The organism is Paenibacillus sp. CH40 (assembly GCF_024213605.1).
GTDB classification, from domain to species: domain Bacteria; phylum Bacillota; class Bacilli; order Paenibacillales; family Paenibacillaceae; genus Paenibacillus; species Paenibacillus polymyxa_B.
In genome coordinates, this window is sequence record NZ_JANAVQ010000001.1 from 1,211,103 (window position 1) to 1,326,445 (window position 115,343).

Sequence of the window (115,343 nt, forward strand, 5' to 3'; positions counted from 1 at the left end):
TAGCACTTGTGGGTCCTTCAGGAGCAGGTAAAACGACACTTTGCAGTTTGTTGCCTCGCTTCTACGATGTCGAGGAAGGTAGCATTACTATTGATGGAATGGATATCCGTGAAATGAAGCTGGAATCGCTGCGATCCATGATTGGTATCGTACAGCAGGATGTATTCCTCTTTGATGGAACGATTCGTGAAAATATTGCTTACGGTAAGCTTGATGCTTCGGAAGAAGAAATCTGGGATGCTGCTCGTCGAGCTCAGATTGAAGACCTAGTGCTCTCATATCCGGACGGTCTGGATACAATGATCGGTGAGCGAGGTGTGAAGCTGTCCGGTGGTCAAAAGCAACGTTTGTCTATTGCCCGGATGTTCCTTAAAAATCCGCCAATTCTTATTTTAGATGAAGCGACTTCAGCATTGGATACAGAGACAGAAGCCGCGATTCAGCAGGCGCTGACAGAGCTATCCCAAGGCCGTACGACACTCGTTATCGCGCATCGTCTGGCAACGATCAAAAATGCTGACCGCATTATCGTAGTTGCAGATCAAGGGATTGCCGAGCAAGGCAGACATGAAGAGTTATTGGCAGTAAAAGGGGCATATAGCCGCCTGCACCAAGCTCAATATGGAACGTAAATAGGCGGATATGACACCGTAAATAGAGAGAGGAATGAACAGGTTTGACAAAGAAAATGTGGATTGTAATGATGCTTCTGTCAGTCATTTTAGCTCTTACCGCCTGTGGTGGAAATGTAAAGCAACCGGATGAAAAGCAGAATCAAACATCTAGCGAACAAAAGTCAGAGGAAATGAAAACAGTCAAAACGATTCATGGAGATATTAAAATACCGGTTCACCCTCAGCGGATTGTAGTAGATATGTACCAGAATGATTTATTAGCACTAGGAATTAAACCTGTGGGAAGTGTTAAATATTATCTGGATAATCCGTTTTCGAAGGAGCTTGTACAGGGCATTGCAAGCATTGGAGACCGCAGCAGCGTATCCATTGAGAAAGTACTGGCTCTGGAGCCTGATTTGATTCTGATTGGTTCCAAAGATGCTTCTGATTATGAAAAATATAGTAAAGTTGCTCCGACCATCGTCATTCCATATGGAACGTACAAGAATGTGCATGAGGAACTGACAGCTTTTGGTGAACTGCTCGGAAAAGAACAGGAAGCCAAAACATGGCTTGCGCAATACGATCAGCGGATGCAGGCTGCACGTGACAAGCTAAAGGGAATTGTTCAGCCTGGAGATACTTTCACCGTAATGGAAGCTTCGGATAAAGAATACTATGTATATGGCGATAATTTTGGCAGAGGAGGACAGGCGGTATACAAAGGACTGAATTTGTCCCCTCCGCCGCTTGTCCAAAAAGAATTATTTGGTGAGACTCAATGGAAATCGGTGTCAAAAGAAGTCATTAATCAATATGCTGGCTCTTATATCTTTCTGACGGTTAACAAGGATTTGAGCGGTTACGAAGGAGACAGCATATGGAAATCACTGAATGCAGTCCGGCAAGGTAAGGTTTTTGAGCTCCAGGAGGATCGATATTGGTACTTCGATCCCATTGCCATTGTAGGGCAAGCTGAAGAAATCGCAGATTTGATCGTCCAGCGGAATAAAGAGAACGCCACACAGAAGTAGTCGCTTCGGTGTTGTTGGCAGCCCTTTGGTATTTATGCCGAAGGGCTTTATTTGTTCACAATAGGGCAGAGTATTAGGCATTCCTCGAAATTTGCTATTGATGCCGTTGCCACATTAATTTACAATAGTAAAGATTGCATGATAATAATTCTCATTATCAACATCATCTTCAACACAGTTCGTGATAGCTACATACTATTCAACAGTAAGGGTGAACAATAGTTATGAAATTATCAGAATCATCGGATAGCCCCGCTCAAAGTAATCATAACCAGTCGCCGACTCAATTCCACTCGCGACCATGGGCGGCTTCGCTTATCCTGACAGTTGGGCTTGGACTTTTAGCGTTCGGTATCGCGCTATCTCTATCTTTTGGTGCAGCCTCAATTAGGCTGGAAGAGGTATGGAACGCCGTTTTTCATTTTAAACCCGAGTTGCAAAACCATCAGATTATTTGGGAAATCCGTCTACCTCGGATTCTGGGTGGGGTTTTAATCGGAGTTTGCTTTGCTGTTGCAGGTGCAATTATGCAAGGAATGACCCGAAATCCGCTTGCTGACTCGGGCTTGCTTGGACTGAACTCGGGAGCCAGCTTGGCGATGGCGATTTGCTTTGCCCTTTTTCCTGGCTCTTCCTTTTTACAGTTAATGTTGTATTCCTTTGTTGGTGCAGCTCTGGCTGTTGTGATGGTATATGGTACAAGCTCCATATCCAAATCAGGTCTTACGCCAGTTCGTCTTGTATTGGCGGGTGCAGCTGTCACGGCATTGCTGTCTGCCTTAGGAGATGCGATCAGTTTGTACTTTGATGTTGGACAGGATTTGGCCTTTTGGTATGCCGGAGGGCTTAGTGGAATCAAGTGGGTTCAGCTCGGTATAGTTTTGCCTTGGGTTGTGGCAGCTTTTATCGGTGCTCTCATGTTGTCGCGCTCCATTACGCTGCTCAGTTTGGGAGACGAAATTGCGTTGAGCCTTGGTCAGCGAACTGGGGTAGTAAAGGTAGTCGGAATGATTCTTGTTCTGATTTTGGCGGGTGCAGCGGTGTCGTTGGTGGGTTCTATAGGTTTCGTGGGATTGATTATTCCCCATATAACCCGCAAGCTGGTTGGCGTCGATTATCGCTGGATTATTCCATGCTCGGCCATTATGGGAGCTTTACTCATTGTGTTTGCCGATCTGGCAGCCCGTATGATTAACGCACCTGAGGAAACACCGGTGGGCGTACTTATTGCCTTAATTGGGGTTCCGTTCTTCCTTTATCTGGCACGTAAAGAAAGGAGGGCACTGTAAGATGAATAACGTTACGAATGGGGCTATTGCCAAAGCTAGTCATCGTAAAAAAATACATGATTGGATGGTTGTAGTCATTCTGCTCGTATTGCTCATTGCTGCGTTCACCATAAGTGCGAATACGGGAACCATCCGGCTTTCGCCAATGGAGCTATTTAGAACCTTGTTTGGACAATGGACTCCACAGCAGGAATTAATCCTATTTGAATTCCGATTGCCACGAATGGTTATTTCCCTTCTTATCGGTGCAGGTCTCGCTGTTTCTGGCTGCATCATGCAGGGGGTTTCGCGTAACGGCCTAGCGGACCCTGGTATTCTAGGCATTAATGCAGGCGCCGGGTTGATGGTCATGCTGTTTGTATTGCTTTTTCCATCTATGCAAACTACGAATTCATTGTTTTTACTTCCCGCTCTAGCACTGATTGGATCAGGAGCAGCTGCTATTCTCATCTACGCGCTTTCTTACAAGAAAGGTGAAGGAATTTCTCCGACAAGGCTACTGCTGAGCGGAATTGGCGTAGCGGCGGGTATCAGTGCTGCGATGATCATTATGACTCTTAAGCTGACACCCGAAAGTTACACGTTTGTAGCTAATTGGTTAGCAGGAAGCATCTGGGGCTCAAACTGGAAATTCGTGATGGCTCTGTTGCCTTGGCTGATTGTATTGCTTCCTTTCGCATACTACAAAGCAAATGTGATGAATGTGCTTAATCTGGGAGATCAGACGGCATCGGGGTTGGGTACAGCTATCGAAAAGGAACGTATTCTCCTTCTCGCTGCTGCGGTTGGATTGGCCAGTTCTAGTGTTTCGGTTAGTGGCGGTATCGGCTTTGTCGGTTTGGTGGCTCCACATTTGGCGAGAAAGCTGGTGGGGCCGAAGCATAAAATGCTGCTGGTAACCTGTGCTTTAGTCGGAGCACTCCTGGTACTTGTAGCGGATACGATCACACGATCCTTACCTTTACAGAAAGAAATCCCGACAGGTTTAATTGTAGCCATCATTGGTGCGCCATACTTCTTATACCTGTTGAGTCGCTCCAAAGGGTAACGTCACGAAAGAGTACCCCTGTCAATTAAAGGCTACGCAAACAAATAACCTTCAACACCACTAAGGAAGTGGGGCTGAAGGTTATTTGTTATTTAATGTAGCAGCCTTTCATCTCAACGGGAAGTATTCAAGGCATGAGAGGTTTGATGCAGCTCTCTGATCATTTTATGCAACGTGTAATTTTCCTGACGTGTCACGCCGTGTTGATTTTCCTGAACCAGCAACTGATGGATGTTTCGTTTTAGAATTTCACTTCGACGTTCCAGCATTTCGGTACTCATAAATAAATGAACACTCCCTTTGTCATGAATAAACCTACATTTTTGAAATGAGCATAGGCTGAATTTAAGTTTGCCTTTCGACTTCTTTAAGTATATCGTGCTGGATGATCAAGGGAAAACGGAGCGAGACAGCAAATTGCTTTTTCTCATCATCCATGCCGTATCGACAGCGACTCATCCCATGAGTTCTTAGATATACTTCCTGATGCTAGCGATAACAGGGGATTAGGCGTAATTAACTTCATGTATATAATTGTTTTTTTGATATAAACGGATTAAGTGTATTAATCCATTTGAAATATTTGTAAGTAAGGAGCGTATTGGATATTGCTCAGGCTGTTCTGAACAAGCAGGGGCTTAATAGCGAGTTAATACAAAGGATCAATTGTGTATTTGCAGAAAATCAACTTGTGCGCTTAAAAGTTAGCTAGGTTTCTGAAGATCAGCATTTTACATACAGAATTTATAGATGAACCCGACCAGTTAAAGCGAATGTATATGGAATCACTTATCAGTTTGCTAAAAGCTCATTCCATATTAGCGAGCTCAGTTAACCAAATTTTGCAGTTCTAAATGTCGGAGTCATTACAACTACCTAATGAAAGAAAAGAAAAGAATAAGAGGCTATAACATTTTGGAAGTGAGGAGATACAATAATGATTATTTAAAAATCGGATGAAGAAATTGAGATCATGAGGGGAGCTAGCCGAATTACGACTATTCTGCCAGTCCGCACCGCTTGCCTTTGAGGCCGAACTTTTCAAGTCCTGTGTTGTACGGCCATAGACGTATACTGGAAGCCATGATCCGAATGAAGTACGGCTCCGGATACGTCTATTTTGTGTGCATTCATAATACCATTTTCATCATACCCCGGACCGAAAAGATCCGGAATGGTGGAGAAATAGCTGCTTTATCAACATTATTTGTATTGTGGATATACCGGCTGAACGACTACCTGCTCAGGATCATGACCGAAGAACAACAGATTCGGCTTAACCTCCTGCACAATCTGCTGAATGCGGGCGATTGACTGGCGTGCCTGTTCACGGTTAAAGCTGTCAAACGGCACGTCGTTTGCGTAATTCTCCTGCGTGTAGGCAACATCAATCGTCAGCATGACCGGACCTGATTCCTTTGTTGTGACCAGCGCGGACTGATGACCCGGCGAATGACCCGGAGTATAGAACAGTTGCAAACCTGGAACCAGCTCATGATCCCCTTGAAGCAGTCGATAATTCAAGTCCGCCTGCACGCATTCCGGTGGCGCATACTCCAGATTACCGATCGCAGCGTCTGCTTCGGTCTGCTGCACATAAATCGGTGTATTTGGAAAATGCGGATTGCCTCCGGCATGATCCATATGCATATGAGAGATTACGATGGCATGGATATCGTCCGGTTGATAGCCGATCCGATCCAGTACAGCCACGATACTATCATCGCCTGACATATGGGGAATGAAGCGCCCTTCAAACGGTGTACTTTTAAAATAATTTGGATTGTCGATAAACGAATCCGGCATACCGGTATCAATGAGAATCGGACCGTGATCTGTCTCCAGCAGATACGACCAGATTTGCAGGCGCACCAGTTCACCGGGCTGTGCATGATGGTTGAGTGAGGAACGATCAATATCAAGCTGACCGATCGGTAACCAGTACAATCTGTTAATCATACAATCATCCTCCAATCGTAGTTTACATAATAATTATTATGTAGTTATTAATCAGGGTTTCGGCTGACGGAAAGTGATGTTTGTATTTTCGTTTGTAAGATCCGGGTGCTGGAGCCTCGTGCTGTCGTTGTAATCTCACTCTTTCGAAGATTAATTTTTTAATAGTTTAAATGAAAAGGCATGTAGGCGTCCAGCAGATATTTGCCCAGAAGCTGGATCACACGGTCATCATCTCGAAATCGGTGAAATTCTTGGTGATCCACTGCTGCTAGTGGGTGAAAATTACAATCAGCTAGCAGGCTATCATATGGAGATGGTGCACGCACCGGAAGGTGATCCGGATAGCGAGTTGGAAGCTGCACATGATATTCATGTTTTGGCCACTATGGCTATTTTGACTGCTACCGATCGAGAGCAGCGCCCCCAGCTTGCTGATGAAGTAGAGAAGTGGTGCCGTATGCAAGACTATTGGCTATTTAGTTTTGTTTTGGATATGAATGAATTACATTAGGTGAACTTTTCTTGAGCGTGTTTTAATTTGTCTACATTGTGGGATCGCCCCCCCTGACCCTATGCCACCCCGTTAAGTGCTTTGAAATGTCTGCTTAAACACGATACCAGGCTGGACAAGAGGAAAAACGCTCTATTTGCCCTTGAAAAGCGCTAAAAAAACAGCGTATAATATAAATTATACGCTGTTTAGGTTTAAAACGACTTTTAGAATCCCTCCTGCATAAGATGTCGATTGGATTGTCGATAAAAATCAGACGAAAATGATCGTTTTACAGTATATTTCGGAATATGAACTGAATTGGAGGCGAGCGAGATGAAAAAAGAGATGCGACATGTGGAACTCGATACAACTGAAGAAATTGATGAAATTTATGCTGAGGAGCTGGAAGCTTTTTTGATCTGGATGAAGGATGCAGGATATACGATACATACGCAAAAAAATTATATGGGGGATGTGAAGCAGTTTTTACGGACGTTGCGTGAAAAACCACTCGATCAGGTGAAGAAGATTCATGTTATGTCGTATTTGTCTAAAGCGCGGGAGGGAGGCGCCGGAGATAGTACGCGGAACCGGAAGCATGCAGCGGTGAATAGTTTTTTTAAAGCGCTACAGGAATTTGAGTTATGCAGCACAAATCCGGCAGCGGGAATTAAAAAAGCAAAGACTGAAAAGAATCGTATGCCCGTCTATCTGGATGAGAAGGATATTCATCCGTTTTTGCTCGCGGTGGAGGGGAAATATGCAAATCGTAATATAGCTATTTTTCTACTGATGGTCTACATGGGATTGCGGGTGGGGGAGGTTCATTCATTGAATGTCTCGGATTATAGCCGAGAAAGACGTACCTTAGATGTGTTCGGTAAAGGACGTAAGTGGCGTACTCTCCCGGTACCGGAAGCCGTGTGTGATTTTGTAGAGCATGCGTTGGAGGAAAGATTGACGCCGTGGAGAGGTAAAGAGGATGCGATGTTCGTATCCCAAAAAGGCCGCCGTCTGGCAGTGCGCACCATTCAACAGATCGCTACAGAAACGTTCGAAAGATTCCAGCAAGATAAGAGTATGGAACGCCGGGAGGCTTATTCCAGCCATAAGCTGAGACATACATTTGCGACAATGCTATTACGCAAGGGAGCAGATCTGCGTACCGTGCAGGAGCTACTGGGGCATTCATCCATTCAGACAACCACAGTATATACACATGTCACTGATCGGGAAAAGGAAAAAGCAATGGATAAGCTGGATATTCAGATACCAATATCAGGATTTTGAATATAACATGAAAGTTGAGATTAAATAAAAATGAGTTTACATAATATTTATTATGTAAACTCATTGGGCAGAATTACATCCTGACTTGAAAATCACATCAACGGCTTTAGGTCATTACGATCATGAACGTAGTATTCTTTTTCATAGCGTTAGTCTTGTTTTTGAATGATTTGCTCCAAATGATGCCGCAAATGCTGAATATAATCGTCGACTAGCCACTGTAATGTTTCGGTGGAGTGGTCCTCTTTTTGAAATCTTTTCTTAGAATCGAATGATGTACATGAGTTTAATACATTTATGATTTGCTTATTCAATAGTTTCCATAGATGTATGACATCCACGTAAGAGAACACTTCCTGATACTGATTAGCTGCCACCCAATCATTTTGCGCATACGAATCAATTTTGATAGGGGATGTTGAATGCTTAATCATGATAAATCTTCGATGATTATTAGAAGCGGAGTCGCACAGATGTCCCAGTATTTCTTTTTTGGACCATTTCTCCGAGAACGGCTTGGCATTAAATTCATGTTCTGTGATCGAAAAAAATTCTTTTTCATAATCCTCGATGATCCTCGCCAGTTCTTCAACAGCATTCTTCAATTGATTAGCCTCCTTATTTTAGCGATCGTCTTATGATTAGCATTAGAATAATTCAGAATAAGCTGGAAAGCAATGGTGAAATAAAGGTTAGTACGATATTGCCTTGACTAAGGTAATATTTTGCTGCAAAATTAGTAAAAGTGCTTTATAAACATGGTTTATGAAGTGCTTTCATGATTTTATAGAAAGAAGGTGCTATGTATGGAAAAAGCTAATACAAATTTAATTAAAGAAATAAATCTGAACCTGGTTCGAAAAGTATTGAAACAGATCAATAAGACAACAAAACCCCAACTAGCCGCATTGACTGATTTAAGTGTGGTAACTATCAATACCCTTATGCAGGAATTGCTTAATAATGGAGAAATATTTGAAGATGAAATTGTCCCTTCAAACGGAGGCAGGCATGCGTTAACCTATCGTTTTAATTATGAGTATAGTCTAGCACTGATTATACATATTAATGAAAAACAAGGGACGGATGTTGTCAATACCACGGTAGTTAATTTAAATGAGGACGTTCTGATGAAAGAAGAGCATCCCTTTCAAATTTTTAATGCTACACAATTTTATTCCACGATTCAAGACATCATTTCTCACTATCCTTCCATCAAAGTTATTGGTATAGGAATCCCGGGACAATCTGTAAATGGAGAAATTACAGTCAGCAGTCATGAAAGGTTAAATGGAATTCGGTTGGCAGAGGATGTGCAAAGCAAATTTGGTTTGCCGGTTATTGTGGAGAATGACGTAAATGCCGCTGTATGTGGATACGTCTATAGAGAACAAATAGATGAAGATCAATGTGTGCTGGCTATTTATTTTCCTGAGAATTCTCCCCCAGGGATGGGAATTTATTTGCGAAATGGGGTTTTAAAAGGCAAACATGGATTGGCTGGTGAAATCAAATTCCTTCCGTCGATAGTTTGGGATGAAAGCAAAGGAACGGAAGTTTTCTTCAATAGTATATGTGAAATTATCCGAATATTACAATCTGTATTTGATCCTGACCGAATTGTGATCTATAGAGAGAATATAGAAGAAGTGTCTTTCTTTCATTTTTTAGAATCCTACAAATCTAAGCATAAGATGCCTTTGTATCCTGACGTTATACTCTCAGATTTATTTTATGAAGATTTTAAAACAGGGTTGAGAGGGTTAACTCTAAAAGAATTGGAACGTCCGATCATTGTCTTTAAATAATGTATATATGTGTAGTGAAGAGAGGAGAGAAATGGGTTTATTCTTATTGGGTTAGGACTTGCACCGATTTACCCTGGACTTCTTCATGAAACGCCAACTCGGTTTGGTAAAGAGAATTCTTCCAAACTCAGGGGATATCAAATGACAGTTGCTTATACAGGAACAACATTACTCCCTCCCGTTTTTGGGGTTATAACTTCTCAGGCAAGTATACATTTTCCCCGATTGCCGTCATTGTTTCCTTCTTTTTATGCTGTTCAGTTCCTAGCAAGTGAATCGTACATTGAAAAAGAGAATTATGAAGGGTTAATAGAAATTATCACTTGACCTGAAACGCGTTTCATCAGCTAAAGTAAACGTGTAACCTAAAAGAGAAAGCGAGGGCACTTTATGATCTCACTGATTTTACTTTGCTCAGTTATATGGGTTGGTACTTATTGGTGCTTAGTATTATCCGGGCAGCCTAGGGAAGTAAAACCTTACCGCTCCATCGATGATTTTTTTGAATAACGTTCTATGTCCACTTACTAAAGGGGCTTTTTTTACTCACTTTATTAACATGTTTAATTAAATGATTTAATAAGTGTGCAGAATGCAGAATATGCTAGCACCTATTAAATGGGATCAAGTTCTGATTTACGGAATAAGGAGGTGCGACTGTGTGGGCGATAGAAGGTATCTCATGTATCATAATTTTAATCATCATGTACTTCATGATCAGTAGTTTGGCTCATTCTCCTCATGTTCAAAAGCTTGCAGCACGAATGTTTGAAGATTTTAATAGAGATTTTGATGTTGATCCATGGAAAGAAAATGAAAAGCCGTAAATTAAACTTGGCTAATAAAGAGCTTATATATTAAGGGAGGATTTATATATGTTTAAACTGGTGGTAAGTGATCTGGATGGTACTTTTCTGAATAATAGCGGCACTTTCGATGTCGATTTATTTAATCAGGTGTATGGAGAAATGCAAGAAAATAATATTTCTTTTGCAGCCTGTACAGGTAAACAATGTGAACGAGTAGAAGAATTGTTTGGCGAGCACGGAAAAGGGATCTGGATCTTAGGGGACAGTGCTACGCGGATTAAAAAGGATGGAGTCGTCGTCAAAGAGTTTACGATTGAACACAATCTAGCATTACAAGCGATAAGAGATATCGAAAGTTTTTCCAATGATTTTATTATCATAGCATGTACAACGGAAGCAGCATTTGTTCATTCTCATATTCAAGACGAATACTATAAAATTGTGAAAGGCTCGTATAAAGAAGTGGTTAAGATTGATTCATTTGATCAAATCAACAGTAGCTTTCTTAAAATAACTGTATATGATCCAGCTGGAAGAAGTCCCTTATTAAGAAAACATGTTGAAAAGACTCTACTGGGTCAAATTTATATCGTTGATTCTGAAGCAAATTGGCTGGATATTACAGCACTTCATACCCATAAAGGGGAGACGGTAAGAAAACTCCAAGAGATATTAGGGATTACTGAGGATGAGACCATGTCTTTTGGAGATGGTGAAAATGATGTGGAACTTATGATTATAGCAAAATATAGTTTTGCTATGAAAAACGCATGTGAGAACACTAAAAATGCAGCCAGTTTTATCACTAAATCCAACGAAGAAAACGGTGTCTTATTAACGATAAAAAAAATGATGGATTTACAAAAGCAATAATGTTAATTATCGTTATTGAGAAGACCCCAAATTGCATCATGAAAGGACTATACGTAGCATGAAAAATAAAATACTGGTTTTTGATATTGGTGGCTCTTTTATTAAATTTAGTTTGTATTTTCAAGGTGAGTTTATGTGTAAGGGGAAAGTTAAAACTCCATTGGACTCACTTGAGAATCTACTTGTAGCTTTGAAGCAAATTCATAATCAGTTTATAGATGAATGTGAAGGTATAGCTGTCAGCATGCCAGGTATTGTGGATTCAGCAAGTGGCCATATGGTGCATGGTGGTTCATTACGATATATAAATGATATAAATATGATCGAAGTTTTTAAGAAAGCGTTTCATTTACCCGTAGCAATTGAAAATGATGGAAAATGCGCTGCTCTGGGAGAAGCATGGTGTGGTTCATTACAGGGAATCGCTGATGGTGTTGTTCTGGTCGTTGGAACCGGAATGGGCGGTGGAATCATCTCTCAAGGTAAATTGCTGAAAGGCCATCATTTATCGGCTGGGGAATTCTCCTTCATCAGAACTAACAATGAGTATGCAGACAATGTTGATTATTTGCTTGGTATGCAAGGGAGTAGTTCTGTATTATCTAAAACTGTTGCCAAAGCTAAAGGGCTTCCTGCAGATTCTATGACAGGTGAAAAAGTATTCAAGCTCATTGAAGAAGGTGATCACACGGTCCAAGCGATTTTTCAAGAATACTGTAGGAACATCGCAACACAAATTATTAATTTGCAAACGATTCTTGACCCTGAAAAGTTTGTAATTGGGGGAGGCATATCTGCAAATCCTTTACTGGTTATTACTATTAAAGAAGAACTAGAGAAACTTTATCTAGATTCGATCTTAAATTTTGTGCGTGCAGATATTGAGCAAAGTAAATTAGGCAATGAAGCGAATTTGCTAGGTGCTATATATAACTACAAACAAACCTATCATCTTGAATGATAACAAAAGTTATATTTCGATGTCTGATTTATCTTGTCCTGTCTAATAAGGAAGCATATAGTTTACATAATATATATTATGTTTTTAGTGTGGTGAAATCTGCAAGTGAATCACTCTTATCAAGTGTCCACTTGCAGATTCAAGTTTCACTGACAATATAAAATAGCTTATTTTTCAGTTGAGAATATACGCATGCGTCTATATTTCATTTTCCGGGGGAGATTCAATCATCAGTCCTTCGACATGCTTACGTCCCAGCAGTTTTCGTTTTTTGCGGTTTTCCTTGGTTTCTAAAACAATATCCAGATCATAGTCGTCAGGATACAATTCAGTAGCAGCGATGTGAAGGACGAGCCTCTTTTTGTTCATGGTTAGCTTCTGTCCTTGGATCAAAATCCCGACATTACCCCGTTCATCCTCGGTTTTGTATACAATTCCAGTTCGATCCAGATAGCCTACATAAACACTATCGCCAAGGGCAAAAGGCTTGGTTTTGAGAGGAATTTCTTGTTTACCCCGTTTTGTGACTGTCTGGTCTAAAGCCTCTTTTTTAGGGAAAGGCTTATTTGCATCATCAGACTTTTCATCATCTACAGAAGGGGGAATAACAAACGATTCCTGTGTATTCCGAGACGCTCTGCCTGCAGAAATGGCCTCAGAACGCTCGATAATACGTGTCCACATGCCCAGCTTCAAGGCAATTGCATATGCATAGCTTTCTCCGGCCTCTCCAATGCGAAGTCGGTACAAAGGTTGTAGCGTTTCGGTATCAAACTCCATACGAGCATTCTGAAATCCCGGTGTGTTTTCAGCAAAATGCTTGATTTCGCTAAAGTGCGTTGTAGCCACTACTGTCGCTCGGCGGCGATGGAATTCTTCTAGCAACGCGATAGAGAGGCCTACTCCTTCTCCTGGATCGGTGCCGGATGCCATTTCATCAATCAGAATCAGAGTAGAGTTGCCTGTTGTTTCTAAAATGCTAATCATGTTGCGGATGTGTGCAGAAAAGGTGCTCAAAGCATGTTCAATGCTTTGTCCATCCCCGATATCTACCACAATTTCCTCGAATACAGCCATTCGGCTACCATGCAAAACAGGTACCAGTAGCCCAGATTGCACCATTAGTGTTAATAGACCGACGCTTTTAAGTGCCATCGTTTTTCCGCCTGTGTTCGGTCCAGTGATGATGAGTGAGGAATATCCTTCACCAATTGAGAAATCAAGCGGCACCATGGTATTGGACATCAACGGGTGACGTGCACCTTGGATGTCTATAATCCCGTCAAGGTTAAGTTCGACAGGGACAGCATCCAGAGTCATGGCGTATTTGGCTTTTGCCAACAAAAAATCCAGTACACCTACAGTCTCTGTATTGATGCTTAGTTCCCGGTTGTATGACTCAGCCATTGCCGTCAGGTCTCCCAGCACTTTCATTTCTTCTTTAGATTCTTCTGCCATGTTTGCGCTCTGATCGAATTGCAGATTCGTGATTTCGGCAGGTTCAACGTAAACCGTCTGACCACTTCCCGATTCATCCAGTACATTGCCTTTCACTTGTTTACGGAATTCTTTTTTGATTGGAAGCACGTAACGGCCATTGCGCTGACTAATCATATTTTCCTGCATAATGGATCGGTGACGGCTTGTGAGAGAGTCAAGTTTTCTCTTGATGCGTTCTTCAGTAACCGCAATTTTTTTGCGAATTTTAGCTAGTTCTTTACTGGCGATATCCGTCACACGTCCCGAATGAATACATCTTTCGATTTCGGATAGAAGTGGCTCCATGCTATACATGGAAGATGCATAAGCGCTGACGGTTGGAGCAGCGTCCGCCTTGGAATGCATATATTTTATGAGTTGAATGCAGCTTCGAATGAATTGAGCCATATGAGAAAAATCACGCTCGCTGAACATATACCCGGTTCCGAGCAGTTGAAGAATGTGCTCCATTCCTTCCAACGAAGGAACAGGGACGCTTGCTCCGTGGCGAATGATCTGTAACGCTTCGTTGGTTTCGTCAAGACGAATCTTAATGGTACGGATATCAGTAATTGGGCACATAGAAGCAGCGTGATGCTTACCTAGGTAAGAAAAAGCACATTCGGAAACTTTTGTTTTAATTTGATCATATTCCAAACGCAGCATTGTAGTTTCGTTCATGAATAAATCTCTCCTTTAGTTGTGTAGTGTCAGGATTTTGGAAAATTTGCTATTAAAATAAAAAAGGGCGGAGAATGAACAAAACGTTCATTCTCCGCCCTTAAGGAAAGAGGGAATTTATCATCAAATAAGCCTGTTATACAGCTTTTGTAGTTCCGAGTTCCGTGTTTCCAATTCATTCACGCAACAGCTCTTTGCTAAGCTATTTGGATCGAATGGAAGACGTTTAAAGGGAAGTTACAGAATCTGAAAACAAAAAAAACGCGCTGAACACAGCACGGAATAAGGCTTGGATGAAGATAATCCCGAAGGCGATTTATGATATCCGCATGTTCTTAACTAATATCAGGATAACAACACAGCAACAAACAAACCTGTACCCGAAGGGTTCAAGCGCCTGGTGTTACTCCCTGAATATGCAATTGCTTAGTTAAGAACGTTCACCGACATCAAAATCTCTCCCTTAATTGAAGATATAATCATACTATACGATTGGACAGGCGTTAAAGTCAAGGCCGACTTCTTTAATTCGATGCAATGGGAATCATGAGATTAACATAATATATATTATGTATACTTAATATCAAAATTCTCCGTCTAATTTAATGATTACTATAACCAGATAGCCGATTCGAATCTTATAAATGATGAAAATGATCTCACTCAAGCGCCATTGAAACATGAGCATATTTATCATATACCCAAACAGTGAGGAAGCGGTGTGCATCGTACACATTTTTTACGTAAAGGCTTCAGCTTTCACACAGTAAAATGCTATTTCATGATCCAGTCCAGATTACAAGAAGGTTCGGTACTCCTTATTTAGAGCTAGCGCTGAACATCGACTATTCAGCTGCTTGGTCCGTGGATGGCTTTCATTCAGAGCGTGAACATGGAAGACATGTACAGTTCATTTACATGAATGATGTGAAGATCCACGCGGAGATGCCAGCAAGAAAGGCGATGAATCACATGGAGCTGCGCTTTAACCCTTTGCTATGGGGAGAATTGCTACAGGAATTGGATATACGTCTGGAGCAATCTTTTGCTTGTATGGAGGCGTTGATTACTCCTGACACGCGAGCTATTGCTCAGGAGTTGTCATCTCAACAGATGGTACATGTTAATGAACAAAAGCTTAAAAATGGCTTTAAAGAGCTATTCGGCACGACGGTATTTGGCTTTGTTCGCCAGCAGAGACCGGGAGGAATAACACTGTAAAATTATAGGAAGAATAGGAGCGATTCAATTTTATTTATAGTATAATGGTTACTTCAATATGGAATGGAAAACAGGGAAAGAGGAAACGGATGCCTACTATACTGGTTGCTGACGACGATGCGAACATTCGCGAACTCGTCTGTTTATTTCTACGCAACGACGGATTCGCAACAGCCGAAGCCGCAGACGGCAAGGAAGCACTGACCGTCTACGCTACAACGCATGTCGATCTTGTCGTGCTCGATATTATGATGCCGATAATGGATGGTTGGACGTTATGCAAGGAGCTCAGAAGAGCCAATCCTGATCTTCCCTTACTTATGCTGACTGCGAGAGGCGAAACATGGGAGAAAGTGAAAGGTTTCGAACTTGGAACTGATGATTATTTGACGAAACCGTTTGATCCACTAGAATTGACAGTTCGGGTCAGAGCACTGCTGAAACGCTATCGGATTGGCACCACGCAGACGATCCAGTTCGGCAACGTCATTCTTGATCGGCAGACCTATAAGGTGATGAGAGGGACGGAGTCGCTCACGTTGCCGCTCAAGGAGTTCGAATTGCTGTATAAGCTCGCTGGAACACCTGGACAAGTGTATACGCGCGAGCAGTTGATCGATCAAATTTGGGGGATCGATTATACTGGAGATGATCGAACGATAGACGTACATATTAAACGCCTGCGCGAACGGTTCGCGACTACACCCGATTTTCGTATCGAGACGGTGCGTGGGCTTGGCTACCGGCTTGAGGTTTACGAATGATCAGATCCTTATATACACGTGTTGTCCTGACATTTCTGGTCTCCGTCCTCGCGGGCACGATCATTGCTTTTTTTGTAACATTTTGGGTGTTTGAAGAGAAATTGAACGAAAATTTGCAAACCACCTTATTTAACTTTGGTCAGGACATTGTCCGGGTTTACGAAACCAATCCGTTACGTGAAGCGGACTTATTCGTAAGTGGAATGAAACAACTCGATTCCTATTATATTCGAATTTTTGATGAAACGGGGCAGTTCCAGTCTTACGGAACGCTTAACGGACAAAAACCTGTTACTGTGACGATGGATCAAGTAAAGAAAGTATTGGGTGGAGAAGTTGTTCAAGTTAATCCGAGTAGTGTTTCAATGAACCTCTTGGGACTGAGGTTGAAAACGGAAATGGGAATGAAAGCGATGTTTGTGGAGCCGCTTATGTATCCTTCCGCCTCTTTTGCCCAAAAATGGTTATTTACTTTTTTGACCTATTCGTTGGTAACAGGAAGTCTATTGATTTTGGTTGCCTCTATATTCCTAGTTAGACCGATCAAAAAGCTGACAAAAGCGACCAGACGTATAGCAGTTGGAGATTTTAACGTCAAGCTGAATATTAAGCAAAAGGGTGAGCTAGGTACTTTGGCTCGTAGCTTTGAAGAAATGATGCATGATCTACAGCAACTTGAGCAGATGCGTAGGGAGTTCGTCACGAATGTGTCGCATGAAGTTCAGTCGCCGCTCACCTCGATATCCGGTTATGCTATAGCACTCAAGCAAGTAGACATAGCAGATAACGAGCGAAGCCGTTATCTCGATATCATCATCGCGGAAGCAGATCGGATGTCCAAGATGAGCGATAGCCTGTTAAAGCTGAGTTTGCTTGAATCGCAGTCACAGCAGATGCGGCTGGTCACGTTCAGCCTTGATGAACAGATCAGACGAGTCATCGTCGCGATCCAGCCGCTATGGTCGGCTCGCAACATCCGTTTCGAGCTCAATTTGAAGGCCGTTCGCCTATTGGCGGATCAAGATCAATTAAACCAGGTATGGACGAACATACTCGGTAATAGCATCAAATTTTCCAAGGATGGCGGCGTTATTAACGTCAGCATCAAGCAAGATATCAAAAGCGTAACAGTCCGAATATCCGATACGGGCATTGGTATTTCCCTTGAGGACCAGAAGCGTATATTCGAGCGGTTTTTTAAAGCTGATCGTTCCCACAGTCGTAAATATGGCGGTAGCGGTATGGGACTCGCCATCGTTAAACAGATCGTATCGCTTCATCAAGGCGACATTCGAGTGGAAAGTGAACCCGGCCAAGGAACGACCGTCATTGTCACCTTGCCAATCACAACGCCACCAGATTAGTTAGATTCATAGGGTATCATTCGGATTATCTAAACCGCATTTTCCATGATACAGCATTATGTGCAGCTTCCTTGGACAACGTAGCATTTTTTTGCTTGTTCATACTCCGTTCATATTGTCGTCATAGGGAGTACATCTTCTTTCGTTAAGCTTTCATTAGCGGCTCGTTAAGGTAGCCCAACAAACAGAATGGGGACAGGAGAAGTTGAGCGTGAAACGAAGAGAGGTAATGAAAATGAGGAATGGAACGAGAACAAATAAAGTACGAAGCATTTTGCTTAAAATAATAGGAACAATAGTTATAGCAATCGTGCTTTTTCTAGCCGTTGTCTATACAGTTAATATTATCAGCAGCAAATCGGAGCAAGGAAAAATACAATCCTATGGTCAGTTCGTACCTGTAGATGGGAAAAAAATGAATGTTTTGATTCAAGGAAAAGGCAAAGAGACCGTCGTGTTACTACCAGGTTATGGAACAGCAGCACCAGCACTTGATTTTAAACTACTAGTAGAAGAGCTATCTCCATTTTACAAAGTCGTCGTTATTGAGCCTTTTGGTTATGGATTAAGTGATCTAACCGAAAAGGAACGAAATACAGAGAATATTGTAAGTGAAATTCATGAAGCTTTACAGAGTCTTAAAATTGACCGATATATTTTAATGGGTCATTCCATTGCAGGCATTTACGGACTGGATTATGTGAACAAATATGAAAACGAAGTGAGTGCTTTTGTCGGGATTGATAGCAGTGTTCCAACGCAAGGTGGTATGGATGCTGAATTACCAATAAAAACGTTTAAATTTCTCAAAAAATCAGGTTTAGCCAGATTGGTAATGAAACTAACTGGTGACCCATATGCTGGACTACCCTATGATGATGAAACAAAAGAACAAATGAGAATTCTTTCTCTCAAAAACATGTATAATTCCAGCACCTCAAACGAAATGGAAAATATTTATCCTAATTTTAAAGCAGCTAGAAATTTAACATTCCCAAAAAATCTGCCCCTTATTTTCTTTATACAAGCGAATAATACAGATGTGGAAAGATGGATACCACTACATGAAGAGCAAGTCAAAGATTCTGTTCATGGAAAAGTAATGACACTTGAAGGAGAACATTATTTACACCATACCAAATCAAAGGAAATCGCTGAAAACTTCAGGATCTTTATGAAAGAAATAAAATAAGTGCACTGAAAAAGGCACCTTCACTATTTTCTACAAATGTATAAGTGATATAAAAAAACGTCCTTTGGTCATATCCCTGTCAAGTAGACAGATGAAAAAGCTATGCAGCCAGCGAGTGCCGTACTGAATCGGTGCGCGCTGTTTGAGTTAAGACTGAAATCACTCGTAGTTATAAAAGTAGAGACAACAACAGGCAGAGGCATCGCCTAACGATAATTTTCGTCTTTTTCTTGTTCACAAACCCCCTATTTCTTTTAATTTTCAATTAAATCATACAAGCTGCTTTGTTGGTATTGCTTACTTCACGTATCCAGCGACGGCTGAACGTCAATCATATGCTGCCAAAATCAATGCTGCGAATCGCCTACAGGAGTATTTAAATGGTATTCGGGTAATTAAAGCCTACCAACTAATCGGAGAGCATTTTGTTGTAGGGCCTTCGGGTAGCGGAAAAAGTACGGCCTGTATGCACGATTGTGGAAAAGACAGCATGAAGGAAGAGAGTAATAATCTGTATGAAATCATGATACAAACATTAAGAAACCGCCCCCGGAGGATGCTATATCATATCTCCAGGGGCGGTTTCTTGTGCTGTTATTTAGAATCATCGGCTATGACAGCTTGTACGGGCTGCCTGTCACGAAGCAATGGTAACAATAGCATCGCTCCGACCAAAAACAAGCCGGCGCTCACGGTATATACGGTGTTCAGGGAGGATTCGTGTTTGAGTGTTCCGCCGATACTCATACCGACGACCATCATCCCGGAGAACAGGGGAGAGAGGGCACCACCGACGCGGCCGATAAAAGCAGCTTCGGCATTTTTCATCATCATCGTGTTGATACCGATATGAATGCAAGGATAAAATAAGCCGCTGAAAACTTGTAGTGCCATTGTCAGCACAATATTGTGCGACCATCCGACTCCACAGGTTGTCAGTGTGCTGACCAAAAGTCCGGCCACCAGCAGCAATTGCGGCTGTACTTTTTTGGCAACCCCCATAATCAGGCCACCTCCCACCAGCATAGCCGCTCCGTTCGCCATTAACGGCCATTGCAGGAATTCCTTGTTTTGTCCAAGGTTCTCGATGGCGACAAAAACCATTAATGGTTGAATAAGTCCAACCGCCAGCCCAATTACGGTAAATGTTCCCCCAAGCGTGCGAAGTGTGCGGTTATTCCATACATAACGGATTCCTTCTTTAAGCTCTTGAATGAAATGAGTGGGTTGATCATCTATCTCAAGTGCTTGTTCATCTTGTGGAATACGAGTCAGGACAAGCGCCGAGATGAGAAACAATATTCCGGTTATAGACATTGAAATGAAAATTCCAAAGTGTTGATAAATAAATGTACCGATAACAGGACCGATAACCATAAATAATGCCATGAGAGATTGAAAAAGGGCCATCACTCCCTGTAGCTGTTCTGGTGCTACATGCTGCTTAAATATCTTCATCGCAGACGGCTGAGAAAATTGAGATAGAATGGCCGAAAAGAAAGTGGACAGCAAAAGCACCTGCCATGACCCGTACCATAATGCCAACAAGACAATAAAAATAGAGGCCGCGGATAGCAAATCGCAACTAATCATGGTCCGTTTGGGCCGCCAACGGTCCGCGAATGTTCCTCCAATGATAGCGAACAGAAAAATAGGCATGAATTCAGCAACCGATATGAGCGACACGTATACGGGATCATTATGAGTCAAATCTGTTACATACAACAGTATGGCAAAGTTGCGCACCCAAATGCCCAAATTTAGCAGCGCATTGGAGGCGATAATGGTCCTTATATATGGATTTTTAAACAACAACAAACTCTCCTTTCCTGTTTTCAAGGCGCGAACCCCTTGGAATATCGTTTTATATAAACAAAATTTACTTTTGTCTATATAATAATAGATAATATAATAAATTAACTAATGTTTAGTCAAATGTTTTTTTGAAATCAAGAAGAAAGTAGAGCATGGAAATAAAGAGGCCAATGATCCTTAAGGACGTGAATTAGAATAGTGATAAAAGTACTCACTTTAAACTTGTGAGTTGGTAATAATATCTAATGAAAAAATAGTTAACATAATATATATTATGTTAACTAAGTTGCTTATCTAATAATAGGGCTCTGAATCCGATGTACCTTTTAAAATCATAGTGATATAATTACGCGTACATGCCTGAAAAGGAGCGAATGGAACATAAATGAACTTTCAAGTGGATTTTTTATCTTTTTTTGTAATTCAGGTAGATGGAAAAGAAGGACAGGGTGGTAAGTCCTATAAGCATTACGCTACAATGGACGACTACGATTATGACGAAAGCGATGTTAAAAAATTTCTGGACGGGGAATTTACTCGTATTAGCAAGCGGAAGGTTGAAAAAAATCCCAGCACAGAGCAGGCACCGACCAAAATCGGCCGCTTTATCGTCGAACCGGAGCATGAATTGAGCAGTAATCCGAATTTCAATATGTTCGCCCGACTGCGGGCAGCAGAGGATAAGGAAGATTTTAAAAATGCTTGTGACGATCTGGTGCGGATGTATCTGGATACGAGCGCAGTACGCGGCGGAGCGCTGATCATTGTACAGGCTACCTTGAATACACACTCGGATGATCCGTTTATTTTTGTGCTTAAATGTGATTTTGAACCTAAAATTGCCAGAATTACTGAAAGCAGTCTGGTGAGTGAGGTCGAAATGGCTATTTCTGCCCGTAATATGAAATCCATCATGTATCCTTACATGCTTGAGGAGGGGATGAACGATGAGTGGGAGCTTAAAATTCACCAGTCTTCGCATGCCCGGTATTTTGAAGATTTTTTAAAATTCGTGACCTATGAGCAATCCATGCCCGAAATTGTCAATGAGCATGTCATGGGCTTCGTTCAGAACTATGTAGAAACCAAATGGCCGGATGCATCTAATGAGGAAAGACAGCAGGAAGAGCGTGATCTGGAATTGTGGGCGGCTAGCGAAAAACGGGATTTGCAAGGGAAATGGGAACCCCTTCAGGTCGTAGAGGCTGCACAGCATATTGTCGAGCTGAAACCAGAAATTGAAGTTCGTTTTAAACTAGATGATACGGCCGTGCGTGGGCTACTGTCCGACTTTGGCGCCAAGCTGCACATCACGAAACTTCATGATAGATATGCACTTATTATTGAAGGCGATGCATTTACGTTTGAAAAGGGATTTTCACCGATTGAGTTGCTCCAACCTGAATCGTTTGAAACGGTGGCTGAGCGGCTAAAAGAGAAACGCCAGCATGAAAATGAGGATGTGGATGGCGATACGCCACCTTGGTAATTCGAATGCAAAGCAAGACGACAAATTGAACTTTTACATTATAATGACTAAAAAACTGGCCTCTCAACGGATATTACCGCTGTGGAGGCCAGTTTTGTTTAGCTTTTATGTTCCTGATCTACATATGAACTTTGCTAATTTGATCTTTCAGCTTGTCCGCAGATTGAAGCAACCTTGCACGTTCCTCGTCATTGAGCGGAAGATCCAAAATTTCACGTACCCCATTGTGATCTACGATACTTGGAACACCTAAATATACGTCAGATACTCCGTTATAATCTTCCAGCAAGGTGGACACATTAAGTACCGACCCCTCGTCCCCGAGAATGGCGGCTACGATTCGGTCGAGAGCCAGCCCGATAGCATAAGAAGTTGCGCCTTTAGCATCTATAATTTCATAGGCAGCATTCTTGGTATTTTCAAAAATTTCATTTTTCGTTTCTTCACCCAGTTCCAGCGGAGTTCCAGCTACGTTGGCTGTGCTCCATACAGGTAACTCAGAGTCACCATGTTCTCCAATAATATGGGCGTGGATGCTTCGTGGATCGATGCCCTTTTGCTTCCCGATCAGATAGCGGAAGCGTGCGCTGTCCAGCAACGTTCCTGATCCAATGACTCTGCTTGAAGGCCAACCACTGCGTTTCCAAGAGATGTAGGAGAGAATGTCCACTGGATTGGTTGCGATCAGCAAAATACCATGTGTATTGACCTTGACGATATTATCAATAATACTTTCAAAAATTTCGGCATTACGCTTCAGTAAATCAATGCGCGTTTCTCCCGGCTTTTGTGAAGCGCCCGCTGTAACAATAATGATATCTGCATCACGGCAGTCTTCATAATCACCTGCCCACACTTTGACACCACCGAGAAAGGGAAGCCCATGATTCATATCGAGCATTTCCCCCTTCGCCTTTTTGACGTTGACATCAATAAAGACAAGTTCTGACATGCGTTGGCGCAGAAGTAGGGTATAGCCGGTTGTTGTGCCAACCGCTCCCATGCCGACAATGGCCACTCTACTTCGTTTGTAAGGTTTTAAGCTCATAAAATCCTCATCTCCTTCTCGGGTTGTATACCTTTTTATTTTGGGATATTACTTAAAAATTTATCTTTCCAACTCAGTGTACCCTATATACTAACCCACCGCAAAGAAATATGACATTTTTCCTTGACTTCAAAGGCGAGCTCGCTAATAATTAATCGAATGATAAGAACACGCACTAAAGCGTTGCAGCACCGATATTGACGCATGAAATTAAGGAAAGAGGATTCGGCATATGGACTTATTTCGAAAAAAAACAGGACTGCTCCCGCATGAGGAAAGCGGATCTACAGGTCGCTTAAAGAGAACAATGGGTGCCTTTGATCTCACCATGCTAGGTGTAGGATGTATTATCGGTACCGGGATTTTTGTTATTACTGGCAAGGCAGCAGCAGAAAATGCAGGTCCTGGATTGATGCTCTCCTTTGTTATTGCAGGTATTGCCTGCGTACTAGCAGCCTTGTGCTATGCGGAGCTTTCATCTACAGTTCCCGCAGCTGGGAGCGCTTATGCGTATAGTTATATTGTATTTGGAGAAATTTTGGCCTGGGTATTGGGGTGGGACCTAATTCTGGAATATGGAGTGGCGGCCGCCTCTGTGAGTAGTGGATGGTCTGCTTACTTTCAAGGCTTGCTGGCTGGATTTGATGTACATTTACCGCTGGCTTTAACCGCAGCCTTCGATTCGACCAAGGGGACCATTATTGATCTACCAGCCGTGTGCATCATTATGCTCATCACATTGTTACTAAGTCTCGGAGCCAAGGAGACGGTCCGATTCAATTTAATAATGGTTTGTGTTAAAGTCGGAGTTGTATTGCTATTTATTGGGATCGGTATCTTTTATGTTAAGCCTGACAACTGGACACCATTTTTGCCTTATGGATTTTCTGGTGTTTTGAGTGCTGCGGCAATCGTATTTTTTGCTTATCTGGGTTTCGACGCCATCTCAACTGCAGCCGAAGAGGTTCGCAATCCGCAACGGAATATGCCCATCGGCATTATTTCTTCTCTAGCGATCTGCACAGTACTGTATATTGCGGTTTCAGTTGTACTAACGGGAATGGTACCTTATACGCAGTTGGGGGTAAGTGATCCTGTTGCGTTTGCTCTCCGCTTTATTCATCAGGATTTCGTAGCCGGATTGATTTCAGTCGGTGCGATTGCGGGGATGACGACCGTTTTATTGGTGCTCTTGTATGGCCAAACGCGGTTAATTTTCTCCATGTCACGTGATGGCCTTTTACCCGTTTTTTTATCTAAAATAAATGCCAAAACTCAAACGCCAATTCGAAGCACTTGGCTGGTGGGCAGCATTATCGCATTGGCTAGTGGATTGTTCCCGTTACATGCACTGACCAATCTGACGAGTATTGGAACCCTATTCGCTTTTGCTGTGGTATCGGTAGGAGTTATCGTTCTGCGCAAGAAACGCCCTGATTTGAAAAGAGGCTTTACCGTGCCGTGGGTTCCGTTGCTCCCACTTTTAAGTGCTTTGGTTTGCATCGGTCTGATGCTTCAGCTTCATATTAGCACCTGGATTGGATTCATTGTGTGGCTCCTGCTTGGATTGTTGATCTATTTCTTCTATGGATACCACAAAAGTTTGTTGAACCGTAAATCTTAATAAATTCTAGTATAAAAAGAGCCGGCATCCTACACTTTTGTGAAGGGTCCGGTTTTTTTTGCCATTACGCGAAAAGTGTCACATAGAGGCGTTTATGGTATAATTCTGTTTCAGATAAGCTTTTGGCACGTGATTACAGCATGCCATCGAGGGAGGATTTTATATGAAACTGCGCTGGCGTGCGCTCTTGGGGGGAGTACTGCTGCTGACGGGCATTCTACTGACTGCCTGTTCTGCTGAAGCCCCAGATACGTTAACTAAACCTCCGATTGAGGAACCTGATGACCAGGGTCAGACGATTACTATTAATCCACCAGTGACTCCAAAGGTGGGCGATCCCAACGCCAAATATGTAGTACAGACGCGAATAGCGGATTTTCATTTAATTGATAACAATAAAGGGTTAGTTTGGGGAGTTACCCATAATGAGCTTCGGCTTTATGATACTCATGATGGCGGAAAGACATGGAATAATATTTCCCCCTCCGAAAACGTCCAATTTCAAGACAAGCTTGAATATGGAAAGGACATCAGTTTCACTGATTCTCGTCACGGTTGGGTTGTCCGTCAAAATTTGGACAAAACAGCAACCGTCATTCTGAGAACAGCAGATGGAGGACAGAGCTGGGATGTTTCAGCGCTTCCAAGCGGGGACCATGTGAGCTCGATTCAATATGTAAATCCAACTACTGGCTGGATCATGGCATATGTAAATCTGAATGAGCAGGATCAACAAAAACTGTTGTATCACACCACTGACGGGGGAGCCACATGGAATAAAGTTGCGCAAAGTTCGAGTATGACATCCAACAAATCAGGCTCAGGTTTACCCGATCGGGGCAGCCTGGCGGGGATGAGCTTTTCTTCCAACAATCAGGGGTTTGTAGCGATCAATCTGGATAACAGTGTTAAGTTGTACAAGACTTTGAATCAAGGGAAAACCTGGACTCCGGTAGCTAACAGAATACAGGGCTGTCCTCAGGCCAAAGCAGAAGCCCAGCAGTCTCTGAAAGGGAGCAGTGCCTCGTACTGGATTCCGGTTCTTTGCTATGGGGATAAGGCCATAAAATATAACGGACTGTTTACAAACGATACAGGGACACAATGGAACGGTGTGCCTTTGGGTCTGAGTAGCAACATTAATTCTATTATCCCTGGCCGTACGTTTCTAAATGAAAAGGAAGGGTGGATCATAACCGAGACCGGAATGAGCCGTACAATGGATGGGGGGAAGACGTGGACAAGTCTCACAGGCAACAAAGTGCTACCTTTGAAGCTAAAAGACTACCCACGATCGGTTAAGCTCCGTTTCGCTTCTTCTTCGGTGGGTTGGCTTCTTTTGGAACGCCTTGATGACAAAAAGTCACTGCTGCTGAAAACGACGGACGGCGGTGCGAACTGGAGAATTTTATAATCGCTATAAAGGTGATTGCCCTGGGGTGTTTTTCCCAGGGCGTTTTATTTTTAAAAAATTTAAATTTTATATGACTATATGTGAAAAAAATCACAAACTAACAAATAAGCCGCTGTTATACTAAACCTGTAAACAACGATAGGAGTGATAAGCATGAGAGCGAATCAGGATCATATGTTAACCCAATACTACCTTCAATTTTGTTATACTTGCCAGGATGCCTATGGTTGCACGACTGAAGAGGACTGCAAGCAGTGTGCAGAGCGTTACGCTGAAGACGAAAATCATGAAGTTCTGGATGAAACACAACGTTATCTCCAGCTTGTACATGTGTAAATCGATGCATCATTCTGATATCGCCATATCTTGAGCCCTCCCGGATAATTCCGTGGGGGCTCTTGGCGTTCTTAAGGGTTGCTATCAAATTTGGGCAGGAACATACATATACTGTTATAGAAAGCTTAGGTTAGGCAGGATGCCCGGTAGTTTCCCTGTGAAATGCCTGGCGGAGAGGAGTGCGGTGCATGGGTTTTGAGTCATTATGGATGTTCGATTGGCTGGGCACGGTACTGCCCGTATTTTTCGTTGTAGTGTTGGGTATTGTCGTGTTGTCTGCAGGCAGGGAAGTCATGGAATGGAGTCGGAATAAAAGGCAGCCTGTATTGACGGTCGGTTCCCGAATTACAGCCAGAAGGACACATCTCCAACAGAGGCGGCAGGAGGAACAAGGGACTCGTACCTATACTTTCTATTACGTAACCTTCGAGGTGGAAAGTGGCGACCGGATGGAGTTTAAGGTATCTGGGGAAGAATATGGTCAATGCGCTGAAGGGGATGAGGGACGGCTTACTTTTCAGGGTACAAGGTATATCGGGTTTCAGCGTCTTAATCGCTATAGCTTGGAACAGGTTAAAATGTAGAATTCAGTCTAATTATTTTTTGGATTCATTTACAGCCTTCTGCGAGATGCCAGGGTAGAGGGCTGTAGATGTTTCTTGTACAGCACATTTTGGTACATATATACTAGAACAGTGTAGTTCAGAGGAGGAATGATTTGTGTCATTTGAGGGACAAGTTGTTATTGTAACAGGAGCGGCGCATGGCATCGGGAAAGAAGTCGCTTTTGCCTACGCTGCTCAGGGTGCCCATGTTGTATTTGCCGACCACAATGAGGAGGAGGGTGCAGCAGCCGCTGCAGCGGCCCGGAACGAGGGCTATCAGGCCATTTTTATTCCTTGTGATGTGCGGAAGGAAGAAGATATTGTAGCGCTAATCCGTGCCACGGAAGAAGAATACGGTACGATTCATACGCTAATTAACAACGCTGGCGTGTCCAAATGGAAATCTCCTTATGAGTTAACGATAGCAGAATGGGATGACATTCTGAATACAAACGTACGCAGCTGTTTTATTGCCACTAGGGAAGCAGCTAAGGTGATGAAACGAAACGCAGAAGGTGGCTCTGTGGTCAATATGACCTCTACACGAGCTTTCATGTCAGAGCCGGATACAGAAGCCTACGCAGCATCCAAAGGAGCGATTGCGGCCCTTACACACGCGATGGCCATATCGCTAGGAAAGGACGGGATTCAGGTCAATTGCATCAGTCCAGGGTGGATTGAAACCGGGGATTATGAGCAACTGCGTGCAGAAGACCATCAACAGCATCCGTCTGGGCGAGTAGGAACCCCTAAGGACATCGCACGGGCCTGTCTGTATTTGACACAACCCGGCAATGATTTTGTAACAGGCACGAATCTGGTAGTAGATGGTGGCATGACGCGTAAAATGATTTATGAGCCATAATAAAAGCCTGAATGAGTAGTCCCAGTCTTGGGGCTATTTTTTTATTTTTCTGGACTGTCACCCATTGGGCATTTGTACCATACGATAGGGTATGTGATGGAGAAGCGAGGAGGGGACGCGGTGGCTGTAATCAAGACCAACTCAGAAGATGTAAGGACCCTCGCCCGGCTGATGCGGGCTGAGGCTGAAGGTGAAGGCGAGATGGGGATGCTCATGGTTGGCAATGTCGGTGTGAACCGAATTTTATCCAATTGCCTAGATTTCCGGGGGATACGTCTCATGAATGACATGGTGTTTCAAAGCCCCGGAGGTTTTGAAGCCACTCAGAAGGGGTATTTTTATCAGAAAGCCCGTGATCGGGACATTCGACTTGCCCAGCGTGTAATCAATGGAGAAAAGCTACATCCGGCATCCAATGCATTATGGTTTTTCAGACCAGCAGGAAACTGTCCGGGCACTTGGTATGACCAGACCAATACCGGACGTTTTAAAGCCCACTGCTTTTTTAGCCCGTCTGTACAGGATTGTCCTAATGTATATTAGACACTTTACAGAATGGCTTGAAGAATTAAATTAAAACCATTTTAGGAGGAATTTACATGATTTCACAGCAAGCTTACCGTCCCGTATCTTATGCTTCCGGCAACGGATATCCCGAATGGCCAAGAGGGATGGCTCCAATGGGAACCATGCAGCCTATGACTGGCTTTCCACCTCAAGTAAGTAGTGGCAGCCCTATGACACCAACGGGTACCGTAGTGCAGGTTCAGACTCCGCAATACGAGCAATCATACATCGAAAATATTTTACGCTTGAACTTAGGAAAAACGGGAACCTTTTATATGACCTATGAAAATAACCGGGAATGGAATGCGAAAATATTCAAAGGCATTCTGGAAGCAGCAGGTCGGGATCACATTATTATTAGTGATCCGGCGACAGGCAAACGGACCATTCTGCTGATGCTAAACCTGGACTATGCAACGTTTGATGAGCCATTGTTGTACCAATATCCCGGCGTCATCGGGAATCCGGGTGCATCCCCGGTTCGCTGATGCCTTCATATATATGAGTCTACATCCTCTGCCAGACGGCAGGGGATGTATTTTGTTTATAATCTTTCTCAAATATAGTAGCTTTCTTGATGGTAAGCGGCGAAAACGAGAGCTTTATGACCTAAATGATAGGGGAGCTGTTTTTTCTGACATTGCTTGTGGTTTGACTGTATAGAGTATAGTTATATAATTAAATATAAGCTGATGAATGATCTAATCATTTATGCGGAATATGGCTTTGGAAGTTGGAGGGAGTGAATGTGTTGGGAAGTTGACGCTGCTTATGATGTGTTATCGTTCTGTCTATGATGAAACTATCCGAAGGAGGTGCGCCTGTCTGCCGTAATGACGGCTGATGGGGAGCATATTGAGTGACCCTTTACCGAGTATGTTTAACTTATTTATTGTTTTTGCATTAGTACTATTGAATGGTTTTTTTGTATCTGCGGAATTTGCCATGGTGAAGGTCAGAGGCAGCCGTATTGAAACATTGGTGGAAGCGGGCAATAAAAAGGCCGTGTACGCCGCCAATATGTTACACAACTTGGACGCTTATTTGTCTGCCTGCCAGTTGGGTATTACACTAGCATCGTTGGGACTAGGATGGATCGGAGAGCCGGCCATCGCACATTTGATCGAACCTGTATTTACAGCCGCTGGATTAGGAGCGGTATATGTGCACGGTACTGCCGTGGTTATTGCATTTATTGTTATTACGATTCTGCATATTGTGTTGGGTGAATTGGCGCCCAAAACGATAGCTATTCGTAAATCTGAGACCATTACGCTGTATTCAGCCATGCTGATGACTTGGTTTTACAAGTTGATGTATCCATTCATATGGGCGTTAAATGGAATGGCGAACAGCCTGCTGCGTTTATTCCGTCTGGAACCGGTATCTGAAAATGACGATTCCGCGCATACCGGAGATGAAATACGCATTCTGATGAAAGAAAGCAATAAGAGCGGACTAATTGATAATACGGAATTGGCGCTTGTTGATAATATATTTGATTTTACCGACACGACCGCCAGGGAAATCATGATTCCGCGAACTGAGATGATCTGCTTATACAGTAATGAGTCCACAGAAGAAAATCTCGCGATTGCGACGGAAAGCATGAGAACCCGTTATCCAATCTGCGCCGAAGATAAGGACCATATTATCGGCTTTATCCATATTAAGGACCTTCTACGGGCGAACACACTGGATACCCGTACGATGATTCGACCGATTCTTGCTGTCCCTGAATCTACGCAAATTAGTGATCTGCTCAAACGCATGCAGCGTAGCAAGACGCAAATCGCAATTTTGATTGATGAATATGGCGGTACATCGGGTATGGTAACACTGGAAGATATTATGGAAGAAATCGTTGGTGAAATTCAGGATGAGTTCGATCAGGAACGTCCGAGTTGTGAGCAGATTAATGACGAGGAATTTTCCATTGACGGCATGTTATTAATTGATGAAGTGAACGATCGCTTTGGACTGGATCTGGATCATGAGGATTATGATACGGTAGGGGGCTGGCTATACTCACATGTCGAGGTTATTCCTCCACAGCCTGGCCAGACTGTAGTGTTTGAGGGATGTATGTTCACGGTAGAAGAAGTTGAAAACAAGCGGATTTCACGTATTCGGCTGATAAAACAGCCTATTATCTTGGAAGAAGCAGGAGTCTCATAACGGAATACGGAATAAATCTTGAGAGCGACCTTGAACGATGTGGGGTCGCTTTTTAATTTGCCTCCTTTACAGAAAGGACATGAATTGATATGATGTTCGTGTTATTGTCAACCTAAACATAATCGCTTGGGTTGACAATAAAAAAAGGAACTTCCTCTGCGTTGAAAATCTTATCCATTTACATGATCATTAAATTTTGGGAGGCAAGAAGTATGAATTTACTAAACGAGGTTATAGATTGGGGCTTGTTGGCTGAAAAAGCGATCCAAGGCAGCCGTATATCGCTGGAAGAAGGTATGGAGGTACTGGAAGCCGACGATGAGGAATTATTACCGATTATGCAAGCTGCATTTCAGGTGCGACATCACTTTTATGAAAAAAAAGTAAAGCTCAACATGATCATCAATGCCAAAAGTGGCCTGTGCCCGGAGGATTGCGGTTATTGCTCACAATCTATCGTATCCACGGCGCCTGTGAGCAAGTACAGTATGCTGGACAAGGAATCACTGTTGGCTGGAGCTAGGGAAGCAGTAGCGCGGAGAGCAGGGACGTATTGCATCGTAGCTTCCGGCAAAGGTCCAACAGATCGAGAGCTGGATCAGGTGATTGAGGCAGTACAAGAAATTAATCGCACGATGCCGCTCAAAATTTGCGCCTGCTTAGGGATTCTCAAGGGAGATCAGGCACGGCGGTTGGCAGAGGCTGGGGTACATCGATACAATCATAATTTAAATACAAGTAAGGCCAACTATCCTTCGATTACAACCACACATACATACGATCAACGCGTCGAAACTGTGAAAATGGCTCAATCTCACGGAATGTCTCCATGCTCTGGCGTTATTATCGGGATGGGGGAAACGAATGAGGAAATCGTACAAATGGCTTATGCCTTACGGGAGTTAGATGCTGACTCTATTCCGGTTAACTTTTTGAATCCAGTCCCTGGAACCCCGTTGGAAGGAGCAAAGCGAATATCACCTATCCAAGCTTTGAAGGTGCTGGCACTGTTCCGCTTCATCTGTCCATCTAAAGAAATACGCGTTGCAGGTGGACGAGAGTTGAATTTACGCTCGTTACAACCGCTATGCCTGTATGCAGCGAATTCAATTTTTGTAGGAGATTATTTAACGACAGAAGGCCAGGAGGTCACATTTGATCATCAAATGATTGAAGATCTTGGTTTCGAAATTGAGATGTGTGCCCTTTCAACCGTATAATAGAAATTGTACAAACTTGGAAGGGAGAGTTAAACGATGAGCGAAAAAGTATTTATTAGTCCAGGTAAATATGTGCAAGGGAAAAATGTGATTGATAAAACAGGTGAGTATGTTAAGCCATTAGGTCATACTGCCTTGGTTATTGCGGACAAACTGGTTTGGGAGATTGCAGCCGACCGCGTAGTAAAAAGTCTGGAACAGGCTGATATTACGGCGGTTAAAATTGAGTTTCAAGGGGAAGCATCGAAAAATGAAGTCAACCGTATTGCGGATCAGGGACGAAGCGCCCAGGTCGATATTGTCATTGGTGTAGGTGGTGGTAAAACGCTGGATACGGCCAAAGCCGTTAATGAACTACTCGGTTCCTCAGTTGTGATTATTCCAACGACTGCTTCTACAGATGCCCCTACTAGTGCACTATCTGTTTTGTACACCGATGAGGGTGCATTTGATACGTATACCTTTTTCAGTAAAAATCCGAGCCTGATCCTGGTGGACACGAAAGTCATTTCTCAAGCGCCGCCCTTGTTCCTCTCTTCAGGCATCGCAGATGCCATGGCAACGTGGATTGAGGTCCGTGCGGTCATTGAAGCTCGCGCAACGACAATGGCTGGTGGTTTGCCAACCTTGGCGGCAGAAGCCATTGCGTCCAAGTGTGAAGAAGTTCTTTTCGATTATGGTCTGCAGGCCTATGAATCCGTAAAACGCAAAGTCGTCACACCTGCGCTTGAAGCGGTAGTCGAAGCCAATACGTTGCTAAGCGGTTTGGGCTTTGAAAGCGGCGGTTTGGCAGGCGCACATGCGATTCACAATGGTTTTACCGTTCTGGAAGGGGATATTCATCACCTGACACATGGTCAGAAGGTAGCTTTTGGCACCTTAGTCCAGCTTGCTTTGGAAAAAAGACCTTTGTCCGAGGTGGAGCGGTATATTGACTTTTATCTAAAACTCGATCTGCCTGTCACGCTGGAAGACATTAAGCTACAGGAAGCTTCCCGAGAGGATTTGTACCGGGTAGCTCAGGCTGCTACTAAAGAAGGCGAAACTGCTCACAATCTACCATTTGCTGTCACAGCGGATGATGTGCTTGATGCGATTTTAGCGGCTGACCAATATTCACTTGCCTACAAGGCTAAAATTGGACATAAAAGCTAATCTCATACGAAATAATAAAGTAGATTCAAAGGTCGCTGATCAGCGACCTTTTTTCCATTTTTTAACTTGCAACTTATGTTATAAGGTGTATATCTTGGGTCCAATCAACCTTATGTTCCTGTGAGTAAAGTTCCGGGCTGGAGTTGGGCTTTTGTCGTGATCAGCTTGGTTATAGGATTGCTATTTTCGGGGATTTTCGGTGTGTGTATAGGAATATTGGGCAGCATGTTTTACGTGAAATCATCTTTATCCATGCATCAAACCACCAATCGAAGAGTTGTAAATTGTCTTATTGTCTTTTTCATCATCAGCGTGATACAAATTGTTTTTGGAATTGCAGCAAATTCTTGGATTAACACGTTGTAAAATAGATCTAACATAGCATATAGGAAGAAGCAAAAAGGCTCTCACGCATAAAGCGGTGGGAGCCTTTTTTGCCGTGTTAGATCGCCCAATTTCCTTTACGGAAGATAGGTTCCTCAGTACCGTCCTCGGTAACGCCGTTAATGTCCATTTCAGCTGAACCGATCATAAAGTCGACGTGAGTCAGGCTGGAATTCAGGCCGTTGGCAGCCAACTGCTCTTGAGTCATATCCTTGCCGCCTTTAAGGTTAAATGCGTAAGCATTACCGATGGCCAAGTGGTTAGAGGCATTTTCATCAAACAACGTATTATAAAATAAAATATTTTTATCAGAGATAGGTGACTTGTGAGGTACGAGAGCAACCTCTCCCAGATAGTGTGAACCTTCATCCATTTCTACGAGATGCTGAAGAGTTTCCAAACCGGTTTCTGCCTGTACATCGACAATACGTCCATTTTCAAAAGTCAGTGAAAAGTTGTCGATGATATTTCCGCTGTAGCTAAGTGGCTTGGTGCTGCTGACCTTACCGTTCACTCCCGTTTTGAGCGGAGCTGTAAACACTTCCTCGGTAGGCATATTGGCTACAAAAGTATGTCCCTGTTGGTTGACGCTTTCGGCTGCTACCCACAGATGATCTTTTGCCAATTCGATGGTGAGGTCTGTGCCTGGAGCCAGATAATGCAGCTTTTTATAGCGTTTGGCATTTAAAATATCAGCTTTGCTGGAAAGGGTTTTCAAATGCTCTTTCCACGCCTCCACAGGGTTATCCAGATCCACACGCACGGTGCTGAAAATGGCATCCCACAGTTTATCCATTTGCTCAGAAGCTGGCAGATCAGGGAATACTTTGGCAGCCCACTCTGCTGAAGGATAAGCAATCAGAGACCAACTGAATTTGTCGGCCATTTGATACTCACGATATTGACGTAATTCATGTGACCGCACACGCTGGGCAGCAGTAATTCGGCTGGACGGAATTCCCTGAAGCAAATCCGGATTTTCTGCAATGACATGCAGTACAGCTGCGCCATTTTCGACCTCTTCAGTCATTTCGGCTGCGTACCATTTGGGAGCAATATTAAAAGTTTCATCAGGAGCTAGTTCATACTGTAATCGAGTAATAGTCTCATCACTCCATTTTACTGTAACCAGCTTGGCCCCAGCAGTATACGCTGATTTGACGATAAGTCTCACGAGTTCGGCGGACAAAATTGGCGCATGAACGATGAGTGTCTGCCCAGGATGGACATTGGCGCCGACCCGAACGGCTAACTCGGCATATTTTTGCAATTTTTGTTGAAAATCTGACATGTAACTTTCCTCCATTTCACGAAAAGCCTTAAATAAGGCTTGGGTAACTTGCACAGTTTTTTTGCAAATTCCACACATAGCTTATATATTGTACAATGTAACGAAAAGGTTCACAAATCAGTTTTGGTACTATTTAGTGAAAATGAAAGGGCGGATAGATGAATGACAGAGCAAAATTCACCTCAGGAAGTGAAAGAAGTACATATTCAACAGGCTCAAATGACAAAAGATGAGAATGGTGCTTATCTGGGCCAAGTGGTATTTAAAGTAGAGGGACAGAGTTCTGTATATGAAATCACATTCCACAGCAAAAGGGGAAAGGAATGGGATTACAGTCTCCATTTTGCGGGAGAGCCACGGGTGGAGGAAGAGATGCTGCAAATGGATAGCTGGATTGAAGAGAACGATGATTTGTTCGACTATTTGCTAGATACGGCATGGAGCAAATTACCCGAGTAATGTAAACATGGTCTATTTTCGTGACAAGCGGATTATATTTAGCAGTGTCCGCATAATCTGCTGACATGGGGGGAAGCCTAAAGGTCGATATTAACAGGAAATTCCATGTGAATAGGAGGGTGAAGCTTTGGCAAATCATCTGTTCACCGAAGGAATGACGGCAAATGAAGAGGCTGCTCCCGATCTCCTGAGCTTACGGACGCTGTTTGTAAATATGTGTTTTATTGGGGAGCCGGGAAGCCGTTCCTGGGTGCTGGTGGATACGGGGATGACAGGATTTACAGACTCGATCATACGCCTGGCAGAGGAACGGTTCACTGGCCCTCCGATCGCTATTGTGCTTACACATGGTCATTTTGATCATGTAGGTTCGGTTATTGAGTTGGTACAGCATTGGGGTACACCTGTTTATGCACATCCTTTGGAATTACCTTATTTGACGGGAATGAAGGATTATCAAAAACCTGACCCTAGTGTAGGGGGAGGTTTAATGTCGGGCATTTCCTTCTTATACCCTAATGATGCTATAGATCTCGATGATCGCATCACATCACTGCCCCCAGAAGGCAGTGTCCCCGGTGCCCCTGGTTGGAAGTGGCTGCATACGCCAGGACATACACCTGGTCATGTATCGCTTTTTCATGAGCGAAGAAGGTTAATGGTGGCCGGTGACGCTTTTATTACGGTGAAACAGGAATCGGCACTGGCCGTTATTTTACAGGAAAAAGAAATACATGGGCCTCCTGCGTATTTTACGACAGATTGGCAAGCTGCGCAGCGTTCGGTGGAAATGCTGGCCAAGTTAAAGCCTGAGATTGCAGTCACAGGACATGGTCATTACATGCATGGTGCTGAGCTGACAGATCAGCTGGAGCGACTGGCGGGAGATTTTGAGCACATGGCTGTACCCAAACAGGGCCGTTATGTGTAGTGATGTGTGAAGGACGATGCCTTGCGGGGCATCGTTTTTTGTGTGGACGTGGAATTTTTTTGCTTAGCATGGTATAGTCAAGCCAAAAGCTAAACGCTTTCATTAAACATCGTCATTTCATCAAGGAGGATTTTTTAATGACACAACAACATGCTGCAATTGGTGATCTTTATTATGGAATACCGGCGATTCGTCTTAAATTTGGACGATATGAAGCAGTTGCCCTGCCGGGAAACGGCGCAAATCTGATTTCTTTTCGTGACAATGAAACGGGATATTCTTTTCTACGTGAGCCAGATGCTGAGAGCATAGAGGCTTTTAAGCAAAGCCCGTCCGTTTACGGAATTCCTTTCCTGTTTCCTCCGAATCGGTATGAGGATGGAAAATTCCTGTGGAATGGTGTTACATATGAGCTGCCGATAAATGAAGAGGCGACCCACAACCATCTGCATGGCTTTTTACACACTGTTCGGTGGGAGGTTGAGGACTACGGTTCTGGGGAGCAAGGTAGCTATGTGGTAATGAATCAGCATGTAAGGGAAGGACATCCCATGTTCCGCTATTTACCCTTCACCTTTACCATGAAGTTAACGTACAGCCTGGACGAATTTGGCCTGCATCAGCGTTATGTGATCCATAACGAGGGCGATCAACCGATCCCCAACTTATTTGCCTTTCACACAGCGATTCGCGTTCCGTTCGTACCCGATAGCTCGCCTGAGGATTACAAGATTAAGGTCACAATCGGTGAGCGTCGTGAGCTGACGGAACGGTTGTTGGCCACAGGTCAGTTCCAGCCTTTATCTCCGGAAGAGGAACTGCTGAAGACGACGGGAGTTAGTCCTTATTTTGCCTCTATGGATAATCATTACACGGCAGCTCCGCAAAATGGACGCAACTACATGGAACTGACACACAGTAAGACAGGTGCTACCCTCGTATACGATGTAGGCACAGCTTATAAGCATTGGATGATCTGGAATAACAAAGCGAACAAGGAATTCATCTGTCCTGAGCCGCAAATGAACATGATCAATGCACCGAATCGTCCGGACCTGCCAGCAGAGGAGATCGGATTGATTGCACTGGCTCCAGGCCATATTTTTGAAGCAACCAGCCGTTTGTATTGTATTACACCTAATAAATCGAAATCCTAACATTTAAATTTATCCTTATAGGCCTGTATCGTGTCCAACGGTGCAGGCTTTATTTGGGTATGTAAGCACAGGTAAGGACCAATGGGGAAGGAGGACGAAAAAGGTTGCAGAATGACAAGCAGTCGTAGTATGATACGAAACAGGAGATGATCAGATGAATTTTCCTTTTCAAGCCGTCAAACGCAAGCAAATCGCCGATGAAGTGGCTGAACAGCTGCAACGAAAAATTGCTGCTGGTGAATGGAATGTGGGCACTAAGATTCCAACCGAGCCTGAGCTCATGAAGCTATTCGGAGTCGGGCGATCTACAGTACGTGAAGCGGTTAGCGTTCTGGTGCATGCCGGTCTATTAGAGAAAAAGCAAGGACACGGAACTTTTGTTTGCCAACCGACGACTTCTCAAGAGCCATTGGATTACCGTTTAAGCCGTGCTGAAATTATTGAGGTTTATGAAGTGCGGAGTGTGTTGGAACTAGAGATTGCCAGATTGGCTGCATTACGTCGTAATGACGAAGATTTACGCTTAATGCGTGCGGCGTTGGACCGTCGTGCTGCAACTTTGGCCGCTGGAGATTTGACTGGGTACCTAGATGCGGATATCACTTTTCACTTGGCTGTTGCCGGAGCTACACGTAATAAGGTGCTTACAGACGTATATGGCAGCTTTGTAGAGGCCATTCGCAAGGCATTGAACAATCTCATTACCGATCCAGCGATGCAAAATCATTTTACTCTGCAGCATGAAAAAATATATGAAGCAATCCGTGATCAGGATGGCAAGGCTGCCGAACTTTATAGCATTCAACATTTGGACGGCACCAAGCTGGAGCTGCAAAAGCATATGGGAAGTTCATAATTTTTTTATCATTAAACATCAGATGATCAGATGAATATAATGATCTTTGAGCCTTTTACTTGAGCATCTCCTAAAATCAAACCAAAGGTGGTATCTGTATGCGCAAAATATGGGTGTTGGACACAACGTTAAGAGATGGAGAGCAATCACCAGGAGTTAGCTTAACCAGCTCAGAAAAGGTGGAAATTGCTCTTCAGCTGCAAAAATTAGGCGTAGATCGGATTGAAACTGGCTTTCCAGCAACCTCGCCTGGTGAGATTATCAGCATGCAGGAGATTGCCAAACAGGTTACCCAAGCAACACTGGTTGGTTTTGCACGCTCGAAAGAACAGGATATTGATGCAGTCAGAGAGGCGCTACGAGGAGCTGAGGATGCCTGTCTTCATTTGTTCCTGGCTACCTCACCCATTCACCGCCAACATAAGCTGCGAATGGATAAAGCGAAAGTATTAGAGACCGCTGCTGCTGCCATTCGTTATGGACGCAAGTATTTCAGCAAGGTAGAATTTTCAGCAGAGGACGCCAGTCGTACCGAGCTGGACTTTATTTGTGAAGTCGTGGATATGGCGATTCGTGCTGGAGCGACAGTCGTCAATTTACCGGATACGGTGGGGTATGCCTCGCCGGATCAGTTCGGTGAAATGTTTAGAATTGTAAAGCAACAAGTGCCCGGTATCGAAAAAATACAACTCAGCACACATTGTCATGATGATCTTGGCATGGCAACAGCTAACACGCTGGCGGCCATCCGTAATGGTGTAGATCAATTTGAAGGTACCATCAATGGAATCGGTGAGCGAGCCGGAAATACACCTATCGAGGAAGTTGCACTGGCCCTTGATACCAGAACTGAGCTTTATGGTGCACAAACGAGTCTGGTTTTGGAGGAGCTGTATGCCACCAGTCGACTGGTGAGCAAACGTACGGGGATGTCGGTACCGGGAAACAAGGCCATTGTTGGAGCCAATGCGTTTGCGCACGAGTCTGGTATACACCAGGATGGAATGCTTAAAGAGCGTACAACGTATGAGATCGTGTCCCCTGAGCGTATTGGGCTGAAGACGAGTAAACTTGTGTTGGGCAAGCACTCGGGTCGACATGCATTTAAAGAAAAACTGGCGGACATGGGGTTTGATGCTTTGACGGAGGAACAGCTGCAAGAGGCGTTCCGCAAATTCAAGGCCTTGACGGATAAGAAAAAACAGGTGCTAGATGAAGATTTGCACGTCCTGATGGACGAAAGCCGCAATGCCTCACCTCAAATGTACACACTGGATTCCATTCAGGTGTCTTATGGCAATCAGTCGGTTCCAGTCGCATCCATTCGGTTGAGTAAACAAGATGGGACAGCAATTGATGAAGTAGCAATGGGTAACGGTTCTGTAGATGCGATTTTCCATGCTATAGACAAGGCCAGTGGTGAAGAGGTGGAGTTGGAGGATTATTCGATCCAATCTGTAACATATGGCAAAGATGCGTTGGGGGAAGTACACGCTATTTTGAGGCAAGGTGAGTACACAGCTCTGGGAAGAGGCACAAGTACTGATATTTTGGAAGCTAGCGCCAAAGCTTACATCGATGCGCTGAACAAGCTACTGGGCAGAAAAGAAGTCCATGGCAAAAGCAATATCACCATTAGTTGAACCTAGTAGCCATGCTTGTAAATGAAATTTCCTTTCGCCTCCTCTGGCCGCATCGTAAAAAAGCGCTTGCAAAATAAATGATAACATTTGAAATTTAATGTATAATAGGCAAGAGAGAGCACCATATTTTGTCTGAATTACATAGGCCAAGAGGAGGAAATGAGTTGAACTACCGCATCGAAAAGGATACGTTGGGCGAAATCAAGGTACCGGCAGACCGTCTGTGGGGAGCGCAAACACAGCGCAGCAAGGAAAATTTCCCGATTGGCTCGGAGAAAATGCCATTAGAGGTCATACAGGCGTTCGCGGTGCTTAAAAAAAGCGCGGCGATCAGTAACTATAAGCTGGGTAAGCTATCACAGGAGAAGCAGGACGCCATTATTTATGCAGCAGACGAAATTCTCGCAGGGCGGGTTGATGACCATTTCCCGTTGGTTGTATGGCAGACAGGAAGCGGTACGCAGTCCAATATGAATGTAAATGAAGTGATTGCTCATCTGGGAAGCCAATGGTTACAAGAGCAGGGAAAAGATACGAAGCTGCATCCCAATGACGATGTAAACATGTCGCAAAGCTCAAATGATACGTTTCCTACGGCGCTTCATGTAGCGGGTGTCATTGCAGTGGAGGACCGTTTGTTGCCTGCCATTGATAAGCTGAAAGAGACTTTTCAACAGAAGTCAGAGCAATTCAAGGATATTATAAAAATTGGACGAACCCATTTACAAGATGCGACACCGCTTACTCTGGGGCAGGAAATAAGCGGCTGGTATGCTATGCTGGACAAGAGCAAGCGAATTATCATCGACACGGTGCAATACATGAAGGAGCTGGCGATTGGCGGAACCGCCGTGGGGACAGGAATTAACGCTCATCCAGAGTTCGGCTCCCGAACCTCTGCAGAAATTTCTAGTTTCACTGGCAAAACGTTCACTTCCGCACCCAATAAATTTCATGCACTGACCAGCCACGATGAAGTGGTGGCCGTACATGGAGCAGTCAAAGCGCTCGCGGCTGATTTGATGAAAATCGCCAATGATGTTCGCTGGCTGGCAAGTGGTCCGCGTAGCGGCTTGGGCGAAATCACAATTCCTGCTAACGAGCCAGGTAGCTCCATCATGCCAGGTAAGGTGAATCCGACTCAAAGTGAAGCACTGACGATGGTCGTTACGCAAGTAATGGGTAATGATGCAGCTATCGGCTTTGCTGCGAGTCAGGGTAATTTTGAACTGAACGTGTTTAAGCCAGTAATCATCTACAATTTTTTGCAATCTGTTCATCTGCTGGCCGATTCCATGATTGCTTTTAACGACAACTGTGCGATTGGCATCGAGCCTGATCTCGCTAAAATTGAGCACAATTTGAATAATTCGCTGATGCTGGTGACGGCATTGAATCCACATATCGGATATGAAAATGCCGCTAAAATCGCCAAACTTGCACATGCAGAAGGGCTGTCCCTAAAAGAGGCGGCACTCCGCAGCGGACTGTTGACTGAAGAACAGTTCGATCAATATGTTGTACCTGCGCATATGATTCATCCTAAAGCCTAAAGCACGACGATAGTCTCTGCTTAAGCCCTATAAAAAATATACAAACCAGCTCATGGAGTGCGATTTAGCACAAACCATGAGCTGGATTTTTTGATTTTATTATATATTTTTTTATTTAGGATTAGTATTCTGTGTGATTTGAGGGTATATAGATAGAAGGCGAAAAATTGAACATCTATTTTCAAGATAGGAGAAGCCGTATGGAACAGACAACCGTTATTAATTTGATTGTACTTTTGCTGTCCGGCTTGCTGCTGGTCGGCGTGCTGACTACCAAATTTTCCAGCCGTTTCGGTATGCCTGCGCTCGTTTTGTTTATTGCCGTAGGTATGGTGCTCAGTCAGTTTATTTATTTTGATAATGCCTTTATCACACAGCTGGTGGGCATTCTCGCGCTCATTGTAATCTTGTTTGAAGGCGGGATGCAGACAAAGTTTGCAGATGTTAAGCCGGTTATTCGACCTGCATTGTCATTATCAACGTTAGGGGTCATCATTACGACCGTAGTCATTGGCGTATGCGCCAAGTTTATTTTAGGCGTAAGCTGGATGGAATCCATGCTGTTTGGCGCTATTGTCGGATCGACCGATGCGGCGGCCGTGTTTTCCGTTCTAGGAGGTAAAAACATCAAAAAACGAATTACCTCAACGCTCGAAGCGGAATCCGGCAGTAATGACCCGATGGCTGTATTTCTCACAGTAACATTGATTGAGCTGATACATCACCCTGAGCAATCCATTTGGATACATATCTTGTTATTTTTATGGGAAATGGGTTTCGGTTTAGTCGTTGGTTTTGTACTCGGACGTATCGGTGTATATGCGATTAATAAAATGAATTTTGATTCCTCCGGTTTGTATCCTGTGATGGCGCTGGCATTTGCGGTCTTGACGTATGCTGCGGCATCATTACTGGAGGCAAGCGGATTGCTGGCGGTTTATGTCATGGCCATCGTATTGGGGAATTCGGATTTGACCTACAAGCGATCCATTATCCATTTTAACAATGGTTTCGCCTGGATGGTGCAGATTATGATGTTTGTCCTGCTCGGGCTATTGGTCTTTCCCGATCAATTGCTGGGCATTGCGTGGCAAAGCTTGGCGCTCTCCTTCATCCTCATGCTCGTGGCTCGTCCAATAGGCGTATTCCTAAGCTTACTTTTTTCCAGGTACTCTGTGCGCGAGAAGACACTGTTATCCTGGGCAGGACTGCGGGGGGCGGTACCTATTGTACTAGCAACCTATCCTTTACTGGATGAGATGGATGTAGGACCCTTGTTTTTTAATGTTGTATTTTTCGTCGTGCTCACTTCTGCGATTATTCAAGGTACCACTATTTCGTGGCTAGCGGTGAAGCTTGGCTTGATGGACCCTAACGAGACGTCATCTCCTTCACTGCTGGAATTAGTTTCTCTGGGAAAAACCACTTCGGAAATCAACCACATTCAGGTACAAAAAGGGATGTCGATTGCGGGCAAAGCGATTCAGGATATACAGTTGCCTGAAGATATTTTATTCACAGCCATAATTCGGAACGAGCAAATTATTGCCCCGAGAGGCACGACGGTGATTGAACCGGGCGATACATTGTATGTGCTTAGTCCCAAACTCAAGCGACAGCAGATGAAAGAACTGTTCATGCTGCTCGAACCAGAGGCTGCTCCGTAAAAAGCGTGAGTAGCCTTAGTTACAGTCCTTCACATTCATGTGGAGGACTTTTTCCTGTGTTTTTTTTCAGAGTGGATGAATCTGTTAAAAAATTGACACTATCATTCTACAAAATTAGTTTATGATATTGTCGTTAGATGTCGCTGCCTATCGTTACGGATCATTTGATGGGCCATAGTGATGAATAAGATAGAAGTCACCAATAACAGGAGAGATGATGAATGAAACCGGAAGTCTTGCCAAAGCGTGCAGTAGCTCGCAGGCAGAAAAATAGAAAAAAGAAACGAAAAGGAAAATTCGGTCGTTTTATACTGCGACTGTTGATTGTATTCCTGGTAGCAGGAATAGGGGGTGGTGCGTGGTTGTTCTTAACGTCATCTGGCAAGGACATGCGCTATTTGGCTGCGGATACGCTGATCACGACCCAACATCGTCACTGGGCGAAGTACTTTATCGGTGAAGCAGAGGCGAAAAAACGTGTGGCTGAATATTCGGCCCGTTTTGAAGCGATGGGGGAGGAGAAGGACAGACATACAATCAATCTGCCTGATCTGATACCGACCAAAGTACAACAAACGCCGCTGGTTGAAGTGGAAGAGGTATCGGGCCGTAACTATCATGGCTATGTTATGACGGTTCATGACCCCACTAAAATTCGGCTCGGGGTTCCTTCCAAGGTCGGCCGGGGAGAAAGGGTATCTAGTATGGTCGAGCGTTTAGGGGCTGTTGCTGGCGTAAATGGCGGTGGCTTTGCCGATCCCAACTGGAATGGGAATGGTTTTAAACCGATTGGCGTTGTCATTTCCCAGGGCGAGATATACTACAATGATATGGGCAAAAATGCCTCTGTTCAAATCGTAGGTATTGATAAACAGGGAAAAATGATAGCCGGTCACTATTCGTTGTCAGAGTTGTCCAAAATGAATGTGCAAGAAGCGGTTACTTTTCAACCACGCCTAATCGTGAATGGGAAAGGCTTGATTCGCAATGCAAGCGAGGGGTGGGGAATTGCTCCCCGTACCGCAATGGGGCAAAGAGCAGACGGGGCCATTATATTCGTGACCATCGACGGTCGTCAGCCTGGGTACAGCATTGGTGCCAACTTGTATGATATGCAAAATATTTTGCTTAAACATGGAGCGGTTATCGGTGCTAATCTGGATGGAGGTTCTTCAACAGTGCTCGTCAAGGATAATGCCATTGTGAACAAGCCTTCTTCTGAATACGGAGAGCGGTATTTGCCGACTGCGTTTCTCGTATTTGAGCACCCAGAGACCGTTAGTATCCCGAACATATGGGAAGGTCTGAATCCTGGAGACATTGACGCAGCCAAAAAGAGATAGATCAGGAATGAACAAGAATATACGAGGGAGATCTGACCACAGCGCGCGTGATGCGTTAACTCGTTTAGGCAGACGTTCCGTCCATCCTTATATAAAAGCACATAATCCTAACACTGAGCTTCTGTCCAGTGTCTATATGTTCCCTCAAGGCGAAGCATTGCGCTATTTTACAGTAGGTGGGGATGTGCTGAGTCTGGTTGAAGTGAAGGACGGTTTTCCAGTTGTCACCTATCAAGGGTATGTGGGTGCTCCCTTTGATAAAACATTTACAATGGAATACGATCCGCTGGAGCGTTTTATGGTGAATAAAGCCAAAAATCAGTGGGGAACTTATCCGAAAATAAATAAGCCCCTGATCTACAAGTTTATTACAGGATGGAGAGACAGCAGTACCACTTTCTATGGGCGTATTACTACGGATAAAAAAGAAGAACTGCTGGGTACTACTGGTGATCCGATAACTGGACTCCCGGCCAATACCAAACAAATTATGAAAACCTTCAAGCTGCCGTGGGAATCGCGTACCGATGCCCAGCAGGCGATGAAATAAGTTAAGAGCAGCAATAGCAAATGAAAATATAAGAAGCGCGGATCGTTGAAGTAAAGATACTTCCGGTACGCGCTTTTTTCGATAGGATTTGTATTTTTGTTGCTTCGTGCTTGCGTAAATATCGATTAAGCGTCATTATCTGCTTCGAGAAACACGGAGATCAGAATTCGGGCGTTGTTATCTCCCACATTTTTGACATAGTGGGGGATGGCTGCTCTCCAGCTAAAGGAATCTCCTGCTTCCAGAGTAGCTGAATCTTCGCCCTGCTCCACGTATACCGTGCCCTCCAAGATAAAATGAATCTCATCTCCCCCATGAGCATGCTCCTCTTCTGTAGATGAGCCTGGCGGCATGTCCACCAGCATCATTTTAACGTTTCCTTGCCCTCCCAAATGATCAACCTGGAGGTTGTTTTTACCATATAAGGTTTTACGGCGCTCGTCCTTGCGAATTATTTGCATCCGTTCCTCATCTTTAAGAAGCAGAAAAGCGAGAGGGACCTTAAGCGCATTAGCGATACTGTCCAATGTAGCGATGGAAGGGGAGGTTTTATTATTTTCTACTTGACTCATAAACCCTTGCGATAGTCCGGTTCGTTCGCATAATTGCTGGATGGATAAATTTTTACGTTTACGAGCAGCGCGTATGTTGCATCCTATACTCATAGAACGTTCCTCCTTCAAGGAAATATAATGTATACTAATTTAATATTTATCATACCAAATAATTTGTTGACAGACTACAGTTTCTTATGATAAATTCACATTACAAAATAATTATTTCTATTACTAATAATTCGAGTTTGATTCACACTAATGTGTTGCGGCATAGATTCAGACAGGATTATTTTTTTAACCAAATTATTAGTAATATAAATTAATTATTCATATGCACTTGTATGAGTGTAATAAACAAACAGAATGGAGAGATAAACATGAGTTCAACAAGCAGAAACATTTCTACAATTATGCGGGTGGCACTGGGAATTTTGTTTTTGGCACACGGAATTGCTAAATTCCAAATGGGGTTGGGTAATGTAGCAGGCTGGTTTGCCAGCATTGGCGTTCCAGGATTTCTAGGTTATGTCGTTGCGGTGATTGAGTTGGTCGGCGGGATTGCATTGATTCTTGGATTGCTAACTCGTTATGTATCTGGGCTTTTGGTTATTGTTTTGATCGGCGCCATTTTTACAGCAAAACTGACCGGCGGGTTGATGGGGAATGGTCAAGGCGCTGGCTATGAGCTGGATATTGCTTTTATTCTGGTAGCTCTTCATCTGGTATTTGCACCAACGACTCGCTTGTCTCTGGACTCTTTGTTCGGGCGTCGTGAGTCAACAGAAAAGTAATTTTTGATTGTTTAGTCCTCCAATCCATGTAGAAAGAGGGAAATCTCATGACAGCACATATACATGACAACACCAAAATTGGGCAGGTTTCATTAAAAGTTAGTAACTTGGAGCGTTCTATTCAATTTTATACAGAGGTGGTTGGTTTTCAGCTACTGCGTCAAACGGCGAATACCGCCGAATTAACTGTCGATGGGAAGCATGCGCTACTGATCCTTAACTATATTGAAAATGCAGTTATTCTGCCGCGTCAATCTGCTGCCGGGTTATATCATTTTGCTATTCTTTTACCAAATCGTGTAGCTCTGGGCCTGTCCTTACGTAATCTGCTGGCTCATGAGATTGAAATCGGACAGGGAGATCATGATGTAAGTGAAGCCCTCTATATCCATGATCCCGATAATAACGGAATTGAAATCTATGCAGATCGTCCCCGTGATCAATGGGAAAAGGATGCTAATGGATTTTACATGATGGGAACAGATCCCGTGGATGCAGAAGACTTGGTTGCGATTTCCGAAAATCTACCTTGGCAGGGACTACCTCAGGGAACGGTAATCGGACACGTCCACTTCCATGTGTCTAATTTGCTCAAAGCACAGCAATTTTATTGCGATGTGCTTGGCTTTGACATTACGTGTCGGTATGGCTCTTCAGCCTTGTTCGTTTCCGCAGGTGGTTACCACCACCATATGGGCTTGAATATATGGGCAGGTGAAGGAGCCCCACCAGCTCCTGAGCACGCTGCCGGATTGGATTATTTTGAATTGATCGTACCAGATCAGAAGGAATTGGATGCCATTGTCGCTCGTTTAGAGGCAGCAGGCTATGGAGTGCAAGAACGCGAGGGCGCCAAGTATGTAGCTGATCCGTTCCGCATTCAAATTAAACTGATTAACGGTCAAATCTCGTAACAAAAGTAGGCACGTAACAAAAAAGGGTATTCCTATAAGCCGTAAAGGCTGGGAATACCCTTTTTTCGTATACTTAGAACAAGCTCCAGTCCAAATCCCGAGACATCTTCTCCAGCAAGTGTACACCAGCTGTACTGTTGCCCATACGGTTCAGAGAAGGTCCAACCAGTCCAATGCCATATCGTCCGGGTACCATCGTCATAATACTGCCTGATACGCCGCTTTTGGCAGGTAGTCCGACTTGAATGGCGAATTCCCCTGAGGCGTCATACATGCCACATGTCGTCATAAATGTTTTGGCGATCTGTACATAGCGGCGGGGAATCAGCGGTATACCTGTCACTGGATCTCGACCATTGTAAGCTAATACAAGTCCCATACGAGCTAAATCAGTACAGTTCAATTTGACAGCACAATGTCTGAAATAAACTTCAAGCACATCCTCCACATGACCTCTTAAAATTCCTTTTTCCATTAGAAAATAAGCAAGGGAACGGTTCAAATGGCCTGTAGCTGATTCTGAATCGTAGACATCCTGATCATATTCCAATGTGTCATTGTGGGTAAGCAGGCGGAAAAATTGGAGAACACGGGCAAATCTCTCTTCTGGACTGTTCCCGCGAATTAGAGAGGAGACTGCGATTGCTCCGGCGTTAATCAGTGGGTTAAACGGAATGCCCGGCTCAACTAGTTCTAGTTTTAGCATGGAATTAAAACGGTCTCCGGTAGGCTCCATACCCACCTTAGAGAAGACAACGTCCTCTCCATTATCCATCAGGGCCAGAATGAGCGTAAATACCTTTGAGATACTTTGCATCGTAAATTGGATTTCCGTATTCCCGGCTACCACGGTCTCACCCGCACCGTTCATTACAACAACACCCAGCGCGTCGGCCGGGGCTTTGGACAGTTCGGGAATATATGCTGCTACCTTGCCATGAATATACTCATGACGGCTTTGTTCTACCCATTCCGGCAGTTTGGTCTGTAATCTCTGCCACTCCGATGTCATTTCTTTTCCTCCAGTCGAGTAACCAATCTGTGGTATTTTATTGTAGAGTAAGAAGTGATAGCTATACGCCTATTCTAAAGATATTTCTGGTCGAAAGACAAGTTTGAATTGAATTTGATAAGAGGAGGTAGTTATTTGTTGTTATCTCATAATGAACCGAATTTTGATGAAGACTATGATGAGGTTTTTAAGGGTCGAAGACTTAGAGGTTTTGTACGTAGTGTACTGGAGCAGGCTGCAGCCTTATCAGACAAAAATCCTGAATGGGCTAACCCCATATTGAAACAGTGGGCAAATGATGTGGAAACGAGCCGAAATGAGCGTCTGGAGCATGAACGCACCCGGGAGAGGCATGTGCATCTATTGTTTTCTCAGTCTGCCGCAGGCTCGATGAAGGTAGGACTTTCGGGTGCAGGATTGCGGCTTGAGAGTATCGTTCTGTCTTTTAATGATCAGTTTTCCATAGGACCATTGTGGAGGCTGGAAACATCAGAAGGACAAGAAAACCGTCACAGCTGGTTGGCTGAACGGATGATGCATTATGAGTTTTTCCATTACGCCAATTGGGAGCAGCGTATTGAACAGATGATGGTTACCCTTAGTGAAATTCCGGATGATAAGTCGATCACGATCTGGTGTGGCTCTAATGCTGACGAGCAGGTTGGATTACGCTTTGCATTATATCTCTTGCGCAACAGAGCTACACCTATTCGGGTCATTAATGTCACGGATACCTTGGAGCGGGAGCCGGATGATTATTTATATAATGAGAGTCCATTCCCTTTATCCATGGGCGTGGTGCATTCGAAAGAAATCGAACGGTTCATTAAGCGAAGTGAAGATGAACTTTATGTGGTGGGTATGGAAGACCGACGTCGATACGAACGGGAGTGGTTGGAGCTTAGCGAGCAAGATAGTGTCCTGAGATTATGGGACAATGACCGTATTGTTCATGTGCCGGAGGATTATTTGGATCAGGCCTTGCTGGATATGATTAGCAGGATGCAGTTAACGGATAATCTGGAATTTGTGAACACCGGAAAAATGATAGGTCAAGCTTTAACGCAGTGGTCGCAGCCAAGAAGCGATACTTTTTTGGAATACCGGATTCAACAGTTGATCGCTTATGGCAAACTTGATTTTCAGGGGATGCCGGGAATGATGAATCGTTATGCTGTGAAAATAAAAGAGTAAAGCGAAAAGAGATCAAATAAAAACTGCCGACGAGATCGGCAGTTTAGTTTAAAGACCTTCTGATGATCAGGTTATTCATCGGAAGGTTATTTTGCTATGTAATTAGAATCAATAGTAGCTGCTTGAATTCAATGAACTTATGATGGCAGGCAACAGAGCAACAGCCATAATGATATAGATCACAATTACAATAGCGGCCCAAAGAAGGCCTGCTTTAGCATAGTTAGCTTTGCTCGGATTAGTCGAGCCGCTAAATGCCCACACAAACAGCATAATAAGTCCAACTACCGGTATAGCCATCAGAAGTAAACTGATCATCCACTCCTTGAATGATACAGGAGGCGGGTAAACAGGGGCTGGTCTGGATGGTGATCCTTGCTGATTGAATTGCGGATTAAACTGGTTAGACAATTAGATCTTCTCCCTACGTGATTAGTATGTTGTGTTTCCTATATTGACCAAAACATCATACATGATATGACAATATGCAACAAGTAAAATTCAGTAAACAGTCTAATAGTACTATCACATGATTTAAAATAGGACTATACACCCTATTGACGAAGCAGTTTTTGTATATTACTGTATTGATATTAACATTTTGTTTTTATCAATTGATTCAAATTAAAAGTTACATAAAGCGTTCTCCGCTTTTGATTCAGAAGCGACGATGCACCATATATGAACAGGTAGGTGAGGCAAGTGACAGATGGATCGAAACATAATCACAGTGGCTTGACGGAAGAGGAGTTCTTGGCCGCTTATGATGCGAATGAATATGAGCGCCCATCCGTAACGGTAGATATGCTGCTATTTACGGTAATGGATCAGCTCCAACAAAATTACCGGAAGCTGCCGGAGAAGACCCTCCAGCTTCTATTGATCCAAAGAGGGGAGCATCCCTATATAGGGCAATGGGCGTTGCCGGGTGGTTTTGTAGGCATAGATGAAAGTCTGGAAGAGGCTGCACGACGCGAGCTAAAAACGGAAACGAATGTGGATCAGATTTATATGGAGCAGCTATATACTTGGGGAGATGTGGCACGTGATCCTCGTATGCGGGTAATCAGCTGCGCTTACATGGCATTGGTGGACCACGATTCCTTGGAGGTACAGGCGGGGGATGATGCCGCTGATGCCCAATGGTTTGAGCTGGATTACAGCGTAGCTCAGGAGACGCGGACGAATCAGCCGGAAGGTTACACATGGGAACAAGACATTGATATCACATTGAAGCATGGGGACATCCATCTATCAGCCAAAGTAAAAATAACTGAAATTCTTAAGGGAAGAACCATTGAAATCAAGCGAGAGGTGCTGGAGTCACAAGGAATTGCTTTTGATCATGCCAAAATTATTGCGTACGGTATAGAGCGTCTGCGCAGCAAAATAGAATACACAGATATCGCGTTTCACCTGATGCCAGCTCTATTTACACTGAGTGAGCTTCAGCAGGTGTATGAAATTATTCTAGGTAAGGAGCTGTTGGCCGCAGCTTTTCGTCGCAAAATAGCTGATCTCGTGGAAGAAACCAATGAGTATAGAAAGGCGGCTGGACATCGTCCGTCCAAGTTATACCGATTTAAGCCTCGGTCGCGTTTTATGTAGCATAAGGAATATGAAATGAGGAATCTTTATGGAAAAGTTTACATTTTTTTATCGTAGTCATTCGCCATTTTCGCAATGGTATCCTTCTGATTTTGTCGTGGATGGATTGGAGTTTAACTGTGCCGAGCAATATATGATGTTGAAAAAAGCACAGCTTTTTGGGGATGAAGAGGCGGCCCTGAAAATTATGCAAGCCCCCACCCCAAGGGAGCAAAAAGCCCGGGGCCGCAGTGTGCGCGGATTTGACCAATCCTTGTGGGAGGCCAATTGCCGGCAATTTGTATATGACGGTAATTACGCCAAGTTTACACAAAATCCGAATTTGCTCAAGCACCTGCTTAAAACGAAAGGAACCACTCTGGTTGAGGCTAGTCCGACCGACACCATTTGGGGTGTAGGCTTAGCTGAGAGCGATGCTCGTATACGGAACCGCAAGCTATGGCGTGGCACGAACTGGCTTGGGGAAATATTGACGAATTTGCGTGAGGATGTATTGCAAAAGGAGGAATAGTCACCATGAGAAATACAATGAATTCCCGGAGTAGCCGGGATGCACGATCACATATGGCGCAGGAGACACTATCCATTTTGGAGAATGGATATTACACGAATATCAAACAGGTTCAAGTAAATATGACAAAAGAGATAGGAAATGCGGTCACAGGCTCGAAGTTATATACACCTTCTCAACTGGTAGCTGTAAAGCAAGAAACAGAGCAAAGAATAAAAAGTATATTGGGGCCTTCTTCCCGCATAGAAGAACAGACGATTATTGCAAAATTGGAAATTACGGGAGAAAGCACGTTACAGGCGGCATACAGACTCCAGGTAGAGGAGAAGCTGACCCACGTGGCGTGTTTGAATTTTGCATCAGCTAAAAACCCGGGAGGTGGATTTCTCGGAGGTAGCCAGGCTCAAGAAGAAAGCTTGGCTCGTTCGTCGGCGTTATATCCTTGCATTTCACAAATGGAAGAGATGTATGGACATAATCGGAAGCTGCGGAGCTGTTTTTATTCAGATTATATGATTTATTCGCCTGAAGTTCCGGTATTTCGGGATGATCAGGGAACATTGTTGGAGAAGCCATATCAAGTCGACTTCCTGACCGCACCTGCTGTAAATGCTGGAGTTGTGCGAGAACGGGAGCCAGAGCAGGTGAATCGGATTGGGGAAGTGATGCTGGAGCGGATCCGTTACGTTCTTGGAATGGCTAAGCAAAACGGCGTAGAACATCTTGTGCTGGGAGCCTATGGTTGCGGAGTATTTCGCAATAAGCCAGAAGAGGTTGCCCTCTGGTTCAAGCAAGTGCTTGTAGATGAAGGATATGGTTTGCTGTTTGACCGGATTGTTTTTGCAGTGTTGGATCACAAAGCAGACCAACATACTTTAAATAGCTTTAAAAATGTTCTTTCTTGAAGTGAAGGCAGTGCATAAAAACTGTTTTACTATAATATTTCATGAAAAAGGAAGGTGCTGAATGAATCCATCTTCGAATATAACCTGGCATGTGTCCGATATTGATAAGCAAGCGCGTCAGCTTTTGAATGGCCATAATAGTCCGGTGCTTTGGTTTACAGGGCTGTCTGGTTCGGGAAAATCAACGGTATCCTCCACACTTGAAAAAGCGTTATACGCACGAGGCATACACACGTTTATTTTGGATGGGGATAATGTTCGGCACGGTTTAAATCAGAATCTAGGTTTCCTGCCCGCTGACCGTAAAGAAAATATCCGCCGTATTGCTGAAGTTGCAAAGCTAATGGCACATGCGGGTGTTCTAACGATTTGCGCCACCATTTCCCCTTATCGTGAAGATCGTGAAATGGTAAAGGAGATTTTACAGCAGGAAGGTTGCTATGAGATTTATATACAGTGCAGCCTGGAGGAATGTGAGCGACGCGATCCAAAAGGAATGTACAAGAAAGCGCGTGCCGGAGAAATTCATCATTTTACGGGGGTTGATGCTCCCTATGAAGCACCGCTGGAACCTGATCTAATCGTATCTACTGAAGGTCGAGAGGTAATCCAGTCGGTTCAGGATATCTTGGATTTTCTTGATAGGAAGCAGCTGCTATTATGATTTTATGATGAATTCTACATGAATATTGTCTGAAAGCCTCCATGGCAAAACTTCGAGAAGTGATCAAAGTAATCATTATAGAAAGTAAAAATGAAACATATATATTGTAAATAAATACAGTACTGCATTTACGGCAAGCCTTATGGGGCTTGCTTTTTTATTTATGATTTTAAACTAATTCTAAATCCTAGATTATAATAATTATAAAAAAGTATTGATTTTTGTTTGTGCACAATTTATAGTGAAAGGCACATAGTTAACCAATTCATTCAAGAGGTGATTTCAATCATGAGTAACCAACCAACGAACCTGACTACAAGCTGGGGCGCTCCTGTTGGAGATAATCAAAATTCGATCACAGCAGGCTCACGGGGTCCCACACTAATTCAGGATGTGCATCTGCTGGAGAAGCTGGCGCATTTTAACCGGGAGCGTGTGCCGGAACGTGTCGTTCATGCAAAAGGTGCAGGGGCGCACGGATATTTTGAAGTCACTAATGATTTGTCAGCATATACAAAAGCAAGCTTCTTGTCTGAAGTGGGCAAGCGTACACCGATGTTTATCCGTTTTTCTACTGTGGCGGGTGAGCTGGGCTCGTCCGATACTGTACGCGACCCACGTGGTTTTGCGGTGAAGTTTTATACAGAAGAAGGCAACTATGATCTCGTGGGCAATAATACACCTGTGTTTTTTATTCGGGATGCCATTAAATTTCCCGACTTTATTCATACGCAAAAACGTCATCCCCAAACCCATCTGAAAAACCCGAATGCAGTTTGGGATTTCTGGTCCTTATCTCCTGAATCGCTGCATCAGGTAAGTATCCTTATGTCTGACCGCGGTATTCCAGCTACACTTAGACATATGCATGGTTTCGGTAGTCACACGTTCAAGTGGGTCAACGCCGAAGGACAGGCAGTATGGGTGAAATATCATTTTAAAACAGAGCAAGGTGTGCAAAATCTTGATGTGGATTTGGCTGCGAAAATTGCCGGTGAAAATCCGGATTATCATACAGAAGATTTGTTTAATGCCATCAAAAAAGGTGATTTTCCGGCATGGAAACTTCATGTGCAGATTATGCCAGTAGAAGATGCAGATACGTATCGCTTTGATCCATTTGATGTGACAAAAGTATGGTCTCAAAAGGATTATCCGCTGATTGAGGTTGGGCGCATGGTGCTGAATCGCAATCCTGAGAACTACTTTGCTGAGGTAGAGCAGGCGACATTCTCTCCGGGTTCATTTGTTCCTGGTATTGAGGCATCCCCGGATAAAATGCTGCAAGGACGCCTGTTTGCCTACGGCGACGCACATCGCTACCGTGTAGGTGCAAATCATAATTCGTTGCCGATCAACCGTCCGCATGCAGAAGTACACAACTACCAACGCGATGGTGCATTACGCAGTGACAGCAATGGCGGAGGATCTGTTTATTACGAGCCTAATAGTCTCGGTGGACCCAAAGAATCACCTGCGCACAAAATTGCTCCTTTTGAAGTGTCTGGCGAGGCTCAAAGTGTAGCCTACGATCATCACGATCACTACACACAGCCAGGGGATCTGTACCGCTTGCTCAGTGAAGAAGAGCGTGCACGTCTGGTCCGAAACATTGTAAATGCGATGAAGCCGGTAGAAAGTGATGAAATCAAACTGCGTCAGATCGGACATTTTTATAAAGCTGATCCTGAATATGGACGTCGTGTAGCCGAAGGTTTGGGCTTGACCGTTCCTCAAGGCGAGTAGAGGTATCTGCAAACTCTAACCTGAAAGCCGTATGAATATATAATAAAAGGATGTCCCAACACCACGTACATGGTGGATGGGACATCCTTTGTTTTTGAGAGCGATGTAAATCAGGTGCTGCTATATCCTCTGCAAGCGAGGTAAATAGATTACAAGAAACAGTGACCGTCCTAGTGCAAATACGATAAAGGATAGCCAAAGTCCGTGATTCCCATAATGGGGAACGCACCAGAAGAGAGCGATCAAAAAGCAGAGCAATGAGATCAGCATCGAATTACGGATCGGATACGTTACCGTCATCCCCGTAAACACACCGTAGAATACCAGTCCCAGCCCGGCTGCCAGCGGAAAGACCACAAGCCATCCATTATAAGGACCTGTAAGACTAATCACTGTGGCATTATCCGTAAATAGCGAGATAAGCGGCTCTTTCAGTGCGAAATATAATCCTCCCGTCACTACGCTGGTCACCAGTGTCCAGAACCAGGACAAGTGAATAACCCTTTGCAGCATTTTACGATCCCCGGCACCCCGAGCCTGACCCGTCATAATGCTACTGGCGTTAGCGAACCCATCAAAAAAGTAAGCCATAATATAGTGGATCTGCAACAAAATAGCGTTCGCCGCCAACTGATCGGTTCCAAAGCTCGCACTGCGCGCCGTAAACAGATTAAACATCGTCAGCAGACAGGCTGTACGAATCATAAGATCAAGGTTTGTTGCCATGACACTTTTCAACTCTGAGGCTCCAAACCAACCTTGCCAATTCATCTGTCCGCTTTGCTTCCATTCTCTCCAAATCGATGAGCGGAACACCAGAACTAGACCCAATATACATGCAAGAGCCTCCGCAATTAGAGTAGCGCTTGCTACACCAGTGACATTCCAATGCATCATCTGTGTAAATACAATAGCTAATACCATATTGATTACGTTCATTGAAATTTGCAAAAATAATGTAGCCTTCACACGGGATAATCCCATCAGCCAGCCAAGCAGCACATAGTTCACCAATGTAAGAGGGGCTCCCCAAATACGAATGTTAAAATAAATTGCTGCCTGCGCCGCTACATCCTGAGCCGGATGGATTAGCTGAAGAGAAGCTAGCAGAATTGGCTTTTGTAACACAATGAATACCGCACCAATGAGTAGAGCAATGGCCAGTGGGCGCATGAGAGCAGCTATGCTCTGGTCGTTATTTTGTGCTCCCGCGGCTTGTGCGGTGAAAGCTGATGTGCTGACTCGCAGGAAGCCAAACAGCCAATATAAAGTATTGAAAATAAGAGTGCCCACCGCTACACCGCCTAAATACGCGGAATGGCTCAAATGACCGATTACAGCTGTATCCACCGCACCGAGCAGCGGGGTTGTAATCGTCGAAATAATTAAAGGGATAGCTAAAGCAAGATAGGCTCGGTGGGAAGGCAACATGTTGAAAAAACCTCCAGTAATGATTGTGTATAAGGATGGCGATCCGAATGAAATAATGCTTCTTTGGGAAAATGCTCAACCACACTGCCTTCTTTCATGACCATGATTCGATCACTCATAAAGTGCACAGCCGCCAGATCATGTGAGATAAACAGATAAGCCAGTCCTAGCTCATCCTGCAAATCCTTGAGCAGATTTAAAACGGTGGCTTGTGTAGTCACATCCAAACTAGCCGTTGGCTCGTCCAATACGATAAAATCCGGCTCTGTGCTGATGGCACGTGCGATGGTTACACGCTGCTTTTCCCCACCGCTGAGCTGATGTGGAAACTTGTCCAGATAGCTGGCTGGAAGCTTTACCATGTCAAGCAAATGTTCTGCTATATCGCGACGTTCTGAGGACATACCCGCCATAAAGGAAGGAACATAGTACTTAAGCTGGTCCAGTGGCTCCAGCAGGGAGTGCACGATGGTTAGTCTGGGGTTCAAAGCCGCAGATGGATGTTGAAATACTGCACCCAGCCTGCTGCGAATCCGTTTTAATTCGCTCCGCTTTAGCCCTCGGATAGACTGTCCATCCAGTCTAAGCTCACCTTGATCAAATGGGTCCAATGTCAAAATACAGCGAGCGAGTGTACTTTTCCCACTGCCGCTTTCCCCGACGATGCCCAGACATTCTCGGGGGGAGATCGTCAGAGCAACATCTTGCAGCACCGTTTTGCCTCCAGCGTAAGCCTTCGTCAAACCGGAGACGGTCACGACAGGATTAGACGTGTCTTGCCGCTGAGCGCAGGTGGCTTGGTTATCCATGTAAAGCGCTCCTTTCCATTGCGTTTGGTTCTTCAGTGCTGTTGTAAGGTAAACGTGCTGGAGCGCCCGGAGACAGCGGCGGAATAGCCGCCAGTAGACGACGAGTATACGGGTGGTCCGGATGGTTCAGCACCGCTTGCGTGTCACCTATTTCAACCAGTGAACCTTCGCGCATCACTGCGATTCGATCTGCATACTTGCGTACATGACGCAGGTCGTGAGTGATCCACAAGACGGAAATACCCGTTTCCGTCCGGATTTGGTCAATAAGTTGGAGCACTCGATGAGCTGTGAGCGTATCCAGCGCTGTTGTAGGCTCGTCGGCAATAAGCAACTTCGGCTCCAGCAGCAGTGCAGCCGCAATAGCTGCCCGTTGCAATTGACCGCCGCTGAGCTGGAACGGATAGCTGCGGTACACACGCTCGGCGGGAAGCTGTACGCGCTCCAGCACCTCGATACAGCGCTGTTTGCGCGCCTTGCGATCTTGTTTGCCATGGGCGCGCATCAGCTCGTCCAGTTGGCTGCCTACACGCAGAAAGGGGGTGAAAGCCCCGTGGTAGTCTTGAAAAATGTAAGATATTTCACTACCCAGCAAAGAACGTCGTTGTTTAGCGGATAGGGCTAGCAAATTATTGTCCTTCCACGCAATGATTCCTTCCGCTGTAACAGAAGAGGGGAGAAGGCCGCCGATAGCGAACGCCGTCATGCTTTTGCCGCTACCGCTTTCGCCGGCTAGAGCACACCATTCTCCCGGACGAATGGCAAGCTCCAGTTGCTCTACAATCGTTTTTACATTTGTCCGAATCGTTAAGCCTTCAATAGTCAGCATGTACAGTTCACTCCTCTGTCCGGGTTTTAACATCATAACGGTCGCGCAGTTTGTCTCCCAATACGTTCGCCAGTAGCACTGTTAGCACGACAGCTATCCCTGGAACCAGCATCAGGTGGGGAGCCATTTGAAAATACGCTCGTCCTTCATTCAACATAGTACCCCATTCGGGAATTGGCGGCTGTGGACCTAAGCCCAAAAAAGATAGGGAGGCAATCATTAAAATGATTTTGCCGATATCCAGCGTAGCCAGCACAAGAACATTCCCAATTGCATGGGGGAGAATATGCCGCATGACAATCCGCAGGGAGGAGGTACCCGCCAGTATGGATAATGAAATGTAATCCTTTTGCTTTTCTGCCAGAACGGTACTACGCACCAGACGTGCATAACCAACCCATTTTACCGCAGTCACCGCGAAAATAAGATTTACTAAGCCTGGTCCGAGCAAACCGCTCAGTACAATGGCAAAAATATAATCAGGTAATGTCATGAAGGCATCGACCACCCGCTTGAATACACGATCCATCCAGCCTCCAATAAATCCTGAAAGCAGACCTAGAGGGACCCCAACAACCAGCGAAACGGCCAAAATCAACAAACTGGTTCCGACAGTCGTCCGAAGTCCAGCTATCACTCTCGATAGTACATCTCTGCCCAAATGATCCGTTCCCAGCCAGTGTGTAGCGCTGATCGATTGTAGTCGATTCCCCATCTGGATTCGATACGGATCTTGCGGTGCAAGAAACGGAACGACTGTAATTGCTGCAAGAATGAGCAGGATGGAGAGCGACACGATCCATGTTTTGGGCAATCGAGTTCTAGTGAGCTGCCTGTTTTCCGCATGTACGGATTTTATCATGATAAACGTTTCTCCTTCAAAGCGATTTCAGGATTGACCCAACGGTAGGACAGCTCTACCAAAATATTGATACATACAATGAATGCAGCCATAAATACGGTATAGCCCTGAATAATGGGGTAATCCCTTGCAGCGATGGCATCCACAATCCATTTGCCCAGCCCCGGATAGGCAAATAGCACTTCAATCACGACTGTGCCTCCCAGTAGGCTGCCTATACTCTCACTGAATACCGTAATGAGTGGAACTAGACTGTGACGGAGCATGTGTCTGAAAAAAATGCGGATGGGGCTGATTCCACGGGCTTGCGCCGCTTTGATAAAGTCTTGCCCCGAGCTTTCAATCAGACTTGCGCGGATCATTCGTACATAAACGGCTGCCATTGCCAATCCCAAGGTAAGAGAGGGGAGTACCAAATGAAAAGCGGTTCCTTCACCCATAGACGGCAAAATGCGCAATTTAACTGCAAACCATTCGATAAACAAAAGCCCCAGCCAAAAGCTGGGAATCGAGGAGCCGATTAAGGCAAACACACGACTGGCTCTGTCAATCCAACGGTTACGGTAGAGCGCTGCCATCGTTCCGAGCGGGAGAGCTATCAGCAGCATAATGAACAGGGAGCCTCCGGTCAGCAGAAGTGTATAAGGCAGTTTTTCCATAAACTCTGTGAATACCGGACGATGGGTTAAATAAGATTGTCCAAAATCAAACTGAAGCAACTGAATCAACCACTTACCATATTGCACAGGTAATGGTTGATCCAGCCCCAGTTGGCTGCGCATATCCATAATTTGCTGATTGGACACAGCTACATCATCGACTCGGAGTATGCTCCGGACGGGATCGCCTGGAACAAGCTTAAGCAGACAGAAGCTCACAAAGGAAAGAATAAGAAAGAACAAAACCAGTTCAAGAAACTTTTTGGCGATGGATTTGAACATGCTAATTCACATCCAGGTCCTGGGTTAACAAGTAGTATTCACTTTGGCTAGTTACCCAGTTATGTACGTAATCGCGATAGGCCACTACGTTGTTAGGATGGACCAGAAAGGATTGCAGATTTTCTTGGTCAATCAGCGTGACAGCCTTCAGCGCCAGCTTGTTGCGTTGCTCCTCATTCACGGTTGTGTTCAGCTGTGAAATCATACCCGTGAGTTCTGGTACATGCACACGCCCATAATTCAGTGCTCCTTCAGGCATGTAAGCCGCATTCAGAAAATAGCTTGCATCGCCGCGCGGGGCTGTAATACTACTATAAGTCGCTAAATCCCAATCCTGATGTGCGGCGAGATATTCGTCAATATTATCAACCTGACGGATATCAATCGTAATGCCAAGTTCTTTAGCGTTAGCCTGAATCAGCTGGGAAATGAGTGGAAGCTCCGCTCTCGACTGGTAAGTTAGCAATGTAAGATGAAGCGGCTTGCCGTCGGGGTTCGCAACTTTTCCGTTCTGCACTGTATATCCAGCTTGCTTGAAGCCTTCTCGTGCAGCATTCAAATCAAACTGTTTCGTAATATATTTCGGTGAAAAAGGAAAGTCGGACAAGAACGGGCCTTGAGCAGGGGTTCCCTGACCAGACATGATACCACTGGCAATCTCATCCCGATTGATCAGGTTATCGAATGCTTTACGCACAGCCGTCTTTTTCAGATCGTTATTGTTCATATTGTAAATCAGTTGATGCGTTCGCAAACTAGGAAGCGAGTCTACCTTAACAGTAGAATCAGCTTTCAATAGCTCCAAGCTTTCAATTGGCGGGCGATACACAATATCAGCTGTTTTGGCTTGAAAAGCAAGCTGACGCGCATTGGCGTCTTCGTTAAACATGAATTTGGCATGTTTCAACTTTACTTCACCGTTCCAATATTGTTCATTGCGATCTAAATTCAGTTCACTTCCAGCACGGAAGCTGGCAACCTTGAACGGTCCCGTCCCTGATGGGAGGTCACCTGTAGCTGTGGTGTCTATAATAGCCGTATTCGGATGAACCAGCTCAGACACAAATTCCGGGAAAGGCTTGTCTGTCGTAATGGTCAAAATCTGTCCCTCCGCATGAATATCACGGATATGCAGCGCATTTTTGACCGATGGATTGAGCTTTAACGCTCTTTCCAAAGAGGCTTTGACAGCAGCAGCATTGACGGCTTTACCGCTGTGGAAGTTCACACCTGGTCGGATGTTGAAGGTCCAGTGCTGTCCGTCCTTGCTGTCCCATTTCTCTGCAAGCCAAGCTTCCAGCTTGAGATCCTTGTTCACTTTGATCAGTGTTTCACTTACTCCAGCACGAACAGCTGTGTAATTTACATCTGAATGAGGATCTATAGAAGGGCTTTGCACGTTAAACAATAAGGTGACACTTTTATCTTGTGGTGCCGCAGAGGATGAAGGTGAAGCTGACGGAGATGAAGCGCAGGCTGTCATCATCACCGCCATTACCGCAGGTATAAATAGTTTAAAATACGAACGCTTAAACAACAGGGAGTCCTCCTTAATAGTAATCGTAATTTTTACGCTTTAAGCTCATGGATCATATCGTAACCAAATGAAGGAGCTTTGTAAATATGTAATTGATGAATGTGTATGTAAATTCATATGAAAAAAGGCTGCATAACCAATAGTGAGATGGTTAGCAGCCTTTAAGTATATTTAGAAATGTTTAATTTGGAATGGCTAAAAATTTATGAATTAATGCATGGGTGCTTTGGCAGTGCCATGTTCAACATGAACTCTACGGATGAAAAACGCAAGGATCAACCCGATCACACTGATGATCATCGCAAAGAAAAATGAATTTTGTGATCCGATTGCCATGGCATTGGCCATTTCATTTACGGATTCAGGCATACTGGATTGGCTCAAATAGCTGTCCATGCCCTTCGAGAGAATGCTTACCGCTACGGCTGTACCAATAGCACCAGCAACTTGTTGGAGCGTGCTCATAATGGCCGTTCCGTCTGGGTATAGATCCATAGGGAGCTGGTTAAGTCCGTTTGTCTGAGCTGGCATCATAATCATGGAAATGCCGATCATCAAGCAACTATGAAGCACAATAATGAGTACGAGAGTTGAAGTTGTGGTAATGCCAGACAGGAAAAATAAAACAGCGGCCACGATCACAAGCCCTGGAATGACAAGCCATTTGGGACCGAATTTATCGAATAGGGAGCCCATAATGGGAGACAAGAGACCGTTGATAATCCCACCAGGCAGAAGTACCAAACCTGCTGTTAGAGCAGACAAAGCCAGCCCTTTTTGCAAAAAGAGTGGAAGAATCAGCATCGTAGAAAGGATCGTCATCATACATAAGAACACCATAATAACGCCGATCACGAACATAGGATATTTAAACACACGCAAGTTCAACATAGGCTGCTTCATCTTCAACTGACGTACAGAGAACAGTATCAACGATACCAAACCGACAATCACAGGAAGCAGAACCATCAGGCTAGCCCAACCTTCGCCACCTTCTCCGGATTTACTGAAACCAAACACAACACCGCCGAAGCCAATGGAAGACAGGAGGATAGATAAAAGATCAATTTTAGGCTTGGTCGTTTCTGAAACGTTTTGCATAAATAAAATACCGCAAATCAGCGAGAGAACCAAGAACGGAAGGGAAATCCAGAAGATCCAGTGCCAAGACAGATTTTGCAGTACCAGTCCTGCAATGGTAGGTCCAACGGCAGGTGCAAACATAATTACCAATCCGATGATCCCCATAGCCGCGCCTCTCTTTTCAGCCGGGAAAATGATCAAGATGGTGTTAAACATCAACGGCAATAACAACGCTGTACCAATGGCCTGAAGAATACGTGCGATCAATAGCACTGAAAAAGTAGGTGCAAGTGCAGCAACGAGACAACCAGCTATTGAAAACAGCAACGATGTCACAAACAGCTGTCTTGTCGTAAAGGTTTGAATCAGCAATCCCGATACAGGTACTAAAATACCGAGTGTAAGCAGATAAGCGGTAGTCAACCATTGGGCTGTTGCAGTTGTTATATGCAAAATCTGCATCAAATCATTCAGTGCAATGTTAAGTGCCGTTTCACTGAACATCCCAATAAAGCCGCTAAGGAGCAGGGCAATCATAATAGGTAGCACCTTGAACGTTTTGGGTTCAGAGGGTGAACTCGATTGACTCATTGTATTCATGTTGTTTTTGTTCCTCCAATAAATTAATGGTGTTGAATTATAACGATCGGTCTATATATAATAAACATGTTGTTATTTTTTTGTCAAAGTATAAGTTATAACTACTATATAATGAAGGATGCTGTATATGGCTGCTAAACCCGAATCATACGAGAATATCGTACAAACCGCATCGAAGCTCTTTTTTCATCAGGGGTATCACGCGACCGGACTGAATCAGATTCTTGCGGAGAGTGGATCACCGAAAGGGTCACTTTATTATTATTTTCCGCGTGGTAAAGAAGAATTGGCTTTGGAGTGCATAAGAAGAGGGAATGAGTTTATAAAGCAAAAATTAAAACAGACACTGAACGGGAATGATAATCCAGTACTAGCCATTCAGGATTTTATTCGTAATACAGCTGAGGAGGCAGACCGTACCGGCTTTAACGACTTCATGCCGATTGGGTTCTGGGCTGCTGCGGAAACTTCCTGTATTAGTGAATCGCTACGTCATGCCTGTGTGAATACGTTTACAGATTGGCAGCACATCTATATGGAGCGCCTTCAGGATTCGGGCTGGGAAGAGGAAAAGGCACACAGTCTGGCGGTACTTATTATTTCGATGCTCGAAGGTGCATTGATTTTGGCCGTTACGCAACAGAGCAGTGCTCCTATTTATAATATCGTGGATTACATTCCACAGTTGGTCAAATAATCCTGTCTCTTCGATTTTCAATCGCTCCTAATGAGCTCCAACAAGCAACTTTAAAAAGCCGATGTTTTCGGTTTTGAGAACTCGGCTTTTTTGTGGCTCTGAGACGTAATTTTACTCACATTACCAGCACCAAATGATGAAAAGTATGGTAAAATAGAATGAATTTGATTTTGATTTTGCACGAAGGAAGGGTGATAGCAAGTGGCAAAAGCGAAGGTACCCAAACGGCCTACTCGGGATGAATTTGTACTGGAGGAAATCGGGAATCAGCTTGTAGAAGCACAACGAGAGCAATCCGAAGTTGTATTGACCGTATGGGGACGCGAAGAAACAACCCGTGGACAAATTGTTAAAATGGACCCGAGAACAGGAAAGGTTCATGTAGAGAGTAATGGAGAAACGGATAAAGTTCCTTTTATGGATATTATGAGTGTAAATTACCCGAGAGATTAGTTGTTGTGATTACATAAATATAGCAGATAGGGAAGAAAAGAATGACAAAGTTAGAGTCTCCCTTACTGCGTGGGAAAGTAACAATTTACAATTCGCGTATACAAAAACAACCGAGTGGTTTAGAGCCATCGGTTGTTTTTGTATACTGCTGCATGAGTGGGAAGAAAAAGCAACGTTATTGTGTTGGCACTTTCCCTTGTACATGCTTATGTAGCTTTTATCGGGCTGGTATGACTGGCACGTGCTTCGGCTTTCTTAAGCACCTTACGATCAAAAATGAAAGGACCAAACGGCAACAGCGAGGCAATCAAGGCTGCAAGACTTTGCAATAGCGTTATTTTTCGCAGAATCAGCATGACCACAGTCGCTACAACATAGGCCACGAACAGTACCCCATGGATCATACCCACCCAGCTTACCATTTGTGGCATTCCAGCTGCGTATTTAAGTGGCATAGCGATACACACGAGCAGCAGATATGAAATCGCTTCAATATTACCAATAACACCAAACATCTTAAAGGCATTTTTGAACATAATACACCTCCTTCTCCTATTGCTTAAAATTTAATATATCCTATAATGCAATGTTATTAAACGGTAGAAAGTTACGATATATCGAATATTTATAGCTGAATCCAAAGGTTATGTCAGAGCTTTCACATGATTGAAGTATCCAACGTCCCACAGCTTAGCGTGCCCGGAAACGATAATCGTAATTTCGTTTAAATTATTGAAACAAACAAGGGGGCTTAGAAAGATGGCTTGGAGTAAGAGAAAACACTAAGCTGGTGTAGTTTGAAGGCTTAGCATATATTGTTTGCGCGACCCCTATCTGTAAAAATGCTAGTGTGAAGCCTAAACATTTTGTATGGAAATTCCGATAACAGTTAAATGAATGTCTGTACATTTTAGTGTGAATTTTAAAAGCTGGATTGCAGCAGAAGGGTTTGTAAGCTTGACTTATTAGTTTTGACAAATAAAATTTCCATACTGGTATCAAGGAGAGCATAGATTATGAATAAAAAACGTTTGCGTCAATGGATGGCTCCGTTCGCAACGGCTACACTGATTTTGAATACGGGATATGGCATTTTGGCACCCGATGCAGTGGCTAGCGCGTTGTCGACTGAAAGGCATAACTCAAATCTGACAGGCCTGAATACAGCACAGTTACATACCAAATTAGCAACCGCTCAAGGCCGTCATGTGCCTGTTACTTCAGGCACGAAAGTGACTACGTTAACAAAAAGCTACGGTCAGAACACCTATCTTAACCAAATGCTAAAAGTAATGTCGAGCCAAATGGTTACTGCGAATATCGCGCCAGCAGAGGTAAGCAATCTGACAGCGGTTCCTACAGAAACAACAAAAGTAAATTTGTCCTGGAACAATCCGTCGGACATTAATTTTGACCACATAAAAGTGGTAAATGTCACTAACGCTGTATATGTAGATAACATTCGAAGTAACTCTTATATGATGAGCGGTTTACAGCCGAACACGACATATACCTTTCGCGTGAAAACGGTGAATAAGAGTGGAGATGAATCTCTAGGTACGACAATACAGGCTAAAACGGCTTCCATTGATGGTCCTGTGGATAAGACACCCCCAGGAGAGGTAAGCGGGCTGACAGCTACGAATGTAGGATATAACGCTTTTACCGTAAATTACATATTGCCTAAGGATGCTGACCTGAGCCAAGCGATCATCTATTTAAATGGTAAGGAAGTGCAGCGAACTACAGGGACGTCCTATTCATTCAGTGGATTGATTGCTTCCACAAACTATACAGTACTGGTCAAGACTATTGACAAATCCGGCAACATATCTGGAGGAATCAGTATTCCGGTTACGACCTCAGCGCTCACCGTTGATACAGTGCCCGAAGTGACAGGAGCTTCAGTGACATCAGTTAATAACTATAGCGTTACTGTTTCCTGGACAAGACCTAGCGGAATTAATACGGTCAGTCTGTATAAGGATGGGCAACTGGTAACTGATTCAACAGGATCATCCTATACATTCAACAATCTTTCGGCAAGCCAGACCTACACGTTCACGATTAGGTCCAAGCGAAGTACAGGTGCATTGTCCTCTGGTGTGAGACTGACTGCCACAACGGACAGTACGTCCTCCAATTCGTCAGAAGTGTCCAATCTTGAAGTAGATAGTAAGAGCGACACCTGGATCAAAATCACCTACGATATGCCGAGTAAAGCCGACAAGGTAAAGATATATGTTGATGGTGATTATGAGGGAACTACAAGCTCTGAGTCCTATAAAATAACGGATTTGCGAGAAGGACGCTGGTATGAGATTAAGGTCGTAACTGTCAATAGTAATGGAAGAGAATCTAGTGGTGTTAAGATATCAGAACGCACGGATTCGGATGGTTACTACTCTTCTTCGTCATCTAGTTCATCGAACTATGAGAAAGCGAGAGATTTGATGCGAATTGCAGAAAACAGTCTGAATGCCTCCGATTGGCGTTCTGCCAGAGATGCAATCAGTGATCTGCCGAGCGGAACCCGTAAAAGCGATTTGCTGGATCGGTTAGAAGCTATTCGCAATAGAGCAATTGGGACCAGTAGTTCATCATCCGGGACGAGTTCTACTACAACAACAACTTCTGGTACAACGTCCTCCTACCCTAACAATGCGGTTTCCTCATATTCAACTTCGTTCACCCTGACACCAGGAGCTAAATCAGCTTATGTCGATGGTCGTGCTACGACGATGGCTCAGGCTCCGCGAATCATAAATGGGGCGACGATGGTCCCGCTGCGCTTTATCAGTGAACGGATAGGTTACGAGGTGAATTATGAAAAAGCGACCAAAAAGATCATTCTGACTCGACCTACAGACGGCAAACAAGTAGTGCTTCAGGTCAAGAATTCTACCCTTGCCGTGTATGAGTTGAACAACTCCCGGAGTTATTCGACGAACATCACAGCTCCTGTTATTGTTAACGGCTACACGCTGGTTCCATTACGAGTGATTAGCGAGCTTTCGGGGTATCAGGTGAACTATAATACTGCATCCAAACAAATTACGATTACAAAATAAATACTTCTGCAAAAAAGGGTTCTAAAGTGAAAACTTTAGAACCCTTTCTGTGTATTAGGAAGTGTATGTAGAACAATGACAATCTGTTACTCTGTAAACAAGTTATTTTGATTGAAAAGAATATCGAGTTGCTTAAGCTCGCCACTTGTTAGTCGAACACCCAGAGTTTGAAGATTGGACTCGATTTGATCAGGCTTGGTTGCACCTGGAATAATTAGATCAACGGCTGGACGCGTTAATAGCCAAGCTAGCGCCTTTTGCAAGGGCAGTTCTAATTAATTGTCGGCTTAGAGTATCATCAACTTTTGGATACATCATTGAATTACCTACCACACCTGCTCCAAAACCAAGTTTAAATGCTTTTAATCCTGTTTTTCCTATTGCTATTGTATTGTTCATGTTTATAAGCTCCCTTTTGTATGATGTGGAATCCTTGGAGGGAATCTAATGCACATCTTACAACCTGGTGTAAACACTAGGTCAAGCAGAGCAATTCAGTTTTAAAAAAAGATTAAGTTTGGGTCTCAAGCGGCAAAAACTTATGGCCAAATTTTTGCCCGGTTTGCAATTTCAATTCAATCATATCCTTAATTTCCTGAAGTTCTTGCAGCTGCTGATCTATCTTTTTTGGTAATTGTAAAGCCTATCATACCATTCATTATTTGATATGTTGCTCTCATCTAATTGAAGCTGGATAATAGGTTTTAACTCCTTCAGCGACATTCCGGCTTTTTTTTAACACTTGATCATTAGAAGTGCCTCTTTGTGTGAATTGTTATATATCCTGTGCCCATTATTTTTGCGGGCCACGGGAGGAAGAAGACCCATTTTCTCATAATACCGTAAGGTATCCTCACTGATTTGGAATTGATCCATAAGTTCTTTCATTTTAAAATTTGTTGTCATCTCTCGTCACCTTCGTAAGGGAATCTTTAACGCTTAATGATTACTGTATATTCGAACAGGCATTAAAACGAAATTCATGCGGGGTCAATCCACATCGTTCCTTGAAGATTCGATAGAAATATTTCATATCATGAATCCCGACTTCAAGTGCGATCGTTTGAACACTCCAACTGGTATCTAATAGTAAGCTACAACTCTCGTGAATACGAATATCCTGTAGCATTTTTTGTATAGGTCATTCCGTTAGCTTTTTTAAATTTGCGTTGAAATTGACGTGAGCTAATTAAAAATTGCTTGCAAATTTGATCTACCGACAATACTTTGAACACCCTGCTACAGCGATGAATACGTTTTCCGAGAATCACATGACTGAAGCTTCCAATAGAGCAGACATTGTATTCCTTCAAGATGTTGTTAAATCGGGAGAGTATAACTTACCCGAAGGAAGCCATAATCCAAGAAGCGTAGCCCCTTATGTTCTGGAAAATGGAGAGGGGAACCGATTACAATGGCAAACACCATTTCTCGAATATTAAGTGGCAACCAAACCGGAGTTGGTATGATTATCTATATGATGGGAAGCTTTATGGCGGGGGCTATCGGAACGTCTATTCTTGGTTCCGTACTTGATCAAGGAGTACAAAGCAAAATTATAGCATCATCCGTTCAGCAGCACATATAGTAATCCAATAACCAATGTTCCTTATAATAATCGCGACTCTGTGCCAGGAGTGTTTTCATTCCGATGGCAAAATGATAAAACGCTACTGACCTTCATATGTCAGTAGCGTTTTAAATTGTTTCAATAACAAACGAGGAAGAGGTGTGTGCCTTATGAATCGAACCAAGCTTAAGAGCAAATTATTTATTTCGGTAATTTTCTCATTATGTCGCTAATGAACTGACGGAATCTCAATGCTTACCTGTCCGCCGCCTGTCTGGGTGGAGTTGGTGATGATCAGCTTTCCGCCATGTAGATTGACAATGGATTTTGTTATATACAGACCCATACCGTAATGTCCATTTATTCTTCTGGACGAGTCACCCATATAGAACTGCTCGGCGGCCTGTTTGAGGCCTTCCGGAGAGAAACCTGGGCCTTCGTCTAAGATGCTGAACCGAATGCAGTCTTCCCCAGACTCTACGGTCAGCTGGATCTCGCTATATTCAGGCGCCTGATCTACCGCATTAGAAGCAACATTCATAATAGCTCGCTCAAGTAGAACTGGGTCTGCATACAGCGTCTTAGGGAGGTTATATGCAGCGAATGCTACAGATATTTTTTTGACAGCAGCCAAGGCCATTATCTGATCTTTTACTTTCGTTAAATAGAAGTCAGCATCCATCGTTTCCGCCCGCAGGGTGACAAGCGTTTCCGCTTTTGAAATTTCAATAAGAGTCTTAATATACTGCTCCATCTGCCTGGTGCTTTCCGATATATAATCCGTATAGTTCTTTTGCTCTTCGGACTGGTCGGTCTCGGACAGTAGCTCTACGTTTCCACGAACGATAGTGAGTGGTGTTTTGACATCGTGTGCTAGGGCGGATATTTGCTCGCGGCGGGATCTTTCCAGATTCCACTGTTTCTGAAGCGAAGTCTTTAAAGTTTCTTTCATTTTATCCATGGAATGCAGCACCTGATCGATCTCCATCACGCCACTGAATTCGATTGAGAAGTCCAGATCCTGTGCTTGAATTTGTTTGGTGGCCTGCTGCAACCCACTCATCTTACGTGCCAGCTTTCGTCCGAAGGAGGAAGCTAGCAAGGCACCTCCCCCCAGAAAGGCGATACAGAACACGGCAAAAAAGGACAATTCCGCGTTCGGCAGGTATTGACGCAGGATAGGAAGTTCAAACTGAGCCGAGACAGAATAGCGCATCACAGTAACTTTATCATTATGTGAGACTTTTACATAGTTATAGGGAAATTGATAAGCAGTATCGTTCTGCTGCGTAACACTCCAAGCAGTTTGAGCCTGCTTTTCAGAAAGGTTTCCCTCATTGAGGCGGCCTTCCGAAGTGAATGATGCGTATTTATACAGTTTCTGCCGAGAATCCGGCTGTAGGGTCTTGCCAGCTTCAATGTTTGTCTTGTCCTCCCGCACCTGATTCTCAGCATAGTTCGCGGGGAGAATGGTCCCACAAGACATCAGGACATAGAAGATGAGAACCAGGAACAGAGCGAGCGCAATCGTCCCGATACAGAACATAACTAAATAACCCAGAAAAATGGTTCGTAGTTTGGTTGTCTTGCATGCTTGCTGTACTTTGGTTACTTCCATCGGTACCCGATCCCCCAAACCGTCTCCACTGGCGAAACCTCTACTTTGCCAAGCTTAGCTCGGATATTTTTAATATGCTCCACGATGGTGGCGGAATCGCTGTCCCCATCCAAGCCGAAGACAGCTTCGTAAATCTGCTCTTTAGGGAACACCTGTCCCCAGTTCAGGGCTAGAAACTTACATATCTCATATTCGCTTTTGGTAAACGGGACTACAACATTCTGAACGGTGATTTCCTTGCCGGACAGATTGAAATGAACTTCCCCGATGCAGAATACATTACGCCGTTCACGATTCTCCCGTCTGAGATGGGCGTTGATTCTTGCGCGCAACTCTCCAGCACCAAACGGCTTGACAATATAATCGTCGGCCCCTTCCCCAAGCCATAACATCACATCGTTCTCCATGGATTTTGCGGTGAGGAACAGGATCGGGCAGTCTATTTTGCTGCGAATTTCCCGACAGAGTGTGAACCCGTCCATGGTAGGCATCATCACGTCAAGCAGGATGAGGTCAAAGGCTCCAAGCTGCATAGTGAGAACCTGTGGAGAGTCGGAGACCACCGTGACAACATGGCCATCTTTCTGCAAAATATTTTGAAGGAGTGCCAAAACGGCGGGTTCATCATCAACGGCCAACAAGTTTGCCATGCTTAATTCACTTCCCTTGCTTTCTTTACTCTAGTCTTTATTCCGACGAATTGTGTCCTTCCCAACGACAAATCCATAACCCTAATAATACCATGATGACTCCGGTCCCTACTACGCAATATTTGACTCCCGAATTAAGCCGTATAGCTTCAGGAATAGATACTGCTGAGTTTATATCGTATTGCACCCAGATCGTGATGAACCGGGCAGCCCAAGCAGAGGGGATGAATATCCAATTATGATCACCCAGCCCTGTAAGAAGCAAAGCGGACAATAGACTCTCCATAATGCCTAGACCGATGGAAGCTCCCTTGCCGAACCGCAAACTAATGAAAAAATGCAAAAAATAGAGGAATACACTGGACATAAACAGAATGCAGGCAGCCAACACATAAAACTTCAAGCCATACGGTGACTCTCTCATAAGATATATATAGCCAGCCCCAAAGCCTCCGGAGGCAAGCAGCACACTGCCAAATCCCAAGATCAGGAGCAGGCTGAGCTTGCTCAGGAAAGGTAGCAGCTTCACTGGCGAGATCAATAGCTGCTGGAAATTGCCAGCGACTGCCTCCTGCTCAACAGCAATGGAGCAGACAATACCAATCATGGTAGGAAGAACCACGGCCAAGACCTGCAAATAGCCGTCCACCTTTGAAATCGGTGAATACGGAGTAAAGGAATAGTAGGCTAGAAAGATTGCTATGCCTAAAAACGGCACAAACAGCTGCACAAGCAGTAAGGGCTGCCTTCTAAGTTTAAGCACATCGGATTTCAGATAGCGGAAAAAAGAAATCATCTTATTTAGCCTCCCGCTTGCGGAAGGACATCGCCGTCAGTATCGACAGAATTATAAACAGGCAGATTGTGATCACTAGGCCGGGCACAATCACGCCTTTATCCAAAAGCGGATCTCCTGAAGGAACGGCAAGCCCATTAGGTAGCACTTTAATGACGGCGCACATTAATCGGGCTGGAATAGCATAAGGGACCGCCCACCACACAGAGGACGTAGCGAACAAAATGGTGCAAGATACGTTGCCCAGCATGTTAATAATTAGAGTGGCAAACATGCCTATTCGGTCCGTGAGGAACAGGCAAAGTGGAACTTGCCACAAAAAGGTGATGAAGAGGATTAGAGTTGCAGCAACGCTTCCTGCTAGTGTCACGGAAGTTGAGAATACGAATCCGCCAAGAGTTATCCCTATAAATAGGACAATAAAGGAAACCATTAAGAGTCTTACGCAAACCCCGATTTTACCGTACCATACCTGAGCCAAATCTACAGCCATGCCGAGGACAGCACGGTATTTCAGCTTCTTGCCATCCTTTTGGATCACTCCTGAGCACATTAAGGTGAGGGTACCTGGCAGCAGCATGAAATACCACCAATTGTAGCTGGCGCTTTGGAGCATACGTCCCCCCATGAGTACGGTACACAGAAGAAGAGTAGCGATGGGGGCAAGCCAGACCAACTTTTTTGTGAAGGTACGCTTTAATTTTAGATGTTCGGCGGCTATATATTGCTGCATCCTACTCATCCCCTTTTCGGTATTCCTGTGCAATCTGCATGAACAACGATTCCAGGTTTTGCCCTGGAGTGACCGCCTCTTGATAAGCTAATACGCCGCCGGCAATGATACCGACATGGTCAACGATTTGTTCGACTTCGGATAAAATATGGCTGGAAAGAATTACGGTAATTCCTTGCTTCGGGAAGGAGCGAATCAACTCGCGTTGCTCCTGAATACCAATGGGGTCTAGTCCGTTGGTTGGCTCATCTAAGATCAATAGCTTGGGATGATTGAGGAGAGCAATGGCAATGCCCAGCCGCTGTTTCATACCCATCGAGAACTGGCCCGAGCGCTTTTTCCCGGTATGGGTCAAATCAACAATGTTCAGCACTTCATCAATCTGCGAATCAGGCAATCCCAGCAACGTTGTACGAACTTTGAGGTTCTCTCTAGCTGTCAAATTCTCATAGAGTGGAGGGGATTCGATCAGTGCGCCGATCTGAGCAAGATCTTTTCGGGACCAGGGTTTTCCTTGAAATAAAATCTCACCGGATGTCGGGCGTAGCATACCGGTTAACATTTTCAAGGTGGTTGATTTTCCAGCCCCATTTGGGCCAAGTAGTCCATAGACGGAATTCTCCTGAATAGACAGTGTGACGTTGTTCACCGCCTGTTGTCGTCCGAAAGTTTTGCAGAGATTTTTAGTCTGTAAAATAATGTTATCCATATCAGTTCATCCTTTTCATTTGTTCTGACAACTACTTTAAAGATCAATTCTAAGAACTTTATAAGGATTTAAAATATTAATTTCAAACTTTATGCAATCATGCACTATTCGCTATAATGGATACAGTGATGTAGGAAAGGGATGTAATCATGAAGAAGGTCATAGTAATCGGATCAGGAATTCTGGGGGCATCGACAGCATACCATCTAGCAAAAATGGGTGCTAATGTCATTATTGTAGATCGTAAAGATAAAGGACAGGCTACTGATGCCGCTGCTGGCATTATCTGTCCCTGGCTATCACAGCGACGCAATCAGGCTTGGTACCAGCTAGCCAAAGCGGGAGCGCGTTTTTACCCTGGGTTGATTGAAGAACTCAAAAGCGAGGGAGAAACAGAAACTGGCTATGCTCAAGTGGGGGCTCTCAGTATTCATGATGATTTGGAGAAAATCAAAAAAATGGAGGAGCGGGCACACTTACGACAAGCGGATGCACCGGAAATCGGTGAAATTACCCGGCTAAATGAAAAAGAAACCCATGAACGGTTTCCATTGTTAGTAGAAGGTTATCATTCTGTTCATATTAGCGGTGCCGCCCGAATAGATGGGCGTGCGCTGCGGGATGCGTTGGTCCGATCAGCACAAAAAAACGGGGCGGTCCTTATACAAGGAAATGCTACGCTTCAATATGAGTCCGACCATGTAACGGGAGTAGTGGTCGGTGCACAAAGCTTCTCGTCTGACAAGGTCATTGTTTGTGCAGGTGCATGGGCAAATCAACTACTGTTGCCTTTGGGCATTCATTTTAAGGTTAGTTATCAAAAAGCACAAATTATGCATTTGCAGGTTCCTAATAGGCAAGACACAGGCACTTGGCCTGTAGTCATACCGCCTTCTGATCAATATCTGCTGGCTTTTGATAAACAGAAGATCGTAATAGGGGCGACTCACGAAAATGAAATCGAAGGTTACGATACGAGAGTAACAGCAGGGGGGATGCAGGAAATTCTGGATAAAGGTTTAGAATTGGCCCCTGATTTAGCAAACAGCACTTTTCAGGAGGTAAGAGTTGGTTTCCGTCCTTTTACACCCGGTTTTCTACCGGTGATCGGAGCTGTTCCAGGCTGGGATGGTCTTATAACGGCAAATGGGCTTGGAGCATCCGGGTTGACCATGGGCCCCTTTATTGGAAATCAGCTGGCAAAGTTGGCACTTGGAATGAATTTAGATATCGATATCAATGATTATGATATTCGAAAAGCAATAGATGAAAGTTGATTCTTGACCGGAGAAATGAAGTCGCCACAATGGCGGCTTTTTTAGCGATATAAGATTTTTTTCTCAACTTTAAGTGAACTTATATCGCTAGCCGAAAAGGGCAATTACAGGTTTCCATTTTAAAGATTAGATAACCATCTAACCGTTGAGTAGTTTATAGAGATTGACTCATATTAATGTTCAAAACTCCGCTACGTAAGAACAAGATAAGTGACATACTAAAACAAATCACAGTAAACAGGCTAACGGAAATAAAACCACCAGAGTGTGCATATAGCATTCCCGCTGTGAAAGAGCCAACCGCCGTACCACAATACATAGAAGAATTGGCAAGTGATGAAATTGTTCCTCGTGCTGTAGCAGACAGGCTTTGAAGCAAACTCATCATAAGTGGAAAAATCATTCCAAGGATAAGGAAGATCAGGAAATATGTAATTTCGACATAAGTTACGCTAGGTAAATATGGAAGAAGTAAATAAAGCAGGCCGATGAAGATTATGCCATATTTCAAAGAGTGTCTAGCACCTACTTTATTAACTAGGCTACTACCAAATAAGCTGCTGATCGTATTTCCTAAACCAAGGAACAGAATTACCGTACCAATACTTGCAACATTGAGACTGAATTTATCGGAAAGCCATGTGCCAATAAAAGAGAAAGCAGCAAAATTTCCGAGTTGGAACAGGAGGTAGGCAAGAAAAGCGACCTTAGGTGTTGATCCGCGTAGTAATGAACGATATCTACTCCCAATAGAGGGAGCCTTATGCTTCTGTACAGAAGCAGGTAAGGAGGGCAAGAGAACTGCAGTCAAAATAACGATCAAGAAGGTGCAGCAACCAATCATAATAAAAGGTGTTTGCCACCCTGTGGTAGCGAGATAGCTGCCGATGGGCACACCCAGCATTTGGGAAACGGCCAATCCTGCAGTAGCAACCCCCATGGCTTTTAATACTTTATGTGGTTGAACCAGCTGAGGAATGGCAGCCCAAACTTGAGGCGACGCGAAAGCGGCGCTAATCCCAGCCAAAAAGCGAAAAGCAAACATGGTCCAAAAATCCGTGGCAAAGCCGCAAAGTAAAGTAAAGATACCAAAACCAAGCAAGCCGAACAGTAGTACTTTTTTTCGATTCCATTCATCTGACAAAGGTCCTGCAATTAAGGCAAACACAGCATAACCTAAAGCATAGGCCGAAACGATCCAGCCTGATTGCTCGATAGAAATGCCGAAACTTTCACGAAGAATAGGTAAAAGAGGCGATACAATGAACGTATCTGTGCCGATGAAAAACATGATAAAGAAAAACAAGGTGATAATTTTATTCAAAACTAATTCCTCCATTTGTTCTATTGTTCGATAATTTTCGAACATTAGAAATATAACATTGCAATATGTTATAATGCAACTATATATAATTCTTTTATTCAGGAAGGTGAACGGATCTTGAGAACACTGTATCATCCTAGCGTTAATGAAATTACTCTATCTACAGTTTTATATGCCCTAAGTGACCCGATTCGGCTTAATATCATCAAGATTTTGGACGAAAAGGGGGAGCAATCCTGTAGCTCGATAGATATTTCGGCCCCAAAGTCAACCTTGTCCCATCACTTTAAGGCTCTTCGGGAATCAGGAGTCGTCCATACAAGAATAGAGGGTACCCAACGCTTTATTTCAATCCGGTACGACGATGTGAATTTACGATTTCCGGGATTGCTATCGGCTGTACTGATGGGCTTGAAGCAATAAAATAAAGGTCTAGTTAGCATGATGCTGACTAGACCTTTATAGACGGAGGTAACGATAGAAAATCATAAGTTTCCGCTTATTTTGTAGTTAGAGGAAGAACAATTACTCTATACGTCATTCATCATGTCATTGAGATGCGAATTCTCCAACGATTGTGTTAGGGTTTGCATGTTTTTCAAGTAGTCGATCTTATAGATACAGGAATAGATCACATTTAATACATAGTCAAAAGCAATTTGCGACGAAAATGTACCAATCTTGGCATGTTTTACTTCATCATTAGGCACCCGGATACAGATATTACTGAGTTTGGCCAATTCACTTTGATTGGTTGCTGTAATTGTGATAAAAGGGATATTTTCATGTGCGAAATGCCGTGCTGCTTTTAAAAAAATCGGCGACTTTCCGTGGTAAGTTAAAAACACAGCGCAGTCCTGTGTCGTAAGATTAGCCGTATGGTAAGCCCATTCAGACAGCTCCGTAGCTATAACCACATACTTGTTTATTTTCACCAATTTATTTTGGAAACTTTTCGCACGGATTTGTGAATCGCCCAACGCATATATAAAGATCCTTTTCGCTTGATCCAGCAATAGGGCTGTTTGCGACAATGAATCATCATCCATGAATGTAAAGTTTTTTTCAATCGTTTCTTTCATTAATTCTGCAATTTCTTTCGCCACTTGAAGTGGGGATTCATCATAACCGAAGGGATAGTTGGGGTCTACATTGGAAATGTTCTGGGTGTTCTGCTGAAACTCCCGAGCAAGTTTGATTATAAACTCCTTGAAGCCCGATAGCCCAAGTTTATGTGTTAATCGATTAATTGCGGAATGCGAAGTATACGTTGCCTTTGCAAGCTCCTGAATATTTAAGTGCAGGATACTTTCCTTATGAAGCAAAATATAGGATGCTATGCTTTTTTCGTTTGGTGTAAAGTTTTGCATTTCTGATAATTGTATCAGTATTTTCAACAAGTTCACCCCGGCTCAATTGAATAAAACGTTCGAAAAATAATATGAAATAAACATTTTGTTTAAAAATAAACAACCATTTTTAAAAATAATCGGTTGAATGTACCATTTTGGTGGCAAATCCTTTACGATCAACGTTCTTCTTTTATAATAAATGAAAAAGAGCCTAAGGGGGAAATAATATGCTTACCATCGGTTATATTGGAAATGGGAAAAGCACGAACCGTTATCATCTTCCTTTTTCATTGAACAGAGCTGAATTGAAAGTGAAGACGATATATGCCCGTAATCTAGATAAAAGGGAGTGGAAAAAAATCCCTGAAGTGCTGTATACAGATAATATAGAATCTTTAATGAACGATAAGGAGATTCAGTTGATTGTTATCTGTACACCTGTAGAATCCCACTACTCTTATGCGAAAATGGCGCTAGACCACGGGAAAAATGTACTTGTTGAGAAACCTTTTATGTTAACCAAAGAAGAAGCCGTGTCGATCTTCCAATATGCTAAAGAGAAAAATCTGGTTATACAATGCTATCAGAATAGACGTTACGATTCGGATTTCCTCACTACCCAGAAGGTTATTGAATCAGGAAAGCTTGGAGATTTACTGGAGGTGGAGATGCATTACGATTATTATCGCCCTGAGATCCCAAACTCCACTTCTCATTTTTCCAGATATAACAGTTACCTATATGGACATGGCGTTCATACCATTGACCAGGTTCTTTCCTATTTTGGGAAGCCGGACACAATCCATTATGATGTTCGTCAATTGCTGGGTACTGGGAGAATGAATGATTACTTTGATCTGGATTTTTATTATCCATCGCTCAAGGTATCCATCAAATCCAGCTTTTTTCGCTTAAAAGAGCGGCCGGGTTTTGTTGTATACGGCAAAAAAGGCGTTTTTATAAAGCAAACGAAGGATCGTCAGGAGGAGCATCTGAAATTATACTATCTGCCTAAGGGACACTCCGATTTCGGCATCGACCAGCCCGAGCATTACGGCATCTTAACATATCTGGATGATAAAGGCGAGTATCATGAAGAAAAAGTCGTTTCTGAAAAGGGAGACTATGCTCGAATATATGACGATATCTATCAGTCGATCGTACTTGGTAAAGAAAAAGTGATTAAAGACGAAGAGACGATAATTTGTATGGAAATACTCGAAAAAGGTATAGAGGAGTGCAACTAAAATGAAGTTGGGAATTGTCGGAGCAGGGATGATCGTAGGGGATCTATTGAGCTTTATTCAGGATATCCCGACTATTTTATTAAAGGCAATTTGTTCTAGACCTAGTCATGAGGAAAAATTACTGGATTGGCAACATAGATATGGAATCTCTCAGATTTATTCGGATTACAGCGAGATGCTGATGAATCGTGAAGTGGATACAGTTTATATCGGGCTGCCTAATCATCTTCATTATTCATATGCCAAAGAAGCATTATTGAGTGGCAAACATGTCATTTGTGAGAAGCCGTTTACTTCCAATTTGCAAGAATTCCTAGAGCTAAAAGAAATTGCTCAGCAAAGAAAACTGGTATTGGTGGAAGCCATAACAAATCAATATTTGAAAAATTATTTGTCCATGAAGGAGTATCTACCTAAACTGGGTGAGATCAAAATCGTTGAATGCAACTATTCTCAATACTCATCTCGGTATGAAGCTTTCAAAGCGGGAATAATCCAGCCTGCGTTTAATCCAGAAATGTCTGGGGGAGCCTTGATGGATATTAATTTATATAATATTCATTTTGTTGTTGGATTCTTCGGGAGCCCTAAGAAAGTGGAGTATTGGGCGAACATGGAGCGTGGAATTGATACTTCAGGTATGCTGCTACTTGATTACGGTGATTTCAAGTGTGTCTGCATCGGTTCAAAAGATAGTACGGCCCCCAATGCCGTGAACATTCAAGGCAATAAGGGCTATATACACATGGCAAGTTCAGCTAATATATGTGACTGTTTTGATTACACTGCGAATAAGGAAACGCCAATTCGGGTGGATCTAAAAGATCATTCGCATCGAATGTATGACGAATTCGTTGAATTTGACCGTATCATCCGAGAAAACGATTTGGAAAAAGTTTCGGATATGCTTTCACATAGTGAAAAGGTCATGAAGGTCATCGAGGAGGCCAAGCAGTCCGCCAATCTTGTATTTGGCCCTGATCCACTTTCACTGTGTTCAACCCCTAAATTTCTAAATGATAATTGAATGTTTTAACTAATATGTCTATTGATGAAGAAACTGAATTGGGCTCATGGCGGTTACCTCTTTAAAATGCCGATGGAACGAAGAAACACTCATGCTGGCGGTGTCTGCAAGATCTTCGATCCGAAAAGACTGGTCCCAATTCCGGACGATATAGTCAATAGCATCTCGGATTCGATAGGTGCTGCTTCCTTCGACTGCAATCTGAGCCAATTCGACGCCATAAGGTCCCTGCACTGGAGAAAAGAACGGGTCTTTGATCTAATTCTTCAAGTCATAATCCAATCATGAGGAAATCTCTTTTGTTAAAGTAAATAATTGAGATGAGAAATCGTATTTCTCCGCAATATTAAAATCCTGTCCCGCCTTATGAGGCGGGGTGAGTATAAGTCCAATGTTCATTAACTCGCTGCCGGTAAAACGTTGGCCCAGCTCTTCCACAAAATATACTGCCATTTCGTCCAGCCCGACTAGCTTTAGTCGTAAATAAGCTTGATTCGGACGCGAGAGCACCTGGTACCAACCAACGAGAGCATGCTCACATTCTGCATCAATGACCATCCAGGCAGTCTCATTTTTTTCAAAGGGACTTAGCAGACGGTAAAAGGTTCCCTGTGTAATTAATTGTCGGTGACGTTTATACACTTGTATTTGTTTTTTAATTACATTGCACTCTTCTTCGGACAAAGCCAATGGGTCAAGTTCATAACCGAATATACCAAAGTAGGCGACATTGGATCTGGTTTGCAGCGGTGCGGTTCTGCCTACCTGGTGGTTCGGGATGGTTGACACATGAGCTCCCATGCTGCTAAGCGGATAGGCCATGGATGTACCATACTGAATCTTCAGACGTTCTATAGCCTCACTATCGTCGCTTGTCCATGTTTGCGGAGCATAATAAAGCATCCCAGGATCAAACCGTCCTCCACCGGAAGCACAGGACTCAAACAAAATCTCAGGATGTTCGGTAATCAGCTTCTCATATAAAGCATATACACCCAAGACATAGCGGTGAAAAAATTCGCCCTGTCTTTCCTTGCCCAGAGATAACGAATAGGCTTCTGAAATACAGCGATTCATATCCCATTTTACGTATTCGATCCGAGCAGAAGAGAGAACGTCATCCATTAACTTAAACAGGTAATCCACAACAGGTGGTTGGGAATAATCAAGAACATATTGATGGCGTCCATGCTTGCGTTGACGGCCGGGTGTTCCCACAACCCAGTCTGGATGCTCCCTCATAATATGAGAGTCGGAGTTAACCATTTCCGGCTCGAACCAAAGACCGAATTTCATCCCGAGCGCATTGATCTTCTTTGCCAAATTCGAGATCCCGTCCGGTAGCTTTTCAGGATTTTCAAACCAGTCACCGAGGGAAGAGGTATCATTGTTTCTTCGACCGAACCATCCGTCATCCAAGACAAAGAGTTCAATCCCCAGTTCACCTGCTTTTTTTGCCATATCAACTATTTTCTGCTCAGTAAAATCAAAATAGGTCCCCTCCCAGTTATTGATCAATACAGGTCGTTCCCGCTCGGTCCAACTGCTGCGAATTAAGTGTTTATTGTACAGGCTATGGTATGCTTGGCTCATGCCATTTAAACCGCTCTCAGAATAGACCAGAACTGCTTCAGGCGAATAAAAACATTCTCCTGGCTTCAGGGTCCAGCAGAATTTGTCAGGATGAATGCCGATCATCAATCGGGTAGTTGAATAGCTGTCCACTTCCGCCTGAGCAAGAAAGTTCCCGCTGTAAACGAGATTAACCGCATACACTTCTCCTTGGTGTTCCTGTGATCCAGGTTTGGCAAGCGCCAGAAATGGGTTGTGAACATGACTACTAATTCCTCGTGTGCTCCCAATCGACTGTAGCCCAGGTCTCAATGGTGTACGCTCCACATGACGTTCCCTACCCCAAGCCCCTGATAAATGAATAATTTCATATTCGGAGTCAGGGAGATCAAGACTCAGGCTCATTAGACGGTTGACTCTCAGGGGATTATTCCCGGAATTTGTTATGGATACGGATCTCGTGATCACGGGCAGTTCGCTGAAGATGGTGTAAGCAAGCACGGCCACCGCTCCTGTAAGAGAATCGGTCAGCGTTATGAGGAGTGTCTCTGCTTCATGTGCTTCCTTACAAAACGTAGCTGGAAGATGGGGGATTTTAGGCTTCTCAGTGATTACCTCGTAACGGTCATAAGTGAACTCCATTATATGAGATCCGTCCTCCTGTATGATCTCAATTGCTGGCTCTCGAAAGTCTCCACTTCCCGCAGAAGGAAATTCCTGCTTAATACTTTCCAACGATGTCACCAAGTCACTATCAAACTCACCGACAGACACGGGACGGTAGCTTCGCTCGATAAAACGGTCATATTGACCCAGGTACTCTACTTTTTTGCCGTAATATACATGCTCCAATTGCCCGTTCTCCATGACACGGAAAAGATAACTGCAGTATTTGTTCGTTAAGTGAAATGTCCGTTCCTTTTGGTTAACTTGTAGACTAGCCATGTACATAGCCCCTTTCAAAATATGTCGAACCACTTGAAAGCGTTATTATTGAATCAGCATAACAAAGGTAGTGATAGAAAATACATGACTTTTTTTAAGTCGAATATAGGAAAAACAAAGAACCTTACAAAAAACTATAGTTTAGAGCTAAACCTTTTCTGGATATTTGTCATCCTTAACTTATGCTATACTGATAAATTAACAAGCATAGGTTCTTTATTTGGGAAAGTGGGGAGGTTAGCAATGGGCGAGAATATGATTCAATATGTTGATACGTATACCAGTTCAGAGCATAAAAATATATCAGATTTGATTTTATATAACTGTGGCACAGAGCTCTGCTTATCCAATCAGGATTTTGGACCCATCGCCCGCGATTTTAATCTGGTTCATTTTGTGCTAAAAGGACGAGGTAGGTTGGTGATTGACAACAAAAATTACGATATAGGAGAAGGACAGGCTTTTTTAATTCCAGCCAATAGGGTAGCTTATTACCAGGCGGATGAAGCCGAGCCTTGGGAGTACTGTTGGGTCGGCTTTATGGGCATTAAATCTGACATCTACCTGCAGAACATATCACTTCCAAGCCAGAACCCTTATGTAATCGATATTGAAGATATTACGTTCTTTCATTCCACGATTCTTGAGATGTTGCGAATCGGAGATAACACACTTTCTTCATCGTTGGCTATACAGGGGTATTTATTCCATATTCTCGCCAAACTTGTGCACGACTTGGGAGAAACGATGTCGGTAAAGGATCAGCTTCCTTATTCGGTTCAAGCGATAAACTTTATTGAGAAAAACTACATCAGCGGCATCCAGATTAGTGAAGTAGCGGAGTACCTCGGTTTACATCAGAATTATCTGACCTCCGTTTTCAAACTTGAGACTGGTGAAACGCCTAAACAATATCTGATAGACCTCAGGATTAAAAAAGCGTGCGAACTGCTGCAACATACAGACTATTCGATTCAGGTCATATCAAATTCGGTCGGCTATACCGATCAATTGACCTTTTCACGGGCTTTTAGAAATGTAATGAGTATATCTCCCAGTGCGTATAGAAAACAATTTCTTTGATTTTGCTATATTAATCTATAAAAATATTTGTATTTAGAAGCGGTTTTTTTTGCTATCGTAAAACTGTAGATTTTTTCCTGCATGGCATATTTAACAATTGTAGGAAGAGTACTTTTTACGGGAGGAGAATTCCGCACGTGGATTTCATTATTGCTTTTATTCCAGCCGTTGGCTGGGGAGTTATGCCGATATTGGCACATATAACAAAAGCCAGTCCCCGAGAACAGCTGACAGGTACCGTGATTGGTGCTGTGCTGTTTGCCCTGTGCTTGTATATCATTCACCCTACCTCATTAGCACCGATTCATTTTGTGGTAAGTTTTATATCTGGTATTTTCTGGGCTGCTGGACAATTGCTTCAGTTTCAAGCTTTTCAAAAAGTAAGCGTATCGATCGCCATTCCTGTGATTTGTGGTCTGCAGTTGATAGGGACGACGCTATTTGCCGCACTTATTTTGGGTGAATGGATAACAGGGTACCAATATGGGATAGGCGTTGGTTCTCTTCTGTGTATATTGGCAGGGGTTCTGTTAACCAGCTATCAGGGCAAGTCTGCTGGGTTGTCCAAGCCTTTGCCGGTACCCATTATCATAATGTTGGTTTGCTCGGGGTTAGCTTTAAGTAGTTATGTCGTTATTAATCAGTTCTTTCATATATCGGGACTATCCGTCATTCTGCCGCAATCGCTCGGTATGCTATGCTCAGCCATGGTCATGAACCTGAAGGGCAAAAAGCGGCTACGATTCTCTCTGGTGGTTCGCAATTTACCTACAGGATTGGTTTGGAGCATCGCGAATCTAGCATTATTTATTTCCAACGGGCTGATCGGCATGGCGGCTAGTTTTCCGATCTCTCAAGCGAGCATTGCGATTGCTTGTGTTGGCAGCATTTTAATATTTAAGGAAAAGAAGAGTTTAAAGCAATGGATAGGGATACTTGCGGGAATTACAGTACTTATGATTGGAGTAGGAATGATTAGCTTGCTTAAGCCTTAAGGAATCGAGACCCTGTCCTTTGAGTAACGAAAAGAGCTTATCCATCTATGGGGTACGCTTTTTGGGGATTGACAGAGGTATGGCTGCATGAGAAAATGTACGCGCGTACATAAAATGATTTGGAGGTGGGTAATATCGTTTCGCGCAAGGAAGTAGCAGAACTTTCCGGCGTGTCTGAAGCGACGGTATCTCGGGTCTTGAATGCAGTAGGTCCTATCAAAGAGGATACGCGGAGAAGGGTTCTGGACGCAGCTAATCAGCTTGGATATGTACCCAGTGCGCTGGCTCGTAACTTTGCCCGAAGTAAGAGTGGCCATCTTGGTGTAGTTATGCCTTATGTCCCGAAGGCGCACCTGTTCTCAGCCTATTTTTTCTCTGAGATGCTGAGCGGTATCGGAAACAAGGCCAGAGACAGCGGGCTCGATCTGCTTCTATTGTTCCGAAAGCCGGGGGAACGTATTGATTACAGTAGTCTTTTCCGCCAGCAAAGAATCGATACCTGTATCATCCTTGGAGCCAGGGATGACCACGATGAGGAGGAAGCTCTAAAGAGACTTCAGGAAGAAGGACGTCCGTTCTGCGTCATGAATCACCATTTTGAAGGGCAATCGTTCTGTGAAGTGGATGCAGACCATGTAGAAGGCAGCCGGGCGGCTGTAAGTCACCTCATCGAGCAGGGATACAAGCGGATTGCCTTTCTCAACGGCCCGGACATCTATTCCAACAGTACTGAGCGATTGAAGGGTTACCGTACCGCGCTTCAGGAGGCCGGTATTGAATATGACCACGATCTGCTTCTGGAAGGTAATTACAGCCGTCGAAGCGGGCTCGAAGCCTCAGCTATAATCGCAGACAAATTGAATGATATTGATGCTGTATTTGCGGCGAACGACCGGATGGCCCTCGGGGTAATGCAGGGTCTCCGTGAGCGCGGACTGGCAGCTGACCGGTTTCCGGCGTTTGTAGGCTATGACGATTCGGATGCGGCTGAGATGGCTGTTCCGCCGCTAAGCAGTGTCCGCGTACCTTTTTATGAGATGGGGGAGCTTGCAGCCTCGAAGCTTATACCCGATTCTCTGAATCTTATTCCAGCCTTGGAACTAACCGGGCGCGACTCGATAAGAGAACTCCTGTCCACAGAGCTGATTATCAGGGCGTCATCCATTCGTCCATAACACCATTCGTCAAAAATTCGTTGAAACTCAGACCCATAAGGAGGATCACGACATGTCTAATCGTCTTCGTATCGGAATGGTTGGCTACAAATTTATGGGCAAGGCTCACAGCAACGCTTACCGTAGTCTACCCATGTTCTTCCCAGATGCCCCGCTGCAGCCAGAGATGTCTGTTATCTGTGGACGCAACGAGCAGGGGGTTCAGGCAGCTGCCCGCCAGTACGGCTGGACCGAAAGTGTTACGGATTGGCGTGATCTAGTGAAACGTAACGATATTGACCTCATTGACATTAACGCCCCGAGTAATGCCCATAAGGAAATTGTCGTTGAGGCAGCTCTTCATGGCAAGCATCTATTCTGTGAGAAGCCACTTGCGCTCTCGCTGGCGGATTCACGTGACATGCTGCAGGTAGCAGAGGAAGCAGGGGTCAGACATATGGTAGGCTTCAACTACCGTTTTTCTCCGGCTGTCCAGCTGGCTAAGCAGCTAGTCGAGAGCGGACGCCTAGGCAAAATTTATCATTTCCGTGCCTTCTTCCTTCAAGACTGGATCATGGACCCGTCCTTCCCCCTGGTATGGCGGCTGCAAAAAGAAGTGGCCGGTTCTGGCTCTCATGGTGATCTTAGCGCCCATCTGATTGATCTCGCTCGCTTCTTGGTCGGCGAGTTCCATGAAGTGATCGGCATGAGCGAGACATTCATCAAACAGCGCCCGTTGGCTTTGGAGATGAGCGGGTTGAGCTCCAAAAGGAGTACTGAAGCAAATGCTCCGATGGGAGAAGTGACAGTCGATGATGCCACGTTGTTCCTGGCACGCTTCGCCGGAGGTGCGCTGGGCAGCTTCGAGGCCACACGTTTTGCTGCCGGACATCGGAGCACAAATTCATTCGAGATCAACGGTAGCCTAGGCAGTGTGCGGTTTGACTTTGAACGAATGAACGAACTGGAAGTGTATTTCACACAGGATGAGGAGGACGTTCAGGGCTTTCGCCGCGTACTCGCCACCGATCCGGCACACAAGTACTCCGAAGCCTGGTGGCCTCCAGGACATACGATTGGATTCGAACATACCTTCACCCATGAGATGCTTGAGATGTTGAGTGCCATCTCTGAAGGACGGCAACCGTCGCCGAACTTCCACGACGGTGTTGCTTGTCAGGCTGTGCTTGAAGCGATAGAACGATCCATAGAGGAACGCCGCTGGGTATCCATTGAAGAAATGTAGTATAACAATACATTCCGAAAGGTGAGTGGATTACAGATGCGCAAGGCACTGATTGTATGGGGTGGATGGAACGGACATGAGCCGGAGCAGGTCGCGGCCATTTTTGAACGCATTTTGAAGGAAGAGCAGTTCGAGGTGGAAGTGTCTAATACCCTGGAAGCCTACCAGGATGCTGAGAAACTGCTTGACTTGGACCTGATCGTTCCAATGTGGACCATGGGACAGATTGAGCAGGAACTGGTCAATAATGTCTCAGCTGCGGTTCAAAGCGGCGTAGGTCTCACAGGCTGCCATGGCGGCATGTGTGATGCCTTCCGGAACAACGTGGACTGGCAGTTTATGACAGGCGGGCAATGGGTTGCGCATCCCGGCAATGACGGCGTAGAGTACATGGTGAATATGAAGCGCGGCTCCAGCCCACTTCTAGACCATATTGAGGATTTTCAGGTCAAAAGCGAGCAGTATTACCTCCACGTAGACCCGGCAGTTGAAGTGCTGGCAACCACACGCTTTCCGATCGTACCAGGCCCTCATTCAGCCAATGGGCCAGTGGATATGCCCGTTGTATGGACGAAGCGCTGGGGGAACGGCCGCGTCTTCTACAATTCGCTGGGCCATCACGCAGATATCATAGATATGCCTCAAGTGACCGAGATGATGCGCAGCGGGTTTCTGTGGGCAGCAGCAGGCAAACAGGCGGTGGCCACCCGGGGCAACTCTCTGGCAGAAGCTTATACAGGCATGACAGACAACCAACAGCGGTAATAAAAGAATGCCATTATCCATTTTTTCTGAAGAAGAAGGGAGTCTAGGCATGAACAAAATGAAAGTAGGCATTATCGGATGTGGTAAAATTAGCGGAATTTACATGGAAAATTGCCATCGTTTCGACATTCTGGAGCTGTACGCAGTAGCGGATCTGGACCAAGGTCGGGCAGAGGAGCAGGCGGTAGCGTTCAACGTTCCGCATGTATATTCGGTAGATGAGATTTTGGCTGATCCGGAGATCGAACTCATCATTAATTTGACCATTCCGGGCGTTCACGCCGACGTATGTCTCAGAGCTCTTGAGGCAGGCAAGCATGTCTATGTGGAGAAGCCACTTGCCGTCACCCGTGAGCAGGGGCAGGCTGTCTTGGATCTTGCTCATCAAAAGGGACTGCTTGTCGGCTGCGCACCAGAGACCTTCTTCGGTTCCGGTATACAGACATCATTGAAGCTGATTGAAGACGGAGTCATTGGGAGTCCGGTAGCCGCTACGGCTTTCATGATGAGCCGTGGACATGAACATTGGCATCCTGATCCTGAATTTTATTATGCAGTCGGTGGCGGTCCAATGTTTGATATGGGCCCTTATTATTTGACGGCTCTGGTGCAATTGCTGGGTCCGATTGCTGCCATTTCGGGCATGACAGGCAAGGCGCTGGATCAGCGAACGATTACGAGCGAGAAAAAGAGAGGTCAGACCATCCCGGTCGATATACCGACCCATGTGGCCGGATTACTGCGCTTCAAGCAGGGGGCTGTCGGCACGCTCATTACCAGCTTTGACATCTTTGGTGGAAGCACTCTGCCACCGATCGAGGTATACGGCACTCAGGGCACGCTACAAGTGCCTGACCCGAACACGTTCGGAGGGCCAGTTCGCTACAGACTGCTGGGCGAGCAAGAATGGACAGAGGTACCGCTGTTGTCGGGCTACCAGGAAAACACACGGGGCATCGGTGTTGCCGATATGGCCTACGCTATCCGCAGCGGACGGCCTCACCGCGCCAGTGGTGAATTGGCTTATCATGTGCTGGAGGCGATGTGGGCGTTCCACGATTCCTCCGATCAGCAAACCTTCTATCCAATGCAGAGCACATGTCTGCGCCCGGCGGCTTTACCGGAAAACCTGCCCTTGTATACGTTAGATGCGTAAACTAATGTAAATTTTACATCCCGCTTTGAATGTTCATTTCTATTGAAAAGAAGACTTCAGCTCCGTTTTGACCGCGGCTTTGGAGTCTTCTTAGTTCATTTTCAGGAAGGATCTTAATTTCGGGCATAAAATCATTCTTTACCGATCATTCTAAATATGTTATATTGTTGGCGTAGGAGGAATACACGGATAAGAAGCCAAGAGTTATGAGGAGTGGTGTGAGATCTTGCCGTGGACTCTTCTACAAATATTAGAACGATCATTCTAATTATAGCAGATGGAGAAGGGATGGATTGAACATGGAATATCGTGTATTAGGAAATACAGGCCTTAAAATAAGCAGATTTGTATTAGGTACAGGTACTTTTGGTTTTTGGGGCAACAATACGGAGAAAGAAGCTGCAGTCATGTTAGATGAGGCTTTGGCTGGAGGCATTAATCTGATCGATACAGCGGATGTCTATTCAAGTGGTCAATCCGAAGAAATTCTGGGTCACATCCTAAAAGGACGCAGACAGGATGTTATTCTGGCCACGAAAGGCGGAATGCCCATGGGCAGTGGGCTTAATCAATCCGGTAACTCAAAATATTGGATTAAGCGTGCAGTAGAGGGAAGCTTGAGAAGGTTGCAAACGGACTATATCGATTTGTATCAACTACATCAGCCAGATCTCCATACTGACATTGAAGAGAGTCTTGACGCACTTACGGACCTGGTTCGTGAAGGGAAGATTCGCTATATTGGTACATCCAATTTTCAGGCATGGCAAGTGACCGAAGCACAATGGACTAGCGAACGCAAAAATACCGCACGCTTTGTATCCGAGCAAGCCCCGTATTCCATATTGAATCGAAGCATCGAATTCGATTTGCTTGCTGCAACCGCTAAATACGGAATGGGCGTAATGGTTTGGAGCCCACTTTCGGGTGGTCTACTAACGGGAAAATACCGCTCGGGAGAAGCTGTTGCCCCAGATTCAAGAGCAGCAAGTTCTCTAGGGAAACTTTCAACTGTTGTAGATCCGAATCGAGAAGAAAATCGCATCAAGTTGGAAGCCGTTGCTAAGCTCCAAACCCTTGCAAATGAAGCAGGATTAACTTTGCCACATCTTGCCATGGCATTTACACAAGCTCATTCGTCAGTTACTTCTGCTATAGTGGGGGCAAGAACAATTGAGCAACTTCGTGAAACGTTAAAAGGCAGCGACATCCAATTAAGCACTGATATCCTGGATGCGATAGATGCTATCGTTCCGCCAGGAGTAACCCTGGATGCCCTGGAAAAAGGATGGACGCCTGATTGGTTACAAGCAGACAAACGAAGAATTCTGGGTTAAATATATAAGACAGACCTCATAGCTGTAATGTATTCACATATTTTAAATCTAGTTTGCCGATCCTTCACTACATTGTATAATGATTATTCGAGGTGATGACGATGGCAAGATCAAAAGAATTTGAAGTTAATGAAGTATTAGATAAAGCGATACACCTGTTTTGGGCACAAGGATATGAGAAAACTTCAATGCAAGATTTGGTTGAGTTTATGGGCATTCACCGAAGAAGTATCTATGATACCTTTGGGGATAAGCATGCCTTATTTATGAAAGCTCTCGAACGATATGAAACGAAGCAGACCAGCAAAATGAGGTTTCTGATTGAAAAACAAAAACCGATCAAAGAATTAATTCGGGAGTTGTTTGAGGCGACAGTAAGAAATGAAGGAGAACCTCTAGGGTGTTTTCTCGTGAATTCAGGCGTGGAACTCGGCGTGTTGGATCCTGAAGTTGCATCCTTAGTTGATGAGAGTTATTCGCGAACTGAGGAACTCTTGACTAACCTTGTTCTGAAGGGTCAACAATCGGGTGAGTTCAAGGCTGACTTGGATCCTGTAGTTATTTCTCATTATTTAATGAATGCGTGGTTAGGGCTACGTACGTTGGTTAAGACAACAACGGATCAGCAAAAATTAAAGAATATTATTGATATGACACTGACCGCTTTAGATTAAAAGTGGAATTACAGCATGACAGGCAAAAGGAGTCACCTAAATAGAGGACTGTTTGTTTCCGTGATACAAGTTTTTTCTTGTCCCTCTAATGAAAGAAAGAACTTGTATCTTATGCCTCATACAAGTCAAGGAATACCGCTCCAAAATTAAAATTTTAGTCATAAAAAAATTCTTTACTGTTCGTTCTAAAATTGATATGCTAATAGCAAGTTAGATCTAACTTTTTTTACCCTAATAAGAATGATCGTTCTAAAATCATCTTTAAAACTCATTTACACTAATCTGCATGTTATGAAGGAGAGAATATTATGAAGTATACAGTTATTACAGGAGCAAGTTCAGGGATTGGATATGAAACGGCATTGGCGTTTGCTGCACGTGGCAAAAACTTAATCTTGGTAGCTAGAAGATTGGATAAATTAGAAGAACTCAAATCAGCAATTCTGGATATGGATCCTACTATAAATGTTATTGTTCGTACAAGTGACCTATCTGTTACAGACCAGGCCTACACACTATATAACAATTTAAAGGAATACCAAATTGAGACCTGGATTAACAATGCGGGGCTCGGTGAAGCTTCTTTTGTAGCAGAACAGAATTTAGATAAAGTTGAAACTATGCTACGTGTTAACATTGAAACCTTGACGATCCTTTCTACACTATATGTACGAGATTATGCTGATGTAGAAGGAACTCAGTTAATTAACGTCTCATCCGCACTCGGATATGCCATTGCTGTTGGGAGTGTTGCTTATTCTGCATCTAAATATTACGTTAGTGCCTTCACAGAAGGCCTTGCAAAAGAACTAGAAATGAAAGGTGCAAAACTAAAAGCAAAGGTTTTAGCACCATCTATAACGGAAACGGAATTCGTGAAGAAATCATTAGATACTGAAGAATTTGATTACAAAGCAAACATGCCTAAGTACCACACTGCCAAACAAATGGCGGGCTTCATGGTGGATCTTTATGATAACAACGAAGTGGTAGGTATTGTAGACCAGAACTATGATTTCAACCTGAGAGGCCAAATCTATCCAATCATTTCAGAATTTTAAATTCAATTCATATATCTTTGAATACATTAAAAGAGGAGAGTATCCGAGTGAAAAAGTTGTGGAGTAAAACAAACATTGGAACAATGGAATTACCTCATCGTTTAGCCATGGCACCAATGACACGTAGTAGATCGCAAGAAGATGGTACACCGGGAGAGCTAACTTCCCTTTATTATGCTCAGCGTGCATCAATGGGACTCATTATTACGGAGGGTACACAACCTTCTGATGATGGTCAAGGGTACTTATGGACACCTGGGATTTATACGGATAAACATATTGAAGGATGGAAAAAGGTGACCGATGCAGTGCACGAAGCAGGTGGATATATGTATATCCAGTTAATGCATGCTGGTCGCATGTCGCACCCTGATAATACACCACATCATCGCCAACCTGTTGCGCCATCTGCAATCGCGCCCGGTGTAGAAATGTTTACTGCTAAAGGTATGCAGGACATCCCCGTCCCTCGTGAGTTAAGTAAAAAGGACATACAAACTACCATTGCGGATTTCCGCAAAGCAGCAGCAGCGGCTATCAAAGCAGGCGCGGATGGCGTTGAAATTCATGGAGCCAATGGTTATCTGATTAATCAATTTATCGGAGAAAACTCGAATATACGGACAGACGAATATGGGGGATCTATAGAAAATCGTGCTCGCTTCGCGATTGAAGTAACGAAAGCCATCGTCGAAGAAATTGGAGCTGATAGAACAGGCTTCCGTATTTCGCCAGGGACACCTCTTGGTGGGATTCAGGATGGTGAACAAGACCCTGAACTTTATCGCTACCTTGTAACGGAATTAGCTCAATTGGATTTAGCTTACCTTCATGTTATGCATCTTGGAAATGAAAAGCTGCTCCAAGACATTCGCTCAATCTGGACAAATCCATTGTTAGTCAATCGTGCTGGACGAGCTCTAGAAGATCTTAGCTTGGATATAGAAAGTGGCCTTGCTGATTTGGTGCCTGTTGGTGTATGGTCATTAGCCAATCCAGATTTAGTGGAACGACTTCAAAAAGGTGCGCAACTAAATGAAGCAGATCCGTCTACATTCTTTGGTTTGGGAAGTAAAGGTTACACGGATTATCCTACGATGGAAGAATTAGAATCGCAAGAGGGTCTACAATAACATAAAGGCCGAAACATGGCGTACAACTGAAAATTGTACGCCACGTTTTTAGTCTAAGATGTTCGATGTTTTCAAAAAAACATATTTAGTAAATAATGGTATAGCGAGCGGGTCAACCTAAAAACTCGATTGCGTTCATGGGTATGCTATCTCCAAATTAGCAAAGGAAGAGGATGAATATGAGAGCAGCACAAGTACAGAAATATTCAAAAATAATCCATGTGGAATTAAATGATGTAAACATACCACAGATCAATAGCCATGAGGTACTTGTCAAAGTAAAAGCTGCAGGTGTAAATCCACTGGACATTCTTAATCTGAATGGCAGTGTTCGGATGATTGCCGACTATAAGTTGCCATTAACTTTAGGGAATGAACTATCTGGGGTTATTGAAGCTGTTGGTGATGATGTTTTGAATTTTAAGGTTGGTGACCCTGTTTATACAAGGTTGCCGCTTAATAAAATCGGTGCTTTTGCTGAGTATGCGGCCGTAAATGAAGATGCTTTATCCATCATGCCTGAAAATCTATCTTTTATTGAAGCAGCTGCTGTACCCCTTACTGCCTTGACTGCTTATCAAGCATTGCACGATGTACTCCATGTCCAGCCGAATAAAAAGCTATTCATTCCTGGAGGAACCGGAGGATTTGGCGCTATGGCAATCCCTATTGCCAAATCACTGGGATTATTTGTTATTACAAGTGGAAGTGAAAGAGGCAGATCACGTATACTGTCGATCGGGGCTGATCAATTCATAAATTATAAGGCAGAGAATTATGCTAACATACTGTCCGATATCGATTATGTGATCGACACCTTGGGTACCAAAGAGATCAAAGCTGAACTGGGTATTTTAAAACCACAAGGGAAATTGGTATCATTGAAAGCCGGACCTAATTATCGCTTTGCGGTTGACAATCATTTTCCAATGTGGAAAAAAGCATTGTTTGGTCTAGTGGGTGCTCGCTTAGATTCTTTAGCACGTAAGAATCAAAATGAATATCACTTTTTATTTGTGCAAGCCAATGGAAGTCAATTACAAGAAATCACTAAACTTGTTGAAAAAGAAAATATCAAGCCCTCTATAGATTCAATTTATACGTTTGATGACATTAACAAAGCGTTGATTAAAGTGTCAACGGGCCACTCCCAAGGCAAAGTGATTGTGACCTTCTAAGTAATATTACATTTTTTTATGATACTAGAATGTTCATTCTACTATTTGCTTCTAAAACGTGCATTCTAGCGAGTTGAAAAACGGTATTCGCGGGTGAAGCAACCCGGGATTTGATATTACTTTGCGAACCCAAAAAAGGGGAGAAGAACAGATGATTAGTCATGTTGAATTTGATTATTTAAAGAATTGGTTCTCATTAATGCAATCCCCCTGACTAAAGTTTCTGGCAGGGGGGATTGCATTAATGTAAGTTCTAGTTCACATACTTCTCTATCGTGCTTCGGACTGCTCCGGGACCTGCCAGCATTTCATAAAACATGGCTTCAATCTTGTCACCCAAGCCAATTTCATATAATCGGACACCGAACAGTTTGTCATCCTCGAGGAGGCAGCGAACCTCGGAGGTCTGATCGCCCAGCTTCGTATTCTGCAAATATCCCTGCAACGTATCCAGTAACGGGTCCGGACTGAGTGTGAAGGGTTCTCCTTGATCATCCACTCCCAGCAAATAGCGACACCAGATCGCAATGGTCAAGGGGATAGCAGTCAAGTTCGTAGGATCAAGCCCTGCTGTGCTAGCATAAGACTTTATGGTTTCCCCAAAACGGATGCTCATCTTTTGAGACGTATCTGTTGCAATCCGCTGTGGCGTATCCGGAATATAGGGATTGGCGAAGCGTTCCTGCAATACCTCGTCAATAAATGGTTTCGGTTGGATAATTCCGGGATCAATTACAACAGGTAAGCCTTCCTTGTAGCCGATGGTTTCCACCAGACGACGTAATGTCTGATCCTTCATTTCATCTGCGATGAGCTCGTACCCAAGCAGACACCCAGCGAGGGCCAGCGCTGTATGCAGCGGATTGAGACAGGTAGTGACTTTCATCTTCTCCACTTTGTCCACCGTATCCCGATTCGTGAAGATGATGCCAGCTTCCTCCAGTGCAGGTCTCCCGTTCGTAAACTTGTCTTCAATGACCAAATACTCGCTAACCTCAGCATTGACAAAGGGAGCCGTATACGTATGCCTGGAGGTAACGATCATCTCCATGTCAGCTAACCCCAGCTTCCGAAGAGCAGACTGTACTTGCAAGGAAGGGCGGGGGGTGATTTTGTCAATCATGGTTAGGGGGAAGGTTATTTTCTCCTCATTCTGCAGATAGTCTGCAAATCCTTCCTTTACCAGGCCTCTGCGAGCCCACTCCTTGGCGATGGCAATCATACTATCCTTTAACAGATCACCGTTATGGGAGCAATTATCCATGCTCACAAAGGTCATTGGATGCCGCCCTCTCAGATAACGCCGATAGGCAAGCGAAGTAGCCAGGCTCATCACATGCATCGGCTGTTCAGGACCATTCGTCAAATCCCTCTGCACAACAGCCAGATACTTGCTGTCGGGCCCGGTCAGGGCGTATCCTTTTTCCGTGACAGTAAAGCTGGCCATCTGCAGGGACGGATTCTCAAATATTTCAATCAGACGGAGGTAGTCGTCTGGACGATTTTGCTCTGCTGCGAGTCCCTCAACAATGCTTGCGACCACGCTCTTGTGAAATCTTCCGTCTGCACTCATCAACACCAGTAAGGTTAGATTGTCGTAAGGCTTATAAGCTTTGTCGATCATTTCAAAATCAAAGGCTTCGGCCGCAATAATACCTGTATCCGCTTTCAAGTTATTCAGCAGTTGTTGCTGCGCATTGGCTATCAACCCACGAAAAATATTGCCTGCGCCGAAATGCACCCATTGCGGTCTAACTCGGGTGTTATTGGCTACAAGCTCCAGATCATATTTCGGCAGTTCAATGCCTGCTGCTCGCCAGGCCGCTTTGTCTGAAAGGCCTTTCCGGTCAAGTTGGAGCATTTATTTCACTCCTTTGCCTTGAGAGAGACTATCCCAGACACCAAGCAAGTACATAACCCCCAGTGCACGGTCATACAAACCGTAGCCAGGTCGACAATTCTTTTCTTCCCCCCATAGATGTCTGCCGTGATCCGGGCGTACATATCCCTGATAGCCGTTCTCGTGATAAGCTCTAACTACTTCCGGTACATCGACGCTTCCGTCCTTCCCGCGGTGTGACACTTCAATAAAGTCGCCATTCTCAAACACCTTGACATTACGAATATGCGCAAAATGAATACGATCATGAAACTCTCGAATCATGGTTGGCAAATCATTCTCAGGATTGCTCCCCAGTGAGCCTGTGCAGAAGGTCAGACCATTATATGGGCTGTTCACTGCATCTAGGATGCGGTGGATGGTCTCACGACTACGGACAATTCTCGGCAATCCGAAGATGGGCCATGCCGGATCATCAGGATGAATGGCCATCTTGATGTCAACCTCCTCGCAGACCGGGATGATGCGCTCAAGAAAATACTTCAGGTTGTCAAACAACTTGTCTTCTGTGACATCCGCATAAGCAGCAAAAAGTTCATCCAGTCTCGCCAACCGTTCCGGTTCCCAGCCAGGCATGGTGAACTTCCCAGCTCCCTTGAGAATCCGATCCACCATTTGGCGGGGATCATCGGTAATGGCAGCCTTTTCATAAAAGAGGGCATTGGACCCGTCAGGCAGTTCCTTGTATAGCTCTGTTCTGGTCCAGTCAAAGATAGGCATAAAGTTATAGCAAATCACCTTAACTCCCACTTTGGCTAATTTTCGAATGGTGTCGATATAAATGTCAATATATTGATCGCGGGATGGTAGGCCGATTTTGATATCATCGTGGACATTTACACTTTCTACGACCGCCGTACTAAAGCCCTTGCTCGTAATCTGATCAGCTACCTCCTGAATTCGCTCCATTTCCCATACTTCACCGGCTACCTTATCATGTAAAGACCAGACAATGCCCATAACTCCCGGAATTTGCCGGATATGATCCAGTGTAATATTGTCGTTGCCTTCCCCATACCATCTCCAGGTCATATTCATAACGATACCTCCCTGATTATATTCCATCTGTCTTGTATACAAGATTGAGTTGATCATAAATTATAGGGTTTGTTCTTGTCAATGATAATCTCAGAGGAGTCCGTCACCTCAAAATGCTTTATAATAAGTCTACTAGATTTATAAAGTGAAGGTAGGAATGATATGTTTACAAAAGAAGAAATCATGCAACTGTTGAAAAAAGATATTTTGTCACTGACCTTAAAGCCGGGTACTCTTCTCAGCGAGACGACTTTGTCAGAACGCTTCCAGCTGTCCAGAACTCCGCTACGCGATGTATTGAAGTGGCTTGCGCTTGAGTCCTACATTGATATTTATCCCAAGAAGGGGAACATTGTGTCCTATATTGATCTGGAGTCCGTTGAACAAATTATTTACTTAAGAAGCGCATTGGAAAAGGAGATTATGAAGGAGCTTTCTTCGCAAATTGCATTAAGCGATGTACAGAAGCTGAGCGATATTCTGGACAGACAGAGAGCTGTGATTGAAGAAGATCATGCTACGGATCAATTTCTCAGTTTGGATGATCAGTTCCACCAAACCATGTTCCAATTGGTGGGGCGGGGATTTCTTTGGCAGCTCATTCAGCAGTCGAATGTTCACTATATCAGATATCGCAAGCTGCATATGCTGGAAACAGGGAAGCTGATAGGCATCTGGCATGAGCACCAAGCTATGCTTGAATACATGCTGAATAAGGAAACAACTAAAATGGATGATCTGGTTCATCATCATCTCAGAGAGGATATCCATTCGCTCGATTTTCTTCGGAAGTTCGCTGATTATATCAAGAAATAAGGCAGCTAGCTCAAATTAACATCTATGAATATTAAAGAAGTGAGGAATTCATGGGGCTGTTCCACAAGTTGGATATGTCGGTGAAAGAGCGGGTAAGAAATGCGAGACTGCAGCAAAATTTATGGGCGGAAACGTGCTGGCTGTGTCATTCCGTTTTTGCTCGTGAGTATTGTTATATACCCTCAGGCGGGGTCAAACTGGAGGAATCATCATAGGAGTTTTCGTCCTTGTATACATGATAGGTGAAATCCTCCTTGAATACACTCTATGTATCATGAGCTATCCCGAACTTTTGACAGACTCGCAATTTAAATTCATAAAAAATCAATTGTACATGGAGATGTATAATGTTCCGGCTGTTTACCCAAATTCAATTTAATTTATTTGAGCGAGGGAGCATTATAAATAGTTTGGGGAGTAAAAGTTCTTAAGGCTTGATTCGTATAGAATGAAAGAGTAGTCGGGTATATTGTTTTACGCAACCGCTCACCGGGGAACTTCCTAAACTGCTGCATCAAAAGAAAAATTATTTACAATTTAAAAAATACTGAAATATTTCCATGATGTAAGTGAAAAATGCCAGACCGATTCTAGATTATAAGGGGGGAACGAAATGTGCAGATATGCAATGTACGGCCCATATAAAGATATATTTGCATGCTTTACCTGCAGGAAGGTATATAAGCAGCCATCAAGGTTTGAAATGTCGAAGGATGAATATGAACGGATTATCCATGTCTGTCCGCAATGCCAGGCATCCATGCATGACATGGGTCATGATTTTCAGGCCCCCAAGCAAACGGATATCAAGCAGTGGAAAAAGGTAGAGCTACTATATCAACAAGGATACGCTTACCACTCCTGCGGCTGCGGCGGCCCCGGGTACAGACCCTCTCGGCTGTCGAAGGTACCTGAATTTCTGGAGAACCAGCGAACGTTCGAGAATAAGGGAGAGGCGCTGCTGTACCGGCTTTTGCAAAGCTAGTTGACTCGGGCTAATTATTAACATGTGAGATGAAGTGTATTATAGAAACTTATATGTTTTCCCATTTTCCAAGTGCAAAGAAGAGCAGCCCGGAAAAAATATAAGAGGTTCACTATACGTGCTTCGTTCGCTGAACTATACCAGCTAATAGCTTGTCAACATTTCCAGCAAAACAATTTAGAAACCTTATGGTATAGTGAAAAATAAGCATGCCCAACAACCCTCCAATTCGAGTTGTATTGGAAGGTTATACCATTAACTTTTTGTTATGTCGGACGGAATGATTTCTTACTTTTTAAAATGGCATACAGCCAATGAACCAGCTTATTTGCACATGCCACTAGAGCAACTTTGTGAGGCTTTCCTTCGGCTCTTTTGCGGTCGTAAAAATCTTTAATCCGAGTGTTGCGAGAACGGATCAACCCACACTGCACGGCCATAACTAGGACATATCGAAGCTGCCGGGAACCGCGTTTGGTGATTCGATTTCGAGTTGCTGTGAACTTACCTGAAGCAAAAACACTGGGGTCAATGCCAGCAAACGCGACCAGTTTCTTTGGATGATCAAATCGGTCGACTTCTCCAATTTTCGATAAAATTGTTGCAGCAATTTTATGGCCAATACCGGGAATAGTCTGGATTAAATCATACTCTTCAATCTCTTTAGCCAGGGCATCTATGTTCTGTTCTAACTCAGCAAGATGCTCCTGGTACTGAAGAATACGGGCGATCAGGATCTTTAGATTAATCAAGTGGCTTGAGTACATCGTTTGCTGAAAGGGATTTTGTTTTGCTGCATCGAGCAATCGTTGGACTCGTTTGTTAATCCAATTTTCTGAACGACCTCGTTTTGAAGAAAGTAGAAGGCTGATCTTGGACACCTTTATATGCAGGGAAAACCTGATCCAAGACAGCTTGGAACTGCAGCTTTGTTTGCACACACATCTTTGAAAATGCCTCATATTACCGAGTCAGATAGCGCAGATTAAGCAGCTGCACACCCTTTTTTTTGTAAGGTTCGAATTCTTCCCTATAGTAAAGATCGCCCAAAAGATAAGCATCCGCGGCATCCGTTTTAACTTTCCGAAGATTGGATTTTCTAAGCCGATTTGAAATGAGCAGATGGATAACAATGAATAAATAGTGATGCTCCTCCAAGAACTGAACGACGGGGCTTTGGGAGTGCCCGGTTGCTTCGAGAATCAACGTAGGACGATATCCAGATACATACTCGACGTCTCGAATAGCTTGAAGCAATTTCTCAAGTCCTTCACACGTATGTTCGAAATGAAAGGTCCCTCTGTATGGTTTTCCACGATCTAAAAAGGCCTGTCCGTGGCTTTCTTCTTTAGAAATGTCTAGCCCAATAACGGGGTTCATCTGATCTATCCTTCATGTAAATTTACCGGGGATCTAAAGTCCCAACCAGCCTCAATCATGGTCATGACAAATAGGGGTGAACATTATAGCGCTCGGGATCAAGTCCCACGGGCAGGATAATTAAAGGAAATACCCAGAGTTTAACGAATAATAAAAATAAGTTTACAGAGGGGGAAATGGTCATGCCAGACCTAATAAAGCATGTACTCGAAGACATGAACAAGCAGCTCGATCGAATTATAAAGAGCATAAACCCGCTTGATGATGATTTGATTTGGAAGAAAATGAAGGATTCCATGAACAGCATCGGTAATCTTTGCTTGCATTTAGCAGGTAACGAATATCAGAACCTCATAAGTGCAATCGGAAACAAACCATTCATTCGGGAACGTACTCGAGAATTTAATTCTGAAGGTGGCATATCAAAAGATGAGTTGATTAGCGTTCTTATGAGGACACGATCCGAATCGGTAAGTATATTATCAGTTTTGTCTGATGAGGATTTAAAAAGAGAAGTTACAATCCGCTATGACCACGAGGATTGGAACAGAATGCTTCGGGTTAGCGCTTCAGAGGATGAAACCTATGAAGCGAGAGAAATTAGCCAGCTTCTTGTTCAGGTTGCGGCACACTACGGATATCATGCAGGGCAAATTGTGATACTCTCCAAAATACTGAAAGATGCGAATGAACACATTACAGGCCAGTATCATTGATGATTCATTCTACAGGAATTCTAACGGGAAACGATAGTTGAGGAGCTTCCTTTGCGGTAGTTCCTTATTCTTTTGTTAACTTAACGGGCAGGATAGTTTGGTGGCTGCCTTAAATAGATGGAGTAACAAACTTCTTTGAAATTCGCATTAATCGAAATCATGAAGATTCCATTATAGGTTCAACAATAGGAGGTTTTCAAAAATGCTTGAGACAGAATTAACACGTACCCTCAAAATTCAATACCCGATCTTCCTAGCGCCGATGGCAGGTGGACCTACGACTCCTGAATTGGTAGCAGCAATTTCAAACGCCGGGGGTCTAGGCAACTTAGGTGCCGGATACTTAACACCAGAACAACTCCGAAGCATGATACGAGAGATCAAACAACTAACGGATCAGCCGTTTGGAGTCAACTTGTTTGTACCTGAGCAACGAATAGAATCGGAAGAAACGATCGGACAAATGGCAGATCACCTAAATATTTATCGCGTCGAACTTGGCATTGCACAAAATCCAGCGATCCAGAAATATTCGGAGTCGTTTGAAGAGCAGGTGCAAGTATTACTGGATGAAGAAATCCCGGTGTTTAGTTTTACCTTTGGCATACCACCGCAAGATGTGATCCAAACGATGAAGCAGCGTGGAACAATTGTAATTGGTACAGCAACAACAATTGAAGAAGCCAAACAATTGGAAGCGGCTGGTGTAGACGCAATTGTAGCCCAGGGAAGTGAAGCTGGGGGACATCGCGGCACATTCTTGAAGAGCGTTTCCGACACTCAGATAGGCACCATGGCTCTTGTTCCGCAGATCGTGGATCATGTAACAATTCCAGTCATCGCATCGGGAGGCATCATGGATGGAAGGGGGCTTATAGCAAGCCTCGCATTAGGAGCCGCCGCCGTACAAATGGGAACTGCCTTTCTGGCGTGTCCCGAAAGCGGTGCTCATACAACGTACAAACAGAAGATTCTTTCAGAAAATGAGGATTGCACCGAAATTACTCGCGTGTACTCTGGCAAAGCCGCACGAGGTATTCGAACAGAATTTATGAATGACATGCATCGGTATCCCGGAAAAATTCCTGCCTACCCAATTCAAAACGCAATGACGAGGGACATTCGCCAGGCAGCTGCAAAAGCGAATAACCCTGAGTACATGTCACTCTGGGCGGGCCAAGGTCTTCGGTTAGCCACTGATCGCTCTGCCGCTGCAACTGTCAAACAGACGATCGATCAAGCAAATGTGCTTGTCAAACTAATCTTTAATCTTCGAAGAGTCGGAGACTAATACAATTAACTGGACATTACGCTAACGGGAAACGTTAGTGGAATAACCAGGGAGCAGATTGCCGTTGCAGCTGTTCCCTAGTTTTCATTGAAGTAACGGGCAGGATAGTTGAATATTAATTCCAGTGAACCGTATCATATGTAAATGAGATTTTTAAATATTGCGAAAAAAATGTGCGAGGTTTTTATATGGAGAAAATACATAATATTTTTAGTATCCTTATTGGTGAATTTAGAAATGATACACTTAATCAAAATTTGACATTTGTGGTTGCGATTGCTGCGGGTTTATTAACAATCAGTGCTCTTGTTACAATTTTTATTTCATTGAACAAGCAGCATATAATTCAAAAATGCAAAGAACTTACATGGGATATAGAAGATATTATTAATGGAAATGGAAAAGAATACAATAAGTATGAGTTAAAAAGTAAATTCACTTTATCCTGAATTTCGAAAGCCCGTAACAGTAAGGAATCGAGAGACTCAGTGTTCGAAAAACCTGTAAGAATCAGGGATAATTTACAGGGGGAATATTCAAAAATTGATTTCCAGCATACAACTTCCCCCACCCAGAAGACCGGGCATCTGAATTTCCATGTTAGATTTTAGAAGTCTTCATTCTAGCTGGGCAATGCGGAATTCCATCCGTTTCCAGCTGTGGCGGTTTGTGAATATCTTCGCCAGTTTGAGGACGGTGGTTCGACTGTGACTCACCAGCGTTGCTGCACAGTGGAAGAATTCCAGACGAAACCTTGCATTGGTATAGCCCCTATGAACCGGTTCGCAGAGGTTATAGGCCAGCAATTTGACGAGCAGGTCGATTTCATTCGCTTCAAAAGAGCCGGTGGCGATTTTGTCGATGGAAAATCCGCGTTTGGCTTCCTTGATGTAGTTCTCCATACAACAGCGTTGGTTATAAAAGCGCCACAAATCGATGGATTCCCAATCCAGGTTCGTGACGATGGCCTCGTACTCCCAGTCGGTATCCAGCAGGAGACAAGCTTGGTCATCATCAACGACTTTTGCCTTGCGGATCACGGCGACCCGCCGAGGCTTTTTCCAAGACGTGGCTTGGTACCCAAGAGCGATGCCTTCAATGATCCAGTCTTCGTCCACGTAACGTTTCCAGTACCGGCAAGCGGCCACTTCTGTTGCCAAACGCTTTGTCCATTTCATTTTGCCCACGTATCCAATCTTCCGCCCCTCCCACATGGAATAGAAGTCTTCGCCGCCAAAACCTTTGTCAAACCGGGAATAGAGAACCTGATGCTGACCGAAGAGGTTAAAGGTCTCTTCCAGAAAAGGGACAGCCTCGGTGGAGGAGTGAACATTTCCTGAGCGGAGCACGGCATTCAGGCAAAGGCGGGACTGTCCCTCAAAAGCGAGCAAGGGGTGGTAGCTTTTTCGCCCCGGTTTATGGGCATTCACGCCTTTTGCTGCTTTGGCCTGATGGCCATAGACCGTCTCCACCGTCGAATCCAAATCAAGAATGAGCTTGGAAGGCAGACAAGGCCGGATCACTTCGAGGTTCACTTGCCGGAGTTCCATTCGAACATGGGGATTGGTTTTCCCCAGCCGATCCAGTTCTTTGTAGAGAAGGGAGTGGTGTGGACAGCGTCCTCCAAGAAACCGCTGAAGGAGAGAGTCCTTTTGCCATCGGCGAAAGTGAAAAAGACGCTCACAGCCGAGAACCCAGCCGACAATGAGATATAGCAGAATGCGATGCACGGAAAACAAGGCATTGTGTGCTTTGCCTCCGGCTAAGATTTGCAGCACCTGGCTCAGTTTAATTTTTTCGAGATAATCGAGGAATATCTTGCTTCCTCCGATGCTTGTGGACTGATCCAGTGAAAATTCGGTCTTGATTTTATGGATGGGTGTGGTAGACTTCACCTAAAAGGTGCTCCTCTCTTTGGGTGATTTTGTTCTCGCAAACACCATTCTACCAAAGATTTGAGCCCTTTTTTTTGTTTTTTAATAGAAGGTTACTTTCGAAATTTAGGTTAATGTTTCCTATATTGTATGCGGAAGCCCCTTAGGAGTAAAAAAACGCTATGCCGGCCACATCCAAAGGCTTAGCGTATATTTTCGTTAAAATGTTGGCGGGACCCCAGGAAGCGCTTGAGTAGGGCCGTGTTTATCCGCAGTACAAGCATTGAAAATAATAGTGCAAAGGATCAGGTCGCTGCTGCGGCCTGATCCTTTTTTGCTTGACCTTAGTCTAGGTAATGAACTAGACGGAAGACTGTGTGGGGAAATAATCCATCATGTTATACTGAGAGGGCACTTCCAGCCTATACCAATTTCATTGAAGGAGAATTTTCTAATGCGTAAAAAAAGAGTTACAAAAGTGCTCGCTGTAACGCTAAGCACGTCTCTAGCTGTGACTTACTTGATTGCTTTGGTCGGAGGGCATAGTGTTAGTGCGGAACAGCCCCCTCTTAAGGGGCAAACAATCACAGCGATTCAACCTGCAGCTGTTCCTGCTGCTCCAAGCGGTCCGGTTGACCCCAAAGAAGTGGAGGCCTTCGCGGACAATTACTTTGGGGAAAGCTTGAAGAAGTTCAATGTCCCGGGTGCCATGTTCGTCGTCGTTCAGGACGGACAAGTAGTTTTATCCAAAGGATACGGGTATGCAAACAAAGAAAGCAAAACCCCAGTTGATTCCAATACCGTTTTTCGCATCGGTTCCATTTCTAAGACGTTTACGGCTGCGGCTGTGCTGCAGCTTGCTGACCAAGGGAAGATCAAGCTGGATCAGGACATCCAATCCTATCTCGGAGGTATCACAATACCCAATTCGACAGGTAAACCGCTAACTATGGAAAATATGCTGACCCACATGACTGGGTTCGATTTCCCATATGAAAAAGATGATGACGCCTCGCCCGATCTTCTTAATCAAGAGACTTCTCTTCGAGATTTCTTAATTGATCGAATGCCAACCATCGTCCGGACGCCGGGGGAAGCCTACCAGTATGACGATTATGCTTTTGCTTTGGCGGGATATGCCGTGGAACAAGTTACCGGGCTCCCTTTTCATGAATACATGGATAAAAACATCTTTCAGCCGCTCGGCATGAATTCTTCCCATGATCTTGTAACCACAGAGCTTAAAGCCCGAATGGCTACAGCTTACGATCCGCAAGGCACGCCATATCCGGAGTATGGCATTTATCCTACGGACATGCCTCAGGGCGGAATGTTGTCCACCGGAAGCGATATGGCTAAATTCATGGTCATGCTTCTGCAAAAAGGAAAGGCCGGAGATCGGCAAATGTTAAGCGAACAAAGTGTTCAGCGAATGAGCAAGTTTTCCGTTTTCGCTCATCCGGCCATACCTATTACAAGCTATGGATTTGAAAGCATTTTCAATGGACTGTCGAATGGTCAGTATGTCGTCGGCAAAGGCGGGAACATCCCCGGATATGCCTCATGGATATGGCTACTGCCTGAGCGCAAAACGGGATTGTTCGTCATTTATAATAATGATTCCGAATTGCGCTCGGATTTGTATGCTGCCTTTATGAACCATTATTATCCGAAGAGCACCGAGACGCCTGAATCGGTATCACCTCTCACAGAACAGCAAGCCGCGCGTTACGTCGGATTATACAGAGACCTGCATACCCCGGCATTTGTGACTAGAATTACGTACAATAACGGACAACTTGTAGCGGAAGACAAATACAAATTGAGGAATGGCAAGACTACTTTGAAAAAGATAGATCCCTTGTTGTTTATGGATGACCACGGGAAGAAAATAGCATTTCTTGAACAAAAGGATGGCGGTATTGCTTATATGTACAGACCTACCAAATCACCGTTAGCCTATTCGCCCAAAATGCAGGAAAAAGCGCTGTTTTCCGATGTCTCGAAAGAAAGCCCCTACCAACCGTCTATTGAAAAGCTCCATTCGCTGGATATCATCAATGGAAGAGATGGGCGCAGCTTTGACCCCAAGGCACCCATGACCCGGGCGGAATTCATCACAATGCTGCTGCATGCTGTCGGCTATCCGCCCTCCAAATCGAAATCCGGTTACACGGATATCGAACACCATTTTGCGGTCAAAGAGATACAGGCGGCGGTCGAGCATCATTGGTTGGGGGAGGAGCCCGGAGGCCGATTTGAACCGGATCGCACGATAACTCGGGAAGAAATGGCCGTCATCTTAACGCGCATTCCTCTTCCATGGCCGCTTGGCGATGAGGTGCGATTGGCAGGGCAAACCGATGAATCGGCTATCAAGGCCGTAAGCAAGCTTGTTGCTGCCGGAGTTACGGATCCAGTCACAATAACCAATTCTGACGGTTCAGTCGATTTCCGCTCCAAAGCACCTTTGCTTCGCCAAGAAGCCTCCTTTTTCATTGACAAGGCTCTATTTGTTCCTTAATCTCTTATCGGCCGTTACAGCCGCATTCGCACCGTGACAGAAACTCCAATCATGACTAACTTGTTGTTTGCTTCCAGTTTCATCTTTCACTACCATCCTTTCTTCATTTGACGGATTGTAATATGAAGTGGACACCTGCTGGAAATCAATAAAAAAATGGCCCATGACCTGATTCGTGTAGAATGAAAGTTCCAACACCAGCATTCACACAAGGAGAATCAGTCCATGAGTTATTCACATCTTAGCCTAATCGAACGCAGCAAGCTAGAAATCCTGCATCAGCTGTCAGAAGAAAATAAAGTTGTAGACTAGAAAAAGACTGACGGTTCTTCCTTAAGCTAACGGGCAGGTTAGCTCAATAAGAACCGGACGCCACTTCAGGATTTCTTTAGGCTGCATAGAACCGATATGGAACTATGCAGTAACTGAGTTCAGCCCGAGCTACGGTTTTTGATTTGGCTAATGATAGTGGAAAATCAAAAAAAGAACCTGGATAGTTTTATCAGGTTCTTTTATATTGCATATAAAACAGACACGATGATATAATTAGATTGTGATTTCTTAGTTTGAGTGGTCATAAATATCACATCTTACACTTTAACTTTACCATGCCGCTAAACTCTTGTCAAATGTTTTTTTCTCAATTTAATAGTTAGGAGAGATATTGAATGAGTTCTTTGGTTCTCGGTTTTCAGGAAATGGAAAAAACGCAGTTTTTGCTCGTTGGCGGAAAAGGGTTGAATTTAGGGGAATTATCAAAAATTGAAGGAATACATGTACCAGAAGGATTTTGTGTTACAACAGTGGGGTATCAAAAAGCCATCGAACAAAAAGAAACGTATTATGCATTGTTGGATCGACTAACAAGGCTAAAAGCAGAAGATCGTGCTCAAATTGGTGAAATCAGCAGGCAGATTCGACAAATCATTATGGAAGTAGAAGTTCCTGCCGATGTTGTGGAAGCAGTTACTCACTATCTCTCCCGGTTTGGAGAAGAACATGCTTACGCAGTGCGTTCCAGTGCGACTGCTGAAGATTTGCCACATGCCTCTTTTGCTGGTCAACAAGACACCTATTTAAATATCATCGGCAAAGAAGCAATCTTGCAGCATATCAGCAAATGTTGGGCTTCCCTATTTACGGATCGCGCGGTTATCTATCGTATGCAAAATGGATTTGACCACAGTCAAGTTTATTTATCCGTTATTGTTCAAAGGATGGTTTTCCCACAGGCTTCAGGAATTTTATTTACCGCTGATCCGATTACATCCAACCGGAAGCTGCTATCGATCGATGCTAGTTTTGGACTTGGAGAAGCCTTGGTCTCTGGCTTGGTCTCTGCCGATTGTTATAAAGTACAGGAAGAGGCAATCGTCGATAAGAGGATAGCAACCAAAAAATTGGCTATCTATGGACGAAAAGAAGGCGGAACAGAGACAAAGCAGATCGAGCCTGATCAGCAAAAGACTCAAACCCTTACTGAACAACAAATTTTGCAACTGGCACGTATCGGAAGACATATCGAGGCTCATTTTGGTTGCCCACAAGATATCGAATGGTGTTTGGCCAATGATACTTTTTATATAGTCCAGAGTCGTCCAATCACGACTTTATACCCGATCCCTGAAGCAAATGATCAGGAAAATCACGTTTATGTATCTGTCGGTCATCAACAAATGATGACTGACCCGATAAAACCATTGGGATTGTCTTTTTATCTGTTAATAACTCCTGCACCCATGCGTATAGCCGGTGGAAGGCTGTTTGTTGATGTTACACAAATGCTGGCTTCACCTGTCAGCAGAGAAACTTTCTTAAATACCCTTGGACAATCTGATCCGCTCATAAAAGACGCATTTATGACCCTAATAGAGCGAGATTTTATAAAATCGTTACCAGATGATAGAACAGAACGGAGTCCCGGTAATAGCAGTAAAGGTAGGTCGTCTGCAGGTTTTCAAGCACAAATCGAAAACGATCCGGCAATCGTTTCTGATTTGATTAAGAACAGTCAAACATCGATAGAAAAATTAAAACAAAACATCCAAACGAAATCAGGAGCAGATTTATTTGATTTTATTCTGGAAGATCTCCAAGAATTAAAGAAGATCTTATTTGACCCACAAAGTTCAAAGGTTTTTATGACTGCTATGAATGCTTCGTCATGGATCAATGAAAAAATGTACGAGTGGTTAGGTGAAAAAAACGCAGCAGATACGCTTTCTCAATCTGTACCAAACAACATTACTTCGGAAATGGGTCTGGCGCTATTGGATGTCGCAGATGCGATTCGTCCTTATCCGGAGGTAATTGATTATTTACAACATGTAAAAGATGATAATTTTTTGGATGAACTGGTTAAGTTGGATGGTGGACAGGAAACTCAAGACGCTATCTATGCTTATCTCAACAAATACGGAATGCGATGTGCCGGTGAAATCGATATTTCGAGAACTCGTTGGAGTGAAAAACCAATTATACTTGTCCCCATGATTCTCAGTAATATCAAAAACTTTGAGCCTAATGCTGGCAATTGGAAATTTGAGCAAGGGCGACAGGAGGCTTTGAAAAAAGAACAAGAGTTATTAGATCGATTGAAGCAATTACCGGATGGTGAACAAAAAGCCAAAGAAACAAAACGAATGATCGATCTGATCCGGAATTTCATCGGTTATCGTGAATATCCCAAATACGGCATGGTTAATCGCTACTTCGTTTATAAGCAGGCTTTACTAAAAGAAGCCGAACAACTCGTACAAGCTGGCGTTATTCACGAGAAAGAAGATATATACGATCTCACTTTTGAAGAACTTCACGAAGTCGTACGCACAAATAAACTGGATTATCAGATCATCCGTAAACGAAAAGACGATTATAAATTATATGAAAAACTAACTCCCCCGCGTGTAATCACGTCTGATGGTGAAATCATTGCGGGTGAGTACAATCGAGAAAATCTCCCAGCCGAAGCGATTGTAGGTCTGCCTGTTTCTACCGGAATTATAGAGGGTCGAGCACGTGTCATCTTAAAGATGGAAGATGCTGATCTGGAAGATGGAGATATATTAGTCACCGCCTTTACTGACCCCAGCTGGACACCATTGTTTGTATCTATAAAAGGCCTAGTCACCGAAGTTGGTGGACTGATGACTCATGGAGCCGTTATCGCACGTGAATATGGCTTACCCGCAGTTGTCGGAGTGGAGAATGCTACCAAACTGATAAAAGATGGGCAACGAATTCGTGTGCATGGAACAGAAGGGTATATCGAAATATTGTAATGGCTGAATGCGCTAAGTAATAGCCTCTGTCATAATGGACAGTATTAAATGCAACCTGTCATGGATAAAAGGGCGGTTACCCTGTTTGTCCTTTTATCCCATGACACAAAATGATTTATACATAGCTGACCTGATAATCTAAATCTCTTGTCCTTACGGCAATAGGTACAAGTCCTTGTCCTCAACAGTATCAGGTGTTAAATACCCAAGTGTGCCCTCAGAGTCGAACCTGCATATTCGCTTCTGAACAAGCCTCTTTCAACCAACAAATCCGTCAATAGCCCCAGCCCCAAACCGCTCAAAAATATCGTTCAATACGTCAAGTTATTTGGTGATAGCTTACAGCCCGCTCCCTTCAAATACCAATTAAATGGAAGCGGGATTGCAACAGCAATAGGAATTAGGATATTACACTCTATCCCGTTGCTCAGGCTAGCTGCAGCGATAGCTTTTCTAATGATAATCTTACGGTCAGGGAACCCACAATTATAGTCAGTTCTATGATGTCCTTTATCGTTGGGGTAAATTGACAGACTTGACTTGAGCAGAGGTATTTCCGTAAATATCCTTGGCCAGCACGAGAATATGCAGCGTATCAGCTTGGGAGGCACCATCCTGTTTGTATTTAGTAGTTGGAAGCGTTGCTGACCAATTGGCTTTATCTTCTGTAATAACGACACGAATGCCATTGACATAAACTTTAAGCTGGACGATATCACTTTGATCTGTGACTGAACCTTCCAAAGCGAGAACATCATCCGTGATCGAAGCATTCAACTTAAGTACAGGGGTTCCTGTTTCCTTGCGTTTAAAGGGTGGGAGAGTGGTTTGCGGGTTATAGGAAAAGGTTTCATCCTCAAGCGCTGGCGTACGTGCTGCAATAGGACGGTTTTTGGTCGCCTGCTCATAGGAATAAGCGTAACGAAGCAGGTCATTATCGCTGTATGCGGCACCTGCCATCGTCAGATTAACGGGCATACCGGTATCCTTCATAGCGCCCATACTCACAGACACACTTGGGATCCCGTACTCGCGTAGAATGAAATTCGTATTGGAGAAATAGTTGCCATTCTCCCAAGCCTCCTCGTAGGACGTTTCATTCACATCGGAGTCAGCTTTGCCGATATTCGAATTTGCCGGGAATGCAATAAAATCAAGGTTGTTTTGCTTCATCCAATCTTCAAAATCAATCTTTCGTACATTTTCAAGCCCCCTCAGACCTTCCTGAAACTGAGGAATTTGTTCGTAAGGGGTGACGCCTTTCTTTATGGTTTCAATGAATACGTCATAGTGGCCAAGGTCTCTGCCACGTTTGGCATCTACCGAACCGGGCGGATTCGGGAAGACGGTTGCAGGGTCGATATTTGCCCATGACGGGAAATTTGGATCTCCCACACTTTTAAGGAATTCCTCAGCTGCATAAGGATTAAGCAACCCGAATTCCTTTTCAGCCCACTTTGCCGGCATCAAACCACGCTCTTCAGGTGTTTTCGCTGTTGGCCGGTCCTTCTCGCTATTCGCCTGCAAGGGGAAGTCAACTTCCACAACCTCAGCTCCAAGAGCAGTTAAATCCTTTACAGCTTTTTCCCATAATGCCTGTATCGAAGGTCTGAATTTGATCGGAGTTGTGGTTTCATGGTCCTTACCGATATAGATTTTCGGAACGCCAATGCGTTTGCCTTTCAAAGCTTGAATGTCTCGCAGCTCTAAATAGGATTTGGGACGGACACTGTTGACAGAAGGGAGCCGAACGGCTTTCTGCTCTCGCCAGAAATCGCCCTTGGTGATCTTATCTTCTACAACGATCACGTCAAGCAAGCGGAGCATGTCCTCGACAGTCCTCGTATGTGGGACAACGACATCACGTATAGGGAAGAGCGGCCAATTCCCCCGAATGGAGATTAGGCCCCGCGATGGGGTGTAGGCAATTAAACCATTGTTAGATGCCGGTGATCTTCCAGAGGATACCGTTTCTTCCCCCATACCGAAGGCAGCGAGGTTGGCGGCTGTTGATACGCCAGATCCGTTAGAGGAGCCAGAGTACCAGGCTGCAGCCAAATAATCTGGGTTGTACGGACTTTCAGCACGGCCATAAACGCCTCTTTGCATTCCCCCTGCTGCCATTGGCGGCATATTGGTTTTACCAATGAGCACCCCACCGGATTTGCGTATCTTTTCTACTGTAAAGGCATCGTCCTTTGCCATCAGGTTTTTGAAAGCCGGAGATCCAGAAGCGACAGTGAGTCCCTTAACCTTGTAGCTGTCTTTAACCGTGTAGGGGATGCCTTGCAGAGGACCAGTCTTAATACCTTGTGCCCTTAGTTGATCAGCTTGAGCAGCTTCTTTTAGTACGTCGGGGTTCAGAATAGGGATGGAATTCAGTCGAATGCCACTAGAATCATAGGCATATACCCGGTTAAGGTACAGAGCAGTGAGCTCGACACTTGACAGTGCCCCTGACTTCATCGCTTCCTGCATTTGAGCAATCGTAGCCTCTTGCAATTGAAATGTAACTAGGGAAGAGGAGGGTTCACTAGTTTTACTAGGGGATGAGGGTGAGGGAGCGGCGGATGCAAGCGGGCAACCCGTGAAAGTTAAAATCATACCAACTGTGATCCATTTGCAATAGTTACCGATTACATTCCTTGTATTCGCTTTTAGCGTTCGTGCGCACATAGCATTTCACTCCTTAAATTAGGTAGGATCAGGAATTTAAAAAGAGGGGGATGAGAAAGGTCCTATTACAGTATAAATGTTTCTAATTATATTACTTATTTTCATATGAAATGTCAATTTTTGTAATGAGAAACAAAAGGAAATTCGCTACTTTTAATGTGAAATCTAGTAATCCATGATTCAGATTGTTGCATCATCGCTGAAGACAAAAATCAATCTCCTCCGAAAAAGAATTTTATATTTCGTTTAATCCCAGAGGAAGAGATGTTGAAAATTACAGACATTGGATTTCATGTGGACCAACGTACAGGCTTTCGATCCTGCGGGTCACCTCAACAAAGAAGGCCTGACGAAGAACGAAGTCTATCACATTGCCAGCAACATCAAGTTTATTGAACAGAGAACCATGTTGGGTGAAAAGGAGAAGTGAAGTGAGGAATTCAGAAGGGAAGATATAAGGCCGAGATCGATGGGGAGTCTATCGTATTTATTATTGGCATGCGAGTAAATCGTCTGTGGGCGATAAATAAGTGGTTACCTGTTTCCAAAGCAATGGGGCCGATTAGAGAACTATACATGAACAAAGATCTGGGGTTTCTCGGGATTGGCTGGCGAGGTGAACCAGTACAACAGCTGCACGTTGATGTCCGCCCACCATCATCTGAAGTAGGAGCAGTTCATGCATATGTTATCAAGGACAAAAAGGAAGTCTATCAAGCGCTGAAGAGGTTTTGGCCAAAAGCACACCGTGCAATAAAAGACATGTGCCCTATCTGCGGAGAAGTAGGCCCCGTAAATATTGTCTAGACAAAACAGCGGTTCTCCGATATTGGAGAACCGCTGTTTAAAAATTGTAGCCGGCTGCGGATCGACCGTCGGATTATACAAAAATGAGGGCTATGATATTAATACAATGCTAAGTATCAACATAAATAAAGGAATTCCACTGTCGGATAACGCTACCGAATTTGCCATGTCAGCTGCCGTTGGGATTAGCGACAATTGTAATTTCATTTTGCAAGATAGCTCTTCTTAAGTCAGTTTCTTATCCGGTCTATAAATAAAACAGGGCGAACGAGTCTGGAACTGTAATCTTGAAAATAAATCGAGTCTTCCTTGTGTTGTCGCTTGCCAGCTCTTTAACCGCCTCCTTCTGCACCTTATGCTCCATCGTTTCTAACGCGTCACTTTCCACAAGCAGACATGGAATCGAGCCAGCGGTCATGAGGTAGCTTTCGCCGCATGACGTACAGTCGAATGAGAACTCTCTCTTCACAAGCGTTTGCTTGCACTGCGGACACGCCCAGTTAACGTCTGTTAATGGTCAAGCATTACTCACCGCTGCTCCTCCTTCAACCATGGCTAGGCTCTCCTTCGGTGCCGGAGGCATCTTCACCAAATGGACAATTTTGAATACTCTTCTACCTGCGACCATATCGGTATGATTTTGCGTGCCGGGTGCCTCCAGCCATTCCCATACTCGATCTTCCCCTTCTAAGGAGCCTTCAAGCGCATGCAGGCGGGTATCCAGAGCATCGTCTCCCGATTGTAATACATTGCCTGTAATATCCCGGATCAACGAGGTGTGAAAGCCTAGTCTTTGCCACTGCTCTTCATAGCGCGGCACGTCGGAAGCGCTCATAATATCCGCATACAAAAATGTCCCACCTGGCTTTAATACACGGTAGGTCTCCGTAAAGAACAGCTCAATATGAGGGTACAAATGCGAAGACTCGATGTTCAGCACAATGTCGCAGCTTTCCGTTTTAACAGGCAGCTGCTCCGCGTCGCCAATACAATAGTAAGCCTGCTCATATCGGTTATTCCTTTGGCAAAATTGAATATTGGACGGTGTCAGATCAATGCCGACCACGCTGCCGGTCCCATAGTTTTTGCATAGCTCGCTCACGTTGCCTCCCCGTCCACAACCGATTTCCAGGATATCCTTGCCTGAAACATCTAGGCCGCCAATAATTTCGCGAAGCAGCTGGATACTGCTGTGGTTAATACCTTGACGGCCGCCCGGTAGTTCGTTATCGGATGCATAACCCCAGTTAATAAAGGTGGAAAATCTGGACAGTCTTTTCTCCTCAAGCGACCGGTTAATAGAGTCAAACATGCCGATGATCGCTTCCTTTTGCGCCGCGCCTTCGGCAAGCTTCTCCGCTACAGGACGGTCAATTAACATACTTGCGAGGCCCTCTTCCCAGGCGTATTCGAGGCCGCAGGTCTCGCAGATTAAACAGTTGTCCGCCTCATAAAGATCACTCTTGCATTCAGTGCATACCAGAGTAATACCGGACAAAGGCCAAGTCGTTTTCATATCTACATCTCCTCATCGTTTTAGCCGCTTGCGCTGCTATAATTATTTATCGCCTTTCTCCAAATCAAACGGACATTTACCAGAAGAAGGATCGGGACGAGCACCGCCCCATAGCATAAGCCCTTCATCCAGCCTGTTCATAAAGAAAAGTGGACCAAAATTCGTAATAATTTTCTGCATTCATAATCTTTACTCCCCATTTGTTGCTTTTTCTGATGCGCGATATTTTATCCTTACTTACCTGGCGCTAGGATGAACACTTTACCACGATCACTCCCCCCCTTTAAAATTTAGAATTAATTTCAAGAATATGAATTAAATATACAACTTTTATGCATATGTTTCCAGTTATTTTACAATAGTGATGAATAATCTCTGCCAACGTGTCGAGGGACAAGAACATTGCACCGTTTAAAGTCACTATTATATCGGCTTTTCGTATTATTAGGACAGCCAGAAAGAAATTTTCTGGTTTGCCTATTTTAATGGGTGTTTTACGATGGTGGTAGCCCGGAGAACGAGGGCGGCTTAGGGAAAAAGAACCTGTACAAAATCCATCCAACGACCATGTTTGAGCTGGTTGAGGGCTATGACCTCGTATCACAAGCTAAGCTATGGGTTTGGAAACCAGGTGGGAATGCCGGTAAATCGAATTAGGGAGGTTTTTATGCAACCCGTTGTTGGAATTGA

At 44.1% G+C, this 115,343-nt stretch carries 107 protein-coding genes and 5 pseudogenes (2 of these 112 cut by a window edge); 72 read left to right on the plus strand and 40 right to left on the minus strand.

The window, feature by feature from the left end; all coding sequences use genetic code 11:
- From NLX73_RS05325 to NLX73_RS05340, 4 genes are all read left to right on the plus strand, one after another.
- Positions 1-632, plus strand: the 3' end of a protein-coding gene (locus NLX73_RS05325) for an ABC transporter ATP-binding protein (RefSeq protein WP_254325533.1). Its footprint begins 1,084 nt before the window's first position; only the last 632 of its 1,716 coding nucleotides appear in the window; its start codon lies off the left edge, out of view; the stop codon is at positions 630-632.
- Between the two features lie 56 nt (positions 633-688).
- Positions 689-1,651, plus strand: a complete 963-nt coding sequence (locus tag NLX73_RS05330; RefSeq protein ID WP_254325701.1) for an ABC transporter substrate-binding protein — start codon at positions 689-691, stop codon at positions 1,649-1,651.
- A 224-nt stretch (positions 1,652-1,875) separates the two neighbouring features.
- A complete protein-coding gene (locus NLX73_RS05335) occupies positions 1,876-2,940 on the plus strand; it encodes a FecCD family ABC transporter permease (protein WP_190299422.1) in 1,065 nt (354 codons plus the stop codon).
- Between the two features lies 1 nt (position 2,941).
- The gene (locus tag NLX73_RS05340; protein WP_254325534.1) at positions 2,942-3,988 is read left to right on the plus strand and encodes a FecCD family ABC transporter permease; all 1,047 of its coding nucleotides are present in this window, start codon (positions 2,942-2,944) and stop codon (positions 3,986-3,988) included.
- A gap of 113 nt (positions 3,989-4,101) precedes the next feature.
- On the opposite strand, the gene NLX73_RS05345 is transcribed toward NLX73_RS05340, so the two are convergent.
- Positions 4,102-4,269 carry a hypothetical protein gene (locus NLX73_RS05345; protein ID WP_007432475.1) on the minus strand — a complete coding sequence of 56 codons (168 nt, stop codon included), beginning with the start codon at positions 4,267-4,269 and terminating at the stop codon, positions 4,102-4,104.
- 922 nt (positions 4,270-5,191) lie between these two features.
- A complete protein-coding gene (gene aiiA / locus NLX73_RS05350; protein ID WP_254325535.1) occupies positions 5,192-5,947 on the minus strand; it encodes a quorum-quenching N-acyl homoserine lactonase AiiA in 756 nt (251 codons plus the stop codon).
- 307 nt (positions 5,948-6,254) lie between these two features.
- Here aiiA and NLX73_RS05355 point away from each other — a divergent pair, with 307 nt between their 5' ends.
- Entirely contained in the window at positions 6,255-6,458 is a 204-nt protein-coding gene (locus NLX73_RS05355) for a hypothetical protein (RefSeq protein WP_254325536.1), read from the plus strand.
- 315 nt (positions 6,459-6,773) lie between these two features.
- Positions 6,774-7,730 (plus strand): tyrosine-type recombinase/integrase, encoded by a 957-nt coding sequence (locus NLX73_RS05360; protein WP_254325537.1) that lies wholly within the window; start codon positions 6,774-6,776, stop codon positions 7,728-7,730.
- Between the two features lie 149 nt (positions 7,731-7,879).
- Here NLX73_RS05360 and NLX73_RS05365 read toward each other — a convergent pair whose 3' ends face one another.
- Entirely contained in the window at positions 7,880-8,335 is a 456-nt protein-coding gene (locus NLX73_RS05365; RefSeq protein WP_254325538.1) for a DinB family protein, read from the minus strand.
- A 201-nt stretch (positions 8,336-8,536) separates the two neighbouring features.
- Here NLX73_RS05365 and NLX73_RS05370 point away from each other — a divergent pair, with 201 nt between their 5' ends.
- From NLX73_RS05370 to NLX73_RS05390, 5 genes and pseudogenes are all read left to right on the plus strand, one after another.
- The gene (locus tag NLX73_RS05370; protein WP_254325539.1) at positions 8,537-9,538 is read left to right on the plus strand and encodes an ROK family protein; all 1,002 of its coding nucleotides are present in this window, start codon (positions 8,537-8,539) and stop codon (positions 9,536-9,538) included.
- Positions 9,539-9,571: 33 nt separating this feature from the next.
- Positions 9,572-9,806 (plus strand): annotated as a pseudogene (locus NLX73_RS05375) (MFS transporter); the annotation flags it as partial.
- Positions 9,807-10,197: 391 nt separating this feature from the next.
- Positions 10,198-10,365 carry a hypothetical protein gene (locus NLX73_RS05380; protein ID WP_172828244.1) on the plus strand — a complete coding sequence of 56 codons (168 nt, stop codon included), beginning with the start codon at positions 10,198-10,200 and terminating at the stop codon, positions 10,363-10,365.
- A gap of 48 nt (positions 10,366-10,413) precedes the next feature.
- Complete coding sequence (locus tag NLX73_RS05385; RefSeq protein WP_254325540.1) at positions 10,414-11,220, plus strand: HAD-IIB family hydrolase; 807 nt, start codon at positions 10,414-10,416, stop codon at positions 11,218-11,220.
- Between the two features lie 58 nt (positions 11,221-11,278).
- On the plus strand, positions 11,279-12,181 hold the full coding sequence (locus tag NLX73_RS05390; protein ID WP_254325541.1) for an ROK family protein: 903 nt from the start codon (positions 11,279-11,281) through the stop codon (positions 12,179-12,181).
- A 198-nt stretch (positions 12,182-12,379) separates the two neighbouring features.
- Here the strand turns inward: NLX73_RS05390 and NLX73_RS05395 are convergent, their stop codons facing one another.
- The gene (locus NLX73_RS05395) at positions 12,380-14,341 is read right to left on the minus strand and encodes an endonuclease MutS2 (RefSeq protein WP_254325542.1); all 1,962 of its coding nucleotides are present in this window, start codon (positions 14,339-14,341) and stop codon (positions 12,380-12,382) included.
- A gap of 771 nt (positions 14,342-15,112) precedes the next feature.
- On the opposite strand from NLX73_RS05395, the gene NLX73_RS05400 reads away from it, so the two are divergent.
- The 5 genes and pseudogenes from NLX73_RS05400 to NLX73_RS05420 all read left to right on the plus strand — a co-directional run.
- Positions 15,113-15,562, plus strand: coding sequence for a helix-turn-helix domain-containing protein (locus tag NLX73_RS05400; RefSeq protein ID WP_254325543.1), 450 nt, complete (start codon positions 15,113-15,115; stop codon positions 15,560-15,562).
- A gap of 89 nt (positions 15,563-15,651) precedes the next feature.
- Positions 15,652-16,326, plus strand: coding sequence for a response regulator transcription factor (locus NLX73_RS05405; RefSeq protein ID WP_254325544.1), 675 nt, complete (start codon positions 15,652-15,654; stop codon positions 16,324-16,326).
- Positions 16,323-17,690: a sensor histidine kinase gene (locus NLX73_RS05410; protein WP_254325545.1), complete on the plus strand. Its 1,368-nt coding sequence runs from the start codon at positions 16,323-16,325 to the stop codon at positions 17,688-17,690. The genes NLX73_RS05405 and NLX73_RS05410 overlap by 4 nt, the downstream gene beginning before the upstream one ends.
- A gap of 229 nt (positions 17,691-17,919) precedes the next feature.
- A complete protein-coding gene (locus NLX73_RS05415) occupies positions 17,920-18,882 on the plus strand; it encodes an alpha/beta fold hydrolase (RefSeq protein WP_302055312.1) in 963 nt (320 codons plus the stop codon).
- A gap of 278 nt (positions 18,883-19,160) precedes the next feature.
- Positions 19,161-19,312, plus strand: a pseudogene (locus NLX73_RS05420) (ABC transporter ATP-binding protein); the annotation flags it as partial.
- A 164-nt stretch (positions 19,313-19,476) separates the two neighbouring features.
- Here NLX73_RS05420 and NLX73_RS05425 read toward each other — a convergent pair.
- Positions 19,477-20,694: an MFS transporter gene (locus NLX73_RS05425; protein ID WP_165177481.1), complete on the minus strand. Its 1,218-nt coding sequence runs from the start codon at positions 20,692-20,694 to the stop codon at positions 19,477-19,479.
- Positions 20,695-21,082: 388 nt separating this feature from the next.
- On the opposite strand from NLX73_RS05425, the gene NLX73_RS05430 reads away from it, so the two are divergent.
- Complete coding sequence (locus NLX73_RS05430) at positions 21,083-22,186, plus strand: DUF3900 domain-containing protein (RefSeq protein WP_165176927.1); 1,104 nt, start codon at positions 21,083-21,085, stop codon at positions 22,184-22,186.
- 118 nt (positions 22,187-22,304) lie between these two features.
- Here NLX73_RS05430 and NLX73_RS05435 read toward each other — a convergent pair whose 3' ends face one another.
- Positions 22,305-23,234 (minus strand): L-lactate dehydrogenase, encoded by a 930-nt coding sequence (locus NLX73_RS05435; protein WP_013310450.1) that lies wholly within the window; start codon positions 23,232-23,234, stop codon positions 22,305-22,307.
- A 232-nt stretch (positions 23,235-23,466) separates the two neighbouring features.
- On the opposite strand from NLX73_RS05435, the gene bcaP reads away from it, so the two are divergent.
- The 10 genes from bcaP to NLX73_RS05485 all read left to right on the plus strand — a co-directional run bounded on the left by bcaP (position 23,467) and on the right by NLX73_RS05485 (position 33,198).
- The gene (bcaP, locus tag NLX73_RS05440; protein ID WP_076295092.1) at positions 23,467-24,858 is read left to right on the plus strand and encodes a branched-chain amino acid transporter BcaP; all 1,392 of its coding nucleotides are present in this window, start codon (positions 23,467-23,469) and stop codon (positions 24,856-24,858) included.
- Positions 24,859-25,021: 163 nt separating this feature from the next.
- Entirely contained in the window at positions 25,022-26,272 is a 1,251-nt protein-coding gene (locus tag NLX73_RS05445; RefSeq protein WP_254325547.1) for a WD40/YVTN/BNR-like repeat-containing protein, read from the plus strand.
- 153 nt (positions 26,273-26,425) lie between these two features.
- Complete coding sequence (locus tag NLX73_RS05450) at positions 26,426-26,608, plus strand: hypothetical protein (RefSeq protein ID WP_061828281.1); 183 nt, start codon at positions 26,426-26,428, stop codon at positions 26,606-26,608.
- A gap of 188 nt (positions 26,609-26,796) precedes the next feature.
- Complete coding sequence (locus NLX73_RS05455) at positions 26,797-27,192, plus strand: DUF2500 domain-containing protein (protein ID WP_013371386.1); 396 nt, start codon at positions 26,797-26,799, stop codon at positions 27,190-27,192.
- A gap of 136 nt (positions 27,193-27,328) precedes the next feature.
- Positions 27,329-28,078: an SDR family NAD(P)-dependent oxidoreductase gene (locus NLX73_RS05460; RefSeq protein ID WP_250271462.1), complete on the plus strand. Its 750-nt coding sequence runs from the start codon at positions 27,329-27,331 to the stop codon at positions 28,076-28,078.
- 120 nt (positions 28,079-28,198) lie between these two features.
- Positions 28,199-28,621: a cell wall hydrolase gene (locus NLX73_RS05465; protein ID WP_061828283.1), complete on the plus strand. Its 423-nt coding sequence runs from the start codon at positions 28,199-28,201 to the stop codon at positions 28,619-28,621.
- Positions 28,622-28,677: 56 nt separating this feature from the next.
- Positions 28,678-29,133, plus strand: a complete 456-nt coding sequence (gene gerQ / locus NLX73_RS05470; RefSeq protein ID WP_061828284.1) for a spore coat protein GerQ — start codon at positions 28,678-28,680, stop codon at positions 29,131-29,133.
- Positions 29,134-29,521: 388 nt separating this feature from the next.
- On the plus strand, positions 29,522-30,823 hold the full coding sequence (locus NLX73_RS05475) for a hemolysin family protein (RefSeq protein ID WP_254325702.1): 1,302 nt from the start codon (positions 29,522-29,524) through the stop codon (positions 30,821-30,823).
- 212 nt (positions 30,824-31,035) lie between these two features.
- Positions 31,036-32,043: a biotin synthase BioB gene (gene bioB, locus NLX73_RS05480; protein ID WP_061828285.1), complete on the plus strand. Its 1,008-nt coding sequence runs from the start codon at positions 31,036-31,038 to the stop codon at positions 32,041-32,043.
- Between the two features lie 36 nt (positions 32,044-32,079).
- A complete protein-coding gene (locus tag NLX73_RS05485; RefSeq protein WP_061828286.1) occupies positions 32,080-33,198 on the plus strand; it encodes a glycerol dehydrogenase in 1,119 nt (372 codons plus the stop codon).
- Between the two features lie 442 nt (positions 33,199-33,640).
- On the opposite strand, the gene NLX73_RS05490 is transcribed toward NLX73_RS05485, so the two are convergent.
- On the minus strand, positions 33,641-34,873 hold the full coding sequence (locus NLX73_RS05490; protein WP_069289646.1) for an aminopeptidase: 1,233 nt from the start codon (positions 34,871-34,873) through the stop codon (positions 33,641-33,643).
- A gap of 162 nt (positions 34,874-35,035) precedes the next feature.
- Between NLX73_RS05490 and NLX73_RS05495 the strand changes: the two genes are divergently transcribed.
- The 9 genes from NLX73_RS05495 to NLX73_RS05535 all read left to right on the plus strand — a co-directional run bounded on the left by NLX73_RS05495 (position 35,036) and on the right by NLX73_RS05535 (position 45,032).
- Positions 35,036-35,332 (plus strand): hypothetical protein, encoded by a 297-nt coding sequence (locus tag NLX73_RS05495; RefSeq protein ID WP_061828288.1) that lies wholly within the window; start codon positions 35,036-35,038, stop codon positions 35,330-35,332.
- A gap of 127 nt (positions 35,333-35,459) precedes the next feature.
- A complete protein-coding gene (locus NLX73_RS05500; RefSeq protein WP_254325548.1) occupies positions 35,460-36,263 on the plus strand; it encodes an MBL fold metallo-hydrolase in 804 nt (267 codons plus the stop codon).
- Positions 36,264-36,400: 137 nt separating this feature from the next.
- Positions 36,401-37,420, plus strand: a complete 1,020-nt coding sequence (locus tag NLX73_RS05505) for an aldose 1-epimerase (protein ID WP_013310435.1) — start codon at positions 36,401-36,403, stop codon at positions 37,418-37,420.
- Between the two features lie 154 nt (positions 37,421-37,574).
- Positions 37,575-38,276, plus strand: a complete 702-nt coding sequence (locus NLX73_RS05510) for a FadR/GntR family transcriptional regulator (RefSeq protein ID WP_061828291.1) — start codon at positions 37,575-37,577, stop codon at positions 38,274-38,276.
- A gap of 98 nt (positions 38,277-38,374) precedes the next feature.
- Positions 38,375-39,919, plus strand: a complete 1,545-nt coding sequence (locus NLX73_RS05515) for a 2-isopropylmalate synthase (protein WP_254325549.1) — start codon at positions 38,375-38,377, stop codon at positions 39,917-39,919.
- Positions 39,920-40,083: 164 nt separating this feature from the next.
- A complete protein-coding gene (gene fumC / locus NLX73_RS05520; RefSeq protein WP_025722755.1) occupies positions 40,084-41,472 on the plus strand; it encodes a class II fumarate hydratase in 1,389 nt (462 codons plus the stop codon).
- Positions 41,473-41,672: 200 nt separating this feature from the next.
- A complete protein-coding gene (locus tag NLX73_RS05525; protein WP_235309733.1) occupies positions 41,673-43,139 on the plus strand; it encodes a potassium/proton antiporter in 1,467 nt (488 codons plus the stop codon).
- Positions 43,140-43,360: 221 nt separating this feature from the next.
- On the plus strand, positions 43,361-44,482 hold the full coding sequence (locus NLX73_RS05530; protein WP_254325550.1) for a phosphodiester glycosidase family protein: 1,122 nt from the start codon (positions 43,361-43,363) through the stop codon (positions 44,480-44,482).
- A gap of 7 nt (positions 44,483-44,489) precedes the next feature.
- Positions 44,490-45,032, plus strand: a complete 543-nt coding sequence (locus tag NLX73_RS05535) for a hypothetical protein (RefSeq protein ID WP_254325551.1) — start codon at positions 44,490-44,492, stop codon at positions 45,030-45,032.
- A 125-nt stretch (positions 45,033-45,157) separates the two neighbouring features.
- On the opposite strand, the gene NLX73_RS05540 is transcribed toward NLX73_RS05535, so the two are convergent.
- A complete protein-coding gene (locus NLX73_RS05540) occupies positions 45,158-45,697 on the minus strand; it encodes a helix-turn-helix domain-containing protein (protein WP_254325552.1) in 540 nt (179 codons plus the stop codon).
- 269 nt (positions 45,698-45,966) lie between these two features.
- Between NLX73_RS05540 and NLX73_RS05545 the strand changes: the two genes are divergently transcribed.
- Together NLX73_RS05545 and NLX73_RS05550 are read left to right on the plus strand one after the other, a co-directional pair.
- The gene (locus NLX73_RS05545) at positions 45,967-46,380 is read left to right on the plus strand and encodes a DoxX family protein (protein ID WP_254325553.1); all 414 of its coding nucleotides are present in this window, start codon (positions 45,967-45,969) and stop codon (positions 46,378-46,380) included.
- 47 nt (positions 46,381-46,427) lie between these two features.
- Entirely contained in the window at positions 46,428-47,294 is an 867-nt protein-coding gene (locus tag NLX73_RS05550; RefSeq protein ID WP_254325554.1) for a VOC family protein, read from the plus strand.
- 73 nt (positions 47,295-47,367) lie between these two features.
- On the opposite strand, the gene glsA is transcribed toward NLX73_RS05550, so the two are convergent.
- The gene (gene glsA, locus NLX73_RS05555) at positions 47,368-48,306 is read right to left on the minus strand and encodes a glutaminase A (RefSeq protein WP_254325555.1); all 939 of its coding nucleotides are present in this window, start codon (positions 48,304-48,306) and stop codon (positions 47,368-47,370) included.
- 135 nt (positions 48,307-48,441) lie between these two features.
- Between glsA and NLX73_RS05560 the strand changes: the two genes are divergently transcribed.
- On the plus strand, positions 48,442-49,500 hold the full coding sequence (locus tag NLX73_RS05560; RefSeq protein ID WP_254325556.1) for a DUF1835 domain-containing protein: 1,059 nt from the start codon (positions 48,442-48,444) through the stop codon (positions 49,498-49,500).
- 108 nt (positions 49,501-49,608) lie between these two features.
- Here NLX73_RS05560 and NLX73_RS05565 read toward each other — a convergent pair whose 3' ends face one another.
- Positions 49,609-49,911 (minus strand): hypothetical protein, encoded by a 303-nt coding sequence (locus NLX73_RS05565; RefSeq protein ID WP_254325557.1) that lies wholly within the window; start codon positions 49,909-49,911, stop codon positions 49,609-49,611.
- Positions 49,912-50,202: 291 nt separating this feature from the next.
- On the opposite strand from NLX73_RS05565, the gene NLX73_RS05570 reads away from it, so the two are divergent.
- From NLX73_RS05570 to katA, 5 genes are all read left to right on the plus strand, one after another.
- Entirely contained in the window at positions 50,203-51,108 is a 906-nt protein-coding gene (locus tag NLX73_RS05570; protein WP_254325558.1) for an NUDIX hydrolase, read from the plus strand.
- Between the two features lie 28 nt (positions 51,109-51,136).
- The gene (locus tag NLX73_RS05575; RefSeq protein ID WP_023988856.1) at positions 51,137-51,619 is read left to right on the plus strand and encodes a riboflavin biosynthesis intermediates N-glycosidase; all 483 of its coding nucleotides are present in this window, start codon (positions 51,137-51,139) and stop codon (positions 51,617-51,619) included.
- A gap of 5 nt (positions 51,620-51,624) precedes the next feature.
- Complete coding sequence (locus tag NLX73_RS05580) at positions 51,625-52,524, plus strand: TIGR02452 family protein (protein WP_254325559.1); 900 nt, start codon at positions 51,625-51,627, stop codon at positions 52,522-52,524.
- A 61-nt stretch (positions 52,525-52,585) separates the two neighbouring features.
- Positions 52,586-53,188, plus strand: coding sequence for an adenylyl-sulfate kinase (gene cysC, locus NLX73_RS05585; RefSeq protein WP_254325560.1), 603 nt, complete (start codon positions 52,586-52,588; stop codon positions 53,186-53,188).
- A gap of 288 nt (positions 53,189-53,476) precedes the next feature.
- Positions 53,477-54,934 carry a catalase KatA gene (gene katA, locus NLX73_RS05590; protein ID WP_165176889.1) on the plus strand — a complete coding sequence of 486 codons (1,458 nt, stop codon included), beginning with the start codon at positions 53,477-53,479 and terminating at the stop codon, positions 54,932-54,934.
- Positions 54,935-55,054: 120 nt separating this feature from the next.
- Here katA and NLX73_RS05595 read toward each other — a convergent pair whose 3' ends face one another.
- The 7 genes from NLX73_RS05595 to NLX73_RS05625 form a co-directional block, all read right to left on the minus strand.
- Positions 55,055-56,365, minus strand: coding sequence for an MATE family efflux transporter (locus NLX73_RS05595; RefSeq protein WP_254325561.1), 1,311 nt, complete (start codon positions 56,363-56,365; stop codon positions 55,055-55,057).
- A complete protein-coding gene (locus NLX73_RS05600) occupies positions 56,332-57,174 on the minus strand; it encodes an ABC transporter ATP-binding protein (RefSeq protein WP_254325562.1) in 843 nt (280 codons plus the stop codon). The genes NLX73_RS05595 and NLX73_RS05600 overlap by 34 nt, the downstream gene beginning before the upstream one ends.
- The gene (locus NLX73_RS05605; RefSeq protein ID WP_254325563.1) at positions 57,167-58,003 is read right to left on the minus strand and encodes an ABC transporter ATP-binding protein; all 837 of its coding nucleotides are present in this window, start codon (positions 58,001-58,003) and stop codon (positions 57,167-57,169) included. The genes NLX73_RS05600 and NLX73_RS05605 overlap by 8 nt, the downstream gene beginning before the upstream one ends.
- Positions 58,004-58,010: 7 nt before the next feature.
- Positions 58,011-58,865, minus strand: coding sequence for a nickel transporter permease (nikC, locus tag NLX73_RS05610; RefSeq protein WP_254325564.1), 855 nt, complete (start codon positions 58,863-58,865; stop codon positions 58,011-58,013).
- Entirely contained in the window at positions 58,862-59,806 is a 945-nt protein-coding gene (gene nikB / locus NLX73_RS05615; protein ID WP_254325565.1) for a nickel ABC transporter permease, read from the minus strand. The genes nikC and nikB overlap by 4 nt, the downstream gene beginning before the upstream one ends.
- Position 59,807: 1 nt before the next feature.
- Positions 59,808-61,343: a nickel ABC transporter substrate-binding protein gene (gene nikA / locus NLX73_RS05620; protein WP_254325566.1), complete on the minus strand. Its 1,536-nt coding sequence runs from the start codon at positions 61,341-61,343 to the stop codon at positions 59,808-59,810.
- A 210-nt stretch (positions 61,344-61,553) separates the two neighbouring features.
- Positions 61,554-63,017 (minus strand): DHA2 family efflux MFS transporter permease subunit, encoded by a 1,464-nt coding sequence (locus tag NLX73_RS05625; protein ID WP_069291982.1) that lies wholly within the window; start codon positions 63,015-63,017, stop codon positions 61,554-61,556.
- Between the two features lie 136 nt (positions 63,018-63,153).
- On the opposite strand from NLX73_RS05625, the gene NLX73_RS05630 reads away from it, so the two are divergent.
- Positions 63,154-63,723, plus strand: coding sequence for a TetR/AcrR family transcriptional regulator (locus NLX73_RS05630; protein ID WP_061828312.1), 570 nt, complete (start codon positions 63,154-63,156; stop codon positions 63,721-63,723).
- Positions 63,724-63,924: 201 nt separating this feature from the next.
- Complete coding sequence (locus NLX73_RS05635; RefSeq protein WP_061828313.1) at positions 63,925-64,176, plus strand: YolD-like family protein; 252 nt, start codon at positions 63,925-63,927, stop codon at positions 64,174-64,176.
- A gap of 206 nt (positions 64,177-64,382) precedes the next feature.
- Here the strand turns inward: NLX73_RS05635 and NLX73_RS05640 are convergent, their stop codons facing one another.
- Entirely contained in the window at positions 64,383-64,712 is a 330-nt protein-coding gene (locus tag NLX73_RS05640) for a DUF3817 domain-containing protein (RefSeq protein WP_061828314.1), read from the minus strand.
- Between the two features lie 480 nt (positions 64,713-65,192).
- Between NLX73_RS05640 and NLX73_RS05645 the strand changes: the two genes are divergently transcribed.
- Positions 65,193-67,247, plus strand: a complete 2,055-nt coding sequence (locus NLX73_RS05645; protein ID WP_254325567.1) for a fibronectin type III domain-containing protein — start codon at positions 65,193-65,195, stop codon at positions 67,245-67,247.
- A gap of 86 nt (positions 67,248-67,333) precedes the next feature.
- On the opposite strand, the gene NLX73_RS05650 is transcribed toward NLX73_RS05645, so the two are convergent.
- From NLX73_RS05650 to NLX73_RS05660, 4 genes are all read right to left on the minus strand, one after another.
- Positions 67,334-67,510 (minus strand): aldo/keto reductase, encoded by a 177-nt coding sequence (locus NLX73_RS05650; RefSeq protein ID WP_483311698.1) that lies wholly within the window; start codon positions 67,508-67,510, stop codon positions 67,334-67,336.
- Positions 67,467-67,646, minus strand: a complete 180-nt coding sequence (locus tag NLX73_RS05655; protein ID WP_254325710.1) for a hypothetical protein — start codon at positions 67,644-67,646, stop codon at positions 67,467-67,469. The genes NLX73_RS05650 and NLX73_RS05655 overlap by 44 nt, the downstream gene beginning before the upstream one ends.
- A gap of 336 nt (positions 67,647-67,982) precedes the next feature.
- Complete coding sequence (locus tag NLX73_RS25065) at positions 67,983-68,153, minus strand: MerR family DNA-binding transcriptional regulator (protein ID WP_367997081.1); 171 nt, start codon at positions 68,151-68,153, stop codon at positions 67,983-67,985.
- Positions 68,154-68,193: 40 nt separating this feature from the next.
- Positions 68,194-68,376: a helix-turn-helix domain-containing protein gene (locus NLX73_RS05660; protein ID WP_254325568.1), complete on the minus strand. Its 183-nt coding sequence runs from the start codon at positions 68,374-68,376 to the stop codon at positions 68,194-68,196.
- A gap of 285 nt (positions 68,377-68,661) precedes the next feature.
- Between NLX73_RS05660 and NLX73_RS05665 the strand changes: the two genes are divergently transcribed.
- Positions 68,662-68,835 carry a hypothetical protein gene (locus NLX73_RS05665; protein ID WP_254325569.1) on the plus strand — a complete coding sequence of 58 codons (174 nt, stop codon included), beginning with the start codon at positions 68,662-68,664 and terminating at the stop codon, positions 68,833-68,835.
- Positions 68,836-69,046: 211 nt separating this feature from the next.
- Here NLX73_RS05665 and NLX73_RS05670 read toward each other — a convergent pair whose 3' ends face one another.
- Genes NLX73_RS05670 through NLX73_RS05690 form a run of 5 tightly spaced genes read right to left on the minus strand, consistent with a single transcriptional unit; the run spans position 69,047 to position 73,323 of the window.
- A complete protein-coding gene (locus NLX73_RS05670; RefSeq protein ID WP_254325570.1) occupies positions 69,047-70,435 on the minus strand; it encodes a HAMP domain-containing sensor histidine kinase in 1,389 nt (462 codons plus the stop codon).
- Positions 70,426-71,085 (minus strand): response regulator transcription factor, encoded by a 660-nt coding sequence (locus tag NLX73_RS05675; protein ID WP_254325571.1) that lies wholly within the window; start codon positions 71,083-71,085, stop codon positions 70,426-70,428. The genes NLX73_RS05670 and NLX73_RS05675 overlap by 10 nt, the downstream gene beginning before the upstream one ends.
- A gap of 37 nt (positions 71,086-71,122) precedes the next feature.
- The gene (locus NLX73_RS05680) at positions 71,123-71,881 is read right to left on the minus strand and encodes a lantibiotic immunity ABC transporter MutG family permease subunit (protein WP_254325572.1); all 759 of its coding nucleotides are present in this window, start codon (positions 71,879-71,881) and stop codon (positions 71,123-71,125) included.
- A 1-nt stretch (position 71,882) separates the two neighbouring features.
- A complete protein-coding gene (locus tag NLX73_RS05685) occupies positions 71,883-72,614 on the minus strand; it encodes a lantibiotic immunity ABC transporter MutE/EpiE family permease subunit (protein WP_254325573.1) in 732 nt (243 codons plus the stop codon).
- A gap of 1 nt (position 72,615) precedes the next feature.
- On the minus strand, positions 72,616-73,323 hold the full coding sequence (locus NLX73_RS05690; RefSeq protein WP_254325574.1) for a lantibiotic protection ABC transporter ATP-binding protein: 708 nt from the start codon (positions 73,321-73,323) through the stop codon (positions 72,616-72,618).
- A 149-nt stretch (positions 73,324-73,472) separates the two neighbouring features.
- Between NLX73_RS05690 and NLX73_RS05695 the strand changes: the two genes are divergently transcribed.
- A complete protein-coding gene (locus NLX73_RS05695) occupies positions 73,473-74,600 on the plus strand; it encodes an NAD(P)/FAD-dependent oxidoreductase (RefSeq protein WP_254325575.1) in 1,128 nt (375 codons plus the stop codon).
- A gap of 154 nt (positions 74,601-74,754) precedes the next feature.
- On the opposite strand, the gene NLX73_RS05700 is transcribed toward NLX73_RS05695, so the two are convergent.
- Complete coding sequence (locus tag NLX73_RS05700) at positions 74,755-75,924, minus strand: MFS transporter (RefSeq protein ID WP_254325576.1); 1,170 nt, start codon at positions 75,922-75,924, stop codon at positions 74,755-74,757.
- Between the two features lie 117 nt (positions 75,925-76,041).
- Here NLX73_RS05700 and NLX73_RS05705 point away from each other — a divergent pair, with 117 nt between their 5' ends.
- Entirely contained in the window at positions 76,042-76,347 is a 306-nt protein-coding gene (locus NLX73_RS05705; protein WP_103049233.1) for an ArsR/SmtB family transcription factor, read from the plus strand.
- 107 nt (positions 76,348-76,454) lie between these two features.
- Here NLX73_RS05705 and NLX73_RS05710 read toward each other — a convergent pair whose 3' ends face one another.
- Entirely contained in the window at positions 76,455-77,321 is an 867-nt protein-coding gene (locus NLX73_RS05710) for a MurR/RpiR family transcriptional regulator (protein ID WP_165176857.1), read from the minus strand.
- A gap of 182 nt (positions 77,322-77,503) precedes the next feature.
- Between NLX73_RS05710 and NLX73_RS05715 the strand changes: the two genes are divergently transcribed.
- Both NLX73_RS05715 and NLX73_RS05720 read left to right on the plus strand, forming a co-directional pair.
- The gene (locus NLX73_RS05715; RefSeq protein WP_254325577.1) at positions 77,504-78,523 is read left to right on the plus strand and encodes a Gfo/Idh/MocA family oxidoreductase; all 1,020 of its coding nucleotides are present in this window, start codon (positions 77,504-77,506) and stop codon (positions 78,521-78,523) included.
- Position 78,524: 1 nt separating this feature from the next.
- Positions 78,525-79,550, plus strand: coding sequence for a Gfo/Idh/MocA family protein (locus NLX73_RS05720; protein ID WP_254325578.1), 1,026 nt, complete (start codon positions 78,525-78,527; stop codon positions 79,548-79,550).
- A 21-nt stretch (positions 79,551-79,571) separates the two neighbouring features.
- On the opposite strand, the pseudogene NLX73_RS05725 reads toward NLX73_RS05720, so the two are convergent.
- Both NLX73_RS05725 and NLX73_RS05730 read right to left on the minus strand, forming a co-directional pair.
- Positions 79,572-79,784, minus strand: a pseudogene (locus NLX73_RS05725) (AraC family transcriptional regulator); the annotation flags it as partial.
- A gap of 48 nt (positions 79,785-79,832) precedes the next feature.
- On the minus strand, positions 79,833-82,067 hold the full coding sequence (locus tag NLX73_RS05730) for an alpha-galactosidase (RefSeq protein ID WP_254325579.1): 2,235 nt from the start codon (positions 82,065-82,067) through the stop codon (positions 79,833-79,835).
- Positions 82,068-82,310: 243 nt separating this feature from the next.
- Between NLX73_RS05730 and NLX73_RS05735 the strand changes: the two genes are divergently transcribed.
- The 11 genes from NLX73_RS05735 (at position 82,311) to NLX73_RS05785 (ending at position 93,849) form a co-directional block, all read left to right on the plus strand.
- The gene (locus tag NLX73_RS05735; RefSeq protein ID WP_254325580.1) at positions 82,311-83,150 is read left to right on the plus strand and encodes an AraC family transcriptional regulator; all 840 of its coding nucleotides are present in this window, start codon (positions 82,311-82,313) and stop codon (positions 83,148-83,150) included.
- 137 nt (positions 83,151-83,287) lie between these two features.
- Positions 83,288-84,145: a GRP family sugar transporter gene (locus tag NLX73_RS05740; RefSeq protein ID WP_165176847.1), complete on the plus strand. Its 858-nt coding sequence runs from the start codon at positions 83,288-83,290 to the stop codon at positions 84,143-84,145.
- 119 nt (positions 84,146-84,264) lie between these two features.
- Positions 84,265-85,320, plus strand: coding sequence for a LacI family DNA-binding transcriptional regulator (locus NLX73_RS05745; protein WP_185156279.1), 1,056 nt, complete (start codon positions 84,265-84,267; stop codon positions 85,318-85,320).
- A 52-nt stretch (positions 85,321-85,372) separates the two neighbouring features.
- On the plus strand, positions 85,373-86,545 hold the full coding sequence (locus tag NLX73_RS05750; protein ID WP_254325581.1) for a Gfo/Idh/MocA family protein: 1,173 nt from the start codon (positions 85,373-85,375) through the stop codon (positions 86,543-86,545).
- Positions 86,546-86,581: 36 nt separating this feature from the next.
- Positions 86,582-87,310, plus strand: coding sequence for a ThuA domain-containing protein (locus tag NLX73_RS05755; protein ID WP_254325582.1), 729 nt, complete (start codon positions 86,582-86,584; stop codon positions 87,308-87,310).
- 49 nt (positions 87,311-87,359) lie between these two features.
- Positions 87,360-88,466 (plus strand): Gfo/Idh/MocA family protein, encoded by a 1,107-nt coding sequence (locus NLX73_RS05760; protein WP_254325583.1) that lies wholly within the window; start codon positions 87,360-87,362, stop codon positions 88,464-88,466.
- A 299-nt stretch (positions 88,467-88,765) separates the two neighbouring features.
- Positions 88,766-89,803 (plus strand): aldo/keto reductase, encoded by a 1,038-nt coding sequence (locus NLX73_RS05765; protein ID WP_254325584.1) that lies wholly within the window; start codon positions 88,766-88,768, stop codon positions 89,801-89,803.
- A gap of 101 nt (positions 89,804-89,904) precedes the next feature.
- Positions 89,905-90,477 carry a TetR/AcrR family transcriptional regulator gene (locus NLX73_RS05770; protein WP_165176836.1) on the plus strand — a complete coding sequence of 191 codons (573 nt, stop codon included), beginning with the start codon at positions 89,905-89,907 and terminating at the stop codon, positions 90,475-90,477.
- A 308-nt stretch (positions 90,478-90,785) separates the two neighbouring features.
- Positions 90,786-91,538, plus strand: coding sequence for an SDR family NAD(P)-dependent oxidoreductase (locus NLX73_RS05775; protein ID WP_250261280.1), 753 nt, complete (start codon positions 90,786-90,788; stop codon positions 91,536-91,538).
- Between the two features lie 47 nt (positions 91,539-91,585).
- Positions 91,586-92,671, plus strand: a complete 1,086-nt coding sequence (locus NLX73_RS05780; protein ID WP_254325585.1) for an alkene reductase — start codon at positions 91,586-91,588, stop codon at positions 92,669-92,671.
- 179 nt (positions 92,672-92,850) lie between these two features.
- A complete protein-coding gene (locus tag NLX73_RS05785; RefSeq protein ID WP_165176832.1) occupies positions 92,851-93,849 on the plus strand; it encodes an NADP-dependent oxidoreductase in 999 nt (332 codons plus the stop codon).
- Positions 93,850-94,102: 253 nt separating this feature from the next.
- On the opposite strand, the gene NLX73_RS05790 is transcribed toward NLX73_RS05785, so the two are convergent.
- Both NLX73_RS05790 and uxuA read right to left on the minus strand, forming a co-directional pair.
- Positions 94,103-95,710 (minus strand): mannitol dehydrogenase family protein, encoded by a 1,608-nt coding sequence (locus tag NLX73_RS05790; RefSeq protein WP_254325586.1) that lies wholly within the window; start codon positions 95,708-95,710, stop codon positions 94,103-94,105.
- Positions 95,711-96,787, minus strand: a complete 1,077-nt coding sequence (gene uxuA, locus NLX73_RS05795) for a mannonate dehydratase (protein WP_254325587.1) — start codon at positions 96,785-96,787, stop codon at positions 95,711-95,713.
- A 162-nt stretch (positions 96,788-96,949) separates the two neighbouring features.
- Here uxuA and NLX73_RS05800 point away from each other — a divergent pair, with 162 nt between their 5' ends.
- Both NLX73_RS05800 and NLX73_RS05805 read left to right on the plus strand, forming a co-directional pair.
- Complete coding sequence (locus NLX73_RS05800; protein WP_165176826.1) at positions 96,950-97,603, plus strand: GntR family transcriptional regulator; 654 nt, start codon at positions 96,950-96,952, stop codon at positions 97,601-97,603.
- A gap of 613 nt (positions 97,604-98,216) precedes the next feature.
- Positions 98,217-98,588, plus strand: a complete 372-nt coding sequence (locus tag NLX73_RS05805) for a hypothetical protein (RefSeq protein ID WP_254325588.1) — start codon at positions 98,217-98,219, stop codon at positions 98,586-98,588.
- A 266-nt stretch (positions 98,589-98,854) separates the two neighbouring features.
- Here the strand turns inward: NLX73_RS05805 and NLX73_RS05810 are convergent.
- A pseudogene (locus NLX73_RS05810) lies at positions 98,855-99,968 on the minus strand (IS110 family RNA-guided transposase).
- Between the two features lie 182 nt (positions 99,969-100,150).
- Between NLX73_RS05810 and NLX73_RS05815 the strand changes: the two are divergent.
- From NLX73_RS05815 to NLX73_RS05825, 3 genes are all read left to right on the plus strand, one after another.
- On the plus strand, positions 100,151-100,684 hold the full coding sequence (locus NLX73_RS05815; protein WP_254325589.1) for a DUF1572 family protein: 534 nt from the start codon (positions 100,151-100,153) through the stop codon (positions 100,682-100,684).
- 202 nt (positions 100,685-100,886) lie between these two features.
- Positions 100,887-101,975 carry an NAD(P)H-dependent flavin oxidoreductase gene (locus NLX73_RS05820; RefSeq protein WP_254325590.1) on the plus strand — a complete coding sequence of 363 codons (1,089 nt, stop codon included), beginning with the start codon at positions 100,887-100,889 and terminating at the stop codon, positions 101,973-101,975.
- A 188-nt stretch (positions 101,976-102,163) separates the two neighbouring features.
- The gene (locus NLX73_RS05825; protein ID WP_254325591.1) at positions 102,164-102,424 is read left to right on the plus strand and encodes a hypothetical protein; all 261 of its coding nucleotides are present in this window, start codon (positions 102,164-102,166) and stop codon (positions 102,422-102,424) included.
- A 168-nt stretch (positions 102,425-102,592) separates the two neighbouring features.
- On the opposite strand, the gene NLX73_RS05830 is transcribed toward NLX73_RS05825, so the two are convergent.
- Positions 102,593-103,870: an IS1380 family transposase gene (locus tag NLX73_RS05830; protein WP_226000125.1), complete on the minus strand. Its 1,278-nt coding sequence runs from the start codon at positions 103,868-103,870 to the stop codon at positions 102,593-102,595.
- 433 nt (positions 103,871-104,303) lie between these two features.
- Between NLX73_RS05830 and NLX73_RS05835 the strand changes: the two genes are divergently transcribed.
- Both NLX73_RS05835 and ppsA read left to right on the plus strand, forming a co-directional pair.
- Positions 104,304-106,373 carry a serine hydrolase domain-containing protein gene (locus NLX73_RS05835; RefSeq protein WP_254325592.1) on the plus strand — a complete coding sequence of 690 codons (2,070 nt, stop codon included), beginning with the start codon at positions 104,304-104,306 and terminating at the stop codon, positions 106,371-106,373.
- A gap of 668 nt (positions 106,374-107,041) precedes the next feature.
- Entirely contained in the window at positions 107,042-109,654 is a 2,613-nt protein-coding gene (ppsA, locus tag NLX73_RS05840) for a phosphoenolpyruvate synthase (RefSeq protein ID WP_254325593.1), read from the plus strand.
- A gap of 197 nt (positions 109,655-109,851) precedes the next feature.
- Here ppsA and NLX73_RS25070 read toward each other — a convergent pair.
- Together NLX73_RS25070 and NLX73_RS05845 are read right to left on the minus strand one after the other, a co-directional pair.
- Positions 109,852-109,975: pseudogene (locus tag NLX73_RS25070) on the minus strand (LLM class flavin-dependent oxidoreductase); the annotation flags it as partial.
- A 189-nt stretch (positions 109,976-110,164) separates the two neighbouring features.
- The gene (locus NLX73_RS05845) at positions 110,165-112,330 is read right to left on the minus strand and encodes an amidase (RefSeq protein ID WP_254325594.1); all 2,166 of its coding nucleotides are present in this window, start codon (positions 112,328-112,330) and stop codon (positions 110,165-110,167) included.
- Positions 112,331-112,822: 492 nt separating this feature from the next.
- On the opposite strand from NLX73_RS05845, the gene NLX73_RS05855 reads away from it, so the two are divergent.
- Entirely contained in the window at positions 112,823-113,137 is a 315-nt protein-coding gene (locus tag NLX73_RS05855; protein ID WP_323873432.1) for a monooxygenase family protein, read from the plus strand.
- A gap of 247 nt (positions 113,138-113,384) precedes the next feature.
- On the opposite strand, the gene NLX73_RS05860 is transcribed toward NLX73_RS05855, so the two are convergent.
- Genes NLX73_RS05860 through NLX73_RS05870 form a run of 3 tightly spaced genes read right to left on the minus strand, consistent with a single transcriptional unit; the run spans position 113,385 to position 114,833 of the window.
- The gene (locus NLX73_RS05860) at positions 113,385-113,606 is read right to left on the minus strand and encodes a hypothetical protein (RefSeq protein ID WP_235309777.1); all 222 of its coding nucleotides are present in this window, start codon (positions 113,604-113,606) and stop codon (positions 113,385-113,387) included.
- A gap of 48 nt (positions 113,607-113,654) precedes the next feature.
- Positions 113,655-114,653, minus strand: coding sequence for a methyltransferase domain-containing protein (locus NLX73_RS05865; protein WP_250261287.1), 999 nt, complete (start codon positions 114,651-114,653; stop codon positions 113,655-113,657).
- 42 nt (positions 114,654-114,695) lie between these two features.
- Positions 114,696-114,833, minus strand: a complete 138-nt coding sequence (locus NLX73_RS05870) for a hypothetical protein (protein WP_250261288.1) — start codon at positions 114,831-114,833, stop codon at positions 114,696-114,698.
- Between the two features lie 487 nt (positions 114,834-115,320).
- Here NLX73_RS05870 and NLX73_RS05875 point away from each other — a divergent pair, with 487 nt between their 5' ends.
- Positions 115,321-115,343, plus strand: the 5' end (the start) of a protein-coding gene (locus NLX73_RS05875) for an IS110 family transposase (RefSeq protein WP_254325595.1). Its footprint extends 442 nt past the window's final position; the window shows 23 of its 465 coding nt (coding positions 1-23); it begins with the start codon at positions 115,321-115,323; its stop codon lies off the right edge, out of view.

Bases quoted from the DNA above. Each gene is read 5' to 3' on its own strand.
- NLX73_RS05390 (WP_254325541.1), top strand. From the start codon at position 11,279: ATGAAAAATAAAATACTGGTTTTTGATATTGGTGGCTCTTTTATTAAA.
- NLX73_RS05535 (WP_254325551.1), top strand. From the start codon at position 44,490: ATGAACAAGAATATACGAGGGAGATCTGACCACAGCGCGCGTGATGCG.
- NLX73_RS05675 (WP_254325571.1), bottom strand. From the start codon at position 71,085: ATGGCAAACTTGTTGGCCGTTGATGATGAACCCGCCGTTTTGGCACTC.
- NLX73_RS05730 (WP_254325579.1), bottom strand. From the start codon at position 82,067: ATGGCTAGTCTACAAGTTAACCAAAAGGAACGGACATTTCACTTAACG.
- NLX73_RS05330 (WP_254325701.1), top strand. From the start codon at position 689: ATGTGGATTGTAATGATGCTTCTGTCAGTCATTTTAGCTCTTACCGCC.
- gerQ (WP_061828284.1), top strand. From the start codon at position 28,678: ATGATTTCACAGCAAGCTTACCGTCCCGTATCTTATGCTTCCGGCAAC.
- NLX73_RS05335 (WP_190299422.1), top strand. From the start codon at position 1,876: ATGAAATTATCAGAATCATCGGATAGCCCCGCTCAAAGTAATCATAAC.
- NLX73_RS05510 (WP_061828291.1), top strand. From the start codon at position 37,575: ATGAATTTTCCTTTTCAAGCCGTCAAACGCAAGCAAATCGCCGATGAA.
- NLX73_RS05800 (WP_165176826.1), top strand. From the start codon at position 96,950: ATGTTTACAAAAGAAGAAATCATGCAACTGTTGAAAAAAGATATTTTG.
- NLX73_RS05715 (WP_254325577.1), top strand. From the start codon at position 77,504: ATGCTTACCATCGGTTATATTGGAAATGGGAAAAGCACGAACCGTTAT.
- glsA (WP_254325555.1), bottom strand. From the start codon at position 48,306: ATGACATCGGAGTGGCAGAGATTACAGACCAAACTGCCGGAATGGGTA.
- NLX73_RS05815 (WP_254325589.1), top strand. From the start codon at position 100,151: ATGCCAGACCTAATAAAGCATGTACTCGAAGACATGAACAAGCAGCTC.
- NLX73_RS05495 (WP_061828288.1), top strand. From the start codon at position 35,036: ATGACAGAGCAAAATTCACCTCAGGAAGTGAAAGAAGTACATATTCAA.
- NLX73_RS05660 (WP_254325568.1), bottom strand. From the start codon at position 68,376: ATGCTACAGGATATTCGTATTCACGAGAGTTGTAGCTTACTATTAGAT.
- NLX73_RS05835 (WP_254325592.1), top strand. From the start codon at position 104,304: ATGCGTAAAAAAAGAGTTACAAAAGTGCTCGCTGTAACGCTAAGCACG.
- NLX73_RS05865 (WP_250261287.1), bottom strand. From the start codon at position 114,653: ATGAAAACGACTTGGCCTTTGTCCGGTATTACTCTGGTATGCACTGAA.
- NLX73_RS05530 (WP_254325550.1), top strand. From the start codon at position 43,361: ATGAAACCGGAAGTCTTGCCAAAGCGTGCAGTAGCTCGCAGGCAGAAA.
- NLX73_RS05360 (WP_254325537.1), top strand. From the start codon at position 6,774: ATGAAAAAAGAGATGCGACATGTGGAACTCGATACAACTGAAGAAATT.
- NLX73_RS05435 (WP_013310450.1), bottom strand. From the start codon at position 23,234: ATGAGCTTAAAACCTTACAAACGAAGTAGAGTGGCCATTGTCGGCATG.
- NLX73_RS05625 (WP_069291982.1), bottom strand. From the start codon at position 63,017: ATGAGTCAATCGAGTTCACCCTCTGAACCCAAAACGTTCAAGGTGCTA.
- NLX73_RS05845 (WP_254325594.1), bottom strand. From the start codon at position 112,330: ATGTGCGCACGAACGCTAAAAGCGAATACAAGGAATGTAATCGGTAAC.
- NLX73_RS05395 (WP_254325542.1), bottom strand. From the start codon at position 14,341: ATGAACGAAACTACAATGCTGCGTTTGGAATATGATCAAATTAAAACA.
- NLX73_RS05765 (WP_254325584.1), top strand. From the start codon at position 88,766: ATGGAATATCGTGTATTAGGAAATACAGGCCTTAAAATAAGCAGATTT.
- NLX73_RS05735 (WP_254325580.1), top strand. From the start codon at position 82,311: ATGGGCGAGAATATGATTCAATATGTTGATACGTATACCAGTTCAGAG.
- uxuA (WP_254325587.1), bottom strand. From the start codon at position 96,787: ATGAATATGACCTGGAGATGGTATGGGGAAGGCAACGACAATATTACA.
- NLX73_RS05820 (WP_254325590.1), top strand. From the start codon at position 100,887: ATGCTTGAGACAGAATTAACACGTACCCTCAAAATTCAATACCCGATC.
- katA (WP_165176889.1), top strand. From the start codon at position 53,477: ATGAGTAACCAACCAACGAACCTGACTACAAGCTGGGGCGCTCCTGTT.
- NLX73_RS05775 (WP_250261280.1), top strand. From the start codon at position 90,786: ATGAAGTATACAGTTATTACAGGAGCAAGTTCAGGGATTGGATATGAA.
- NLX73_RS05515 (WP_254325549.1), top strand. From the start codon at position 38,375: ATGCGCAAAATATGGGTGTTGGACACAACGTTAAGAGATGGAGAGCAA.
- nikC (WP_254325564.1), bottom strand. From the start codon at position 58,865: ATGATAAAATCCGTACATGCGGAAAACAGGCAGCTCACTAGAACTCGA.
- NLX73_RS05410 (WP_254325545.1), top strand. From the start codon at position 16,323: ATGATCAGATCCTTATATACACGTGTTGTCCTGACATTTCTGGTCTCC.
- NLX73_RS05385 (WP_254325540.1), top strand. From the start codon at position 10,414: ATGTTTAAACTGGTGGTAAGTGATCTGGATGGTACTTTTCTGAATAAT.
- NLX73_RS05685 (WP_254325573.1), bottom strand. From the start codon at position 72,614: ATGCAGCAATATATAGCCGCCGAACATCTAAAATTAAAGCGTACCTTC.
- NLX73_RS05665 (WP_254325569.1), top strand. From the start codon at position 68,662: ATGGCAAACACCATTTCTCGAATATTAAGTGGCAACCAAACCGGAGTT.
- NLX73_RS05630 (WP_061828312.1), top strand. From the start codon at position 63,154: ATGGCTGCTAAACCCGAATCATACGAGAATATCGTACAAACCGCATCG.
- NLX73_RS05640 (WP_061828314.1), bottom strand. From the start codon at position 64,712: ATGTTCAAAAATGCCTTTAAGATGTTTGGTGTTATTGGTAATATTGAA.
- NLX73_RS05400 (WP_254325543.1), top strand. From the start codon at position 15,113: ATGCTATTTCATGATCCAGTCCAGATTACAAGAAGGTTCGGTACTCCT.
- NLX73_RS05785 (WP_165176832.1), top strand. From the start codon at position 92,851: ATGAGAGCAGCACAAGTACAGAAATATTCAAAAATAATCCATGTGGAA.
- NLX73_RS05475 (WP_254325702.1), top strand. From the start codon at position 29,522: ATGTTTAACTTATTTATTGTTTTTGCATTAGTACTATTGAATGGTTTT.
- NLX73_RS05760 (WP_254325583.1), top strand. From the start codon at position 87,360: ATGAACAAAATGAAAGTAGGCATTATCGGATGTGGTAAAATTAGCGGA.
- NLX73_RS05540 (WP_254325552.1), bottom strand. From the start codon at position 45,697: ATGAGTATAGGATGCAACATACGCGCTGCTCGTAAACGTAAAAATTTA.
- bcaP (WP_076295092.1), top strand. From the start codon at position 23,467: ATGGACTTATTTCGAAAAAAAACAGGACTGCTCCCGCATGAGGAAAGC.
- NLX73_RS05345 (WP_007432475.1), bottom strand. From the start codon at position 4,269: ATGAGTACCGAAATGCTGGAACGTCGAAGTGAAATTCTAAAACGAAAC.
- cysC (WP_254325560.1), top strand. From the start codon at position 52,586: ATGAATCCATCTTCGAATATAACCTGGCATGTGTCCGATATTGATAAG.
- nikB (WP_254325565.1), bottom strand. From the start codon at position 59,806: ATGTTCAAATCCATCGCCAAAAAGTTTCTTGAACTGGTTTTGTTCTTT.
- bioB (WP_061828285.1), top strand. From the start codon at position 31,036: ATGAATTTACTAAACGAGGTTATAGATTGGGGCTTGTTGGCTGAAAAA.
- NLX73_RS05690 (WP_254325574.1), bottom strand. From the start codon at position 73,323: ATGGATAACATTATTTTACAGACTAAAAATCTCTGCAAAACTTTCGGA.
- NLX73_RS05755 (WP_254325582.1), top strand. From the start codon at position 86,582: ATGCGCAAGGCACTGATTGTATGGGGTGGATGGAACGGACATGAGCCG.
- NLX73_RS05680 (WP_254325572.1), bottom strand. From the start codon at position 71,881: ATGATTTCTTTTTTCCGCTATCTGAAATCCGATGTGCTTAAACTTAGA.
- NLX73_RS05670 (WP_254325570.1), bottom strand. From the start codon at position 70,435: ATGGAAGTAACCAAAGTACAGCAAGCATGCAAGACAACCAAACTACGA.
- NLX73_RS05580 (WP_254325559.1), top strand. From the start codon at position 51,625: ATGAGAAATACAATGAATTCCCGGAGTAGCCGGGATGCACGATCACAT.
- NLX73_RS05750 (WP_254325581.1), top strand. From the start codon at position 85,373: ATGTCTAATCGTCTTCGTATCGGAATGGTTGGCTACAAATTTATGGGC.
- NLX73_RS05405 (WP_254325544.1), top strand. From the start codon at position 15,652: ATGCCTACTATACTGGTTGCTGACGACGATGCGAACATTCGCGAACTC.
- NLX73_RS05505 (WP_013310435.1), top strand. From the start codon at position 36,401: ATGACACAACAACATGCTGCAATTGGTGATCTTTATTATGGAATACCG.
- NLX73_RS05600 (WP_254325562.1), bottom strand. From the start codon at position 57,174: ATGGATAACCAAGCCACCTGCGCTCAGCGGCAAGACACGTCTAATCCT.
- NLX73_RS05415 (WP_302055312.1), top strand. From the start codon at position 17,920: ATGAAAATGAGGAATGGAACGAGAACAAATAAAGTACGAAGCATTTTG.
- NLX73_RS05370 (WP_254325539.1), top strand. From the start codon at position 8,537: ATGGAAAAAGCTAATACAAATTTAATTAAAGAAATAAATCTGAACCTG.
- NLX73_RS05445 (WP_254325547.1), top strand. From the start codon at position 25,022: ATGAAACTGCGCTGGCGTGCGCTCTTGGGGGGAGTACTGCTGCTGACG.
- NLX73_RS05490 (WP_069289646.1), bottom strand. From the start codon at position 34,873: ATGTCAGATTTTCAACAAAAATTGCAAAAATATGCCGAGTTAGCCGTT.
- NLX73_RS05575 (WP_023988856.1), top strand. From the start codon at position 51,137: ATGGAAAAGTTTACATTTTTTTATCGTAGTCATTCGCCATTTTCGCAA.
- NLX73_RS05340 (WP_254325534.1), top strand. From the start codon at position 2,942: ATGAATAACGTTACGAATGGGGCTATTGCCAAAGCTAGTCATCGTAAA.
- NLX73_RS05720 (WP_254325578.1), top strand. From the start codon at position 78,525: ATGAAGTTGGGAATTGTCGGAGCAGGGATGATCGTAGGGGATCTATTG.
- NLX73_RS05605 (WP_254325563.1), bottom strand. From the start codon at position 58,003: ATGCTGACTATTGAAGGCTTAACGATTCGGACAAATGTAAAAACGATT.
- NLX73_RS05450 (WP_061828281.1), top strand. From the start codon at position 26,426: ATGAGAGCGAATCAGGATCATATGTTAACCCAATACTACCTTCAATTT.
- NLX73_RS05545 (WP_254325553.1), top strand. From the start codon at position 45,967: ATGAGTTCAACAAGCAGAAACATTTCTACAATTATGCGGGTGGCACTG.
- NLX73_RS05695 (WP_254325575.1), top strand. From the start codon at position 73,473: ATGAAGAAGGTCATAGTAATCGGATCAGGAATTCTGGGGGCATCGACA.
- ppsA (WP_254325593.1), top strand. From the start codon at position 107,042: ATGAGTTCTTTGGTTCTCGGTTTTCAGGAAATGGAAAAAACGCAGTTT.
- NLX73_RS05655 (WP_254325710.1), bottom strand. From the start codon at position 67,646: ATGAACAATACAATAGCAATAGGAAAAACAGGATTAAAAGCATTTAAA.
- NLX73_RS05485 (WP_061828286.1), top strand. From the start codon at position 32,080: ATGAGCGAAAAAGTATTTATTAGTCCAGGTAAATATGTGCAAGGGAAA.
- NLX73_RS05455 (WP_013371386.1), top strand. From the start codon at position 26,797: ATGGGTTTTGAGTCATTATGGATGTTCGATTGGCTGGGCACGGTACTG.
- NLX73_RS05525 (WP_235309733.1), top strand. From the start codon at position 41,673: ATGGAACAGACAACCGTTATTAATTTGATTGTACTTTTGCTGTCCGGC.
- NLX73_RS05595 (WP_254325561.1), bottom strand. From the start codon at position 56,365: ATGTTGCCTTCCCACCGAGCCTATCTTGCTTTAGCTATCCCTTTAATT.
- NLX73_RS05770 (WP_165176836.1), top strand. From the start codon at position 89,905: ATGGCAAGATCAAAAGAATTTGAAGTTAATGAAGTATTAGATAAAGCG.
- NLX73_RS05355 (WP_254325536.1), top strand. From the start codon at position 6,255: ATGGAGATGGTGCACGCACCGGAAGGTGATCCGGATAGCGAGTTGGAA.
- NLX73_RS05550 (WP_254325554.1), top strand. From the start codon at position 46,428: ATGACAGCACATATACATGACAACACCAAAATTGGGCAGGTTTCATTA.
- NLX73_RS25065 (WP_367997081.1), bottom strand. From the start codon at position 68,153: ATGACAACAAATTTTAAAATGAAAGAACTTATGGATCAATTCCAAATC.
- NLX73_RS05645 (WP_254325567.1), top strand. From the start codon at position 65,193: ATGAATAAAAAACGTTTGCGTCAATGGATGGCTCCGTTCGCAACGGCT.
- NLX73_RS05825 (WP_254325591.1), top strand. From the start codon at position 102,164: ATGGAGAAAATACATAATATTTTTAGTATCCTTATTGGTGAATTTAGA.
- NLX73_RS05805 (WP_254325588.1), top strand. From the start codon at position 98,217: ATGTGCAGATATGCAATGTACGGCCCATATAAAGATATATTTGCATGC.
- NLX73_RS05430 (WP_165176927.1), top strand. From the start codon at position 21,083: ATGAACTTTCAAGTGGATTTTTTATCTTTTTTTGTAATTCAGGTAGAT.
- NLX73_RS05790 (WP_254325586.1), bottom strand. From the start codon at position 95,710: ATGCTCCAACTTGACCGGAAAGGCCTTTCAGACAAAGCGGCCTGGCGA.
- aiiA (WP_254325535.1), bottom strand. From the start codon at position 5,947: ATGATTAACAGATTGTACTGGTTACCGATCGGTCAGCTTGATATTGAT.
- NLX73_RS05870 (WP_250261288.1), bottom strand. From the start codon at position 114,833: ATGCAGAAAATTATTACGAATTTTGGTCCACTTTTCTTTATGAACAGG.